This is a genomic window from Hyphomonas sp. (genome assembly GCF_041398385.1).
Taxonomy (GTDB): domain Bacteria; phylum Pseudomonadota; class Alphaproteobacteria; order Caulobacterales; family Hyphomonadaceae; genus Hyphomonas.
The window spans coordinates 225,859-339,381 of sequence record NZ_JAWKUW010000001.1 but is presented as its reverse complement, the minus strand read 5'-3'; the positions used below and the strand labels follow the sequence as shown (position 1 = coordinate 339,381).

At 63.4% G+C, this 113,523-nt stretch carries 104 protein-coding genes, 1 tRNA gene and 1 pseudogene (2 of these 106 cut by a window edge); 49 read left to right on the top strand and 57 right to left on the bottom strand.

Annotation, left to right across the window (positions count from 1 at the left end):
• From R3C13_RS01615 to cysD, 6 genes are all read right to left on the bottom strand, one after another.
• Positions 1-661: the start of a type I secretion system permease/ATPase gene (locus R3C13_RS01615; RefSeq protein ID WP_371309044.1), read on the bottom strand. It extends 1,088 nt beyond the left edge of the window; only the first 661 of its 1,749 coding nucleotides appear in the window; its start codon is at positions 659-661; the stop codon falls past the left edge of the window.
• Between the two features lie 164 nt (positions 662-825).
• Positions 826-1,836, bottom strand: coding sequence for an NAD(P)H-dependent glycerol-3-phosphate dehydrogenase (locus tag R3C13_RS01610; protein WP_371309043.1), 1,011 nt, complete (start codon positions 1,834-1,836; stop codon positions 826-828).
• Between the two features lie 45 nt (positions 1,837-1,881).
• A complete protein-coding gene (locus tag R3C13_RS01605) occupies positions 1,882-3,396 on the bottom strand; it encodes an acetyl-CoA acetyltransferase (protein ID WP_371309042.1) in 1,515 nt (504 codons plus the stop codon).
• Positions 3,397-3,475: 79 nt separating this feature from the next.
• Positions 3,476-4,540, bottom strand: a complete 1,065-nt coding sequence (locus tag R3C13_RS01600; protein WP_371309041.1) for a mannose-1-phosphate guanylyltransferase — start codon at positions 4,538-4,540, stop codon at positions 3,476-3,478.
• Between the two features lie 22 nt (positions 4,541-4,562).
• On the bottom strand, positions 4,563-6,470 hold the full coding sequence (gene cysN, locus R3C13_RS01595) for a sulfate adenylyltransferase subunit CysN (RefSeq protein ID WP_371309040.1): 1,908 nt from the start codon (positions 6,468-6,470) through the stop codon (positions 4,563-4,565).
• The gene (gene cysD, locus R3C13_RS01590) at positions 6,470-7,372 is read right to left on the bottom strand and encodes a sulfate adenylyltransferase subunit CysD (RefSeq protein ID WP_371309039.1); all 903 of its coding nucleotides are present in this window, start codon (positions 7,370-7,372) and stop codon (positions 6,470-6,472) included. The genes cysN and cysD overlap by 1 nt, the downstream gene beginning before the upstream one ends.
• 243 nt (positions 7,373-7,615) lie before the next feature.
• Between cysD and glmS the strand changes: the two genes are divergently transcribed.
• Together glmS and R3C13_RS01580 are read left to right on the top strand one after the other, a co-directional pair.
• Positions 7,616-9,442 carry a glutamine--fructose-6-phosphate transaminase (isomerizing) gene (gene glmS, locus R3C13_RS01585; RefSeq protein WP_371309038.1) on the top strand — a complete coding sequence of 609 codons (1,827 nt, stop codon included), beginning with the start codon at positions 7,616-7,618 and terminating at the stop codon, positions 9,440-9,442.
• A 40-nt stretch (positions 9,443-9,482) separates the two neighbouring features.
• On the top strand, positions 9,483-10,409 hold the full coding sequence (locus tag R3C13_RS01580) for a hypothetical protein (RefSeq protein ID WP_371309037.1): 927 nt from the start codon (positions 9,483-9,485) through the stop codon (positions 10,407-10,409).
• 2 nt (positions 10,410-10,411) lie between these two features.
• On the opposite strand, the gene R3C13_RS01575 is transcribed toward R3C13_RS01580, so the two are convergent.
• The 4 genes from R3C13_RS01575 to ahcY all read right to left on the bottom strand — a co-directional run bounded on the left by R3C13_RS01575 (position 10,412) and on the right by ahcY (position 17,870).
• Positions 10,412-14,194, bottom strand: coding sequence for a M10 family metallopeptidase (locus R3C13_RS01575; protein ID WP_371309036.1), 3,783 nt, complete (start codon positions 14,192-14,194; stop codon positions 10,412-10,414).
• 202 nt (positions 14,195-14,396) lie between these two features.
• Positions 14,397-15,578 (bottom strand): methionine adenosyltransferase, encoded by a 1,182-nt coding sequence (gene metK / locus R3C13_RS01570; RefSeq protein ID WP_371309035.1) that lies wholly within the window; start codon positions 15,576-15,578, stop codon positions 14,397-14,399.
• A gap of 21 nt (positions 15,579-15,599) precedes the next feature.
• Positions 15,600-16,457, bottom strand: coding sequence for a formyltetrahydrofolate deformylase (locus R3C13_RS01565; RefSeq protein WP_371309034.1), 858 nt, complete (start codon positions 16,455-16,457; stop codon positions 15,600-15,602).
• 18 nt (positions 16,458-16,475) lie between these two features.
• Positions 16,476-17,870, bottom strand: coding sequence for an adenosylhomocysteinase (ahcY, locus tag R3C13_RS01560; RefSeq protein WP_371309033.1), 1,395 nt, complete (start codon positions 17,868-17,870; stop codon positions 16,476-16,478).
• Positions 17,871-18,230: 360 nt separating this feature from the next.
• On the opposite strand from ahcY, the gene R3C13_RS01555 reads away from it, so the two are divergent.
• Positions 18,231-18,815, top strand: a complete 585-nt coding sequence (locus tag R3C13_RS01555) for a pyridoxamine 5'-phosphate oxidase family protein (RefSeq protein WP_371309032.1) — start codon at positions 18,231-18,233, stop codon at positions 18,813-18,815.
• A gap of 11 nt (positions 18,816-18,826) precedes the next feature.
• Here R3C13_RS01555 and R3C13_RS01550 read toward each other — a convergent pair whose 3' ends face one another.
• Positions 18,827-19,987, bottom strand: a complete 1,161-nt coding sequence (locus R3C13_RS01550) for a DegT/DnrJ/EryC1/StrS family aminotransferase (protein WP_371309031.1) — start codon at positions 19,985-19,987, stop codon at positions 18,827-18,829.
• 168 nt (positions 19,988-20,155) lie between these two features.
• On the opposite strand from R3C13_RS01550, the gene rfbC reads away from it, so the two are divergent.
• Both rfbC and R3C13_RS01540 read left to right on the top strand, forming a co-directional pair.
• Positions 20,156-20,713: a dTDP-4-dehydrorhamnose 3,5-epimerase gene (rfbC, locus tag R3C13_RS01545; protein ID WP_371309030.1), complete on the top strand. Its 558-nt coding sequence runs from the start codon at positions 20,156-20,158 to the stop codon at positions 20,711-20,713.
• 117 nt (positions 20,714-20,830) lie between these two features.
• On the top strand, positions 20,831-22,090 hold the full coding sequence (locus tag R3C13_RS01540; RefSeq protein WP_371309029.1) for a DUF2793 domain-containing protein: 1,260 nt from the start codon (positions 20,831-20,833) through the stop codon (positions 22,088-22,090).
• Here the strand turns inward: R3C13_RS01540 and R3C13_RS01535 are convergent.
• Positions 22,065-23,201 carry an acyltransferase family protein gene (locus R3C13_RS01535; RefSeq protein WP_371309028.1) on the bottom strand — a complete coding sequence of 379 codons (1,137 nt, stop codon included), beginning with the start codon at positions 23,199-23,201 and terminating at the stop codon, positions 22,065-22,067. The genes R3C13_RS01540 and R3C13_RS01535 overlap by 26 nt on opposite strands.
• Positions 23,202-23,394: 193 nt before the next feature.
• On the opposite strand from R3C13_RS01535, the gene R3C13_RS01530 reads away from it, so the two are divergent.
• Positions 23,395-24,243: a class I SAM-dependent methyltransferase gene (locus R3C13_RS01530; protein WP_371309027.1), complete on the top strand. Its 849-nt coding sequence runs from the start codon at positions 23,395-23,397 to the stop codon at positions 24,241-24,243.
• A gap of 4 nt (positions 24,244-24,247) precedes the next feature.
• On the opposite strand, the gene R3C13_RS01525 is transcribed toward R3C13_RS01530, so the two are convergent.
• From R3C13_RS01525 to R3C13_RS01515, 3 genes are read right to left on the bottom strand one after another with little or no spacing between them, the layout of a single operon-like run.
• Complete coding sequence (locus R3C13_RS01525; protein WP_371309026.1) at positions 24,248-25,609, bottom strand: sulfatase; 1,362 nt, start codon at positions 25,607-25,609, stop codon at positions 24,248-24,250.
• Positions 25,606-26,391 carry a sulfotransferase gene (locus R3C13_RS01520; protein WP_371309025.1) on the bottom strand — a complete coding sequence of 262 codons (786 nt, stop codon included), beginning with the start codon at positions 26,389-26,391 and terminating at the stop codon, positions 25,606-25,608. Before R3C13_RS01520 ends, R3C13_RS01525 begins: the two co-directional genes overlap by 4 nt.
• A 30-nt stretch (positions 26,392-26,421) precedes the next feature.
• Complete coding sequence (locus R3C13_RS01515) at positions 26,422-27,330, bottom strand: phytanoyl-CoA dioxygenase family protein (RefSeq protein WP_371309024.1); 909 nt, start codon at positions 27,328-27,330, stop codon at positions 26,422-26,424.
• Between the two features lie 275 nt (positions 27,331-27,605).
• On the opposite strand from R3C13_RS01515, the gene R3C13_RS01510 reads away from it, so the two are divergent.
• The 5 genes from R3C13_RS01510 (at position 27,606) to R3C13_RS01490 (ending at position 33,697) form a co-directional block, all read left to right on the top strand.
• Positions 27,606-28,643 carry a dehydrogenase gene (locus R3C13_RS01510; RefSeq protein ID WP_371309023.1) on the top strand — a complete coding sequence of 346 codons (1,038 nt, stop codon included), beginning with the start codon at positions 27,606-27,608 and terminating at the stop codon, positions 28,641-28,643.
• A gap of 79 nt (positions 28,644-28,722) precedes the next feature.
• On the top strand, positions 28,723-29,457 hold the full coding sequence (locus R3C13_RS01505) for a methyltransferase domain-containing protein (protein ID WP_371309022.1): 735 nt from the start codon (positions 28,723-28,725) through the stop codon (positions 29,455-29,457).
• 16 nt (positions 29,458-29,473) lie between these two features.
• Positions 29,474-30,652 carry an AGE family epimerase/isomerase gene (locus tag R3C13_RS01500; protein WP_371309021.1) on the top strand — a complete coding sequence of 393 codons (1,179 nt, stop codon included), beginning with the start codon at positions 29,474-29,476 and terminating at the stop codon, positions 30,650-30,652.
• Positions 30,649-31,884 carry an HAD-IIIA family hydrolase gene (locus R3C13_RS01495; protein ID WP_371309020.1) on the top strand — a complete coding sequence of 412 codons (1,236 nt, stop codon included), beginning with the start codon at positions 30,649-30,651 and terminating at the stop codon, positions 31,882-31,884. Before R3C13_RS01500 ends, R3C13_RS01495 begins: the two co-directional genes overlap by 4 nt.
• Complete coding sequence (locus R3C13_RS01490; protein ID WP_371309019.1) at positions 31,856-33,697, top strand: hypothetical protein; 1,842 nt, start codon at positions 31,856-31,858, stop codon at positions 33,695-33,697. Before R3C13_RS01495 ends, R3C13_RS01490 begins: the two co-directional genes overlap by 29 nt.
• Here R3C13_RS01490 and R3C13_RS01485 read toward each other — a convergent pair.
• The 6 genes from R3C13_RS01485 to R3C13_RS01460 all read right to left on the bottom strand — a co-directional run bounded on the left by R3C13_RS01485 (position 33,687) and on the right by R3C13_RS01460 (position 45,485).
• The gene (locus R3C13_RS01485) at positions 33,687-34,865 is read right to left on the bottom strand and encodes a glycosyltransferase family 4 protein (protein WP_371309018.1); all 1,179 of its coding nucleotides are present in this window, start codon (positions 34,863-34,865) and stop codon (positions 33,687-33,689) included. The genes R3C13_RS01490 and R3C13_RS01485 overlap by 11 nt on opposite strands.
• A gap of 5 nt (positions 34,866-34,870) precedes the next feature.
• Positions 34,871-38,329, bottom strand: a complete 3,459-nt coding sequence (locus tag R3C13_RS01480) for a glycoside hydrolase family 99-like domain-containing protein (protein ID WP_371309017.1) — start codon at positions 38,327-38,329, stop codon at positions 34,871-34,873.
• 277 nt (positions 38,330-38,606) lie between these two features.
• Positions 38,607-40,076, bottom strand: a complete 1,470-nt coding sequence (locus R3C13_RS01475) for an ABC transporter ATP-binding protein (RefSeq protein WP_371309016.1) — start codon at positions 40,074-40,076, stop codon at positions 38,607-38,609.
• Positions 40,066-40,857 (bottom strand): ABC transporter permease, encoded by a 792-nt coding sequence (locus R3C13_RS01470; protein WP_371309015.1) that lies wholly within the window; start codon positions 40,855-40,857, stop codon positions 40,066-40,068. Before R3C13_RS01470 ends, R3C13_RS01475 begins: the two co-directional genes overlap by 11 nt.
• A gap of 125 nt (positions 40,858-40,982) precedes the next feature.
• Positions 40,983-43,262 (bottom strand): glycosyltransferase, encoded by a 2,280-nt coding sequence (locus R3C13_RS01465; RefSeq protein ID WP_371309014.1) that lies wholly within the window; start codon positions 43,260-43,262, stop codon positions 40,983-40,985.
• Positions 43,263-43,313: 51 nt separating this feature from the next.
• The gene (locus R3C13_RS01460; RefSeq protein ID WP_371309013.1) at positions 43,314-45,485 is read right to left on the bottom strand and encodes a hypothetical protein; all 2,172 of its coding nucleotides are present in this window, start codon (positions 45,483-45,485) and stop codon (positions 43,314-43,316) included.
• A 335-nt stretch (positions 45,486-45,820) separates the two neighbouring features.
• On the opposite strand from R3C13_RS01460, the gene rfbB reads away from it, so the two are divergent.
• Genes rfbB through rfbA form a run of 3 tightly spaced genes read left to right on the top strand, consistent with a single transcriptional unit; the run spans position 45,821 to position 48,691 of the window.
• Positions 45,821-46,888, top strand: coding sequence for a dTDP-glucose 4,6-dehydratase (gene rfbB / locus R3C13_RS01455; protein WP_371309012.1), 1,068 nt, complete (start codon positions 45,821-45,823; stop codon positions 46,886-46,888).
• A 28-nt stretch (positions 46,889-46,916) separates the two neighbouring features.
• The gene (gene rfbD / locus R3C13_RS01450; protein ID WP_371309011.1) at positions 46,917-47,822 is read left to right on the top strand and encodes a dTDP-4-dehydrorhamnose reductase; all 906 of its coding nucleotides are present in this window, start codon (positions 46,917-46,919) and stop codon (positions 47,820-47,822) included.
• Positions 47,819-48,691: a glucose-1-phosphate thymidylyltransferase RfbA gene (rfbA, locus tag R3C13_RS01445; protein WP_371309010.1), complete on the top strand. Its 873-nt coding sequence runs from the start codon at positions 47,819-47,821 to the stop codon at positions 48,689-48,691. The genes rfbD and rfbA overlap by 4 nt, the downstream gene beginning before the upstream one ends.
• On the opposite strand, the gene R3C13_RS01440 is transcribed toward rfbA, so the two are convergent.
• Positions 48,660-49,739, bottom strand: coding sequence for a glycosyltransferase family 2 protein (locus R3C13_RS01440; RefSeq protein WP_371309009.1), 1,080 nt, complete (start codon positions 49,737-49,739; stop codon positions 48,660-48,662). The genes rfbA and R3C13_RS01440 overlap by 32 nt on opposite strands.
• Before the next feature lie 167 nt (positions 49,740-49,906).
• Between R3C13_RS01440 and phhA the strand changes: the two genes are divergently transcribed.
• Positions 49,907-50,782, top strand: a complete 876-nt coding sequence (gene phhA, locus R3C13_RS01435; protein WP_371309631.1) for a phenylalanine 4-monooxygenase — start codon at positions 49,907-49,909, stop codon at positions 50,780-50,782.
• Between the two features lie 17 nt (positions 50,783-50,799).
• Here the strand turns inward: phhA and galE (R3C13_RS01430) are convergent, their stop codons facing one another.
• A complete protein-coding gene (gene galE / locus R3C13_RS01430; protein WP_371309008.1) occupies positions 50,800-51,801 on the bottom strand; it encodes a UDP-glucose 4-epimerase GalE in 1,002 nt (333 codons plus the stop codon).
• 148 nt (positions 51,802-51,949) lie between these two features.
• Here galE (R3C13_RS01430) and R3C13_RS01425 point away from each other — a divergent pair, with 148 nt between their 5' ends.
• Positions 51,950-52,903, top strand: coding sequence for a UDP-glucuronic acid decarboxylase family protein (locus R3C13_RS01425; RefSeq protein WP_371309007.1), 954 nt, complete (start codon positions 51,950-51,952; stop codon positions 52,901-52,903).
• Between the two features lie 150 nt (positions 52,904-53,053).
• On the opposite strand, the gene R3C13_RS01420 is transcribed toward R3C13_RS01425, so the two are convergent.
• A tRNA-Ile gene (locus tag R3C13_RS01420) sits at positions 53,054-53,130 on the bottom strand.
• Positions 53,131-53,267: 137 nt separating this feature from the next.
• Here R3C13_RS01420 and galE (R3C13_RS01415) point away from each other — a divergent pair.
• A complete protein-coding gene (gene galE / locus R3C13_RS01415) occupies positions 53,268-54,290 on the top strand; it encodes a UDP-glucose 4-epimerase GalE (RefSeq protein ID WP_371309006.1) in 1,023 nt (340 codons plus the stop codon).
• A gap of 75 nt (positions 54,291-54,365) precedes the next feature.
• The gene (locus tag R3C13_RS01410; protein ID WP_371309005.1) at positions 54,366-55,184 is read left to right on the top strand and encodes an SIMPL domain-containing protein; all 819 of its coding nucleotides are present in this window, start codon (positions 54,366-54,368) and stop codon (positions 55,182-55,184) included.
• 3 nt (positions 55,185-55,187) lie between these two features.
• Here R3C13_RS01410 and R3C13_RS01405 read toward each other — a convergent pair whose 3' ends face one another.
• Together R3C13_RS01405 and R3C13_RS01400 are read right to left on the bottom strand one after the other, a co-directional pair.
• The gene (locus R3C13_RS01405; protein WP_371309004.1) at positions 55,188-56,150 is read right to left on the bottom strand and encodes an SIS domain-containing protein; all 963 of its coding nucleotides are present in this window, start codon (positions 56,148-56,150) and stop codon (positions 55,188-55,190) included.
• A 58-nt stretch (positions 56,151-56,208) separates the two neighbouring features.
• A complete protein-coding gene (locus tag R3C13_RS01400; protein ID WP_371309003.1) occupies positions 56,209-57,408 on the bottom strand; it encodes a D-alanyl-D-alanine carboxypeptidase family protein in 1,200 nt (399 codons plus the stop codon).
• 232 nt (positions 57,409-57,640) lie between these two features.
• Between R3C13_RS01400 and R3C13_RS01395 the strand changes: the two genes are divergently transcribed.
• The 6 genes and pseudogenes from R3C13_RS01395 (at position 57,641) to R3C13_RS01370 (ending at position 63,276) form a co-directional block, all read left to right on the top strand.
• Complete coding sequence (locus R3C13_RS01395) at positions 57,641-58,057, top strand: phasin family protein (protein WP_371309002.1); 417 nt, start codon at positions 57,641-57,643, stop codon at positions 58,055-58,057.
• A 198-nt stretch (positions 58,058-58,255) separates the two neighbouring features.
• Entirely contained in the window at positions 58,256-58,666 is a 411-nt protein-coding gene (locus R3C13_RS01390) for a DUF1499 domain-containing protein (RefSeq protein ID WP_371309001.1), read from the top strand.
• Positions 58,667-58,779: 113 nt separating this feature from the next.
• Positions 58,780-59,136: an ATP-dependent Clp protease adapter ClpS gene (gene clpS / locus R3C13_RS01385; protein WP_371309000.1), complete on the top strand. Its 357-nt coding sequence runs from the start codon at positions 58,780-58,782 to the stop codon at positions 59,134-59,136.
• Between the two features lie 25 nt (positions 59,137-59,161).
• Positions 59,162-61,487 (top strand): annotated as a pseudogene (clpA, locus tag R3C13_RS01380) (ATP-dependent Clp protease ATP-binding subunit ClpA).
• 110 nt (positions 61,488-61,597) lie between these two features.
• Positions 61,598-62,800 (top strand): serine hydrolase domain-containing protein, encoded by a 1,203-nt coding sequence (locus R3C13_RS01375; RefSeq protein ID WP_371308999.1) that lies wholly within the window; start codon positions 61,598-61,600, stop codon positions 62,798-62,800.
• 65 nt (positions 62,801-62,865) lie between these two features.
• Complete coding sequence (locus R3C13_RS01370; RefSeq protein ID WP_371308998.1) at positions 62,866-63,276, top strand: hypothetical protein; 411 nt, start codon at positions 62,866-62,868, stop codon at positions 63,274-63,276.
• A gap of 9 nt (positions 63,277-63,285) precedes the next feature.
• Here R3C13_RS01370 and R3C13_RS01365 read toward each other — a convergent pair whose 3' ends face one another.
• From R3C13_RS01365 to R3C13_RS01350, 4 genes are all read right to left on the bottom strand, one after another.
• Positions 63,286-64,560, bottom strand: coding sequence for a mechanosensitive ion channel family protein (locus R3C13_RS01365; protein ID WP_371308997.1), 1,275 nt, complete (start codon positions 64,558-64,560; stop codon positions 63,286-63,288).
• A 16-nt stretch (positions 64,561-64,576) separates the two neighbouring features.
• Positions 64,577-65,173, bottom strand: a complete 597-nt coding sequence (locus R3C13_RS01360) for a pseudouridine synthase (RefSeq protein WP_371308996.1) — start codon at positions 65,171-65,173, stop codon at positions 64,577-64,579.
• A gap of 4 nt (positions 65,174-65,177) precedes the next feature.
• The gene (gene kdsA, locus R3C13_RS01355; RefSeq protein ID WP_371308995.1) at positions 65,178-66,026 is read right to left on the bottom strand and encodes a 3-deoxy-8-phosphooctulonate synthase; all 849 of its coding nucleotides are present in this window, start codon (positions 66,024-66,026) and stop codon (positions 65,178-65,180) included.
• A 461-nt stretch (positions 66,027-66,487) separates the two neighbouring features.
• Positions 66,488-67,066, bottom strand: coding sequence for an RcnB family protein (locus R3C13_RS01350; protein ID WP_371308994.1), 579 nt, complete (start codon positions 67,064-67,066; stop codon positions 66,488-66,490).
• Positions 67,067-67,203: 137 nt separating this feature from the next.
• Between R3C13_RS01350 and arfB the strand changes: the two genes are divergently transcribed.
• Positions 67,204-67,641 (top strand): alternative ribosome rescue aminoacyl-tRNA hydrolase ArfB, encoded by a 438-nt coding sequence (gene arfB, locus R3C13_RS01345; RefSeq protein WP_371308993.1) that lies wholly within the window; start codon positions 67,204-67,206, stop codon positions 67,639-67,641.
• 13 nt (positions 67,642-67,654) lie between these two features.
• Here the strand turns inward: arfB and R3C13_RS01340 are convergent, their stop codons facing one another.
• The 7 genes from R3C13_RS01340 to panB form a co-directional block, all read right to left on the bottom strand.
• Positions 67,655-68,128: a MarR family winged helix-turn-helix transcriptional regulator gene (locus tag R3C13_RS01340; RefSeq protein ID WP_371308992.1), complete on the bottom strand. Its 474-nt coding sequence runs from the start codon at positions 68,126-68,128 to the stop codon at positions 67,655-67,657.
• Positions 68,125-69,288 (bottom strand): twin-arginine translocation pathway signal protein, encoded by a 1,164-nt coding sequence (locus R3C13_RS01335; RefSeq protein ID WP_371308991.1) that lies wholly within the window; start codon positions 69,286-69,288, stop codon positions 68,125-68,127. The genes R3C13_RS01340 and R3C13_RS01335 overlap by 4 nt, the downstream gene beginning before the upstream one ends.
• A 79-nt stretch (positions 69,289-69,367) precedes the next feature.
• Positions 69,368-70,435, bottom strand: a complete 1,068-nt coding sequence (locus R3C13_RS01330; RefSeq protein WP_371308990.1) for a methyltransferase domain-containing protein — start codon at positions 70,433-70,435, stop codon at positions 69,368-69,370.
• A 75-nt stretch (positions 70,436-70,510) separates the two neighbouring features.
• Complete coding sequence (der, locus tag R3C13_RS01325) at positions 70,511-72,058, bottom strand: ribosome biogenesis GTPase Der (protein WP_371308989.1); 1,548 nt, start codon at positions 72,056-72,058, stop codon at positions 70,511-70,513.
• Between the two features lie 50 nt (positions 72,059-72,108).
• Positions 72,109-73,458 carry a PQQ-binding-like beta-propeller repeat protein gene (locus tag R3C13_RS01320; protein ID WP_371308988.1) on the bottom strand — a complete coding sequence of 450 codons (1,350 nt, stop codon included), beginning with the start codon at positions 73,456-73,458 and terminating at the stop codon, positions 72,109-72,111.
• Positions 73,455-74,186, bottom strand: a complete 732-nt coding sequence (locus R3C13_RS01315; protein WP_371308987.1) for a hypothetical protein — start codon at positions 74,184-74,186, stop codon at positions 73,455-73,457. Before R3C13_RS01315 ends, R3C13_RS01320 begins: the two co-directional genes overlap by 4 nt.
• A gap of 77 nt (positions 74,187-74,263) precedes the next feature.
• Positions 74,264-75,115 (bottom strand): 3-methyl-2-oxobutanoate hydroxymethyltransferase, encoded by an 852-nt coding sequence (gene panB / locus R3C13_RS01310; RefSeq protein ID WP_371308986.1) that lies wholly within the window; start codon positions 75,113-75,115, stop codon positions 74,264-74,266.
• A 115-nt stretch (positions 75,116-75,230) separates the two neighbouring features.
• On the opposite strand from panB, the gene R3C13_RS01305 reads away from it, so the two are divergent.
• Complete coding sequence (locus tag R3C13_RS01305) at positions 75,231-75,605, top strand: hypothetical protein (protein ID WP_371308985.1); 375 nt, start codon at positions 75,231-75,233, stop codon at positions 75,603-75,605.
• 10 nt (positions 75,606-75,615) lie between these two features.
• Here the strand turns inward: R3C13_RS01305 and R3C13_RS01300 are convergent, their stop codons facing one another.
• From R3C13_RS01300 to R3C13_RS01275, 6 genes are all read right to left on the bottom strand, one after another.
• The gene (locus R3C13_RS01300; protein ID WP_371308984.1) at positions 75,616-76,191 is read right to left on the bottom strand and encodes an NnrU family protein; all 576 of its coding nucleotides are present in this window, start codon (positions 76,189-76,191) and stop codon (positions 75,616-75,618) included.
• 57 nt (positions 76,192-76,248) lie between these two features.
• Positions 76,249-76,497 carry a DUF3297 family protein gene (locus tag R3C13_RS01295; RefSeq protein WP_371308983.1) on the bottom strand — a complete coding sequence of 83 codons (249 nt, stop codon included), beginning with the start codon at positions 76,495-76,497 and terminating at the stop codon, positions 76,249-76,251.
• Positions 76,498-76,749: 252 nt separating this feature from the next.
• Positions 76,750-77,922, bottom strand: a complete 1,173-nt coding sequence (locus tag R3C13_RS01290) for an acyl-CoA dehydrogenase family protein (RefSeq protein ID WP_371308982.1) — start codon at positions 77,920-77,922, stop codon at positions 76,750-76,752.
• Positions 77,923-78,000: 78 nt separating this feature from the next.
• Positions 78,001-79,575, bottom strand: coding sequence for an ABC-F family ATP-binding cassette domain-containing protein (locus R3C13_RS01285; protein ID WP_371308981.1), 1,575 nt, complete (start codon positions 79,573-79,575; stop codon positions 78,001-78,003).
• Between the two features lie 141 nt (positions 79,576-79,716).
• Entirely contained in the window at positions 79,717-80,880 is a 1,164-nt protein-coding gene (locus R3C13_RS01280; RefSeq protein WP_371308980.1) for an FAD-dependent oxidoreductase, read from the bottom strand.
• Positions 80,881-80,918: 38 nt separating this feature from the next.
• Positions 80,919-81,173: a hypothetical protein gene (locus tag R3C13_RS01275; RefSeq protein ID WP_371308979.1), complete on the bottom strand. Its 255-nt coding sequence runs from the start codon at positions 81,171-81,173 to the stop codon at positions 80,919-80,921.
• A gap of 328 nt (positions 81,174-81,501) precedes the next feature.
• On the opposite strand from R3C13_RS01275, the gene R3C13_RS01270 reads away from it, so the two are divergent.
• The 5 genes from R3C13_RS01270 (at position 81,502) to R3C13_RS01250 (ending at position 87,455) form a co-directional block, all read left to right on the top strand.
• Entirely contained in the window at positions 81,502-82,446 is a 945-nt protein-coding gene (locus tag R3C13_RS01270) for an extracellular solute-binding protein (protein ID WP_371308978.1), read from the top strand.
• Between the two features lie 37 nt (positions 82,447-82,483).
• The gene (locus R3C13_RS01265) at positions 82,484-84,094 is read left to right on the top strand and encodes an ABC transporter permease (RefSeq protein ID WP_371308977.1); all 1,611 of its coding nucleotides are present in this window, start codon (positions 82,484-82,486) and stop codon (positions 84,092-84,094) included.
• Entirely contained in the window at positions 84,091-85,095 is a 1,005-nt protein-coding gene (locus R3C13_RS01260; RefSeq protein ID WP_371308976.1) for an ABC transporter ATP-binding protein, read from the top strand. Before R3C13_RS01265 ends, R3C13_RS01260 begins: the two co-directional genes overlap by 4 nt.
• Before the next feature lie 93 nt (positions 85,096-85,188).
• Complete coding sequence (locus R3C13_RS01255; protein ID WP_371308975.1) at positions 85,189-86,604, top strand: M48 family metalloprotease; 1,416 nt, start codon at positions 85,189-85,191, stop codon at positions 86,602-86,604.
• A 104-nt stretch (positions 86,605-86,708) separates the two neighbouring features.
• Positions 86,709-87,455 (top strand): DsbA family protein, encoded by a 747-nt coding sequence (locus R3C13_RS01250; RefSeq protein WP_371308974.1) that lies wholly within the window; start codon positions 86,709-86,711, stop codon positions 87,453-87,455.
• A gap of 3 nt (positions 87,456-87,458) precedes the next feature.
• Here R3C13_RS01250 and apaG read toward each other — a convergent pair whose 3' ends face one another.
• Both apaG and metZ read right to left on the bottom strand, forming a co-directional pair.
• Positions 87,459-87,875: a Co2+/Mg2+ efflux protein ApaG gene (apaG, locus tag R3C13_RS01245; RefSeq protein ID WP_371308973.1), complete on the bottom strand. Its 417-nt coding sequence runs from the start codon at positions 87,873-87,875 to the stop codon at positions 87,459-87,461.
• A gap of 24 nt (positions 87,876-87,899) precedes the next feature.
• Complete coding sequence (gene metZ / locus R3C13_RS01240) at positions 87,900-89,102, bottom strand: O-succinylhomoserine sulfhydrylase (protein WP_371308972.1); 1,203 nt, start codon at positions 89,100-89,102, stop codon at positions 87,900-87,902.
• 64 nt (positions 89,103-89,166) lie between these two features.
• Between metZ and R3C13_RS01235 the strand changes: the two genes are divergently transcribed.
• Complete coding sequence (locus R3C13_RS01235; RefSeq protein ID WP_371308971.1) at positions 89,167-90,183, top strand: 2'-deoxycytidine 5'-triphosphate deaminase; 1,017 nt, start codon at positions 89,167-89,169, stop codon at positions 90,181-90,183.
• Between the two features lie 47 nt (positions 90,184-90,230).
• On the opposite strand, the gene R3C13_RS01230 is transcribed toward R3C13_RS01235, so the two are convergent.
• A complete protein-coding gene (locus R3C13_RS01230) occupies positions 90,231-90,596 on the bottom strand; it encodes a glutathione S-transferase C-terminal domain-containing protein (protein WP_371308970.1) in 366 nt (121 codons plus the stop codon).
• The gene (locus R3C13_RS01225) at positions 90,569-90,970 is read right to left on the bottom strand and encodes a glutathione S-transferase N-terminal domain-containing protein (RefSeq protein WP_371308969.1); all 402 of its coding nucleotides are present in this window, start codon (positions 90,968-90,970) and stop codon (positions 90,569-90,571) included. The genes R3C13_RS01230 and R3C13_RS01225 overlap by 28 nt, the downstream gene beginning before the upstream one ends.
• 91 nt (positions 90,971-91,061) lie before the next feature.
• On the opposite strand from R3C13_RS01225, the gene R3C13_RS01220 reads away from it, so the two are divergent.
• A complete protein-coding gene (locus R3C13_RS01220; protein ID WP_371308968.1) occupies positions 91,062-91,763 on the top strand; it encodes a helix-turn-helix transcriptional regulator in 702 nt (233 codons plus the stop codon).
• 4 nt (positions 91,764-91,767) lie between these two features.
• Here the strand turns inward: R3C13_RS01220 and R3C13_RS01215 are convergent, their stop codons facing one another.
• The 9 genes from R3C13_RS01215 to R3C13_RS01175 all read right to left on the bottom strand — a co-directional run bounded on the left by R3C13_RS01215 (position 91,768) and on the right by R3C13_RS01175 (position 100,838).
• A complete protein-coding gene (locus R3C13_RS01215; RefSeq protein WP_371308967.1) occupies positions 91,768-92,478 on the bottom strand; it encodes an SDR family NAD(P)-dependent oxidoreductase in 711 nt (236 codons plus the stop codon).
• A gap of 21 nt (positions 92,479-92,499) precedes the next feature.
• Positions 92,500-93,951 carry an amidophosphoribosyltransferase gene (gene purF / locus R3C13_RS01210; protein ID WP_371308966.1) on the bottom strand — a complete coding sequence of 484 codons (1,452 nt, stop codon included), beginning with the start codon at positions 93,949-93,951 and terminating at the stop codon, positions 92,500-92,502.
• 39 nt (positions 93,952-93,990) lie between these two features.
• Positions 93,991-94,536, bottom strand: coding sequence for a CvpA family protein (locus tag R3C13_RS01205; RefSeq protein ID WP_371308965.1), 546 nt, complete (start codon positions 94,534-94,536; stop codon positions 93,991-93,993).
• The gene (gene radA / locus R3C13_RS01200) at positions 94,529-95,911 is read right to left on the bottom strand and encodes a DNA repair protein RadA (protein WP_371308964.1); all 1,383 of its coding nucleotides are present in this window, start codon (positions 95,909-95,911) and stop codon (positions 94,529-94,531) included. The genes R3C13_RS01205 and radA overlap by 8 nt, the downstream gene beginning before the upstream one ends.
• Before the next feature lie 131 nt (positions 95,912-96,042).
• Positions 96,043-96,654 (bottom strand): hypothetical protein, encoded by a 612-nt coding sequence (locus R3C13_RS01195; RefSeq protein WP_371308963.1) that lies wholly within the window; start codon positions 96,652-96,654, stop codon positions 96,043-96,045.
• Between the two features lie 59 nt (positions 96,655-96,713).
• Entirely contained in the window at positions 96,714-97,478 is a 765-nt protein-coding gene (locus R3C13_RS01190) for an ABC transporter ATP-binding protein (RefSeq protein ID WP_371308962.1), read from the bottom strand.
• Positions 97,475-98,287, bottom strand: a complete 813-nt coding sequence (locus R3C13_RS01185; protein WP_371308961.1) for an MlaE family ABC transporter permease — start codon at positions 98,285-98,287, stop codon at positions 97,475-97,477. The genes R3C13_RS01190 and R3C13_RS01185 overlap by 4 nt, the downstream gene beginning before the upstream one ends.
• A complete protein-coding gene (alr, locus tag R3C13_RS01180) occupies positions 98,265-99,329 on the bottom strand; it encodes an alanine racemase (RefSeq protein ID WP_371308960.1) in 1,065 nt (354 codons plus the stop codon). The genes R3C13_RS01185 and alr overlap by 23 nt, the downstream gene beginning before the upstream one ends.
• 57 nt (positions 99,330-99,386) lie before the next feature.
• Positions 99,387-100,838 (bottom strand): MFS transporter, encoded by a 1,452-nt coding sequence (locus R3C13_RS01175; protein ID WP_371308959.1) that lies wholly within the window; start codon positions 100,836-100,838, stop codon positions 99,387-99,389.
• Between the two features lie 145 nt (positions 100,839-100,983).
• On the opposite strand from R3C13_RS01175, the gene R3C13_RS01170 reads away from it, so the two are divergent.
• The 16 genes from R3C13_RS01170 (at position 100,984) to R3C13_RS01095 (ending at position 113,132) form a co-directional block, all read left to right on the top strand.
• A complete protein-coding gene (locus R3C13_RS01170; RefSeq protein ID WP_371308958.1) occupies positions 100,984-101,442 on the top strand; it encodes a hypothetical protein in 459 nt (152 codons plus the stop codon).
• A gap of 71 nt (positions 101,443-101,513) precedes the next feature.
• A complete protein-coding gene (locus tag R3C13_RS01165; protein ID WP_371308957.1) occupies positions 101,514-102,716 on the top strand; it encodes a DUF2336 domain-containing protein in 1,203 nt (400 codons plus the stop codon).
• A gap of 93 nt (positions 102,717-102,809) precedes the next feature.
• Positions 102,810-103,298: a Na+/H+ antiporter subunit E gene (locus tag R3C13_RS01160; RefSeq protein WP_371308956.1), complete on the top strand. Its 489-nt coding sequence runs from the start codon at positions 102,810-102,812 to the stop codon at positions 103,296-103,298.
• A complete protein-coding gene (locus tag R3C13_RS01155) occupies positions 103,295-103,588 on the top strand; it encodes a monovalent cation/H+ antiporter complex subunit F (protein ID WP_371308955.1) in 294 nt (97 codons plus the stop codon). The genes R3C13_RS01160 and R3C13_RS01155 overlap by 4 nt, the downstream gene beginning before the upstream one ends.
• A complete protein-coding gene (gene mnhG, locus R3C13_RS01150) occupies positions 103,581-103,949 on the top strand; it encodes a monovalent cation/H(+) antiporter subunit G (RefSeq protein ID WP_371308954.1) in 369 nt (122 codons plus the stop codon). The genes R3C13_RS01155 and mnhG overlap by 8 nt, the downstream gene beginning before the upstream one ends.
• A complete protein-coding gene (locus R3C13_RS01145) occupies positions 103,949-104,593 on the top strand; it encodes a DUF4040 domain-containing protein (protein WP_371308953.1) in 645 nt (214 codons plus the stop codon). Before mnhG ends, R3C13_RS01145 begins: the two co-directional genes overlap by 1 nt.
• Positions 104,590-105,042 (top strand): Na(+)/H(+) antiporter subunit B, encoded by a 453-nt coding sequence (locus R3C13_RS01140; RefSeq protein ID WP_371308952.1) that lies wholly within the window; start codon positions 104,590-104,592, stop codon positions 105,040-105,042. Before R3C13_RS01145 ends, R3C13_RS01140 begins: the two co-directional genes overlap by 4 nt.
• Positions 105,043-105,045: 3 nt before the next feature.
• Entirely contained in the window at positions 105,046-105,567 is a 522-nt protein-coding gene (locus R3C13_RS01135) for a cation:proton antiporter subunit C (RefSeq protein ID WP_371308951.1), read from the top strand.
• On the top strand, positions 105,564-107,096 hold the full coding sequence (locus R3C13_RS01130; protein WP_371308950.1) for a monovalent cation/H+ antiporter subunit D family protein: 1,533 nt from the start codon (positions 105,564-105,566) through the stop codon (positions 107,094-107,096). The genes R3C13_RS01135 and R3C13_RS01130 overlap by 4 nt, the downstream gene beginning before the upstream one ends.
• Positions 107,093-108,601: a proton-conducting transporter membrane subunit gene (locus R3C13_RS01125; protein ID WP_371308949.1), complete on the top strand. Its 1,509-nt coding sequence runs from the start codon at positions 107,093-107,095 to the stop codon at positions 108,599-108,601. The genes R3C13_RS01130 and R3C13_RS01125 overlap by 4 nt, the downstream gene beginning before the upstream one ends.
• Positions 108,598-109,038, top strand: coding sequence for a hypothetical protein (locus R3C13_RS01120; protein WP_371308948.1), 441 nt, complete (start codon positions 108,598-108,600; stop codon positions 109,036-109,038). The genes R3C13_RS01125 and R3C13_RS01120 overlap by 4 nt, the downstream gene beginning before the upstream one ends.
• Entirely contained in the window at positions 109,038-110,795 is a 1,758-nt protein-coding gene (locus R3C13_RS01115) for a Na(+)/H(+) antiporter subunit D (RefSeq protein WP_371308947.1), read from the top strand. Before R3C13_RS01120 ends, R3C13_RS01115 begins: the two co-directional genes overlap by 1 nt.
• A gap of 169 nt (positions 110,796-110,964) precedes the next feature.
• Positions 110,965-111,378, top strand: a complete 414-nt coding sequence (locus R3C13_RS01110; RefSeq protein WP_371308946.1) for a MucR family transcriptional regulator — start codon at positions 110,965-110,967, stop codon at positions 111,376-111,378.
• Positions 111,379-111,525: 147 nt separating this feature from the next.
• A complete protein-coding gene (locus tag R3C13_RS01105) occupies positions 111,526-112,023 on the top strand; it encodes a PAS domain-containing protein (protein WP_371308945.1) in 498 nt (165 codons plus the stop codon).
• Between the two features lie 100 nt (positions 112,024-112,123).
• Positions 112,124-112,492 carry a helix-turn-helix domain-containing protein gene (locus R3C13_RS01100; RefSeq protein WP_371308944.1) on the top strand — a complete coding sequence of 123 codons (369 nt, stop codon included), beginning with the start codon at positions 112,124-112,126 and terminating at the stop codon, positions 112,490-112,492.
• The gene (locus tag R3C13_RS01095; protein WP_371308943.1) at positions 112,482-113,132 is read left to right on the top strand and encodes a hypothetical protein; all 651 of its coding nucleotides are present in this window, start codon (positions 112,482-112,484) and stop codon (positions 113,130-113,132) included. The genes R3C13_RS01100 and R3C13_RS01095 overlap by 11 nt, the downstream gene beginning before the upstream one ends.
• Here the strand turns inward: R3C13_RS01095 and R3C13_RS01090 are convergent.
• On the bottom strand, positions 113,099-113,523 hold the 3' portion of the coding sequence (locus tag R3C13_RS01090) for a SufE family protein (protein ID WP_371308942.1). 13 nt of this gene lie beyond the right edge of the window; 425 of the gene's 438 nt are visible here — the last part of the coding sequence; its start codon lies beyond the right edge, outside the window; its stop codon occupies positions 113,099-113,101. The genes R3C13_RS01095 and R3C13_RS01090 overlap by 34 nt on opposite strands.

The window sequence follows — 113,523 nt, the reverse complement described above, 5'->3', positions numbered from 1 at the left end:
GTTTCCAGCGCGCCCTGAGATTGCTCTCCATGCCCATCGCGTCGATGGTTTCGGCATTCTGCATCATTTCCTGGGCGCGGGCCTGGGAGATGCGTTCCATCGTCTCCGCGTCGCGCATCTGACGGTCGGTCAGGCGCTGGTTGAGAAAGCCCAGCGTGACCAGTACAGCGCCGCCGAACAGGGCCCACAGGCCGAATATGGGATGCAGCAGGAAGAGGACGACGAAGAAAAGCGGGCTCCACGGGGCATCGAGCGCAGCCGTGACCGCGGGACTCGCGATGAACCGGCGCAGCGTGCGCAGGTCGCGCAGGGGCTTGTCCGAAACCTTGCCGGCGTCGGCCAGGGCTGCCTGCAGGGATGCCGCCGCGGCCCGCTCGGACAGCATGTCCTCGAAATGCGATGCGATGCTGCCGAGGAGGCCGGTGCGCACCCAGTCGAGCGTCGCATAGGTTGCGTAGAGGACCAGGATCAGCAGGGTCAGCGCGGTCAGGGTGGGGATCGACTGCGAGGTCAACACCCGGTCGTAGACCTGCAACATGTAGAGCGGCCCGGTCAGCATTAGCAGGTTGATGAAGCAGCTGAACGCCACGAGATGCCAGAGCACGCCCCGCGATGATGTCAGCGCGGCCCGCAATTCGTTGGGATGGTCCTTTCGCTGCATGTTCAGCAGGAGTCCTTCGCGTCGAGCGTGTCGTTTGCAGCCTTCCGGAGCGTGAATTCAGGCGTTTTCGGCCAGAACGCGCCGTCGCGCAATTATCATTCCGCCCCGAGCCCAATGTAAGGGGGCCGGTGCAGCCCGGCCATCCCTTTCTGGCTGTGGGAGAGTCAGGCGGTCACGGCCTCGGCCTTGTTCGGCCGCATCAGCAGGCGCAGGATCGCCTCATCCACGCCGATTTCGCCTTCGATGACGGCGGCGACAGCATCGGAGATTGGCATGTCTACTCCATGACGGGCGGCCAGCCGGCGCAGGACAGGCGCCGTCGCCACGCCCTCGGTGACGGCATTTCGGGCACTGAGGATGTCTTCAAGCTTTTCGCCCCGGCCGAGCGCCATGCCGCAGCTCATGTTCCGGCTGGTTTCCGACGAGCAGGTCAGGACGAGGTCGCCGAGGCCTGAGAGGCCGGAGAGGGTCTCCCGGTCAGCGCCGAGCTTCAGGGCAAGGCGGGTCATTTCCGCGCTGCCGCGCGCGATCAGCGCAGCATGAGCCGACCGGCCGAGCCCCTTGCCGAGCGCGATGCCGCAGGCGATTGCCAGCACGTTCTTGACCGCCCCGCCAATTTCAGCCCCCAAGAGGTCGTGTGCCAGATAGGGCCGGAAGGTCGGCGTCGATATGGCCGCGATCAGGGCGGTGCCGAGCTGATCGTCTTCAATCGCAAAGGTGACAGCCGTGGGCAGGCCACGCGCCACATCGATGGCAAAGCTCGGGCCCGACATGACCGCCGGCACGGCTTCGGGCAGTTCTTCCTTCAGCACTTCGGTCATGAATTCGCCGGTCGCCAGTTCGATGCCCTTGGAACACAGAACCACTGGGGTGCCGGGCCGGATCGTGCCTTTCAGCGCACGGAGCGTCGTGCGGGTATGCTGCGCCGGCGCGACCGAGAAAAGCGCGTCGAGATCGGTGAGGTCTGACAAGCTGTTCGTCGCTTTCAGAGCCGGCTTCAGGGGCACGCCCGGCAGGAACACGGTGTTCTCGTGCGCGGTATTGATCGCGTCGGCAACCTCGGGCTCAAGGCACCAGATGAGCACGTCCTGCCCCTCGCGGGTCAGCATCTGGGCAATAGCGGTGCCCCAGGCCCCGCCGCCGATTACTCCGAAACGTCTGAACTTCTCTGTCATGTCCGGAATTTGGGCGAATCCGGCGTGTGGGGCAAGCAGGCTGGTTCAGATGAAATCGAATGTGCCGGTTTCATCGGCCACCGTGATGGCAACGCGCCGGCCGACCGGGCTTGCGTCTTCCAGCAGCACAGGCAGCGCTGCCGCACTGGCGTTTGCGAGCGCGCGGCGCCCGTCTGCGAGGCGGGCAAAGATGATGCCCTTTTCCGGGCCGGACTTGCCGTGTGTGACGGTGAATGTCTCAAGCACGGCCTCACAGCTGTCCGGGCACAGGGTGACCTGTTCGGTCGGCTTTGCGTAAGCTTCGACGGGCGAGAACTTAGCCGGAGCGGTCGTCGAGTAAATGCCGACGGCTTCCTTTGTCATCCATCCGCCATTGGCGAGGACAAGGCCGAAATCCCCCGGATTGCCGCGCAGCTTCGCGACCATCTCGGCTATTCCGTGGAGGGAGTAATTGTTTCCTGGTCCGCCAAAAAAGGGCAGACCACCCGTCAGGGTCAGTGGCCGTGTATCCGTCTTCCAGTCAATTCCGAGCGACTGGGTCGAGGAGAATACGGCGCACGGGAAACAGGAATAGAGATCCAGATGCCTGATATCACCGGCTTGCTTGTCCGCCTGCGCCAGTGCGCGCGACACAGCGGCATCCATCGCGAAAGAGCCGTCGAGGCGCGGGCGGACGGAGATGAAATCGTCGCTACCCTCGCCTGCGCCGTGCAGATAGACGCGCTTGTTTTGCGCGATACCGAGTTCATTCGCCCTGGTTTCGCTCATCAGCAACACGGCGGCGCCCTGGTTCACCGCGTCCTGAGCGATGAACCATTTGAGGAACGGATCGGCATATTCGTAGTTTTCGCGCGTCGGCGTCGCCAGGAAGTCGACGCTGTGCTCGACCGGGAACTGGGACCAGAGATTGCGGGCCGCAACGGCTGAAAATGGCTGGAACAGCTCGGCCATCGCGCGGCGATGCTGGCTGCGTGTGCGGCCTTCGCGTGCGGCGAAGGCGTTTTCAAACAGGGCATAGAAATAGGCCGGGGCAATCAGGCCGTGCTTGATCTCTTCCCGGCTCAGCATCATCGGTCCGGTTCCACGATCCTCATACGGAGCGTCGGAACTATCGGCCCAGTCAATTTCCACGCCGTGCCGCCGGGCACCCTTCGAGGCGCGATTGGCTTCCGAGCCGGAAATCAGCGCGCAGTCGATGTCGCCGGCAAAGATGCGCGCGGCCAATTCGTTGACAAGCGCCTGGGGGCTCTGCCCGCCAACAGTTTCGTAGATGAGCTGTGATGGGGTCGCGCCGATGTCGCGCGCGAGCGTGCCGGGCAGGTTGGTGTTGTGGCCATGCGGATGCGGTGCGTTGCGGATCGAGTCCTCGAAAATGCGCACGACGGCAAGCGTATCAATTGCGGCGGCGACATTCTGGCCGCCGGTGTCGGCGAGGGCGGCTCGCGAGGCATCGGCCATCAGTGACAGTGGCGAAGGCGCCCCCGCCGGTCCGGTCGATCCATCCCACTGGCTGAGGCTCTGCCCTGCGCCGACAAGAACCGGGACATCTCCCTTGGCCATCGCGTTTTCCTTCCCTGCATTTTGACGCAAGGCTAGCGTGCGGCCATCGGGGAATCGAGCCACGACGTCGGGGAAGGTATCAGGCGTCCGGCGTGTCGCCACGCTCCCTGATCGCCTTCACCACGGCTCCCACATCCTGGGTCCGGTCCTTTGCCGCCACGAGGATGCGGTTGCCGGATATGATCAGGCTGACATTCTCAACCCCGACAAATGCGACCTGATGCCCGTCATCGGAGTAAACCGTGCAATTCGCGGCGTCGATCAGGATGGGTTCGAGGTCGCCGGTCCGCTGGCGCAGCGTGTCGATCATCGACCAGGTGCCAATATCGTTCCACTGGCAGTCGAGCGGCGCATAGACGGCGGCCCGGTCGGTCTTTTCCATGATGGCATAGTCGAGGGAGATCGACCGCACCGATTTGAAGCAGTCCGGGTCCAGCAACAGGTTGCCTTCGGTTTCAACGGCGGCCTCAAGGGCTGCGCTGGCTGCGTCGAGAATATCCGGCGCGAGCGCCTCCATCTCTGCGATCATGAGCCCGGCCGGAAACAGGAAGATACCAGCATTCCAGCTGAATTCCGGATCCTGAAAGTAGGCGGTCGCCGTTTCAAGGTCCGGCTTCTCACGGAACGCGGCGATCCGCCGGACTGCGCCTTCGACAGGCTCTCCGCGCTGGATGTAGCCGAATCCCGTTTCCGGCCTGTCGGGGCGAATGCCGAATGTGGTGATCAGTCCGTTCCGGGAAACGGGGCTTGCCTGAAGGATGGCGGCCCGGAATGTCTCGGGCACGCCAATGTAATGATCCGACGGCAGAAGAAGGCAGAGGCCATCTGCATCCTTGTCCGCCACAAAACGCGCAGCGACGGCCGCGACAGCCGCGGTGTTGCGCGCGGCGGGTTCCAGGATGACGGCTTGAGGTTTCACGCCGATCGCGGCCAACTGGTCGCGTATCAGATCGGCATAGGCCTGGTTTGAGATGATGATGGGCGCTTCGAAACCGTCCGCCTGGAGGCGCAGGACCGTGTCCTGGAAGACCGTATGGTCCGTCACCAGACGGTGAAACTGTTTCGGGTGAGCGCTGGTCGACACGGGCCAAAGGCGAGTGCCCGCACCTCCGCACATGATGACAGGGTGGATCCTGGTGCTCATCTCAGCCCTTTGTTCCGACGCGTCAGCTTCCGAGGAAGCCCTTTTCCTTCAGATAGCCGAGAATTTCCTCGGCTGCATCCTCCGGCGTGCGGTCGACCGTATTGATCCGGATTTCAGCATTCTTCGGCGCCTCATAGGGGCTCGAGATGCCGGTGAAGTTCTTGATTTCGCCGGTCCGGGCCTTCTTGTAGAGCCCCTTCACGTCGCGCTGTTCGGCGACGTCGAGCGGCGTGTCCACGAAGACTTCGATGAACTCGCCTTCAGCCATCAGGTTGCGGGCCATCTGGCGTTCAGCCCGGAAGGGCGAAATGAACGAGACCAGCGTGATCAGGCCGGCATCCGACATCAGGCGCGCCACATTGGCGACGCGGCGGATGTTCTCGACGCGGTCCGCATCGGTGAAGCCGAGGTCGCGGTTGAGCCCATGACGCACATTGTCGCCGTCGAGCGTGAATGTGTGCTTGCCGAGCGCGAAGAGACGTTTTTGCAGGGCGTTCGCGATGGTTGACTTGCCTGAACCCGAAAGGCCGGTGAACCAGAGGATGGCAGGGCGTTGGCCTTTCTGTTCAGCAAGGGCGACGCGGTCCACATCCATGGCCTGCCAGTGGATGTTCGAGGCACGGCGCAGTGCGAAGTCGATAAGGCCAAGGCCGACCGTGTCATTCGTGATCCGGTCGATCAGGATGAAGCCGCCCAGTTCGCGGTTCTGGTCGTAGGGATCGAACGGGATGGCCTGGTCGAGCGAAATCGTCGTCACGCCGATATTGTTCATTTCCAGCGTGCGCGCCGGCACGTCGGAGAGCGTGTTCACGTCGATGCCGTATTTCGGCGCATTGACGGTGGCTGTAACGGTCTTCGCGCCGATCTTCAGGTAATAGCGGCGGCCCGGCAACAGGGGCGACTCGTTCATCCAGAGGATGCGCACCTGGAACTGGTCGGACACTTCCGTCGGGTCGTCCGCCGTGACGATCACGTCACCGCGCGAGGCATCGATTTCGTCGGCGAGGGTGAGAGTGACGGATTGTCCGGCAACAGCCTCTTTCAGGTCGCCAGTCGCGGTGACGATGCGTTCGATGGTGGACTGGCGGCCGGACGGCATCGACTTGACCCGGTCGCCCGGCTTGATGGTGCCCGCTGCGATCTGGCCGGAGAAGCCGCGGAAATCGAGATTGGGCCGATTGACCCACTGGACCGGCATGCGGAAAGGCGCGCTGCGCCGGCGGTCGCCGACCGGGACGGTCTCTAGATATTCCATCAGGCTAGGGCCGTCATACCAGTCCGTTTCCGAAGACCGGTCGGTGATGTTCACGCCGGCAAGGGCGGACATCGGGATCGGGTGGACTTCGAGGTCCGTCGCGAGTTCGTCGGCGAAGCTGTAGAAGTCCTCGACAATGTCGGTGAAGACGGTCTCGTCATAATCGACGAGGTCCATCTTGTTGACGGCGAGGACGAGCCGGCGGATGCCGAGCAGCGTGGTGATGAAAGAGTGGCGGCGCGTCTGGGTGAGGATGCCCTTGCGCGCATCGACCATCAGGATGGCGACGTCGGCCGTGGACGCACCGGTCGCCATATTGCGTGTATACTGTTCATGTCCCGGCGTGTCGGCGACGATGAATTTGCGCTTGTCTGTGGCAAAGAAACGGTAAGCGACGTCGATCGTGATGCCCTGCTCGCGCTCGGCGGCGAGGCCGTCGACGAGGAGCGCGAAGTCGATGTTTTCGCCCTGCGTACCGACCTTCTTGGAATCGGATTCCAATGCTGCCAGCTGGTCCTCGAAGATCATTTTTGAGTCGTAGAGCAGGCGGCCGATCAGGGTCGACTTGCCGTCGTCCACGGACCCGCAGGTGATGAAGCGCAGCAGCGACTTGTTCTCGTGCTTCTCGAGATAGGCGGCGATGTCGGTGGCAATGAGGTCGTCAGTGAGGCGCATCAGAAATAGCCCTCCTGCTTCTTCTTTTCCATCGAGGCGGACTGATCGATATCGATGACGCGGCCCTGGCGTTCGGAGGTCGTGGTCAGTAGCATTTCCTGGATGATTTCATCGAGTGTGGCGGCGGTGCTTTCGACCGCGCCGGTCAGCGGATAACAGCCAAGCGTCCGGAATCGGACAGATTTCATCACGGCCGTTTTGGCCAGGTCTTCCGGCATCCGGTCGTCGTCGACCATGATGTCGACACCATTCCAGTTCACCACCGGCCGTTCAGCCGCGAAATAAAGCGGGACGATCTCGATCCTCTCGCGGCGGATGTACTGCCAGATGTCCAGCTCGGTCCAGTTGGAAAGCGGGAACACCCGTATGCTTTCGCCGAGATTGATGCGTGTGTTGTAGAGGTTCCAGGGTTCCGGGCGCTGGCGCTTCGGATCCCAGCGATGCTCCGCCGATCGGAACGAGAAGATGCGTTCCTTGGCGCGGGACTTTTCTTCGTCGCGCCGGGCACCGCCGAACGCCGCGGTGAACTTGTACTTGTCGAGGGCCTGTTTGAGGGCCTGTGTCTTCATCACGTCGGTGTGGACGGCGGAGCCGTGCGTGAACGGGCCAATGCCGTCCTTCGTGCCGTCTTCATTGATATGGACCAGCAGGTCCATTCCCATTTCAGCGGCTTTCCGGTCGCGGAATTCGATCATCTCCCGGAACTTCCAGGTCGTGTCGACATGCATCAGCGGAAAGGGCGGACGCGACGGGTAGAACGCCTTCATGGCCAGATGCAGCATGACGGCAGAATCCTTGCCGACAGAATACAGCATGACCGGGTTTTCGCATTCGGCGGCGACTTCCCGGACGATATGAAGGCTCTCGGCTTCGAGGCGGTCGAGATGGGTTAGTTGGGGCACTACAAATCCTGCTCGCTTTACGGATCGCGCTTATATGGAACGTCCGTCGATTGAAAGGACTCAACTGCCCCTTCAGATTGTCTGATTTCAAAACGTCATGCCCGCATATGCAGGGTTCGGGCCGTTGGAAATTTACAGCATATCAATGAGTTGGGCGCCAGTTGTCGCAATTCACAACAATCTGTCACTATTCGGCCGGGATCGCCCGGTTTATTGGCAGCTTCGACAGTGTGGAGTGAGCTTATGTGCGGAATTGTTGCGATTTCAGGCAGGGACGGCGTCGCAGAACGCCTGGTGAACGGCCTGAAGCGGCTTGAATATCGCGGATATGACAGCGCCGGCGTCGCCGTCGCTGCAGCAGGTGCAATAGATCGCCGGCGTGCGGCCGGAAAAATCGTCAATCTCGAAGGATTGTTGGCGGAGCGGCCGCTGAGCGGCACCACCGGCATCGCGCACACCCGCTGGGCCACCCATGGCAAGCCGAACGAAACCAATGCGCACCCGCACATGGCCGACGGCGTCGCCCTTGTTCATAATGGGATCATCGAAAACTTCCGTGAACTGCGGGAGACGCTGCAGTCGGCGGGGCGCAAATTCGAATCCGAAACCGATACGGAAGTCATCGTGCAGCTCCTCGCCCAGAAGATGAGCGAGGGCCTCGATGCGGTCGACGCGTTTGAAGCCACGCTGAAAGAACTGAGTGGGGCATTCGCGCTGGCGGTGATCTTCGCTGGTGAAGACGGTCTCCTGATGGGAGCCCGGCGCGGTAGCCCGCTGGTGCTCGGATATGGCGAGGGCGAGATGTATCTCGGCTCAGACGCCTTCGCGCTGGCGCCGTTCACCCGGGACGTGACGTATCTCGAAGAAGGCGACTGGGTGATCCTGCATCCCGACCGGCTCGAGATCCGCAACGGCAACGGCGAACGCGTGAACCGGCGCCGGGTCACAACTTCCGTCAGTGACGCCCTCGTGGAACGCGGCGAGTATGACCATTTCATGCTGAAGGAAATTCACGAGCAGCCGGAATCGCTGGCGCGCACGATCCTTCCCTATATCGAGCAGGCGAGCCAGAGCCTCAAAGTCGGGGAGGCTGCCGACAAGATCTTTGCCGAGGCAGACCGGGCGGTCGCCATCGCCTGCGGCACCGCCTACTATGCTGCGCATACGGCGAAATATTGGTTCGAGCAGAAAGCGCGCCTGGCGTTCGAAACGGATATTGCTTCCGAATTCCGCTACCGACAGCCCGTGCTGCCGCAGACGGGCCCCGCCCTGTTCGTCAGCCAGTCGGGCGAAACCGCCGACACGCTGGCAGCGCTGCGCTATTGCCGCCAGAACCGCACCCCGGCCATCGCCATCGTCAACGTGCCGGAAAGCTCGATCGCGCGCGAAGCAGAAGCCATTGTGCCCACCTATGCAGGCCCGGAAATCGGCGTTGCGTCCACCAAGGCGTTCACGGCCCAGCTGTCCGTGCTGGCAGTGCTGGCGCTGAGCGCGGCCAAGGCAAGGGGATTCCTCCTGCCCGGCGACGAAACCAGGGCTGTGAAGGAACTGCTGGCCCTGCCGCGCAAGGTTACGGCAGCGCTCGAAAGCCAGTCCGATATCAAGGAAGTCGCCAAGACCCTGACCAAGTCACGCGACGTGCTTTTCCTCGGCCGGGGGCGCTATTTCCCGCTGGCGCTGGAAGGCGCGCTCAAGCTGAAGGAAGTGTCCTACATTCATGCCGAGGGTTATGCCGCCGGCGAGCTGAAGCATGGCCCGATCGCCCTGATCGAAAAGGATCTGCCGGTCGTCGTCGTCGCGCCGATGGACGATCTTTTCGAGAAGACGATCTCCAATGTCGAGGAAGTCCGGGCCCGTGGCGCGCGGATCATCCTGATCTCGGACGACAAGGGCATTCGTGCAGCAGGCAACCGTGCCGAACATGCTATCAGGATTCCCGATGGGGACGAGATCAGTCTGCCCATCCTGGCGGCGATCCCGCTACAGCTGCTCGCCTATCACGTTGCTGTGGCCAAGGGCACGGATGTTGACCAGCCTCGCAACCTCGCCAAATCTGTCACGGTGGAATAGGTGGCGCCGGTGCGGCGCGCCCGCAAGATCAGGTGAGCGAGTGGACATCGAGGGTACTGATGCGATCGAAGCGCAGGTCGTAAAAATCATCAGCGAAAAGGGACCGCAGCTCGGAATGGAGCTTGCGCAGGAACTGCCCGATGTTCCCGTGCTGGCCCTCTGGCAGGCATGTTACCGTAGCAGGGCCTTCCACATTTCGCATTTTGCCAGCTACTATCTCCGCTTCGACATCACGCGCGATGATCAGGTCCGGCTCAGCCCGTCGATTCTCCGGGATTTCATGTCGTTCACGCTTTTCGGCCTGCCCGGTCAACGCGAGCAGATGATCGAACGGCAAGGGACGCTGTCCAACATGCACCGGGAAATCAGCCGCGAGAAAATCTCGGTGGCCCAGACTGTGATGAAGCAGTTGTTCATTAGTCTCGGACGTGAGGTCCGCAGCCAGCTTTGCGCCTTTATTGCGGGCGATCTCGCCTATTTCCTCGCCCACAATGAGCCTCGCGAACACGCCGCCTCCGGCGAGATGGTGAAAGGCTCGGACATCGACATCGTCATCATCCTCGGCGAGTCGCTTCCCGACGAAATCAAGGACCGGATCGACGCGGAAATGACGGCGCTGAAAAGCATGTATCTACGTCATCCGCAGTACCGGCACGAGATCGATTTCATCTGCAAGCGCAAATCCGTCATGGAGTGGCAGTTTCAGTATGCAGACATTCACGACAAGATCGCCAGCAAGATTGCTTACGAATCCATGTTCCTGGGCGGGTCGCTGACCCTCTATATGGAAGTGCGCGATGCGATGACGCGCACCGGCGTGGACAAGCTGATCGAAAGAGATTTCGATCACGCGCTGAAAGACCGCAAGAACGCCATGCGACGACTGATGAATGCCCCGGCCGACGCCCTCGATGACGAGACCCGCTCCCTATTCTACTTTTCCCAGGAACGCGTCGAGTTCAGCTGACCTCAGACGTGATCCCATCCTTGCAGGATGAGGTCCACATGGTGCGCATCCTCGATGAGGGCGCGGGCCTCCATTGCGAACTCGTAGAACCCGAACCGGAAATCGGGCATTTCCGAAATGTCGGGTGCCTCGATGGCCGAATTGACGAAGATCTCCGCCCGTTCCGACACGAGACCATCCGGAACGCCGGGCTGTGAAAGGTCGCTGAAGTCGAACTGATCCGCGTGCAAGTCGCCTGCAAACATATCGGAGGCATGGAGATCTTCAGGGAGGGCGAACGGTACGACGTCCGGCTGTTTCTCGGCGCCCGGGAGGGGCGCATCGGTCCGGCCTTCGAAATAGCCATTCGTGATGAAATGCTGAGTTGCCGCATTCAGATCCGACCCGAACGAGGCTTGAAGGTCGGCATAATTGTTCAGGTACTGCTGGGCATCGAAATCATCGGCGGCACGGCCCTCGCCATATCCCTGGTAGACATAGTGCTGGAGCGCCGATTGTCCGTTCAGGCCGAACGAGACGATCAGGTCGCCATAGGATGCGATGTACTGTATCGGGTCGAAGGCCGAGGTCGAGCGACCTTCGGCGAAGCCCGCTTCGATATAGTGGCTTGTTGCCAGATCGAGATTGGTTCCGAAGGCGGCCAGAAGGTCCGTGTACCCCGCGAGGTATTGCAAGGCATTGAACCCGTTGGCGGTGCGCCCTTCGTTGATGCCCTGGACGACATAATGCTCGGCGGCGAGGTCCCGGTTCAGGCCGAACGAGGCAATCAGGTCGCCATAGGACGCGATGTACTGGAGGGCATTGAACGCGGTGTCTGTGCGGCCCTCAAAGTATCCCGCCTCAATATAGTGGCGCGTCGCTAGGTCCTGATCCGTCCCGAAGGCCGCGATCAGGTCAGTGTAGCCGGCAACGTATTCGAGGGGTCTGAACCCGTCCGTGACCCGGCCCTCGGAGAAGCCCTGATAGACATAGTGTTCCATTGCCGCCTGGTCGTTGAGGCCAAACGAGGCAATCAGGTCGCTATATGATGCGATGTAGCGCAATGCATCGAATGCGGTCGTGACACGGCCTTCGGCATAACCGGCCTCGATATAGTGGCGGGTCGCCAATTCGAGGTCTGCGCCGAACGAGCCCAGAAGATCCGCATAGCCGGCGAGGTATCCAAGCGCGTCGAAACTGTCCACCACCCGTCCCTCCAGGAATCCCTGATTGATCAAATGGGTGGCGGCCTGTTCCGCATCGAGTCCGAAGGAGGCGATCAGGTCGGGATAGCTCGCGGTGTACTGGAGCGGATCCAGCGCTCCGACCGAGCCGGCATCAATGGCGCCGTCCTGGAAGGAGAGGATCTCGACGCCGTCGAGGTGGTCCAGAGACTGATGCGACGGGTCGCCGACATACAGAACGCCATTGTAGGTGAAGAGGGTGGCCTGGGACTGGAGGAAGCCGAACACGGCCGTGTCGGTTCCCTCTCCGCCGTGGATCGTGTCGCTGCCCTGGCCGCCGGTAATGGTGTCGTTTCCGTTGCCTGCGAAAATGATGTCGTTGCCCGCGAGCGCATCCAGAACATCGCTGCCATTGCTCGCATAGAGCGTGTCGTTCCCCGATGTCGGCACCGGGTCCTGCGTATCGATGCTGATGTTGACCGTCCCGGTGTCGGTCACCGAACCGTTGCTCAGGACATAGTTGAAGGAGAAGGTGACGGTGTCGGCAGACCCGTAGAAGAGGAACGCGTCGCCGACCGTGAGGTCAAAGGTTCCGTCCGCGTGCACGACGATCTGGGCGGCGCCTTCAAGCTGCACCGCAACCGAGCCGCCATTCAGGGCGACGCCGTTGAACGACGTGATGGACAGCGGGCTTCCGTCGGATGACGAGTCGACGCCATTTCCGTTGTCGGAAAGCAGGCTGCCGCTCAGGTCACTGGCTTCCGGGGTTGTCAGGGAATCGTCCGACGCGGTGACCGTGACCGCGGCACTGGCAAAGACAAAATTCGATTGCGACAGCGCATTCGATGTAATGCCGACCAGGATGATGGTCTGCCCGTTCACAGTGATCTGGGTGTCGTTGCCGACCTGGGTGCTTTGCTGGAAGGCATTCAAGGCCGCCGCTGAATCGAAGGCCGTGAGGTCCACAAGATCCGAACCGACCTGGAAGTCCATGATGGAGTCCGTGCCGCCGTTCGGCGCGAACACGAACCGGTCATTTCCGGCCCCACCTGTCAGCTGGTTGTTCGCGGAGTTTGCCGTGATCGTGTCATTGCCGGATCCGCCAATGGCATTCTCGATGATCGTGCCACGCATGATGGAGACGTTGTTGACATAGGTCGGAGCGCTGATGTCCGCCCGGTCGCCGAGGCTGGAGAAGGTTTCCGGAATGAGGCTCAGGGTCTGGTCATTCGAGAAACCCGACAGGTCGATCGTGTCGATGCCGCCTGTATCGTAGATGGCGTAGGAGGGCGGACGCAGATACGTGCCTTCGCTTTGAACGACGACGAATTGCGACCAGTCATTGATGTCGGATTCGGTGGAATTGAACCCATACGTTGTGTTTCCGGCATGGGTGCCGTCGGGATTGGTGCCGTAGAGATCCTGGATCGCCAGAATGTCTGCAATCTGCGGACCGAGCGCAAACCGGTAGCTGCCGAAGCCCGCTTCAGCCTGGTCGAAATACGACATGAGCGTATAGGACCAGTTGTCGTTGATATAGATATTATCCTGACCATAGACCGCGGTAGAATTGTACGGCCCGGCATGGCCAAGGCCGAGCGCATGGCCAATCTCGTGCAGGTAGGTCTGGAAGGTGTAGCTGTCGAGCGACGTGTCGCCGCCGAACCAGTTATCGGAGATATTGACGGTGGACTGCGTGATGACCCCGCCGGAAACGGTGTTGGATGCATGCGCATCCTGTTCGGTATCATCGCTCGGGTTCGGATTGTCGCTGGTGAAGACGATCTGGCCGCCTGAGGTGACTTCCGTGAAGGTCAGGGCCGTATAGGATGCCCAAAGATCCAGGGCGGCACGGGCCAGTGTGGCCTGCGCTGCGGTCAGACCCTGGACATTGAACGTGAGCGACATGTCGTTCCAGGACCGTTCCGACCAGTATCCGCTCGTCAGGTAGGTCGCGATCTGATCGAATGTATAGGTTTCTGTGATCGCCGATTCCGAAAGTGTCAGCGTGTATTGGCCCGTTGATGTTGCCCCTTCATCGTCAACCCAGCCATGGGCGTTGATGTAAAAGTAGCCCGAACGCGACGGCACGAAGAAGAGACTGGAATTCAGGCTGCCGCCGGAATCGTCATTGAAGGCGACCTGCGCGCCCGCAGCGTTCATGATTTCCAGGTATGGGTCGTCAAGGGGATCGTCGCCCGTGCCCGTCAGCGTGACCTGGTATCGTGTGCCCGCTGTCAGATAGACCTTGAACCAATCCTGGTCGCCGCTGATCTCGATCGTGTCGACGACTGTGCCTCCGATGGCAATCGTCGCTGTTGAGGCGGTCGAGCCCGGGATGTCGCCGGCGAAGATCGGTCCCTGGATTGCGGCAGAGGGGAGGAAAGTGCCCTCGGCGTCAACAAGTGACTGCTTGAACGCCATGATCTCGACATTGTGAATCTCCCCGCAAGGGCAGCAGCCCGACGAATGAGTCACGAATTCGAACGAATTGAGCGGAGTGATTGCGCTGCTTCTGAGGGACAGGAGGCCGTTACCCGCGTCTGCATCAAATGCCGTGAAGCGGCCAAACAAAGCGGACGTGCCGCCACCATGATCCATGGTGTCCAGGTCAAAACGCATAATCATTCCTCTTAAAGGTGTCCGCTGTCCGGCCGGCTGCCCCCGGCGCTTCCACGAGGTTAGTTTATCCAGCGTTCCGTTAAAAGCGCAAACGAAGAAATGTAGTTGACGGAACGCAGCCGAAATTCATTCGCGACATGGCGCGAAACAGGGGCATTGTGTTGGCGTCGCTGCGGCCCGGAGAGGGCCGGGGCTTCCCGTCCTAGTTGACCAGTCGCGCAAGTTCGCTGGCGAGATCGGTCTTTTCCCAGCTGAACGTGCCGTCCGCGCCGGGGGGGCGGCCGAAGTGGCCGTAGGCGGCGCTGGGGCCGTAGATGGGGCGGCGGAGGTCCAGCTTGCTGCGGATCGTGGACGGTTTCAGGTCGAACAGCTCGCGGATGGCGGCGGCGATGCGGGATTCGTCGGCGTTGCCGGTGTCATGCGTGTCGACATAGATCGACAGCGGTTCTGCGACGCCGATGGCATAGCTGACCTGGATCGTGCAGCGTTCGGCAAGTCCGGCAGCGACGATGTTCTTGGCAAGATAGCGCGTCGCATAGGCGGCCGAGCGGTCGACCTTCGACGGATCCTTGCCGGAGAAGGCGCCGCCGCCATGCGGGGCGGCACCGCCATAGGTGTCGACGATGATCTTGCGGCCGGTCAGGCCCGCGTCGCCGTCAGGCCCGCCGATATAGAAGCTGCCGGTCGGGTTCACATAGAACCGGTTTTCCGGTGGGAACCAGCCCTCGGGCAGGACTTCCGCGACCACTGGACGGATGATCTCGCGCAGTTCGTCCTGGCTGACATCGCGCCCGTGCTGGTGCGAGACGACCACAGCGTTCACGCCCACCGGCTTCGAGCCTTCATAGCGCAGCGTCACCTGGCTCTTGGCGTCGGGCTCAAGCTGCGGGCACTTGCCGGAATGGCGCAGGGCCGCCAGCTTTTCCAGGATCTGGTGTGAATACAGCAGGGTCGCCGGCATCAGCTCGGGCGTCTCATTGGTCGCGTAGCCGAACATGATGCCCTGGTCGCCGGCGCCTTCTTCCTTGAACAGGCCCTGGCCTTCCTCAACGCCCTGGGCGATCTCGGCCGACTGGCCGTGGACATGGTTCTCAACGACCATGCGTTCCCAGTGGAAGCCATCCTGCTCGTAGCCGATCTTCCTGACCACATCGCGGGCGGCCTGGTTCATTTCTTCCGGGGTCACGACGGCGCCGTTATTGGTGCGCACTTCGCCGGCGAGCACGACGCGGTTGGTCGTGGTCAGGGTTTCGACCGCCACTTTCGCGGTCGGATCCTTCGACAGGAAGAGGTCGACGATGGCATCGGAAATCTGGTCTGCGACCTTGTCCGGATGGCCTTCCGAGACGCTTTCTGACGTGAATTCGTGGCTGGCGAGTTTCATGTGAAATTCCTCCTGGGAAACTTAGCGGGCGAAGACGACGGTCCTGCCGGAATGGGAGAAGATCCGGTGTTCGGCGTGAGCCTTCACCGCGCGCAGGAGGGCGGTGCCCTCCAGATGACGGCCCGTTTCGATCATGTCGGCGGGCTTAAATGTGTGGTCGATGGCCTCGGTCACCTGCGTGATGATCGGGCCTTCATCGAGGTCGGCGGTGACATAGTGGGCGGTCGCCCCGATGACCTTGACGCCGCGGGCATGCGCCTGGTGATAGGGCTGGGCGCCCTTGAAGCTCGGCAGGAAGGAATGGTGGATGTTGATGCAGCGCCCTTCCAGCCTGCGGCAGGCGTCATTGCTGAGCACCTGCATGTACCGGGCGAGCACGATCAGTTCCGCCCCGGTTTCCTCAATGATTTCAAACAGGCGCGCTTCGGCCTGGTCTTTTGTGCCGGCCGTCACGGGCACATGGAACCAGGGCAGGCCGAAATGCGCGAACTGGTCTTTCAGCGTGTCATGGTTCGACACGATGCCAACCACATCGATCGGCAATTCCTTGCGCCGGGCGCCGTAAAGCAGCGTGTTGGCGCAATGATCCGATTTGGAGACGAGCAGAAGCGTCTTCACGCGCTGCGCGGCAGCCGAAATGTCCCATTCGGCGTGGAGGTCTTCGGCGGCCTGCTCGACATCTCCCAGAAGGGCCGCGGGCACATGGTCGCCATCGGGCCCGTGGAAGACGAGGCGGGCAAAGAACTGCCCCGACAACTCGTCCCCGAACGTCCGAGACGAGTCGATGAAGCAGTCATGGCGCTCCATGAGCCGGGCGAGGGTCGCAACGATGCCGACCCGGTCCGGGCATGAAAGGGTAAGGATGTGTCCTTGCGCCACGACGAGTCTTGCCTGCCTCTAGTACCGGTAATGTTCAGGCTTGAAGGGGCCGATCGTGTTGACGCCGATATAGTCCGCCTGCTCGCGCGAGAGTTCCGTCAGCTGCACGCCGAGCTTGGCGAGGTGCAGCGTTGCGACCTTCTCGTCGAGGTGCTTGGGCAGGGTGTAGACCTTGTTTTCGTACTCGTGGCCCTTGGTCCAGAGTTCGATCTGCGCGAGCGTCTGGTTGGTGAAGGAGGCCGACATCACGAAGGAGGGGTGGCCCGTGGCGTTGCCCAGGTTCACGAGACGGCCTTCGGACAGCAGGATGATCCGCTTACCATCCGGGAAGGTGATCATGTCGACCTGTGGCTTGATATTGGTCCATTCGAAATTGCGCAGGCCCTCGACCTGAATTTCATTGTCGAAGTGGCCGATATTGCAGACGATCGCCATGTCTTTCATGGCGCGCATATGGTCGACCGTGATGATGTCGCGGTTCCCCGTGGCGGTGACGAAGATGTCGAATTTCGGGGCGGCCTCGTCCATGGTCAGGACTTCATAACCGTCCATCGCGGCCTGCAGGGCGCAGATCGGGTCGACTTCGGAAACTGCAACGCGGGCACCAGATCCCGAGAGGGAAGCGGCCGAGCCCTTGCCGACATCGCCATAGCCGGCGACGAAGGCGCGCTTGCCGGCCATCATCACGTCCGTGCCGCGGCGGATGGCGTCCACGAGGCTCTCTTTACAGCCATACTTGTTGTCGAATTTCGACTTGGTGACGCTGTCATTGACGTTGATCGCCGGGAAGGGCAGCTCGCCGCGCTTTTCCATCTGGTAGAGGCGGTTGACGCCTGTGGTGGTCTCTTCCGAGACGCCCCTGATGCCGGCCTTGGTTTTCGCAAACCAGCCGGGAGAGGCTTCCATACGCTTCTTGATCTGGGCGTAGAGCGCTGTTTCTTCTTCGGATTTCGGATTGGCGAGGATGGACGGGTCCGCCTCTGCCTTTTCGCCGAGGACGAGGTAGAGGGTCGCATCGCCGCCATCGTCGAGGATCAGGTTCGGGGCGGTGCCGTCGTGCCAGTGGAACAGGCGGTCGGTGAAGTCCCAGTACTCGACAAGGTTCATGCCCTTGAACGCCCAGACGGGGGTGCCGTTGTCGGCAATGGCTGCGGCGGCATGGTCCTGCGTGCTGTAGATATTACAGGAAACCCATTGCACGTCCGCGCCGAGCGCTTCGAGCGTCTGGATCAGCACGGCGGTCTGAATCGTCATGTGAAGGGAGCCCGCGATCTTCGCGCCCTTGAGGGGCTGCGTCGGACCGAACTCTTCCCGGGCGGCCATCAGGCCAGGCATTTCCGTCTCGGCGATCGCGATTTCCTTACGTCCGAAATCGGCAAGCGAGATGTCCCTGACGTAGAAGTCCTTAGCCATATCAACATTCCTTTATGTGTTTGTAGGCGCGCTAGCACGACCCATGCCAGATGGCAACGTACAAGGTGTTAAGCTGCCCCGCCGAAGCGGACAAAAAGGCGATTTGGGGCGGGGATAAACGCCGGGCGAAGGCTCCGGAGAATCCTACGCAGAGGCTCCGGCAAGGCTCCGGCCACGCGCTTTGTGGGAAAATCCGGGCCGGAATTCCCGGTTATCCCCATCCGCCCGGCCATACATGGCGCGCTTCTCAGGTCACGGGGCCAGGGCGGGGGGCATCACGAACTCGTTGGTCGTCATCGCCGGCCGGCTGGGTTATCCAGAAACGAGATTTTCCACGAGGTTTTCCAGGGGAGCGCAGCGATGAGTTTTTATCACGAAGGTCATCGCTCGGTTCAGGCCCGGTTTTCGTCGTCGGCGCTCGCGGACCGGCTGGAAAGCGTCACGCATCGCACCGCGCTGACCGACAGCGACCGGGACTTCATCGGGCAGTCGAGCTTCTTTTTCCTGGCCACAGCGGACGCGGAAGGGCGCCCGGATTGTTCGTACAAGGGCGGCGCGCCGGGATTTGTGCGGGCCGTCTCCTCGAACCTGATCGTGTTTCCCGATTATGACGGGAACGGCATGTTCCGGAGTCTTGGCAACATCGAGGTCAATCCGGCGGTGGGGCTCTTGTTCATTGCCATGACCGGGTCACCGCGGCGCCTTCGCGTGAATGGTCACGCAACGGTGGTGTTCGATGACCCCCTGATGCAAGACCTGCCGGGCGCGCAGGCGCTGGTCCGGATCGTGCCGGAACACATCTTTCCCAACTGCCCGCGCTATGTTCACGACGCCGCCACGTCTGAACTGTCGCGCTACACGCCGAGTGCCGGACAGGATCCGCTGGAACCGGGCTGGAAAACGTCCGACCAGTTCACGGATGTCGTGCCGCCCCGAAAGGCATGAGGCGGCCCTGATCAGCCGTTGAAGGCGCAGACGGCGTCGATGACGCGGTCCTGGTCGGCTTCCGAAAGATACGGGTGCATGGGCAGGGCGAGGACGTGGCGGCTGGCGTCCTCGGTCACCGGCAGGGTGCCGGCAGGCGGCGTGTAAGCGGCGGCGAAGTCCTGCATGTGGATCGGCACCGGGTAATAGACCATGGACGGGATGCCCTGGGCCGAGAGGTGGGCCTGCAGGCCGTCGCGGTTGTCATGCTCGATGACATATTGCGCCCAGACGCTCTGGCCGCCCGCGATGACATGCGGCACGCGGCGGACATGGTCTTTCAGGCCGGCATTGTAGCGCCGCGCGATCCGCTCGCGGGCGACGATCTCGTCGGCGAAGATCTTGAGCTTTTCGAGCAGGACAGCGGCCTGGATCGTGTCGAGGCGGGAGTTCATGCCGACGCGGAGCGAAAGGTATTTCGGGTCATGGTGGAAGTTGCGTTCGGCCGCGTCGGTGGGCGTGACCTTGCCATAGACGCGCAGCGACTCGATGCGCTCAGCGAGCCAGGAATCGTTGGTGACGATGGCCCCGCCATCGCCATAGCAGCCCAGCGGCTTGGCCGGGAAGAAGCTGGTCGTGGCCACGTCGGCCCAGTCGGACGGGTGCTTGCCATTCAGCGTGCAGCCATAGCCCTGCGCCGTGTCGGCGATGAGCTTCAGGCCTTCGCGCTCGCAGATCGCCTTGATGGCGGGATAGTCTGCCGGCTGGCCGAAGAGATCGACCGCGATGACGACTTTCGGCTTGAGCCTGCCTTCGGCGTTCACACGGGCGATGGCGGCCTCAAGGCTGGCCGCATCCATGTTGTAGGTGTCGGGCAGGATGTCGACCCAGACCGGCGTTGCGCCGAGCCAGGGCACGACCTGCGCTGTCGCGACGAAGGTGAAGGAGGGGCAGAAGACGGCGTCGCCGGGCTTCAGTTCCCAGGCCATGAGGGCGAGGGCGAGGGCGTCCGTGCCATTGGCGCAGCTGACCGAATGCTTCGCCTCGCACCAGGCGGCGAGCTGCTTTTCCAGCTCCACGACTTCCGGGCCGAGCACATAGCGGCCGCTCTCGACCACGCTGAGGATGGCGGCGTTGACCTGCGACTCGATGCGCTTGCGCTGGGCCTGAAGGTCGATGAAGGGGAGGGACATGGGAAGCTGCTCGATGCGATTCTGGTTGTGTGGCGTGCACCTACGCTGGCCGCTGGCCGGGCCGCAAGTCACGGCTGGTTACACCGTATTTCTGATATCGCATCTGGCCTGCCCCCGCAGCCCTGTGTAACAGGCACACGGAACCGGATACCCGAAGGAGGCCTTCACATGTCGCTGACCGTCGTGGCGCTTGCCATTCCCGATGTCAAACTGGTCACGCCACAGCGCTTTGGTGACGCCCGGGGATTCTTCAGCGAAACCTGGCAGCGGGACCGGTTCCGCGACGCCGGGCTGGATTTCGACTTCATGCAGGACAATCATTCCCTGTCCCGCACGAAGGGGACAGTGCGCGGCCTGCACTATCAGAGCCCGCCCTTTGCGCAGACCAAGCTGGTGCGCGTACTGCGCGGGGCTATCGTCGACGTGGCCGTCGACGTGCGGCGTGGCTCGCCGACCTACGGGAAGTGGGTGAAGGCCGAACTGAGCGCGGAGAACGGCGTGCAGATCCTGGTGCCGCGCGGGTTCCTGCACGGCTTTGCCACGCTCGAGCCCGATACAGAGATCGCTTACAAGGTCGACAATCCCTATTCCCGCGAATGCGACGGGGCGGTGCGCTGGAACGATCCGTCGCTGGCCATCGACTGGGGCATTCCGGAAGCCGAGGCGGTCCTCTCCGACAAGGACGCCGTGGCGCCGCTGTTCGCGGATTTCGAGACGCCGTTCTGAGGATAGCCAGCGCGCTGTCCCCGGGGGTGCGCCCGCAAATACTGCACATCCATGCCCACCAATCCGGCATGTCCGGCGCCGGTGCACACTCCCCGTTGCATAGACCCGGAGACACGCATGGATTTTTCACCGAGACTTGGCCTGCCTTACCTGCTGCCGAACCAGGCGCAGAAACATGTGACCATGAACGAGGCGCTGCGGCGGCTGGACATCACGGTGCAGGCTTCTGCATTGTCAGCTGCCCTGGTGTCGCCGCCGGCGGACCCCGAAGAGGGCGATTGCTATCTCATCGCGGACGGCACGCCGGCAGGCGACTGGGCGGGGCAGGCTGTGGGCGACCTGGCCGCCTGGCAGGACGGGGCCTGGCTGTTCATCACCCCACAGCCCGGCTGGACCTGCCTCGTCCGGGATACGGATGCCTTCCTCTACTTCGGCATCGGCGGATGGACGCCAGCCGCGCCGGCTGCCCAGCCGGAGATGCTGGGCATCAATGCCGCGCCCGACACGACCAACCGCCTGACGGTGAAGGCGGACGCCGAATTGCTCTCCCATGACGACGTGACGCCGGGCAGCGGCGACGCACGCAAGGTGATCAACAAGGCGACGGCTGGCGATACGGCGTCTGTCGTGTTCCAGACGGGTTTCTCCGGCAGGGCGGAGATTGGCCTTGCGGGTGACGACGACATGCACGTCAAGGTGAGCACCGACGGGACCAGCTGGCGCGAGGCGCTTGTCGTGGAGAGCGCGAGCGGATTTGCCGGTTTCGGCACAGGCGCACCGAGCGCCCCGATCACGATTGATACACGTGCCTTTGAGACCCTGGGAGCTGGCAGTGCGGGCCTGCTGGTCATCGGGGCGAGCGGTGCGGAACGGGCGGAGTTCCGGTCCATCGGGGCCTTGCCGAATGCGGCGTTCCAGGGCTTCGGCGCGCGGGGCACGCCGGACGCTCCGGTCGCGACGCAAGACAATGACCGCCTGTTTGCAATTCTCGGGTCCGGGCATGATGGCAGCGGCCTGATCGTTCCGCTGGCCGCGCAGATCGACATGCGTGCGGATGGTGACTGGACGACCGCCAATCATGGCGCTTTCCTCACCTTCACGACCACTGCGGCTGGGACGACGGTTGCCGCGCGGCAGGAACGGATGCGCATTCTGTCGGACGGCCGGGTCGGCATTGCCACCCCGGCGCCGACCTGTACCCTGCATGTCGACGGACCGGTCCGGTGCGGCGGCTACACGGTGGTGGGCCTGCCGGATGCCGCCGCCGCCGGGGCGGGCGCGATGATATTTGTCAGCGACGAGACGGGCGGCCCCGTCCCCGCCTTTTCGGACGGCGCTGACTGGCGGCGGGTCACGGACCGCTCTGTTGTGTCGTGAGCGGAGCCGGCGCACTGAACAGCCGGCTGATAATGTACTTGCCGGCCCGCATGCCTGGACGCTCGACCAGGTTATGGAGCAGGACCGCGAGAGCGCTGGCAATCAGCACGATCCAGAAGAAGCCGACCTGCGGGATGGTCGTCACATGGTCCCGGATAAGGAAAATGATTGGCATGTGGATCAGGTAGATGCCGAAACTGTATTTGCCGGCGCTGACGAGCAGGGGCGTGGAAAGCAGCGATTTGAGCCAGCTGGCCGGGCGCTCCAGCGTCAGGAACATGACCAGCACGACCAGCACCATCGCGTACTTCCGCCAGGCGAGGAACACATCGAAGGTGAGGCTTTCCATATCGTCCGGATTGTAGGTCCACGCATTTCCGGGAAACAGCGTCTGCCACCAGAGCGGGTTCTGGATCAGGAAGGCAGCGGCGGCAGCAAGGCCGATGAGATTCCACGCCATGCGGGGAATCCGGTCGAGATCCTCCGCGAACCCGATCTGGATAGCTGCCCAGACCGATCCGAAGACGAAATAGGGCGCGTATTCATGGACGCCCCAGGTCGCGATGGGGGAGGTCTGGTCAAACAGCCAGACATAGGTGAGCCAGGCGAGGCTGGCAGCACCGGCCGCAACAAGGCCCAGCTTCTTCCGACGCCCCGGCATCCGCAGGATTAGTCCCATGCCGAACATGAGCGGAATGAGGAGGAAGTAGAAGCTCATCTCCACCGGCATCGTCCAGAGGGCGCTGCGTCCTTCCAGGAACAAGACATGGCGCAACAGCGAGGCGGGATCGTGCGGGCCTGCATCGCCGAAATAGAAGTGCGTGAACAGGAAATCGAGGACGAGGACCGTGTAGTAGAGCGGCACGATGCGCAACACGCGGCGCACGACATAGCCGCCCCATTTGTGCGCCGTGCCGGATGCGTGGTCGCTGTAGATCGACTTGGAAATCAGGTAGGCGCTGAGGAAGAAGAAAAGGAACAGCCCGAACTGTGCGAACCGGCCGAGCGAGATGTATTCGTGAATGTAGAAACCGAAATAGCGTGAGTGCGGGATGAGAACCAGGAGGCAGGCTACGCCGCGCAGGCCGTCGAATTGAGGTGACTTGTCCATGCCTGCCCTTGCCTGCCGTTCACGCCGTTGGCCACATAGGTGGGCCTTTGCGCGCTTCGTCAAGGCGGGCCGGGCAAGCCAGTTACAAAACGCACATGTTCGCGAGCATTTGGGCGGACAGAGCTTGCGAGTCCGGAGATTGGTCGCTTAGGTTGCCGCCGGCCGACCCGATGGCGGCAGCATAGGAGACGATGTGCGCCTTTATTCCGATTCACGTTCGCTGCTGACATTCCTGTCCCAGCTAAATCCCTACCGGGCAGAGCTCGAAGCGCGCCTCAGGATCACGCCGCAGATTCCGATCTTTTGCGCCTATTGCAATGCGATCTACCCGTCGTCGGTGCGTCAGGAAGAGTCGTCCTGGGTGGATCTGAGAAACGAATTCCTGTGCGAATCGTGCGCGATGACGTCGCGCGAACGCCTCCTGTTTGAGGCCATCACGATGTTTGGCGGCCCGCAGGATGATACCCGTGCATTCATCATCCACGAACGGGTAACGCCGTTCTTTGCCAAGCTTCAGGCACGCTTTCCCGAAGTTCAGGGCGTGGAATATGGCGGCCCGGGCCTGAAGCCCGGAGCCCAATTCCCATTTGGCGGCATGTCCGTGCAGCATGAAGACATGCAGGCCCTGAGCTTTGGCGACAACAGCATCGACCTTTTGGCCCATTCCGACGTTCTTGAGCATGTTCCGGACCCGTGGAAGGCCATGCGCGAAGTGTATCGCGTGCTGAAGCCCGGCGGAAAATGCGTGTTCGCGTGCCCGATCTATTCCATGCAGGACCACATCCAGCGCGCCTATCTGGATGAAGCCGGAGAGCTCGTGTTCACGCGGGGGCCAGCCTATCATGGCGACCCGTTGCGCGAAGGCGGCGTGCCGGTTTTCTACCAGTTCGGCTTTGTCCTGATGGATGAATTGCGGGAGATCGGGTTCAAGGCTTCTTTCGCTGTGAGCCATTCCCTCCTGGATGGCTATGTCAGCAACAATAATCCGTATCCTGACGGTCACATGTGGCCGTTCGCGGTCGTCTGCGAAAAGCCGGCCTGACCGGTCAGACCAGTCCCGTGAGAAGCGTACGCAGGGCCTGCAGGTCTGCCGCGTGGGCGGGGCTGGCGGCGAGGTTGGTCCATTCCAGCGGGTCGGCGGCCTGATCGTAGAGTTCTTCGGTGGCGTCCGCGTAGCGGGTGTAACGCCAGGAACCGTGACGCAGTGAATGGTTGCCTTCCTGCCATGTTGTCAGCACCGGCCGGGGGGCGGTTGCTTCGCCATCCATCAGGGGACGGAGGGAAATGCCGTCGGCCCCGGGAATGCCCGGCGCGCCGGCAAGGTCGCAAAGTGTCGGAAAGAGATCCAGAAGGCTGACAGGCGCTTCGACCCGGCCGGGGGCATCGCCGGCCGGGCGGGACAGGATCAGCGGCACGCGCGTCGCCTCTTCCCACAGGACGAATTTGCGCCAGTGCAGCTTTTCCCCGAGGTGGAAGCCATTGTCGCCCCAGAGCGCGATGATCGTGTCGCGCCCGGCCGGCGACGCATCGAGCCCGTCAAGCAGGCGCCCGATTTCGGCATCGCAATAGGAGATCGCTGCCAGATAGCCCTGAACCGCCTCGCGCCACTGGCCGGCAGCCAGCACGGCGGCATGGTCGTCCGGCGTGCGCGCCCACATGCGAGCCATCGGCGGCACGTCGTCGAGGTCATGCTCGTTGACGACCGGCAGCACCACGCTGTCCAGAGGATAGAGGTCGAAGAAACGCTTCGGCGCGTACCAGGGCAGGTGCGGCTTGTAGAGGCCGACGGCGCAGAAGAAGGGCTGGCCCGCGGGCGGGGCGGCGAGGAAGTCCAGCGCCGCATTCACGGAGAGGCGGTCCGGCATGTCTGCCTCGCGCCCATCCGGCAGGACGCCCCAGTCGAAATGGTGGTTCCATGGATCGACCGTGTCGAACCGGTCGAAGTCGAACATGCGGTTGAGCGGGCGGCCCGGCGGCATCGGCTCCGGCGTATTGTGGACGAAGCGGTCCCACAGGCTGTCATGGGCGTGCATGTCGATCCACGGAGCATCGGTGCGGCCGGCACCGGCTTGCCGGTAGTCGAAATAGCCGTGAAACACCTTGCCCGCCCCGAACAGGTGGTAGCCGGCAGATCTCAGCTGCTCGAAATAGGTGGGCGCGCGCCCCGCCTGTCCGAAGAAGGGTTCGTTCTGGTAGATGCCACTGGTCGACGGACGCAGGCCGGTGAACACCGACATGCGGCTGGCATTGCAGTAGGGGGCCGGGCAATAGGCGCGTTCGAAAACGACGCTTCGGGCGGCGAGCCGGTCGATGTTCGGCGTCTGAACCTGGGGATGGCGCCCGAGCGGGCCGATCCAGGCATTCAGGTCGTCGGCAACAATGAAGAGGATATTGGGCCGGACGCTCATGCCGTCAGGGATACCGCCTCGTTGAGCGTGGGCCAATCTTCCAGAGGGAGATTTGTCATCCGGGCAAACCGGCGCGTGTCTTCCAGGAACAGGCCGCGCAGGTAGGCAATGTCATCGCCGGTCGGCGCCGGCCAGCCCGTCGCACCGACATGTTCGCGGCGGGGCGCCACCGGGCCGAACGGCGAGATGCCCAGGAAGGCCGTGATACGCTGCAGGACCTCCTGCGGCTGGCGGTCCAGCATGCCGGACGTGAGGAGCAGGACCTGCGACTGCGGAAATGCTGACAGGACATGATCGAGCTGGCGGGCATAGTAGCCGCGCTCGACATAGGTGAAGACCCGATGAGGATCATCGAGCGGGGCGGCTTGATCGAGCCGCCGGCGGCCTTCACGGATCGCTTCGGAGAAAGAAAGTGTCTCCCCGCCCCGCTGGCGTTCCATGCGCCAGTGTGACCAGGCGCGCTCGATCGGATCGCGGTGGATCAGGATGATCCTGGCATCCGGATTGTAGCGGTGGATGCGGGCGAGGGCGTTTGGCCAGAACGCGTAGATCGGCGTGACGTCGAACGCCATGCAGGTCTTGTCCTGGCCGGGCCGCTGCACGAAATGGGCGTGATAGGATGAATAGTCGCCGGACTGCCAGTCGTGCAGCTCGTTGTCGAAAAAGTGCAGTTCCTTGGCAATGCCCGGCACGAGCAGCTGGTGTTCGGACAAGTACGAAAACAGGGCCGTTGTCCCGGCCTTCTGGACACCGGCAACGAATACTTCAACGCGGTCAATCATGGCATGCCTGGCACCGGCGCGGCGCTCGGTCTACATGAACGCGACGCCGCCGGCGGCGGCAACCTTGCGGCCGTTGAATTCCGTGAATCCATAGCGCGCAGGGGGCTCTTCGCGGCCAGCGTTTCGGAAGAAAGAAGCATGCTGGTGGACCTGCTTGTTAACCGGGGCGCAATGGCAGACGATCGACCAGCGGCTGCGCATCGGATCGGATGCGGGCGATCCGCCATGCGGCAGCTGCGGGTGCCAGATGGCCACGTCGCCACGGCGCATGGAGGCTTTGCGCAATTCCCCGTTACGGGGCGACTCATCGATGATCCGGCCATTGTACAGATCAAGCGCGAGGTCGAATGCCTGCTGCTCCGAAAGGTCCGGGCGGTTCTGTTGTACATCCCGCCAGATCCGGGCGACATCGACGGGGAAGCGGTGAGCGCCTTCATAATAGAACAGTGGCCCGGCCTCCGGGGAGATGTCTTCCAGCGCGGTCCATACGCCGGCGAAGTAGCCATCCGGCCACGTGGCGAAGTGCGGCGTGTCGCGGTGAACCGGCTGCTGGGTTCCATATTTGAACGTCAGCGACGTGTACACCCCGGCTTCGGAGCCGAACACGAAATCCAGGATGTCCATGATGCGCTGGGAATTGCCGATTCGCATCGCGGCTTCAGAGTAGAGGTGGAAATTCACCAGGCGCTTCTCACGCCCGAGCGTGTCCAGGTTCTCGTCCACATAGGCGCGGTTTTCAGCACAGTAGCGATGGTAATCTTCGATCACCTGCTGGCACATGGCCGGATCCTGCGCGCCGGGAATAACTGAAAAACCGTTTGTGATCAGGTCCCTTGTTGTGGACTTGACCTCGTCAGAAACGGATGCCGCATCCACCCGGTCCATGGCATCGGGGGCATCGATCCAGAGCGGGCGGGACAGGCTGGTCGCGTTGGTCATGTTTGAGCACTCTAGTTGCGTGCCGCCAGAATACTTCAATCTTCGGGAATGGCGAGGGAAAATGCTGCGGCGAATGGGCCCGCCGGCCCCGGTCTTCCGGCGTGGGCAAGCCGCCGCCGGTGCCTCTGCAGAAACGTACCGCTTGTCGGGTTGATTCAGCTCTCACATCAAGATAGCAAAACGCCGTTGAAGGCGGATCGCGGCCGGCCCCCGGTTGGTCCTGAATTCTTGTGCGATTTGAAATTCTTGTGCGATCTGAAGGAAACCGGTTGGCCATGCGTCATTCCCTTGTACGGGCACGAGCGCCTCTGAGACTTGGATTCGGCGGTGGCGGAACAGACGTTTCGCCTTATTGCGACGAGTTTGGCGGGTACGTCCTGAACGCCACCATAAATATGTTCGCAAATGTGACAATCTCCCGAAGGACGGACGATCAGGTCCGGCTGGTCCTCGCAGAAAGCGAAACTGTCTGGCAGGGACCTGCGGTCCCGCAGCTGAACACGGATGGGCCGCACAAATTGCTGGCGGGCGTCTACAACCGGTTCGTGCGCGACTACAATGGCGGCGAGCCCATTTCGCTGACAATTGTAACGTATGCGGACAGTCCGCCTGGCGCCGGGCTAGGGTCCTCGTCGGGGCTGGTGGTGGCGCTCACGGAAGCGATGCGCTACCTCTTGAACGTGCCGCTCAGCCGGTATGAGATTGCGCGCTTGGCCTATGAGATCGAACGGATCGACCTCGGCCTGGCGGGCGGACGCCAGGACCAGTATGCCGCCGCGTTCGGCGGGGTGAACTTCATGGAGTTCTATGGCGGGGAACGGACGCTGATGAACCCGTTGCGGCTGGAAAGCCCGGTCCAGCACGAGCTGGAATCGTCCCTGGTGCTGTATTTTACCGGCGTCTCGCGCGAGTCGGCGCATATTATCGAACAGCAGTCCGACAATATGCGGAAGCACAACAAAGTCTCGATTGATGCCCTGCATGCCCTGAAAGCAGGCGCGACGGAGATGAAGGAAGCGCTCCTGCTGGGCCAGTTTGACCGGTTCGCCGATGTGCTGAATCAAAGCTGGGAAGAGAAAAAGCGCACGGCGGGTGGCATTTCGACGGGGGACATCGACAAGGTCTATTCGGCGGCACGCAAAGCTGGCGCCAAGGGCGGGAAAGTTTCCGGCGCGGGCGGCGGCGGCTTCATGATGTTCCTGTGCGATCCGGCGCGGCGCGAGGAGCTGATGCGCTGTCTGAGGATATTTGGCGGCCTGGCAACCACCAGCCAGCTGACATTTCAGGGAGTAGAGGCTTGGCGCCTCAGATAGAATTCAACGATCCGGCGCGACATGCCGCCGCTGGCTTGGCGGAACTGGCCAGGCCCGACAGAACAGGAATACCCGGTCCATGAGAGAGTGCAGCAAGTCCATCGTCCGCCGTCTGGCCAATTCCAATTTCGTGCGGCGCTACTTCGTCGGCGAAGGCGTTGATATTGGCGGCAGGCCCGATCCACTGTCTCTGTACACGAACTTTTTTCCGCTGATGAAGTCTGTGCGGATCTGGGACCTCGAAGATGGCGATGCGCAGTTCATGGAAGGCGTCGCGGACGACACTTTCGATTTCGTGCATTCAAGTCACTGTCTGGAGCACCTTCACGACCCGGCGCAGGGGCTTGCCAACTGGCTGCGGGTGGTCAAACCGGGCGGCTACGTGATCGTCACAATTCCCGACGAGGACATGTACGAGCAGGGGGAGTTTCCATCCACATTCAACCGCGACCATAAGTGGACCTTCACCGTGTTCAAGGAAAAATCGTGGAGCGAAAAATCCATCAGCCTGCTGACCCTGCTGGGCGGGCTCGGGCCGGCGGCGGATGTAGAGAAGCTGGAAGTGCTGACGTCCACCTTCCGTCATGACCTGCCGCGCTATGATCAGACAATGACGCCCATCGGCGAGTGCGCCATCGAGTTCGTGATCCGCAAACGGACGGCAGCGGAAATTGCCGCCGGCGGCCGCCTCCCGGGGAATACGCAACCCTCCGCTCAGGACCGGCTGTACCTGAACCAGTACCGGCACGACCAGGCGTCGATGAAATCTTCCAATTCCTCCCGCGCGCCGTTCACAGACGATTCGCGGCTCTGACACCATGGCCGGCGCGATGGGCAGGACCGCTGAAACTGTTCCCGGTGAGGCCGTCAGCCGGGCGCGTCGCTGGGCTTTCGATGTCGCCCTGCCATTCTGGCATGAGCGCGGGCTTGACAGGGTTTTGGGCGGCCCGGTCGAGGCGCTGACGCCCGCCGGCGAAAACGCCCACTCCCCTTTCAAGCGTACACGCGTTGTGGCGCGCCAGCTCTACGCCTTCAGCCATGCCGCAGAGCTTGGCTGGGCACCGGGTGCAGGTGCGGCTGACCATGTCTGGGCATTCTTCCGTGACCGGGTCTGGCAGGGGCCGGATGCCGGATGGCCGCGGTGCGTCGATCCGGCCGGCGACCGCGTGCTCGATGCCGTGCCGGACCTTTACGACTATGCCTTCGCGCTCTTCGCCCTCGGCTGGCGCTACCGGCTGAGCGGGGAGGCGGAAGCCCTGAAGATGGCGCACCAGACGCTCGACCTGGTGGAGGCGCGGTTCCGGCATCCGCTGGGCGGATTCCTGCACGAGGTGCCTGCGCCGCTGCCGCGTCAGCAGAACCCGCACATGCATCTCACCGAGGCGGCCATCGTGCTGGCCGAGGCCAGCGGCGAGGACAGGTTCCACGCGCTCGCGAGCGAACTGGTGGACCTGTTCCGGACACGGATCGTCCGGATGCCGTCCGGGATCCTGCCCGAGTTCTTTGGAGACGACTGGAGCGTGGCGCCGGGCGACGCCGGGCAGACGGTCGAACCGGGACACCAGTTCGAATGGGCGTGGATTCTGGCCCGGCACCAGGCCATGACGTCCACGGACAATTCGGACCTGATCGAAGCGCTGGTCGTATTTGCCGAGCAGCACGGATTCGATCCGGTCTCGCACAGGGTCTATGCGAGCGTGGGGCCGGACGGCACGCCGCGCGACAAGGGCACGCGGACATGGCCTAGCACCGAGCGCATCAAGGGATGGATCGCGCTGAATGAGGTGACGGGAAGGCCTGCAGGCGAACAGGTCGCGCAGAGCATCGGCTACCTCATGCGGACCCATCTAGCCGCGTCAGCCGTTCCGGGCACGTGGACGGAGTATTTCGATGCAGCGGGGCAGCCCGTGACGGGAAGTGTGCCCGCGTCGACATTGTACCACCTGCTGCTCGCCTTTGCTGAGGCGATGCGCTGGTCGGCCCAGCCTGATACCGGAGCGCCGGCATGACAGTCCGGCAGGCGGTGTTTCTGGTCGGAGGCAAGGGCACCCGTCTTGGCGACCTGACACGCGCGACTCCCAAGCCCCTGCTGGAAGTTGCGCCGGGGTTGAGGTTTCTCGATGTCGCCATCGAGGAGGTTGCGCGTCATGGGTTCATGGACGTCCTGCTGGTGGCCGGGCATCTCGGCGACCAGGTTGAAGACGCCTATCAGGGGCGTTCGATCCGGGGCGCGCAGGTGCGGGTCATCCGCGAGCCGGAGCCGCAGGGGACAGGCGGCGCCGTGCGCATGGCCGCCGACCTGCTCGACCCCTGGTTCCTGTTGCTGAACGGCGACTCGCTGTTCGAATTCAACCTGCGTGCCCTGGTGCAGGACCCTGCAGATGACTTTGTCGCGCGGCTTGCCTTGCGGACTGTGCCTGATCCCGCGCGGTTCGGCGCAGTCGAGGTCGATGGCGAAGTGGTGGTTGGATTCCGGGAGAAGGATCGGGACCTCAAAGGCCCCGCACTCATCAATGGCGGCGTGTATCTCGTCAACCGTTCCATTCTGGACCTGATCGAGGGACCGTGCTCGATCGAGCAGGATATCTTCCCGAAGCTGGTCAGTGCCGGACAGCTTCGCGGGCGAAAGTTCGACGGGTATTTTCTCGATATCGGTCTGCCGGATACCTACGATCAGGCGAAGGAGGAAATTCCCGCACGCCGCAAGCGACCGTGCGCCTTTCTCGACCGGGATGGCGTCCTGAATGTTGATGCCGGCTATACGCACCGGCCAGAAGACCTGCGGTTTGTGCCCGGCGCGCCGGAAGCGGTCCGCTGCCTGAACGAGACCGGCTATTATGTCATCGTCGTCACGAACCAGGCTGGCGTCGCCAAGGGTCATTTCGAAGAAGCTGCGGTGCACGGATTCCATGCCGCAATGGCGGACGCACTGGCGGCAACCGGCGCGCACATCGATGCCTTCTATCACTGCCCCTTTCATGAGGCGGCGACAGTGGAGGCCTACCGGCAGGCTGACCATCCCGATCGCAAGCCCAATCCGGGCATGATCCTGAGAGCGTTGGCCGAATGGCCGGTGGACTCCGGCCGCAGTTTCCTGATCGGAGACATGGACACCGACATGGCCGCAGCCCGGGCCGCCGGGTTGCCGGGCTTTCTATTTCCCGGCGGAGATCTAAGTGTTTTCCTTGAATCGTTGCCGTACTTGATCAATCGTGGAAAAATCGGCCCGCCGTCTGGCTGATATTACCGGTGGAGATTGGCGTATGAGTACTGATTGGCAGCGGGAATCACAGCCTTCCGATATGGTCGGGGAACCAAACAACTCTGCCGTCGCGTTCACCGGGTCGACTGCAAACCTGGCCATCCTGATGACCGTTGCAGCGTCGGTGTATGGCATATGGAACATCGCCTGGTGGGTGATGGCCACCTATCATCCCATGCCGTGGCTGAACGAGTGGGATATCATCGGGCAGCTATCTTCGGTCTCGCAGGGCGAGATGTCGTACGGCCAGATGCTGACGTCACAGTATGACGAGAGCCGGCTGGTGCTCCTGCGCGCGATATACTGGTTCGACCACTCGTTTCTGGGCGGAACGAATGGCCTGCCGATCCTTGTGAACATCCTCGCCTTCGTGGTGTTGCTGGTGGCGCTGGTCCGTCTGGTCAGGCGCATTTCCATGCCGGTTGGCTGGTCCCTGATCGTTGCCGCCACAATCTGCGCTTTTCTGCTCAGCGGACGGCACTTGTCCCTGTTCCTATGGCCATTCCTGACCCAGAGTACCCTGTCGATGGCGTTTGCCGTGCTTTGCCTGAGTTTCGGGGACATGGCCGTGCGCCGGCAGGGCACGCCCGCCATCGTGCCTTACCTGCTCCTGGCCTGTCTGTGCGCGCTGGCGGCGAGCGCAAGCCAGATCACGGGGCTGATCGTCTGGCCGTTGCTCCTGTTTCAGATCGTGCGCTTTTTCAGGACGCCTGCGCCGGGACCGATGGCATTTGTGTTCTTGCTCGGCAGTGCAGTGTATGCTGCGTACTTCATCGGCTTTTCTAGCGGCCCGGTACCGGGTGCTGTCTGGTCCACGGCGCAGGCGCTGCCGGATTTTGCGATCGTATTCCTGTCCTGCGCCGGAAGCCCTGCAGTATTGTCGGGCACGGTGGCCGTGGTGCCGGCAGGGATCGTGACGAGCCTGCTGGCGCTTGTCCTTCTGAGCGCCCTCCTTATGGGGCGGCGGCACCTGACCGACGGCGAGGTGCCGGTCGCGCTGATCGCGGTCCATGCCCTGCTGGCCTGCATGATAACGGCGCTGTTCCATGCCGGGCAGGGCGCCGGCGTGGCCACGGATGCCGCCTTTGCCTTGCCGGGATTGGTGCTGTGGGCATGCCTGTTCGCCGTTGCGGCATCTGTGACCAGCCGCTGGATCGTCCGTGGACGGATTCCCGGGATCGTGAGGTTCCTGATACTCCTTATGGCCCCCATTCTGGCAGCGGGCTACAACATCGTGAGCTTCGGCAACCTGACGTACGATTACCGTCCCGTGCCGCAGCTGAAGGAGAAGGCGGCGATTGCATATGTCGTTGGCGCGAATGACAGGGATACGCTGGACCCGGTGACCGGGGACTCTTCAAAGGCGCTGGCCCTTAGCCCCTACCTACTGCGCCGTGGCAGTGGGCCGTTTGCAACGGAATCGACTCGCCTTCTGGGTGAAAGACCAGAGCAGATCGGCCAGATCGTATCCGGCGAATGCATTGGCAACTTTGACACCGCCGAGAGCCGATTCGAGGGAGCCGGAGCAGCCTTCCGGGCCTCGGGTTGGGCGTGGGACAGCGCCAGCGGGCAATTGCCGCGCCGGATTTTGCTGACCGGCGCCAGCGGGCGGATCATAGGCGTCGGCCTGCCGGGCGACTTGCGCGAAGATGTGGCAGGCGCGGGCATCGGTGTGACGAGCAACTTCTCCGGCTGGACCGCATGGGCGGCCGGCGGCGAGGCGCCGCTGCAGCTCTATGCAGACATGGAAGGCGGGCGGATCTGCCGGATCTCGGAAGGGATCATGCCCTGATGCGGGCAGGCTCGGAAACTTCTTCGAGACGCGCGAGGTAGCGCAGCCCGATCGCACGGGCGCTGAAGTTGACGCGCATATGCTTGCGGGCCGCATTCGCTTTAAGGCGCACGGCATCGCGATTCAGCCAGACGTCTTCCATCAGCTCCACGGCATGGTCGAGCGACGGTTGGGCCCACACCTGGTTCTTCCAGTGCGGATAGGTGTCCTTCGCGACGTCGACCAGGTCGCAGTCGACGATCCATGACGTGTCCGGCGTCATGAAGTCCATATTGCCGGAATACCCGGTCGCAATGACCGGCCGTGCCAGCGTCATGGCTTCGGCCATGCCCCGGCCAAATCCTTCACTGCGGTGCAGGGACACGAAACAGTCGCAACAGCGGATCAGGTTCTTGATCTCGTTGTCGGACAGTTTGTGCGAGATCGTCTGGATCCTGTCACTGTGCGGCTGGATAAGTTTCTGCAGCCGCTCCTGGTCCGGATGCCCGTTCGCGGCACCCTTGAATTTCAGGATGCAATGCAAGGGCGCATTCGGATGACGCCTGACCAGTTCCAGGAATGCGTCGATCATGGCGAACGGATTTTTCCGCTCCATGTAGGAAGAATAGTCGAAGAAGAACAGGAAGCAGAACGCGTGATCCGGAATTTGGAAATGGCGGCGCCCCTGGAAGCTGTCGACATGCACTTCCACGGCCAGGGGCATGTGGATGACCGGTCGGTCGACCGATTTGGAAATCGCATCACCGATGAAGGCGGAAGGCGCCCAGACTTCGTCAAAGCGCTCCAGCTGACGCGCCCATTCGTCCGGATAGCGTGACAATTCCCATGCCGGATAGACGATGTTATAGGCCGGCCCGAATGCCGGGTCGTTCATATGCGCAACGGCCTGTTCGATCTCGTCGCCGTTCATGTGAAAAATGTTCACGTCGCGGCTGAGCGTCGGACGCAGATGCGCGGCGAATTCGGCCTCATAGCTGGCGTCGTCACGGGCTTCGAGATTGTAGACATCCTTGATGCCGACGGACTTGCCGGCCGCACGGAAGGCGCGGAAGGAAGAGCGCACATGCTCTCCCATGCCGATCGGGGCAAAGGGGTGGCCGACGAGGACCACGTCTTCGGCGCGGACGAGCCGGTCGATGGGTTTCATGGAAGTTGCCGGTTGTGCCATGCCGCCTATCCCTTCCGCACGAGACGCTGGGCATCACGCGCATTGCGGATTGCCTCCAGCCAGCCGCGCCCGAACCTCATATCAGGCTCGAGATGCGCGCCCTCCGCCCACTCGTTCCATGCATTGACGAACACAATCCGCTCATCGCCGTGATTCTGGCGACGGGTCTCCGCGAACGTATGTTCCAGCCAGGCCTGGAAGGCGCCCGGAGACGCGTTCTGGAATACGTAGGAGACATCCTGGCGCCGGGCCGTGTTGTCCCAGGAGGGCATCAGGCCGCGGAAACGCGTGTGGCCGGGAACCGGCTCTTTCACATAGGTGCGGACGAGTTCGTGATAGTCATGCGCAACGCCCTGAAAGTGCGGGTTGTACACTTCGCCAGGTACGGGCATCGGACAGCCGCAATTGCTTGGCGGGAACTCGATCGACGCATCGAAACCGATCGCCTTGGGGGCCGGATAATTCCGTGCGTTTTCGAATGTCTCGACGAAGACCAGGTAGAGTTCCCCGATGCCATTCTTCCGGGCGTAGGTGCGCCAGGTATCGACCAGCTGGCGGATGTCCGGGATCAGGGAGGGGCGGTACAGCGCAAGCATGGGCCGGCCATTGACCCGGATGTAGTTGTCCATGCGCAGGAACGGCGCGACATCCTTGATGAAATGTTCGGCGTCGTCCGGCAGGTGCTGCTGCGCGAGTAGGACATCGCGTTCCTGTCCGTCCCATGTCCGGGTCCAGTTCTCATTGGCCCAGCAGAGCATAAAAGGAAAATCCGGACGCCCCGTTTCGAGAATGTTGTTCAGGGGCTTCTCAAGGACGCGCCGGCCGCTGAACCAGTAGTAGTAATAGCAAAAGCCATCGACTCCGTAGGCCCGCGCCAGGGCCGCCTGACGCTCCATCACCTCGATGTCGGAGAGATCGTAGAAGCCGAGTTCTCCGGGACGGTGTGGCTGATAGTGACCGGCGAAATTTGGCAGCGCGCGGGTGACGTTCGACCATTCGGTGAACCCGGCGCCCCACCACCGGTCGTTTTCCGCAATGGCATGGAACTGGGGCAAATAGAGCGAGATCAGGCGGACATGGTTGTCCGCCTCCAGCTGCTCCGACCAGCGCTCGACAAGGCGCTGCTGGTTGCGGATGGCCAGTCGGTTCTTGTAAGTCGGTTCCACCGAATTGGATGTCACCGACAAGTGGTGGACCACTTCCGATTCCGGGACATAGACAATGCGCTGCCCGCCTTTGCGGATGCGGAAGCAGAGGTCGGCATCCTCACAATATGCGGGGGCAAAGGTCGTGTCGAATCCGCCCAGTATGTCGAACGTCTCTGTGCGGACGGTCAGGCATGCGCCGGAGGCATAGTCGACATCGCGGGAATAATTGTAGCGCGGATCGTCCGGGTCTTCGAACAGGCCGATCAGTTCGGCGTGCCCTTCGGGATCGATGGTCGCACCGGCTTCCTGGAGCCGGCCGTCAGCAAACAGAAGTTTCGGTGCGACGGCGCCGACAGTCGGGTCGGATTTCAGCATATCGATCAGGGGTGCCAGCCAGCCTTTTCGGACCTGCGTGTCGTTGTTCAGGAAGATCAGGAAATCACCCTTTGCTCCCCGCGCGGCCTTGTTGCAGGTCAGGAGGAAGCCGAGATTCTTTTCGTTCCGGATGTAACGCACGCCCTGGATCAGGGGCAAGATGGCCTGGGTCCGGTCAGATGATGCATCATCGATGACAATGACTTCGGCGTTCCGTAATCCGCCGGCCGCCGACAACGCGCTCAGGCACTCAAGCGTGTACTTGAGGTTGTTGTAGACCGGAATGACGATCGTGGTGTCGCATTTGGCTGGCGTGGCGAAGTGGAGCTGCCGGGCCGTCTTCTCGAAATCAGCTTCCGACACCGAGACAAGGCGAGGACGGGCCGGTGTGAAGGCTTCTATCTTCTGCCGGCGGAGCGCCTGAATCTGTGAGGTGAGAACATGGTAGGCGGCCGGATCCGAATGATCCTCTTCCGCAGCCGCGCGGGCGCCGGTGAATATGGCTTCGAACAGGGCGCGATTCTGGTTGCCCATCGGAACCGGGGGCAATTCCGGGGCGCTCTTCGGAGGCGCCTCGCTTGCCGCGTAAGTGGCCTGGATGGCCGAGCGATGGCAGCCTGTCCGGAGCCAGTGCAAGAAGGGGTTGCTGCCGGGCTGGGCATCCCAGGTTTCCACTGCGTCGAGCAGGCTGAAATCCGGGTGAGGGGAGAGGCCTGACCACAGGCCGGTCTCAAGGAAATGCAACAAGGGGTTCTGGCCGCTTTCCGTCAGTTCGGACGCTTGCGACAGATAGTGAGCGACAGAAAAAGAAGGGTGCGGATTGCGTCCATCCGTCAGGCCGCTTTCCCAGAAGTGCTGCAGCGGTTCCTTATGGTCTTCTGCAACGTCCGGATACGTCGAGAGGTACCAGCGCGCCGCGAATAGCGGATGCGGGTCGTAGCCGAACTCGCGCCCGGTCGTCAGGTAGTGATAAAGGGGGGCGATCTTCCGCTCTGCGACTTCCGGGTGGCTCTCAAGGTACCAGGCATTCGCAAAGAGCGGGTGCGGACTGGCCGCCGACTGCCAGCCGTTCTGCAGATAGTGGATCAGCGGATTGGTGCCATCATACTCCGTCAGCTGACTGAGATAGTATTCAATGCTGAAGAGTGGATGCGGGTCGCGGCACTCCGATGCACCGATGGCCAGGAAATGCTGGAGCGCGGTCAATCCGGTGGATTCCAGCGCCTGCGCATTGCGTTTGCGGTACCAGGCCGCGTCGAACAGCGGATGCGGGATACGGCCTTCCTCGTCACCGGCCATCAGGTAGTGCGCAAGCGGCGAAAGGGGCTGGCGCGCCACATCCGAATTGGCCTTGAGGTAGAACGTGTGATCGAACAGCGCGTTCGGCGATGCGTCAGGATGTGCGCCGGCGCGGGCGTAGGCGAGCAGGGATTGGGGCGGCGCTTCGTCGCCTTCCGGATGTGTATTCCAGAGGCCGGACCGGTGGATGAGCAGGGCGACTCCTGGCGAGCGGCCGCGAACGAGGTAGCGGTCGAACGCCTTGTCGATATCTCCACGCTGAGCCGGAATTCCGCGAACCCGGCGAACCTTTGCCAGGTTGGCCCTGAGGTTCGCCTTGCGCTGGTCCAGCTGATGCTGGTGATTTAGGGAAATGGCTGCAAGGGCCAGCTTGCCGGAGCCGGTGTTTGCCGGCGCTGGCGGCGATTGCAGCGCCTCAGAGACCCGCCCCGAAAGGGCCGAGAATTCGCCCCGCAGCGCGGAAATCTGCTGATCGATCCGCGAAACGTCCCGTGCATGGGCCGTTTCAAGTCGCTTCAGGGCGCTATTGTCGGTCTGCGGCTGTGGCGGCGACGAGCCATTCGGCGCGGGCGAAACCGTGGGCGCGGATGCTGTTGCGGGCAGAGCAGCACCCTTTGCCTTCGCCGAAGCACTCACCTTCATATTGTTTCGTGGCTCGGATTTTCTGGATTTCGATCTGTTGGACGTATTGGCCAATATGAAAACCCCTATGCCTCTTCACTTCGCTTGCCGACCGTTCTGGTCAAACATTCCAACGTACCCGTTGCCTGTTGACCATGCGAGGCCGGCAACCCCTACCGCACGAATTTGTCATTTTTGTTTGCATCGTTGAGAAAACTCAACGGTTTCTGGTAGAGACAGGCTTCTGTAGCCGCAAGAAATTTATTCCCGGTGCCCCCCTCGAGGGCAGATTCGGTCATTATTTGGCCCTACTTTCCAAAGGTGTTGCAGCCTGCTGCTGGAACCCTGGATCGGGCAGTCTTTTCAGGGCGTATCCCTCGATTCCGGGGGCAATATCGACCAGGCCGATGCGCTTGAGTTCGGCGCCGGAGGGCATGACCCGGAAGATCGTCGCATCGAGAACCCGGTGCAGCTGGCGGAAGTCGCCGCCGGCATTCGTGTAAACACCGCAATTGCAGAGGTAGGCACCTGGCAGGAAATTGCAGGTGAACCGGAACGACACCTCGACCCTTTCATTGGCCGCGAATGTTTCGCCCTTGCCAAGGGAGTGGCTGCTTTGACCGGCGATCTCGATCCCCTTGACGGTCTTGATGAGCATCGCGAAGGAAGCCTTTTCGACGTCGGAGTCGAACACAACCTGGTAGGAGTAGATATATGTCTCTCCGGGCAGCAGGTGGTTCACCGGCTCGCCATCCTCCGTCAGGAGGGTGATGTCGCTGATCGTGGCGCCCTGCGGCTGATAGGTTACGACGCTGACTGAAACGAACTCCGGATCAAACCAGGCCGGAGGCTGGTCGGGCTCGACAGGCGTCTTTCTGATGGGGTCGGCCTCTGCCGAGCCGTTCACGATCTGACCGGCCGTCTTGCTGTCTTCTGCGGCAGTCGTAGGTTCGGCCCAACCGTCCATCTTGCGGATTCTCTCGCGGGCCTCAGCAACTTCTTCCGCTGGCAGATTGATGAGGCGCTGGTACTGGTTCACCACCATTTTGGGGCTGCCTTCCAGAAGCTTCTCACCGGCATCGAGCAGGATTGCCTTGTCGCAAAGCTGAATGATCGATTGAGCAGAATGGCTGACGAACAGGATCGTCGCGCCGCGCGCCCGAATGTCTTCGATGCGGGCGAAACACTTGCGCTGGAATGCTTCGTCACCCACGGCCAGGGCTTCATCGACAACGAGGATATCCGGATCCACATTGATCGCCACGGCGAAGGCAAGGCGGACATACATGCCTGAGGAGTAGGTCTTCACGGGGCGATCGATAAATTTACCGATGTCCGCGAACTTTTCGATCTCGGCGAACCGGGCCTCGGTTTCCTTTTGAGTCAGTCCGAGAATGGACGCATTGAGAAACACGTTTTCCCGGCCGGTGAATTCGGGATTGAAGCCGGAGCCAAGTTCGAGCAGAGCGGCGATACGCCCATTCACCCGGATGCTTCCGGAGGACGGATGCAGCGTTCCGCAAATCATCTGCAACAGGGTCGATTTGCCCGAGCCGTTGCGGCCGATGATGCCGACAGTTTCGCCACGGCCGATATCGAATGACATATCCCGCACAGCGACGAATTCGGCATAGTACTTCTTCGGCGGCTGGCCGAACAGCTTCTGGACCTTCGGCGCAATCATCTGCTTGAGCCGATCTTCCGGCCGCGAGTAGATCATGTAGTGCTTCGATGTGCCCGAAACCGAGATCGCGAAATCAGAGGACATCTGCGAACCCCTTTCTCACGGACTGGAAAAAGAGAAAGCCTAAGCACATGATGACAAAGGCGATGCCGCCATACGTGTAGAGCGGTACCCAGTCGGGGCCGTGGCCCAGGATTACGACGCGGCGGAATTGTTCAACCGGCACGGTAATCGGGTTCAGTACCACCAGCGGCCGGACCCATTCAGGCAGCGCCTTTGCGGGAAAGAAGACGGGCGCCAGGAAAAGGCATGCGGTCACGATCGGGCCCAGGATCTGGCCGATGTCACGGAAGAAGACACCCAGCGCGGAAAAGAGCCAGGCCATTCCAAGCACCATCATCAGGAGCGGCAACAGGACAACCGGCAAGTAAAAGGCTGTCGTCGGAATGCCTTTGAATTCGAACAGCATGAAGCCGAACAGGACGAGCATGGCGACCGACGCATGGAACAAGGCCGTCAGCACGGTGACCACCGGCAGGACCTGAACCGGGAAAACAACCTTTTTCACAAATCCGGAATTGGCCACGATCACGACGGTGGACTGGATGACCGCGTCGGAGAACATCTGGAACACGATCAGGCCTCCAAACAGGATAATCGCGAATTCGATCATCGACCCGGTCTGCACAGTTTCTGCCCACCGGCCCTTGAAGACGGCCCCAAACACGAAAGTGTAGACGCTGAGCATCAGGAGGGGAGTCAGAAGGGACCAGCCAACGCCAAGGAACGAGCCCTTGTAGCGGCCTGCAACCTCTCTCTGTGTGAGCTTCAGCGCGAGCGATACGAGCCGCCGGAGCCTTTTCACTGGGCCGTTTGCCGGCTCACTTGCCTTATAGGTACTCATAAAATCTGCTCGAACTCAGCACTGTGGCACCCAGCCTTATCCAATTCGCCAGAGGCGATCAACGCGAGGCCTGCTTTCCCGGATGCTCAAGCTGAGGATTGCCAGGAAGTTAGCACACGTGGCGGGAAAGCCAGATCGAAATTGGGCGTATTGAGGGACAGGTTGGGTGAATAGAACGGGTCCGCGGCAATCACGTCCGGCCACACCTGTCGCATATAGGCTTGTTCTCGAACGAATCGCGCTTGCTTTTCCGGTGTGTCCTCGGAACCGCGGCTGGCGGATTCGTGGTGGTAGAGTTCCGCGAAAGGGGTCCAGACGCAGCGCAGGCCTTCCCGGCCTAGCTTCAGGCATAAATCGATGTCATTATAGGCGATGGCTAGATCCTGCTCGTTCAGCCCGCCGACTAGGTTCCAGTGGCGCTTCTGGACGACCAGGCAGGCGCCGGTCACCGCGCTCAGGGTCTGGCGGACGATGGCACGTTTCTGATACCCGGCGGCGCCCCGCGGCAGACAGGAATTGACATGCGCGGCGACGCCGCCCAGCCCCATGACGACGCCGCCATGCTGGACTGTGTCGCTGGGATAATACAGCTTGGCGCCAACGGGACCGACGCCTGGCTGGAGCGCGACCCCCACCATCTCCTCCAGCCAGCCCGGCGTGATCACCTCGACATCATTGTTGAGCAGGCAGACCACATCCCCGCTGCATTCGCCGACGGCGTAATTGTTGAGAGCGGAATAGTTGAACGGCTTGTCAAAGTGCAGCAGGCGAACACGGCCTGAGGTCGAGAGGCTTTCGAAATATGCCTTTGCAGATGCGTCGTCAGACTGGTTGTCGACGAGCAGGATTTCATATTCAGGATATGTGGTGTGCTGACGGATGCTTTCGATGCATTGCCGCACCAGGATTTCCGCATTTCGGGTCGGGATGACTATGGACACCCTGGGCGCAGGCGAGGGTATCCGGTAGCGAACATGAGCCCGTTCTGCCGTGACCTCGATATCCGCATCTGCTCCGGCAGTTTCCAGATGGTCTGTCAGGGAACCGCGTGCGGCTTCGGTCGCATACAGCTTGTTCGTGTCCGACAGCGACACGCTTTGGCTGGACGCGCGCCAGTGATAGAGGATGTGCGGGATGTGGACGATGCCGCCCGCCGGCATCCGCGGCAGGCATCGCAGAATGAGATCCCAATCCTGCGCACCTTCGCGGCCTTCGCGCAGGCCACCGACGGACTCCACCAGCGCCCTTTGGATGACTGTCAGATGGTTGAAGTAGTTCATCGACAGGATCAGGTCCGGGTTCCAGCCCGTCTTGAAATGCGGTGAAAACCGCCGCCCGTCAGCGTCGATCTTGTCTTCGTCGCTATAGAACAGCCGCCCGTCCGGGTTGGCGAGGATCGCATTGGCAACTTCAAACACGGCGTGAGGCGGCAGCAGGTCGTCATGGTCGACAAAAGCAAGCCAATCGCCGCGGGCCATGCCGATCGCAGTATTGGTGGCGGCAGAGATGTGCCCGTTGTCCGGGCGCATTACGACCCGTATGCGGTTGTCTTCTTCCGCATGTGCCTGGAGCAGGGGGCCGATGGCCGGATCCGTCGAGGCGTCGTCTGCAATACAAAGCTCCCAGTCGGGATAGACCTGGTTGCGGATGCTCCGGAGAGTCAGATCAAGAATGTCCGGATGCGGATTGAATACCGGCATGACGATCGACAGGAAAGGGCGTGACGGCAGGGTTTCCAGCTGTTGGCGCAGCCGGACAAGGTCTTCCTCTGACGGCAGGTCAAATGCTGAAATCCAGTCGGCATAGTCGAAGCCGTCGCGGGGCAGTGATGAAGAAAAACGGAGATCGGATTTGACCTGGGCGATGCCGCCGCGTTTGAGCGCCCGGACGACGGCGCGGCCAGCGGAAATGATGTCGCGGGGCGTCCGGATGCGGGCCGACCACCATGCTGCGGCGACCTGCAGAAAATATTCCGTGCCCGACACACGCCGAAGCTGGAGGCCGTCCAGCACGGCGGTCCCCTTGCGGTCGAGAGGGCTGAATCGGAGCGCTTCGGCGGCCTGCGGCAGCATGAGCGGAGCATGCCAGGCCCTGCGTGCATGGCGGACCGGCAGATGCGCCGAAACCGTCTGGCGGAGGCCGCCCGCCTGAGTGAACTCGAGCGAAGGATTGGTCAGCTGCGTCGCTGTCCCATCATGACGGCCGGTGAGGAGGTAATACCCGGCGGGGAGCGCGGCGTCGCCGAATTCGAGACGCACTTTCGGTGCGCCCTCGACGCCGGTGAACCTGGATGGGCCGGCGCCTTGGGAGGCATCGATACGGGTGCCATCGCAGGGCACCGGCCGGAGTCGGACGTGGCCCCGCATTGCCGTTCGATCTGCATTTGAGGGGCTCATCCGGTCGACTTTGCCAAGTGCCTAGCTGCGGCCGATTGGCGAGCGGTCCTCCTGCCGGCCGAACCGGATGAAATGGACCAGCGGATTGAGTCCCGAAGCGCGCACATCCGGATACTTTGCCAGATAATCCGCCGAGCGGAAATGGACCGACGGATCGCGCCCTTCGTGCCCGCCATAGCGCAGATAGTGCACAATCGGCGACAGGCCGCTGGCGGCAACGTCCGGATTGGAGGCGGCATACCAGCTCGCATCGAACAAGCCCGACTCTTCGATTTCGCGATGGTGCGTGCTTTCACTGAAGCGCAATTTCAGCCGGACAAGTTTCCGGAATGGCGCGGTCAGGCGCCAGCTGGCGGACCGGAGAACTGAGTCGCGCTCGTCGGTGAGCTGCTGGACCTGCTGCGTCATCTCGCTGATTCGTTGATCGAGCATCCGGCCCTGCTGGCGTGCCGTCTCGGCTTCCGATTGAAGCCTGGCCGAGTCCTGTTCGAAGCGCATGCGTTCCGCTTCTGCCGCCTGTTCCACCTGACGGACCTGTTCCGACAGGGCAGAAACCGTATCCGTGAGCGCTTGCATCTGGCGCGCGGTTTCATCCGCCTGTTCCGTGAACGAAGAGACAAGCGCATCGCGTTCTGCAGCGAACCGGTCTGTCAGCGCCGTCCGGTCCATCTCGGCCTGCAATCCGGTCTGACGAATGGACTCCTCCGCTTCCTGCAGGCTCGTCTCGAATTCCTGGATTTTGTTCCGGGCCGCGAGCAGGTCGGCTTCAAGTGCTTTCTTGTCACTTCCAAGGGATTCAAGTCGCTCCTGAAGTGCGGCGACATCCGCGCGGCTGGCCTCCAGCTCGCCTACAGTCTGGGCGTGCGTGCGTGCCGCAGCCGCCAGTTGGTCCTGAAGACCCGCAACAGCGGCATCACGATCCGCCACAAGCCTCTCGATCTTCTGCGTATGCTCCAGGTCTTTCAGCTGCGCCTGCTCATGCGAGGCGGCCAGGTCTGCGGCGAGCTTGCTGATTCGCCGGTCGTGCTCCTGGTCGCGCGTCTGAACATCCTTTCGCAAAGATGCTAGGTCCGCAGCGGACTGCGCAGTCTCTGCGAGCAGGCGCTGGCGTTCGTCCGCCTGGACGGTTTTCACGGTTTCCAGCGCGGACATGAGGCTGTCGCGATACTTGCGCAGGTCGTCATGGTGCTGCTGCAGGGTATCGTATCGCGCCTGAAGGCTATGGGAATGTTCCGCCTCCGCGGCGGCCGCATGCAATGCGGCCTTCCTTTCGGATTCGAGCGACCGCACATGGCTCGCAACGGCGTCCGACAGGATGTCGAATTCCCTGCGAGCCGCATCCAGCGCCTGCATGGCCTCGGCGTCGTCAGGGTCTGCATGCAGGGCCAGGAGCGCCTTGAAGGCACGGTGGGTCCAGCCGGAGACCGTCTCATCCGTTTCCATGACAGCTTCGCCGTCATCGAAGGACTGCATCTCGCGATCAAGGAAGATGTCGATTTCCTTGCTGACATGTTCGTCCGGCTTGGGCAGGCCGAAGGCCTTGATGACGCGGTTCAGTTCCTCCGGCCAATCCGACAACAGGGCTTCATAGCGCACGAACACGCGGGGGTGTCCGCGCGACGCCAGCTCGCTGTCGCAGATGTGCCGCAGCCAAAACAGCTGCGCCAAGCAGGGATCGATTCCGTTGCGACGGTTGAGCGACCGCGCCGCGTCAACGGGATTGCGGAACGGCAGAACGATCTGCGGCACCACTTTCATGTCGGCCAGAATGTCGAGGTAGAGCGGCGCCAGGCGGCAGATTCTGGGATCCTTCAGCACGAACCGTTTGGATGTGCCGTAGTCTTCTCTCAGGATCTTCTGGATTTCCGAATTGTAGTGCGCCACCAGCGGAGGCGGCAGGGCGTCCAGGTCCAGTCGCTGCCAGTCATCCCATCTCGAGTTGAGCTCGGACAACAGATGGTCATTGACCTGTGCAATCAGTTCCGGTTCCCAATGTCCTTTGGAATTGGAGTCCCCGCCGGGCATCAGCCGAAGCGGAAGGTCGGCTCCGAGAAGGCCCAGGCATCGGGTCAGCGCGCTCGTGCCGGAGCGGTGCATTCCGAGCACGAGCAGACATTTGCGCGTGTGACGCGACCGGCGCTGCCGCATCGGGCGCTTCTTCGGTGCCTCGGACTGGACTTCGGTTATGGGCATTGAGTTATTCAGTCTACACTTGTGCTTGGATAAGACAAACCTGTCCCGGGAAGAGAAGACGCCGCAAAGGTTGGCATTCGCTAAAGTATGCCTGTGCAATCGCCTGCTTCTTTAGATGTTGCACGAAGATGCGGGCGGGAATGTGGCATTTTTCCGGTTTTCATATTCTCTTCACATATGGGCTTTCGCACACTTTCTGAGCATACAATTGCGGTATTTCAATTCAGTTACTGTATAATTCTTGTTCATGTCCGCCAGACCTTGCGGCGACGAATTGGGTAACCTAAACAGGCCCTGAATGCCGGATCCGGGCGGTGCTGCAGGGGGGTTCCCAAGTGACAAAGAAAATCATCGTCACCGGTGGCGCAGGGTTTATCGGATCCGCACTTGTGCGACATCTTGTGCTGGATCAGGCCGCCGAAGTGGTGGTGATTGACAAGATGACCTACGCGGCCAACCGCGCAAATATCGCTGCTGCAGAATCAACCGGGCGTTGCCGACTGCTGGTCGAGGATATTTGCGACCAGCGGCGAATGGCGGACATCATCGCGAGCGAAGCGCCGCAGCAGGTGCTGCACCTGGCTGCCGAAAGCCATGTCGACCGGTCGATCTCTGGACCGCGCGATTTCATTGAGACCAATGTTATCGGTACATATTCGATGCTGGAGGGCGCCCGGTCCTACTGGTCGGGGCTGGATGCTGCGGAAAAGGCGGCGTTCCGATTCCTGCATGTCTCAACCGATGAAGTGTATGGCTCGCTTGGTCCGGGGGGCCTGTTCCACGAGACGACCCCGTACGATCCCTCGTCACCATACTCGGCCTCGAAGGCCGCTTCCGACCATCTCGCCAAGGCCTGGTTCCGCACCTACCGGCTTCCCGTCGTCGTTTCGAATTGTTCGAACAATTACGGGCCCTATCACTTTCCGGAGAAGCTGATTCCGCTGATCATCCTCAATGCGCTTGAGGGCAAGGACCTGCCGGTCTACGGAGACGGCTCCAACATCCGTGACTGGCTGTATGTGGAAGACCATGCACACGCGCTGGCCCTGATCGTATCGAAGGGACGACCGGGCGAAACCTACAATGTCGGCGGGCGCAATGAGCGTACGAACCTGCAGGTGGTCGAGCGGATCTGCGATGAGCTTGACCGGCTGGTGCCGGGTGACCGTCCGCGCCGGGAACAGATCAAGTTCGTTACCGACCGGCCGGGACACGACCATCGCTACGCGATCGACGCAACCAAACTGGAAGACGAACTCGGCTGGCGCGCCCAGGAAAATTTTGAGACCGGCCTCGCCAAGACGGTGCGCTGGTATCTCGACAATCCCGGCTGGTGGACACCGCTGCGCAAGTCGGTCTATTCTGGCGAGCGCCTCGGCCTGACGGCGCCGCAGAAGGCCTGAGGCCCAGCCGGACGAGCGGGATTTCATCATGGCGGACACACGCATTCTCGTGGTTGGCGGCGCCGGTCAGGTCGCGCGGGCCCTGACCGAGGCTGAAGCCCCGGAGGGCATTCATGTGATCGCGCGCGGCCGACCGCAGCTCGACATTCTGGATGCGGCCTGCATCGATGCGGCGCTGGACGATGTCTCGCCGCGCCTCGTCGTGAATGCGGCCGCCTATACGGCGGTGGATCAGGCCGAGAGCGATCAGGCTGCCTGCACGGCGCTGAACGTCGATGCGCCGGGCGCGCTGGCAGCCGCAACCGCACGGCGGGGCATTCCGATCATTCATCTTTCTACGGATTATGTCTTCGACGGGTCGAAGGAAGGCCCATATGTGGAGACAGACCTTGTGGCGCCGCTCGGCGTCTATGGCCGGTCCAAGCTCGTCGGCGAGGGGCGGGTGGCGGCCGCCAATCCGGCGCATGTCATCCTGCGCACGGCCTGGGTCTACAGTCCGTTCGGCAAGAATTTCGTCAAGACCATGCTGCGCGTCGGCGCTGGCCGGGACGAGCTGGGTGTCGTGCATGACCAGCGCGGCAATCCGACCAGCGCAGCGGATATCGCCGACGGCATCCTGACGGTGGCCACACGCCTCCTGTCCGGCGATCCGGCAGCGCCGGCCGGCATCTATCACATGACGGCTGGTGGAGAAGCGAGCTGGGCCGAATTTGCCGAGCACATCTTCGCCTGCAGCGCCGAGGTGGGCGGGCCGGTCGCGCGCGTGAAAAGAATCACGACGGCGGAGTATCCGACGCCCGTGAAGCGCCCGGCGAACTCGCGCCTCGCCTGCGGGCAACTCAAGCAGACATTTGGCGTTGCATTGCCGGACTGGCGCGATAGTACGCGCACCTGCGTCAACCGACTGTTCAAAACTAGAGAGTGGGAAGCATGAAGGGTATCATTCTGGCGGGTGGCAAGGGCACGCGGCTGCATCCGATCACGCGCGGCGTGTCGAAACAGCTCTTGCCGGTCTACGACAAGCCGATGATCTTCCATCCGATCACGACTCTGATGTTCGCGGGCATCCGGGACATTCTGATCATTTCGATGCCGGACGCGCTGCCGCTCTATCGGCAGCTTCTGGGTGACGGCTCTGCGTGGGGCATGAATTTCGAGTATGCCGGGCAGCCAGAGGCGCGCGGCCTCGCCGAAGCCTTCCTGATCGGTGCGGATTTCGTGAACGGGCACAAGAGCGCACTCGCCCTTGGCGACAACATGTTCTACGGCTCCGGCCTCAGCGGTGAGCTGTCCAAGGTTGGCCGCATCGACAAGGGTGCAGCAGTCTTCGCCTGTCAGGTCAACAACCCTTCCGAATTCGGCATTGTCGAGATGAACGAGGAAGGCGCGGCCCTGTCGATCGAGGAAAAGCCCAGGGCACCGAAAAGCAACTGGGCGGTCACTGGTCTCTATTTCTATGACGAGGACGTCGTGGATATTGCTAAAGAGGTGAAACCCTCCGCTCGCGGCGAACTTGAAATCACCTCCGTGAATGAGGCCTATCTGAAGCGGGGCGACCTGCGCGTGCACCGACTGGCGCGCGGCACGGCCTGGCTGGACGCTGGCACGTTCGATGGCCTGATCCAGGCATCCCAGTTCGTGCAGACAGTGGAAAAGCGTCAGGGCATGAAGATCGCCTGTCCGGAAGAGGTCGCCTGGCGCAAGGGCTTCATCGGCGACGAGCAGCTCGAAAAGCTGGCCGGCGAATACAAGAACGAGTACGGCGTCTACCTCAAAGGGCTTCTGACGCACTGGAGCCACTGAGCGGACGGGCCGGGTCCGGTTCGCGCACATGCACCCGCCGCTGGCTCATGCGGAACGGGTTCCACGCCATCGACCGAACCAGCAGCCAGACCGGCACGGCACGTGCCTTCCGACCGGCCCGGCCCTTGCGACGCATCGCTGCGGCTCCCGCAAACCCGTCGCGCATACCGCGCCAAGTAGGCCGGAAACGCTCGGTCATGGCGCTACGGGCGAGCAGATATCCGGACAGCGCAAGGTGACCAGGCAGGGTCAGCCAGAACACCGGCCCCGGCATGTTCTTAGCGTAGGTCCAGATCCGGTTGCGGCAGCCGTGATAGATCGAAAAATCACTCGCCCGGCCCGACAAGCCGCCGCCGACATGATGGATTACGGCACGGGGCAGGAAGATGCAGGTCTCGCCGGCAAGACGTAGCCGGAAGCCAAGATCCACGTCTTCGCAGAAGCAGAAGAAGTCCTCATCCAGTCCGCCATGATCATTGTACAGTCCGCGGTAGAACACGGCGCCGGCGCCGCAGGGGCTGAAACATTCGCCTTCGCCGGGCAGTTCACTGGCGGGACGGCCGAACCCGCCGCGCCAGGGCATGCCGAAAATGAGATAGGCGTCGCCCGCCCCGTCCAGCACGTCCGGATCGCTGAGATCGAACTGGGCCGAGGCAAACGCGCGTGTGTCCGGGTGACGGGCGATGCCGGCTGCGATCTGGTCCAGCCAGGTTGCGTCGGCAACGGCATCAGGATTGAGGCAGACGAGCCAGTCGCCGCGCGCCTTCGGGGCGCCCCGGTTCATGCCCCCGGCATAACCGTGGTTTTCGGTCTCGGCGAGAAGGGTGAAGCTGGGCAGGCCGGACGTGTCGAGCCCGTCGGTCGAGCCGTCGGCGGATGCGTTGTCGATCAGGATGACTTCGAAATCGCGATGTGTCTGGCGCGCCAGCGAGTTGAGCGCATCCTGCACATAGGCACCGCCATTGTAGTTGACGATCAGGACGGAAAAAGCCGGTGCCTGCCTAGGTTCCGGCTGCTTGCCGGGCATATCAGTCGATGGATGCGTCATGCCCGCCCTGTCCTGCCAATGGTACGCCACGGCGCGGTGCGGCGTTTCTGCCAGATGTGATCCGGCCTGAGGGCAGCCAGGTCAAGGCAATCCCTGCGGCGGAACGGCACAATCCTGCCAGATAGTTTCATATGGAACTAATTTCGCCGGTCGCCTATAATCGGTATATGGATATCTCGACCCAGAAGAATCGCTACCATGACGCGCCTCGCGCTGCGGATTTCACCATCGACCAGGCTTGGGACACCTATAGCGCCGCCGAACACGACCGCTGGGACAGGCTGTTCCGGCGCCAGAAGGAGGTCGCCAAAGGGCGGGCCTGCGAAGCGGCGCTCAAGGCCATGTCGGCGCTGGAACTGTCGGCGTCCGGCGTGCCGCATATGGACCGGCTGTCCGACCGGCTGGAACGCATCACCGGTTGGCGCGTCGTGCCGGTCGCGGAACTGGTACCCGACAACATCTTCTTCGACCATCTTGCCAACCGGCGCTTCCCGGCGGGCGCCTTCATCCGGCCGGAAGCCGAGTTCGACTATCTACAGGAACCAGACATATTCCATGACATCTTCGGCCATGTCCCGATGCTGGCATATCCGGTGTTTGCAGACTTCATGGAGGCCTATGGCAAGGGCGGTCAGCGGGCGATGACTCTCGGCCAGCTGCACAACCTCGCCCGGCTCTACTGGTACACGGTCGAGTTCGGCCTGATCCGCGAGGCGGGCGGTCTGCGGATCTATGGTGCGGGAATCATCTCAAGCCCCCAGGAGACCGTGTTCGCGCTGGAAGACGACAGCCCGAACCGGATAGGCTTCGACGTGCAGCGCCTGATGCGCACGAAATACATTATCGACGATTTCCAGCAGACCTATTTCGTCATCGACAGTTTCGAAGCGCTGCTGGAGGCCTGCTACCAGGATTTCGGCACGGTCTATTCCGAAGTGAAGGGAAAGCCCGACTATGAGGCAGCCGAGGTCGCGCAGGGCGACGCGGTCATCCATCGCGGCACACACGCCTATTTTGATGCCGGCGGCCGGCGCGGCGCCTGAGGCGCAGCCCGCTCCGGTCAGCGGGCCTTGAGGGCGGCCCGCTCCGTTTCGGCAAGGTGCCAGGTCCAGGCGTCCTGTATGATCGTGGTGACGTCCGAGCGTTCCGCTTTCCAGCCGAGCAGCTGCAGGGCCTTCGCGGGGTCCGCGACCAGCCGGGACGGGTCGCCCGGGCGGCGGGGGCTTGGCTTCGCCTCCACCTTGCAGCCGGTGACGGCCTCCACGGCGGCATGAATCTCCTTCACGCTGGTGCCATGCCCGGTGCCGAGATTGATCATCGTGCTCTCGCCGCCGTCGCGAAGGTAATCGAGGGCCTTGAGGTGGGCGGAGGCGAGGTCGGCAACGTGGATATAGTCCCGCACCGCCGTACCATCGGGCGTGTCATAGTCCGTGCCGAGAATGTTGAACACATAGTCGTCCCTGCCCGCGCCTCGAAGGGCGAGCGGAATGACGTGCGTTTCGGGTTCGTGCCGTTCGCCGATCGTGCCGGACGGGTCGGCGCCTGCAGCATTGAAGTAGCGCAGGGCAACATAGCGGAAATCATAAGCGGCCGAATGGTCCCGCATCATCCATTCCGCAATCAGCTTGGTGCTGCCGTAGGGGTTGATGGGCGCCTGCGGATGGCGTTCGTCGATCGGCATGTACACCGGCGGGCCGTATGTGGCGCAGGTGGACGAGAACACCAGGTCCCGCACGCCGGCGGCCCGCATGGCGGTCAGGATGTTCAGCGTGCCGATGACATTGGTCTTGTAGTACAGGGCCGGATCCTCGACGGACTCGCCAACATAGGCGAGGGCGGCGAAATGCGCGACGGCGTCGGGCCGGGTGGCCTGCATGGAACGGGTCAGGGCATCGAGATCGTTTATGTCGCCTTCGATCAGCGGACCCCACTGGGCAAATTCCGGCCAGCCGCGCGACAGGTTATCGTAAACCACGACGTTCCAGCCCGCGTCTGCGAAAGCCTTGCAGCAGTGCGAACCGACATATCCGGCGCCACCTGTGACAAAGACGGTACGGCTCATCTCAACTTGGCTCCTGCATCAGAATTGTCCCCGCGGCCCCCTGCGAATCGGCTGAAATAGCGGTCGCGGAATCATTCTGAATGTACTAGAGTAAACGGGCACCGGGCGCCAACGCCGGGGCTCAGATTCTGCTGCAGGGTATACGATCATGCACTACGTTCCGCGGATACTTGTCACCGGCGGTGCCGGCTTTATCGGCTCGTTCCTGTGCGAGCGCCTTCTCGAAACCGGCGCCGAAGTCCTGTGCGTGGACAATTTCTTCACGGGCCGCCGGACGAACGTCGCGCACCTGCTGTCCAATCCGCGATTCGAGCTGATGCGGCATGACGTGACGTTCCCGCTGTTTGTCGAGGTCGACCAGATCTACAATCTCGCCTGTCCGGCAAGCCCGATCCACTACCAGTTCGATCCGGTGCAGACGACCAAGACGAGTGTGCATGGCGCCATCAACATGCTGGGCCTGGCCAAGCGGACCAAGGCAAGGATTCTCCAGGCTTCGACGTCGGAAGTCTATGGCGATCCGGAGATCCATCCGCAGCCGGAGGAATACTGGGGCAATGTGAATCCGATCGGCATTCGTTCCTGCTATGACGAAGGCAAGCGCTGCGCCGAGACGCTGTTTTTCGACTATCACCGCCAGCACAAGGTGAAGATCAAGGTCGCGCGGATCTTCAACACTTACGGTCCGCGCATGCACCCGAATGACGGGCGGGTTGTGTCGAACTTCATCGTGCAGGCGCTGCAGGACAAAGATCTGACCATCTATGGCGATGGCACGCAGACGCGCAGCTTCTGCTTTGTGTCCGATCTGGTGGATGGCCTGATGCGCCTGATGAATTCGCCGGAGGAGCTGACCGGCCCGGTCAATCTCGGCAATCCGGGTGAGTTCAGCATGCTGGAACTGGCGAACAAGGTGATCGAGATGACGGGGTCATCGTCGAAGATCGTGCACCGGCCCCTGCCGCAGGACGACCCGCGCAAGCGCCAGCCCGACATCTGCCGCGCGCGGGAGAAGCTCGGCTGGGAGCCGACGGTGAAGCTGGAAGACGGGCTGCGGCCGACGATCGAGTATTTCCGGAGCGAGATCCAGAATTTGCATTAGCGGGAGGATGTCGGGGCGGGGCCCTCACTTACGCTCGGGCATTCGTTTCCTGAAATCGATGCATAATAAGCGCTGCGCTTACGCTTGCGCATCCAAACCGTAAATTTGATCCACTGGATCAAATTTTTCGCGGAGCGAACCCGGTTTGAATGGTGGGCCCGGCAGGATTTGAACCTGCGACCAAACCGTTATGAGCGGTCCGCTCTGACCAACTGAGCTACAGGCCCACCGAACGATCCGTTTAGGCGGGACGCTGGCCAGGCGCAATGGCCCTGCTGAGGCCTTTCACTCAGACGCCCCCCGTTAACAAAATGGCTCGTTTCACCCGGTTGAGGCCCAGCATGAACTTTGCAAGAAGTCAGGCATGACGCGCGTACTTGTTACCGGCGGGGCCGGCTATATCGGATCCCATACCTGCATCGAGCTTCTGGCCCGGGGCTATGAGCCGGTGATTGTCGACAATTTCGTCAATTCCTCGCCGGTTGCGATCGATCGGATTCAGCGCCTGACCAATCATGCGCTGCCCTGGTATGAGGCCGACATCCGCGACACGGACCGCATGGAAGAAATCATGCGCCTCCACGATATCGAGGCCGTCATCCATTTTGCCGGCCTGAAGGCCGTGGGCGAGTCCACCGAGAAGCCGCTCGATTATTACAGCGTCAACGTGATGGGCACGCACAGCCTGGTGTCCGCCATGCTGAAGACGGAGACGGCGCGCCAGATCGTGTTTTCGTCGAGCGCCACGGTGTATGGCGAGCCAGAATTCCTACCCTATACCGAATCGCACCCGACGCGCCCGACCAGCCCCTATGGCCAGACCAAGCTGGCGGCAGAAATGCTGCTGAACGATGTCGCGGCGTCAGGCCTTCTGACCGATGTGGCGATCCTGCGTTACTTCAATCCGATTGGTGCGCATGCGAGCGGCCTGATCGGCGAAGACCCGAACGACATTCCCAACAATCTCATGCCCTATGTCGCGCAGGTCGCCGTCGGGCGCCGGCCCCACCTCAATGTCTGGGGCAATGACTATGACACGCCGGACGGCACGGGCGTGCGCGACTATCTGCATGTCGTGGAACTTGCCCGCGCGCATGTCCTCGCGCTCGACCGGTTCAAGACGCACCATGCGCCGTTCACCGTGAATCTCGGAACCGGCAACGGGTCTTCCGTGCTGGATGTCGTGCGGGCGTTCGAGGCGGCGAGTGGCAAGAAAATCCCGCTCGAATTTGCGCCGCGCCGGCCGGGCGACATCGCGGCCTTCTGGGCCGATCCGTCGCTCGCGCATGAGCTACTCGGCTGGTCGGCGGAATATTCGCTGGATGACATGTGCCGCGACCAGTGGGCCTGGCAGAGCGGAAATCCGTTCGGATACAACCCCACCTGAGCCATAATCGGGACACGATTGCCTTCCACAGATGTCTGACTGAGACTGCTTCAGACATCACCCTGGGAGACCGTCATGCGTCCTTTTCTGCCCACTCTTACGTCCATTGCCGTTGTCGCCTTGCTGCTGCCGCAGGCTGCCTGCGCGCAACTTCAGGCGTTGACGGAAGAGGCGCCGCCACCGATGAGTGCTCCGGCCATGACCGCCCAATCCGTCAATCCGAATTCGATCCAGCCTGAGACAACGCTGGAAATTTCCGCCCAGGCGAGCGTCAAGCGTGAGCCGGACATCGCCTATCTGTCGACTGGCGTGCAGGTTGAGCGCAAGACGGCGGCCGAAGCGATGGCTGCACAGGCCGAAGCCATGAGCGGCGTGTTCAAGGCGCTCGAAAAAGCGGGCGTCGCGAAGAAGGACATGCAGACGTCCAACCTCTCGCTGTATCCGCGCTACGACTATATCGAGGTCAAGGACCGGGACGGCACGACACGCGGCGAACAGCGGCTCGCCGGTTATACCGCGTCGAACCAGCTGACGGTGAAAGTGCGCGACCTGGACAATCTCGGAAAGACCATGGACAGCCTGATCAATGCGGGCGGTAACACGTTCAGCGGCGTCAGCTTCGCGCTGGACGATGCGTCCGAGGCGCAGGATGAAGCGCGCCGCAAGGCGATGACCGATGCCGTGGCCCGCGCCAATCTCTATGCGAGCGCGGCCGGACTGCGTGTCCTGCGGATCGTGAAGATCAGTGAAGGCGGCGGCTACTCGCCCCAGCCGATGCCGATGATGCGCCAGGCGGAAATGGCGATGGCGGACGCCTCGTTCAGCACGCCGGTTGCGGGTGGTGAAGTCGGCTACGATGCCTATGTGAACGTGATGTTCGAACTGGGGCGCTAGGCCTCAGACATAGCCTTCGGCCAGCAGGTCTTTCATGTCGATGAGGCCGACGGGTTTACCATCGGCCGTCACGAAGGCATTGGAAATCCGGTGCTCCGAGAAGCGCTTGATGACGGTCAGCATCCGCTCATCCGGCGCAAGGGTGCGCGGGTTTGCCGTCATGATCGTGGCGGCGGGGCCGTCGGTCTTGCCGGCAAGCATGGCCCGGCGCAGGTCGCCGTCGGTCACCATGCCGACGAGCCGGCCTGCCGCATCGACTACACCGGTACAGCCCTTGCGGCCTTCGGATATGGCTATGATGACATCGTGAAAGCTCGCATCGTCCGAGACGATCGGCATCGTGTCCGGGTGGGCTTCGACGAAGTCTCCGGCGGTCTGCAGTGAGCGGCCGAGCTTGCCGCCCGGATGCCGGAAGCCGAAATCCTCGCGCGAGAAGCCGCGCCGCTCCATCAGCACGATGGTGAGGGCGTCGCCGAGGGCGAGCGACATCGTGGTGGACGAGGTCGGCGCGAGGCCATTGGGGCAGGCTTCGGCCACACTCGGCAGCAGGAGGACTTCATCGGACGCGCGGCCAAGCGTCGATTCGCGGGCACGGGTCATGCCGATCAGGGGCACGCTGTTGCTGCGGCAGTAGCGCAGCAGGTCGACGAGTTCGCGGCTTTCGCCGGAATAGGAAATCGCGATCACGACGGAGCCCGGCACGATCATGCCAAGGTCGCCATGGCTGGCTTCGGTCGGGTGGAGGAAGAAGGACGGCGTGCCGGTCGAGGCAAGGCTGGCGGCGATTTTCTGGCCGATATGGCCGGACTTGCCGACGCCTGCAATGATCACATGGCGGTCGGTGGCCATGATGAGGTCGGCCGCGCGGGAGATGGAGGCGTCGAGGCCGGTCCCCAGCTGGTCGAGGGCATCGCGCTCGATGCGGATGACGTTGCGGGCGATTTCGAGGTCTTTGTCCTGGGCCACCGGCACTGCTCCTGCAGGGTTCGCGGCGTTTTCCGGCACTTGGGCCCGGCTGGCAACCCTACCTGTTCATCTGGCTGCGCAGGTAGTCGTCCGGCGACATGGCCGGCTCTTCGAGCACGGGTGCCTGCACGAAACGCGATGTCGCAGCCATGTCTTCAGGATTGCCGGCGGGGGCGACAGCGTTGACTTCAGTTAACTCAGGCGCACTCACATCGCCCGGCAGGAACGCGTCTTCGTCCTCATCGTCGACATCGCCCTGGCCGGTGGACAGGACGACCAGCGGCGCGGGCGCGGGCGTGCCGGCTCCCTGGGCCATGAGGGCGGAGATCGGCTTGCCGTTCAGCATCGGCTCTGCAGCAGCGTCGACTGGCAGCGGCTGGTCGAGCGCGGCAAAGGCGAGGCGGGCGGACTGGGCCGGGTCATCCGGATTGGCCGGAAGGGCGAAGGAATCGAAGGCCGCTTCCAGCAGCGCCTCGACATGGCGGTCGCGGGCGCGCGAGGTGGACCCGCCGAGCATGACAGCGATCACGCGGCGCCCGTCCCGCTTGGCAGAGGCCATCAGGTTGAAGCCCGAGGCGCGGGTATAGCCGGTCTTGATGCCGTCGACGCCGTCGACCGTGCCGAGCAGCTCATTGTGGTTCTTGTAGGTGCGCCCGCCCCAGGTAAAGTTGAGGTCGGCGAAATAGTGGTAATAGTCCGCATGGGTCGTCAGCATCGCCTTGGCGAGGATGGCGAGATCGTGCGCGGTGGAAATCTGGCGTGTGTCCGGCAGACCCGACGCGTTGACGAAACGGGTGTTTTCCATGCCGAGCTGCTGGGCCTTGACGGTCATCAGCTGGGCGAAACGGCTTTCGGTGCGGCCGAGGCGTTCAGCCACCACGACGGCGACGTCATTGGCCGATTTGGTGATCAGGGCCTGGATCGCGTCTTTCACCGTAATCGTGCTGCCGGGCTTCAGGCGCAGGTTCGACGGGGCCTGGGCGGCAGCGAAGCGGGAGACGGTCATCCGGTCGTTGAGGGACAGCTCTCCCGCCTTCAGCGCGTCGAAGAGCATGTAGAGCGTCATGACCTTGGTGAGCGAGGCCGGGTAGCGGGATTCGTCCGCGTTCCGGGAATGCAGCACTTCATCATTGTCGGCATCGATGACGATGGCGGCGTACTTCTCGGCGAGGGCCGAACCTGTACCAACGCCGGTCAGGACGACCAGAAGGGCCACCGACACGACTCGTACCAAAGCTGCGAGGGAACGCAGGACCATCCAAGATCTCCCGAAATCTTAACCCCGGCGCCCCGAGGATTAACACTAGAGTCCCCCAAATCCGTTGACTACACCTTAACGCAGGCGATCCGGGCTTATTGAGACATCTGATCTTAACATATGCAAATTAAATGCTGGCTGGGTATTGTTGCGGCGCACAATAATTTGTTGCGCTTGCGAAGCGATCAGGATATCGTAACGGCAGGGCATGAGTCTGAGAGGAACCCCACCCATGGCAAAAGCGAAGACCACCACCACCCGCGCCAAGGCCGAAGCCAGCGCCGCCAACACCACCACCAAGATGCTCGACGAGGGCATGGAACAGCTGTCCGGTTTTGCCGGCATGTTCGGTGAGTACGCCGAATCCGGCATGAAGTCCCTGAGCGACCGCGCTTCGGCCTCGACCGAAGTGATGCGCACGCTGGGCGGCCGCAACATGGATTTCTTCACCAAGAGCCTCGAGCAGGGCGTCGAAGCCACTCAGGCCATCACCACGGCGAAAGACGTGCGTGAAGTCATGGAAATCCAGGCAGGATTTGCCAAGTCGATGTTTTCGGCCTATACGAAAGAGATGAACGCGCAGGCAGAGATTTGCATGTCTGCATGGCGCGACGCAGCCAAGCCTTTCATGGCCTTCGCTGCGAAATAAGTTTCTCGGGTTCAGGCGGCCCTGCGGCCACCGGAATCGTAGAGTGCGGTAGATTACGGAGAGCCGGGCCTGTTTGGCCCGGTTCTTTCGTTTCGGGGATGACTTCGCCGCGCCGCAGCCAGTCCTGTCCGCTGATCGCAAAGGCTTTTCCTAAAATGCGGGATTGTTGCCGTGCGGCGGACGTGGCAGGAGTCGGCCATGCCGCGTCTGCCCGAACTGATCGAGTTTCCTGCGTTGAAGCGCCCGAGCAAGCCGAACAACTGGCTGGTCGCGCCGGACGGCTTTGCCGGCATGGTCGCCGTGGATGAAGTCTCGCCCGTTTTCGACAAGACGCCGAAGCAGGTGTTTGATTCGGTCATGGACCTCGTGCTGGAGCGGGAAGAGTGGCGCCTGCGCGCCTCCGACCCCGACACGCTGAGGATTTCCTTCGTCGCAGTGACGCCGCTGCTCAAATTCAAGGACGATGTGTTTGCTCAGGCCGTGCCGGTGGCGGGCGAGCCGGGAAAATCGCAGATCGCCGTCTATTCCGCGTCGCGCATCGGTTATTCCGATCTCGGCACCAATGCGAAAAGGGTGAAGGAACTGGTTGCGCTGGTTGGTGCACGCTGAACACGGCTGCATCAAAAACAGGCAAGCCTTCAAATTGCCGCGCTTGGCATCTTCAAACTGAGCCTGAACCGTATATCTTAGAAGTCATGAGCCAGGGCGTTCCCTTTTTCCGCATGAGCGATCCCCCCGATCCGGGTAAACCGGGCGGCGGCGATGGTGCAGGCGGAGACGGAACGGATTTCGATTTTGCGACGCAGACTCGGGTCCGCACCAAGAAGCCCTCGCTCTATCGCGTCCTGCTGCTGAACGACGACTACACCCCGATGGAGTTCGTCGTGCACATCCTCGAGCGGTATTTCAACCGCTCGCGGGAGCAGGCTACACGCATCATGCTTCATGTTCATCAGAAGGGTGTGGGGCTGTGCGGGGTCTATACATATGAGGTGGCCGAGACCAAGGTCGCCCAGGTGCTGGACCTTGCAAAGCGCCACGAACACCCTCTCCAATGCGTCATGGAGAAAGAAGACTAGACCCTAACCCCGGAAGGCTTCCATTTTGCCACGCTTGTCCCCCTCCCTGGAAACGGCCTTGGAAAAGGCCCTGACCCTCGCCTCAGAACGGGAGCATGAGTACGCGACGCTCGAGCACCTGCTTCTGGCCCTGACAGAGGATGAGCACGCAAAGGACGTGATGGGGGCCTGCAAGGTAGACCTCGACGCGCTTCGGGGCGATCTCATCCGCTACATCGATGAAGAGCTGACCAGCCTGATCGTCGAGGACAGCGACGGGCGCGTGCAGCCGACCGCCGCCTTCCAGCGGGTCGTGCAGCGCGCCATCCTGCATGTCGAAAGCTCCGGCCGGGATGAAGTGACCGGCGCGAACGTGCTGGTCTCGATCTTCTCCGAGCGCGAAAGCCACGCCGCCTACTTCCTGCAGGAGCAGGACATGACGCGCTATGACGCGGTGAACTACATCTCGCATGGCGTGGCGAAACAGCCGGGCATGTCGCGCCCGTCCAATCCGCGCGGCTCCGAACAGTCCGAAGAAGAAAACGTCAAGCAGGGCCACGAGGCGCTGGACGCCTACTGCGTGAACCTCAACGCGAAGGCCCGCGCCGGCAAGATCGACCCGCTGATCGGGCGCGAGCTGGAAATCAACCGCTGTATCGAAGTGCTCTGCCGCCGGAACAAGAATAACCCGATCCTCGTGGGCGACCCCGGCGTCGGCAAGACGGCCATCGCCGAGGGCCTGGCCAAGAAAATCGTCGATGGCGATGCGCCGGAAATCCTGGATGAGGCGATCATCTGGTCGCTCGACATGGGCGCCCTGCTGGCCGGCACGCGCTATCGCGGCGACTTCGAGGAACGCCTGAAGTCGGTGATGAAGGAACTCGAACAGCAGGACAAAGCCATCCTGTTCATCGACGAGATCCACACGATCATCGGCGCCGGGGCGACCTCCGGCGGCGCGATGGACGCCTCGAACCTGCTGAAGCCGGCGCTCCAGTCGGGCGGCCTGCGCTGCATGGGCTCGACGACCTTCAAGGAATACAAGCAGCACTTCGAAAAGGACCGGGCCCTGTCCCGCCGCTTCCGCAAGATCGACGTGGTCGAGCCGACGGTTCCGGACACGATCAAGATCCTGACGGGCCTCAAGTCCCGCTTCGAGGATTTCCACGGTCTTCGGTACACGAACGATGCGATCAGGTCGGCGGTGGAACTGTCCGACCGGTACATCACTGACCGGAAACTGCCGGACAAGGCGATCGACGTGATCGACGAGGCCGGCGCTGCGCAATGGCTGCTGCCGTCATCGAAGCGCAAGAAGACCGTCGGCCAGAAGGACATCGAGGCCGTGGTGGCCAAGATCGCGCGCATTCCGCCCAAGCAGGTGTCGACCGACGATGCCGCGGCGCTGAAGTCTCTCGAGACGGACCTCAAGCGCGTTGTCTACGGCCAGGACGAAGCCATCGAGGCGCTGTCCGCGTCGATCAAGCTCGCCCGGGCTGGCCTGCGCGAACCGAACAAGCCGATCGGCTCCTACCTGTTCGCCGGCCCGACCGGCGTCGGCAAGACTGAAGTGGCCAAGCAGCTCGCCTCCATCATGGGCGTCGAGATGCTGCGCTTCGACATGTCGGAATACATGGAGCGGCACACCGTCAGCCGTCTGATCGGTGCGCCTCCGGGCTATGTCGGATATGACGAGGGCGGCCTGCTGACCGATGGCGTAGACCAGCATCCGCACTGCGTGCCGCTGCTCAGATGAAATCGAGAAGGCCCACCCGGACCTTCAACATCCTGCTGCAGGTGATGGACAATGGCGCGCTGACCGATGCCAACGGGCTTCAGCAAGGTCGACTTCCGCAACGTGGTCGTCATCATGGCGACGACCAATGCGGGCGCATCGGATGCCGCGAAGAACGCTTACCGGCTTCGGCGCCGGCAAGAAGGATGACGAGCAGGACGAAGCGATCAAGCGGATGTTCACGCCGGAATTCCGCAACCGGCTCGACGCGATCATCACCTTCGGTGGCCTGACGCCGGAAATCATCGACCGCGTGGTGGAGAAATTCATCCTGCAGCTGGAAGTGCAGCTGGAAGATCGCAACGTCTCCATCGAGATCACCAAGGCGGCGCGCGAATGGCTGGCCAAGCGCGGCTTCGATGCCGACATGGGCGCAAGGCCGCTTGCCCGGACGATCCAGGAACACGTCAAGAAGCCGATGGCGGAGGAACTCCTCTTCGGCGAGCTCCAGAAGGGCGGCGTCGTTCACATCGACATCGACAAGAAGGACGACGACAAGCTCGCCTTCAGATATGTCGCCGACCAATCGAAGAAGAAGAAGCCGAAGCGCGACGCGACCGAAGAACCGGCAAGCTAGGCGACGACTTCACCCGACGTCATGGGGCCGTACCGCGAGGTACGGCCCTTTTCGTACTCGCATCCTTCGATCGCGCTGCGTATGGTTCCCGAAAAATGGGAGGAAAACTGATGGCTGGAAACGTTGAGGGTCGGTGCGATCCGCGGTTCGAGGCGGTAAAGCGCGAATTCGAGCGGAACTTTGCAGAACGTGGTGAGGTCGGCGCGTCGGTCTGCCTGTCGGTGGGCGGCGAGACGCTGGTGGACCTCTGGGGCGGCATGGCCAATCCGGAGACGGGGGACGCCTGGCGCGAGGACACGATCTCGATCGTGTTTTCCTGTTCGAAGGCGGCGACAGCGCTCTGCGCGCATGTCCTGATCGACCGCGGTGAGCTCGATCCGGATGCGCCGGTGGCGAAGTACTGGCCGGAGTTCGCCAAGAACGGCAAGGAAGCCACCACCGTCCAGATGATGCTGAACCATGAAAGCGCACTGCCGGCGCTGCGCGATCCGGTGAAGCCGGGCGGCTTTGCCGACTGGGACTATATGATCGGGCGCATGGAAGACGAGGAAGCCTTCTGGGAGCCGGGCACGCGCAACGGCTATCACATGATCAATTTCGGCTGGACCGTCGGCGAGCTGGTGCGCCGTGTGTCCGGCAAGTCGCTCGGAACCTTCTTTCGCGAGGAAGTGGCGGGAAAGACGGGTGCGCGTTTCTGGCTGGGTCTTCCGGAGACGGAGGATGTGCATATCGCCCCGATCCGCATGTATGAGCCGAAGGCGGACGATGTGCCGACGGAATTCACGATCAAGCTGATGACCGATCCGGACTCGATCCAGCACAAGAGCTTCCTCAACACCGGCGGCTGGGATTTCAACGACCGCAAGATGCAGGCGGCGGAAATCGGGGGCGGTGGCGGCCTGTCGAATGCGCGCGGGCAGGTGGCGATGTACACGCCGCTGGCAACCAATGACGGGTCGCTGGTGTCGGCGGACCGTGTGCAGAACATGAGCATGGTGTCGACCGCCACGCATCGTGATGTGACGCTGCTGATCCCCACCCGCTTTGCCTCGGGTTTCATGAAATCCATGGACAATCGCGGCCGGCGGCTAGGCCCCGGCACGAGCGCGATCATGGGCGACAAGGCCTTCGGCCATGTCGGCGCCGGCGGTTCCATCGGCTTTGCCGATCCGGAATGCGGCATGGCGTTCAGCTATACGATGAACCAGATGGGCAATGGCCTGTTGCTGAATGATCGCGGGCAGAGCCTGATCGATGCGGCCTATGCTTCGCTGGGCTACCGCACCGATGCGCCGGGCGCATGGATACGATAACGCAATTTTGCGATCGCATCGCGCCGTGGTACGCTTTGCCCGAGGGCAGAGGAGGTGCGTGCGCGATGCGTTCGATTGGACTTTGCTTGGTTGCGGCGTTCACGCTGGTGGCGTGCGATGACGCGACCGGAATTCAGTACACGCCGGGAACATCCGGTCCCGAGATGATGCCGGAATCGGGGGCTGTCCCGGCCGGCGGTGCGGGGACGCGCGCGGTCACGAGCCGGATTGCCTACACCTGCGATGGAAACGTGCTGGCCAAGGTCGTCCTGTACGGTGCGGAAGAAATGGCCGCGCTCACCGTCGATGGCGTGATCGACGCGCCGGTCTACCTCGAATGCAGCCCGACGCGGGCCGGGCCCGAATGCAGAGAGGATACGCTTCATATCCTGATCAATACCGTGTCAGGCGGCGCGGAAATCTCCGACAGCGCGACGGATTTCGCTTTGTCCTGCACCGAGGCAGAGCCGGGCTGACGGGCCGCCTCAGCCTTCGTCGTCTGCCTCGCCGATGCCCTTGCGGCGCTGGGCCTCCGCGATCCGCTGGCGGGCGCGTTCGACACCTTCGCTGCGCGCGGGCGGCGCCATGATCTCGGGCGGGTCGGTTTCCTGCAGGTAGATCGTCTGGCTGGGAAAGGCGAACCCGGTGCCGGCCTTCTCGATGATCTGCATGATCGCCACGGCGAACTCTTCCTTGATCGCCAGCCACTCACCCCAGTCCTTCGTCTTCGTGAAGGTGTAGATGAGGTAGTCGATGGAGCTTGCGTTGAAATTGTCGACGCGCACGAACAGGGCGGCTTCCGGCGGCTTGGCGAAACGGTCGTCATTCCACAGCCAGGCTTCGATCTCGTCGCGGATGTATTTCAGCTGGTCGACCGTGGTGCGGTATTCGACACCGATCACCCATTTGATGCGCCGGTGGGTCATGCGGGAGAAGTTCGTCACCGCAGCATCCGACAACGCGCTGTTCGGCACATAGACCGGGCTCTTGTCGAAGCGGCGCACGAGGGTGGAGCGGAAATTGATCTTCTCCACCGTGCCCTCGACCACACCATCCGCCTGGATCCATTCGCCGGGCACGAAGCGCTTTTCGGAAATGATCAGGAGGCCCGAGATGAGGTTCTTGAACAGATCCTGCGCGCCGAGGCCGACGGCAATGCCGAAGACGCCGAGGCCGGCGATCAGCGGCGCAATCGCGATGCCCCATTGTTCGGCGACCGCGCCGAAGCCGAGGATGATGAGAATGATCTGCAGCGCCTTGATCATCCAGTCGACCACGGCGGCCGACAGCGTGTCCTTCAGGCTGGTGAAGACATATTCGAACGCGTTGACGGCGCGCGACAGCGTCCAGAACACGGCGAGCGTGACGACCGACTGGATGATCTTGTTCGCATACATTTCCGCAGTCGGGTCGATATGGGCGACCTGCAGCGCGATATAGATGCCGATGATCACCGGCACGATCTTCAGGGGTGTCGCGATGGCCTTGACCAGAACATCGTCCAGCTTGGTCTTGGTGCCGGAGGCGAGCCGCGTGATCCAGCGCACGAAGGTGCGCGCGAAGAGGCCCCGCACCATCAGGGAGAACAGGATGATGCCGGTGATGGTGATGATCTGGCCATAGGTCAGGCCATAGGCGCCTTCATTCCAGATGGACTGAAGATAGGCGAAGGCGTCCTTCGCCCAGCCCGGCGCATTGGCATCCCACCAGGCCGAGACCTGGGTCAGAGCGATATCGGGTTCCATGATCTTCCCCTTCATGGAGGCGTCCCCAGCCCTAGTGACGTAGCCTGCCTCGGCTGCGCTGTGAAGGCATTTGAGGTGCCTCTCCGTCGCACCAGTCACCGGGTTGCAGCGTGCCGAGCGTCCAGTCGCCGATGCGCACGCGGATGAGGCGCAGCGTCGGGTGGCCGACGGCCGCCGTCATGCGGCGCACCTGCCGGTTGCGGCCTTCTGTAATGGTCAGTTCGATCCAGCTGTCCGGCACGGATTTGCGGAAGCGGATCGGCGGGTCGCGCGGCCAGAGATTTTCCGGTTCAGGCAGGGCGCGGGCTTCTGCCGGGGCGGTCAGGCCGTCCGAAAGGGCCACACCATCCCGCAGGCACTGCAGGGCCGCCTCATCGGGGAGGCCCTCCACCTGCGCCCAATAGGTCTTGGGCATCTTGTTGGCGGGATTGGCGATGCGGTGCTGCAGCGCGCCGTCATCTGTCAGGATCAGGAGGCCTTCGGAATCCTGGTCGAGGCGCCCGGCGGCATAAACGTCCGGCACCTTGATGTATTCCGACAGGGTGCGCCGCTTCGAGCCGGCCGTGCCCCGGTCCGTGAACTGGGAGAGCACGCCAAAGGGCTTGTTGAACAGAAGGACACGGGTCATCGGATCAGGCGGCGACGACCTCGTGCAGCGCCTTCAGCGTGGTCAGCAGGCCTTCGGCAGAGGAAACCGGCAGGCAGCTCGGCCCGTCGCAGAGGGCTTTATCCGGATCGGTGTGGAATTCGAGGAAGACGCCGTCGGCGCCCGCCGCGATGGCGGCCTTGGCGATGATCGCGACGCCCTCGCGGCGTCCGCCGGTGGACGCGCCGCCGGTGCGCGGGTCGGCGCCCGGCAGCTGCACGGCATGGGTCGCGTCGATGGTAACGGGGCAGCCGAGCTTCTGCATTTCCGGAATGCCCAGCATGTCGACGACCAGATTGTTATAGCCGAAGGACGAGCCCCGCTCGCAAAGGATGACGCCGACGTCCGCCGCTTCGCCGATCTTGGAGACGATGTTCTTCGTGTCCCACGGCGCGATGAACTGGGCCTTCTTGACCTGCACGATGCCGCCGGCCTTCGCGGTGGCGCGGGCGGTGGCGACGACGAGATCGGTCTGGCGGCAGAGGAAGGCGGGGATCTGGACGATGTCGACGACTTCGGCCACCGGCTCCGCCTGGCCGGGCTCGTGCAGGTCGGCGCAGATCGGCACGCCGAGCTTAGCCTTCACGCTGGCGAGCGTTTTCAAGCCCGCTTCCATGCCGGGGCCGCGATAGGATTTGATGGATGACCGGTTCGCCTTGTCGAAGCTCGCCTTGAACACATAGGGCAGGCCGAGGCCAGCGCAGATGCGCTTCAGCTCCCCGCCGACTTCGAGGGCGAGGCCCTCATCCTCCAGCACGTTGAGGCCGGCGATCACGGCGAGGGGCGTTCCCGTCCCGATGGTCCATCCGGAGGCGGCGTGGGTGAGGACGGTCATGGGCGGGCTCCCTGCTGGTTAAGGCAAGCCAGATAGCCGAATTGGAGCCCGCCGCGAACCCTTAACGCCAGTGCAAAGTGCAACGGGGGACCAGAATCAAAGAAGCCGCCCAGATGAGGGCGGCTCCCGTGAGTCCCTTGAGGACAATGGTCCCGGCGGCATCGCAGCGCGCCGGCACAAATCTCTAGGCGCTGATCAGAGGCTGCTCCAGCCAGACACCATAGGATTCAGACCATTCGGCCTCACCTGGTTTCTCACTCGACATGGATCACCTCCTTTCAGGCGCGCAACAGGCGCGTACTTGGTCCAGGACCACCCCGGACGAATCGAAGTTAAGCACGATTTGCGCCACCACAAAGTTAAGATGGAGACTTTTTGGTCCAAATTCCCGTGATGAACGAGAAACGCCCGGATGCGGGGCATCCGGGCGTTCACCAAGCGGGCAGGGGAGCCCGACCGGCCTAGTCGTAGGCAAGTGCGCCGATGACGAGGCCGATAATGGCGCCGGTGGCGACCGAAGCGAGGATGGCGTCCCCGCGGTCATAGTCGCGGACCCAGTAATATCCGGGCGGCGGGGCATAGAGCCCGTAGGCGGCGTAATCATTGATGTAGATCGTGTTCGGCCGCGGGCGGTAATAGCCGCCGATGGCGTAGGGCGAGACATAACCGCTGCGATAGTAGGGCCCGTAATTGTAGCCATAGGTGCGGTAGCTGTAGTGCACGCGCGGCGGGGCGTAATAGCGCGGCGGTGGCGCCCGGTAAGAGTAGTTCGGGCGGTGGCGCTGGTCATAGCGGTAGGCATCACGACGGCCGCGATAGTCGCCGCCACGGTAATCGTGATGGCCGTCACGGCGATAGCCGTTCCAGGAGCCGCCACGGTCATGGCCGCGATCGCCGCGATAGTCTCCGCCGCGATAGTCACCGCCACGGCGGTGATCGCTGTTGCCACGGCCCGGATCGGCGTTTGCGATCGGGGCGAGGGTGAGGCCGCCGACAGCCAGCGCTGCGAGCACCTTCGAAAAAGTCTTCATCACGTTCATTGGCAGGCCAGGCCTCCATTTGATGGCCCGCAGCCGTGACTGGCATGTGGGCTGACAGGTTTCCGCGCATTGCGCATTAGGGCAAACCTAGATTCGGTGGTCTGAACGGTCACTGAACGGGGTGTTAAGGTTCGTCCATGTCCGAATTCGGCGATCTGAAAGTATCCGACAGCCTGACTGTACCCGCCTGGGAACTGTCGGAAGCCTTTGTACGCGCGTCCGGTCCCGGCGGCCAGCATGTGAACAAGGTGTCCACCGCGGTGCAGCTGACCTGGCATGTCGATGCCTCTTCCCTGCCGGCCGACATCAAGGAGCGGTTCCGCAAGCTGTTTGCCAGCCGCATGACCAATGACGGCCGGCTGGTGCTGGAAAGCGGGGCGCATCGCAGCCAGCTGATGAACCGCCAGGCCGTGCGCGAGCGGCTGGCGGCGATGATCCTGAAGGCCAGCGTGAAGCCGAAGCGCCGCGTTGCGACAAAGCCGACACAGGGCAGTGTACGCCGCCGCATCGCCGCCAAGAAACGCCGCGGCGAGGTCAAATCCCTGCGCGGCAGCGTGGACCGCGGCGACGAGTAAGCGCTTTCGGGCGTCAGCGTGCCGTGTCGAATGCGATGCGCAACTTGCGGAGCAGCGGCAGCAGTTTTTGCCACTCGTCCGGCGTCAGCGCATCGAGCTGGGCGCGTGACCTGTCGAGCGTTGCAATCGACTTTGCGCGCACAGCTGCGCCGGCGCGTGTGACACCGACCTGTTTGATCCGGCGGTCATCGGGATCGGCCTCAAGGGCGATCAGGCCTTTTTCCTCCAGCTTGCGGACGGTCGACGACATGGTCGGCTGGGACACCTGCAGGGCGCCGGCGAGTTCGCCGATGGTCTGGCGCACGTTGAGGCGCATGAGGTGGTTCAGTACCGCAAACTGGGCCGTGGTCAGGCCGTCCGGCAGGAGACGGGCGAACGCCGTGTCGGCGAGGTGCGCGATGATCGAGATTTCCGTCAGCACCGCGAATTCGAGCGGGTCGCCGCGCATGCCGGCGGCAGCGGGGGCCTTTTTTGTGCGGGCAGTCATGTCAGGATCCTCGACTCGAGTGGCCATCGAGGCGCCGGGCCGGGCTGCTTCGTGTAGCCGAGGCGGAAGAGGCCCTGCACGCGCGACGGCGCCGCGAAGCCGATGCGATCATGCACTTCCGCAAACGGACCGTCCATTTCCGGGAATTCCTGCAGGGCCTGCGACAGCGGGTGGAAGGCGACGCCGTGCGAGGCCGCGGCCAGCTGCAGCCGGACCCAGGCCGCGCCGGCGGCAAGCTGGTCGGCGCGGGTATTGGTGCTGGTGTTCAGCCAGGCGAAACCCGCCGCACTGTCGATCAGGCCGTCATAAAAGGATTTGGTCGAGTTCCAGGCGGTCGACCCCACCACGTCCATCTTTTCCTGGGTCAGCATGCCCGCCATGCCGAAGGCTTCCATCATGGTCCCGTGAAGGGAGATGCCATCGGGGTTGGCAATCACCTGCTTTGCACCAATGCGCGTCAAGGCGGAGCTTTCGTGGCAGGCTTCCGGCTTGCGCAGTTCGATTTCCCAGGCGCGCTTGCAGACATCTTTCAGCCAGCTGACGGTGTCTGGCTCACAGCTCGTGCCGATCTGGCAGCCCCAGAGTTCGGCCAGGGCGAGCGCTTCGGTTGCCATGTCATTTCGGATGTCTTCCGCGACCGGCTTTGCCGGATCGAATTTCGCGCGGGCCGTGCGCCGCCGCAGGATAAGGCCGAACAGCGGATCGCGGGCGACGGCGGCATCTTCGGTGAATATCACCCGGGCGATAGGGCGTGCATCCAGCCGGTCGCCGGGTTCTCCTTCGGGGAAGGGCATGATGTCGGCACGGTAGCCTTGTTCGGCGGCGGCTTGCCTTAGCAACTCGAGGAAAGCGCCGAGACCGATCGTGGTCTGACGGTCCGGCGGGTCGGTCTCGGGCAGGCGGCGCTCCAGGTCGCAGAAGAGGGTGAGGCTGTCCTCTCCGTCGAGGCGGATCATCCAGGGCTGAAGATTGTGCGGGTTGGGCGCGAGGATCGCATAGGCCGCCGCATTGAGGCGCACGTCGCCGAAGCCTTCAGTGGCTTGGCGCCAGGGCTCCAGCGCTGGCGCGATACCGCTCATCGCTGCGAGGCCCGCATAGCCCGCACCAAGGACCAGAATGCTGGCGCCACCCGTAATCAGCAGGGCCCGTCGTGACACCATCGTTGCGTCTCCACCAAATACATAGATATCTATATATTATCCTGAGGGGGCCGTAAAGGGGAGGCGATTGGCCCGGACGTCAGCCGCAGCAGCCGCCGGGCGAGGCGGGGGCCGCTGCCACGCCGCTTTCGGCAAAGACATCCGGTGCCGCGCAGCCGGGGAAGAGGCCGTAATGCGTGGCACCGTCGCCCACGACATCGAACCAGGGCGAGAAACGCGTTTCCTTCAGCATGGCGAGCGTGTTGCCGCAGACGGGGAAGACGCGGCCCGCCTCGATCGCGTGTTCGGCGTCGAGGGTGAACACCTGCTCCATACCGGGGATGCCGCCCTTGTAGATCACCGCCTGTCCATAGTCCTCGCAGGCGGTTTCGAGGCTGGCGAGCTTGATGAGGCGGGCGGTGACGGAGGCGAAGCGGATCGGGCCGAGCTTGTCCTTCAGGGCCGGGTCGACGATGCCGAGACGGCGGTGATCGACCGTGCGTGGATCGATGAAGCCAGCGTCCTTTACGATGCGGCCGAAATCGCTCCAGTAGAGCGCGCCGGAGAGGCATTCGCCGTAGAGGACCGGATCGGCGGCAAGCTCGGCCGGGATGCGGCGGTCGGCATAGACGTCGGAGAAATAGAGTTCGCCGCCGGGCTTCAGCAGGCGGTGCGCCTGGCGGAAGACTTCCGGCTTGTCTGTGCACAGATTGATGACGCAGTTGGAGATGATGAGGTCGAAGCTGCCGGGCTCAAGGTCGAGCTCGCCGAGCTGTTCGAGATAGCCTTTCACGAAGCGGGTGTTGGGTTTCGCATAGCCGAACTTTTCCGCGTGCCAGGCTTCGTGCGCGCGGGCGACGTCGAGCTGGGCATCGGTCATGTCGACACCGGTGACATGACCCGTGGGGCCGACCAATTTTGCGAGTGCGAAAACGTCCCGGCCGGCGCCGCAGCCAAGGTCCAGCACTTTCAGGCCTTCAAGCACGGCCGGGATGGCGAGGCCGCAACCATAATAGCGGCCGGCGACCTCGTCATGCACGGCCGCGAGGGCGGCGGAGACGTGTGGGGCCGGACGATCGGCGGTGGTGCAGGCGTCGGTCTTCAGATCCTTCGTGCCGGAAAGGGTTTCCCCGTAATAGGTTTTCACGATGTCCTGGATCTGGTTCATGGCGGGGCTCCTCGAATGCGTCTGCTTTCCTATACGCGCGGCGCCCTCGCATGCGAATAACTTTCCGGTGTTCCCTCAGCCGGGCTTTCCGGATTTCTTCTGCTGCTGGATTTTCCAGTCCGGCTTGCGGAAGCCGCTGGGTTTGTCGGCGTAAGGGTTCTTGCCCTGGCGCACGAAGAGACGGATCGGAACGCCGTGCAGGTCGAAATCGCTGCGCAGCTCATTGATCAGATAGCGCTTGTAGGTCTCCGGCATCTGGTCGCCGCGTGAGGCGATGAGCACGAAGGTCGGCGGGCGTGACTTCATCTGCGCCATATAGCGCGGCTTGATCCGCTTGCCCTGCACGCTCGGCGGCGGATGGCGCTCGACGGTGTGGCGCAGCCAGCGGTTGAGGTCGCCGGTTTTTACCCGCGCCGTCCAGTCCTTGTGGACCTGCAGCACCGCCGGCATCAGCTTGTCGACATGCTTTCCGGTGAGGCCGGAGAGGAACACGACCGGCGCGCCGCCGGCATTCGGCATCAGGCGGTTGGCGATGTCGCGGATGTGTCTCGCCGCGGCATCCGGATCCTTCACCGTGTCCCATTTTGAGACAACGAGCACGAGGCCGCGCCCTTCGCGCAGGCACAGGTCCGCGATCTGCAGATCCTGCTTTTCGAGGGCATCGTGCGGGTCCATCACCAGCGCGACGATCTCGGTATATTTCAGGGAACGGATGGTTTCGGCCGTCGACATGCGCTCCAGCCGTTCCTGCACCTTGCTCTTTCGGCGAAGCCCCGCCGTATCGACGAGGCGGACGCGGCGGCCTTCCCATTCCCAGTCCAGCGTGACGGAGTCGCGCGTGATGCCGGCTTCCGGCCCGGTCAGCAGGCGGTCGGATTTCAGCAGCTGGTTGATGAGGGTCGACTTGCCGGCGTTCGGGCGCCCGACAATGGCCAGCTTGACCGGCTTGTCGGCGCGGGGCGCTTCCGGCTCGACGTCGACATCGGCTTCCTCGATGGCTGCGACGAGGTCGTCGTCGGACAGGTTTTCGTCTTCGATGTCGATATGGGCGAGCTTTTCGAGGATGTCATCGCCGCCGGACTTTTCGTAATCCGGCTCAGCCTCTTCCATGGCCTTCTCGAAGGCTTCCGGGCCGAGGGCCTGACGGATCGCTTCGAACAGTTCGGCAAAGCCTTCGCCGTGTTCGGCCGAGAGGCCGACGGGCTCGCCAAAGCCGAGCGTCCAGGCTTCCAGCACGCCGGCCTCGCCCTGGCGCCCTTCGGCCTTGTTGGCGGCCAGCACGACCGGAATGCCGGACTTGCGCAGCAGCATGGCGAATGTTTCGTCGTCCGGCGTGATGCCGGTGCGTGCATCGACCAGGAAGAGCGCGAGTTCCGCCTCGGCAATCGCGGCCTCGGTCTGGTCGCGCATGCGCGACTCGAGGCTGTCATCATGCACGCTCTCATATCCGGCCGTGTCGATCAGCGTCAGCGGAAGGGAGGCGAGGTGGCCTTCGGCCTCCTTGCGGTCGCGCGTAACGCCCGGCTGGTCGTCGACCAGCGCGATCTTCTTGCCGGCGAGCCGGTTGAAGAGGGTGGACTTTCCGACATTCGGACGTCCGACAATGGCGAGTTTCAGCGGCATGGCGGGCCCGAAGATGGTTTCCGAGGCGCGCGCCTTGCCGGCGCTGCCCCCTATTTAATGGCGATCAGTTTGGCATCATCCGTCAGCAGAAGGATCTTGTCCTGCACGGCGATGGGCTCAAGATAAATCTTGTCCTTGAGTTTCAGCGAGCCGACCTGTTCCCCCGTCTGCGGCGAAAAGGCAAGCAGTTCGCCGGTCGAAGACGCGACGATGATGCGGCCCGAGGCGACAAGCGGACCGGAATAGGAAATCCGCTTCTTCTTTTTCTTCTCTTTCTCGTACTGGCGCAGCTGAACCACCCAGTAGGCGTTACCGGTTGCGCTGTTGAGGCAGGCGAGCTTGCCGTCCGTTCCGATCACGAACATTTCCTTGCCGGTGAGGGCGGGTGCCTGGACGGAGCCGATCGGCTGGGTCCAGACCCGGCCGCCGCTGCGCCCGTCAATGGCGATGGTGATGCCGGACTGGCTTGACGCGAAGACGAGGCCGCCGGCGAGAACCGGGCGCGAGCCAATGTCGTTGATTTCCGAAATCGGCGTGAAGCGGCCAGCCTGCGAGATGGCATCGGACCAGAGGCGTCGGCCATTCGAGGCGAGATAGGCAATCACTTCGCCGGATGAGTAAGGCACGATGATGAAGTCTTCCACTGCGGCGGGGCTGGGGCTGCCAAGCACGCGGGCCGTTTCGGAAATCGCCTGGTCGGACCATTCAGTCTCGCCCGTCTCGAAGTTCAGCGCATAGATTTCGTTATTGTTGGACACAACGAAAATGCGGCCTTCCTTGATGGTGGGGGCGCCGGTCATCGGGCCGTCGAGGCGGTGCTGCCATTTCTCCGCGCCGTTGCTGGCGTCGAGGGCCGCAACATAGCCGTAGCCGCTGGCGACGATCAGCGTGTCGCCGTCAAGGGCGAGGCCGCCGCCGAGACCGGACTTGTCGCGCTTGGTGAGGCCTTTCAGCGTCTTTTTCCAGACCTGGCGTCCGTTAGCGAGATCGGTCGCAACGATCGTCTGGCTGGCGTCCAGTGTGTAGACGGTGGTGGACGAAGCGACCGGCGGGGTCGACAGGGCCGACTTCTTGTCAGAGCCCTTGCCGACGCCGGTGCGCCAGGCGACCTTGAATTCGGGCGCTGCCGCAACGTGGCCAACCACTTTGGCGGCATTGGCGCCGGCCTCGGTCCAGGCATCGATCGCGACCGCATCGGGCAGGACGATTTCTTCAGTGGCAAGGCCGGGATCGGCTTCAATACTGTCCTCGGACAGGACCATGGTGATGCGGCCTGCCTTGTCGGCCTCTTCAGCCTCTTTCTTCTTGCGGTTCGAGAAGTCCGGCAGGCTGGAGCAGGCCGTCAGGCCGAACAGCGCCATGGCTGCGCCGGCGAGCAGGATCTTGCGGGAAGGCATCATTGGCCGGTCTCCTCGGTAGCCTCGGTTTCATCGGCTGGTGCCGGGGTGCTTTCAGGTGTGCTTTCAGGCGCGGTGTCATCCGCAACAGGTGTCGGAATGGCCGCCAGCGCAATTTCGGCACGCCGTTGCACACCTTCCGGAGCGGCCGCGTCAAATTTGAGGCGGTTGAACTCTGTCCGGGCGCGGGCGATGTCGCCGCTGGCATAGACCTTGGCTGCCACCAGTTCGCGGGCGAGCGCGCCCATTGCGGAATTGTCTTCCTTCAGGCTGCCGAGCAGGGTTTCCAGCTCTTCCAGCGAAATCGTGTCGGCCTTGGCATAGGCGGCCTTGAGCAGGGCGAGGCGTTCGAACGGCGTACCGTCTGCCGAACCGGCGGCCGTCAGGGCCGCTTCCGCACCAGCCGCATCGCCGCTGCCTTCGTACAGGGTCTGGGCCAGGAAGTTCGATGCAAGCGGCGCAAGGGACGTGTTGCCTTCGGCGAGCGCCCGCAACGACGCTTCTGCATCGGCAAAGTCGCCTTCGGTCAGCTGCGTGGTCGCCGTTTCCAACTCCATCGCCCGGGCGGCCTTGGCTTTTTCCGCCGCAGGCCGCAGCACGAATTCGTTGAGGGCCACGGACCCGATGAGCAGCGCCGCGCCAACATAGACGAACGGACGGTATTGCTTCCAAAGGGACTCGATCTTGTCCTGACGAATGCTCTCGTCGACTTCTTCAAAAATATCGCTCAAGGGGGCGCTCCGGACGGGTACTCAAATCTGGCGGGAACCTAGACGGCGCCGCCGCTGGCTGCAACGTGTTCGCGCTGTTACGGCTCAGGTTTTCGCAGGCCTTTGGAATCGGGTTTGGCAATGGAATAGGTTTCCGCCTTGCCCGGAAAGCTGCGCCCGCGCACGTCGGCGGCATAGGCGGCGGCCGCTTCGGAGATTGCAGGGCCCAGATCGGCATAGCGGCGGACGAATTTCGGCGTCCATTCAAACACGCCCAGCAGGTCCGGCGTGACCAGGATCTGGCCGTCACAGGCCGCCGACGCGCCGATGCCGATGGTCGGGCAGCTGACTTCCCTGGTGATTTCGGCGGCGAGGTCTTCGGCAACGCCTTCCACCACGATGGCAAAGGCGCCGGCGCGCTCGGCCGCATGGGCTTCCTTCAGGACGAGGTCACGCTCTGCCTGGCTGCGGCCCTTGGCCCGGAATCCCCCGTCGACATTGACGGCCTGGGGGCGCAGGCCGACATGGCCCATGACCGGAACGCCCCGTTCCACAAGATGCGCGATCTGGGTGGCGGCATAGGCGCCGCTCTCGATCTTCACGGCCTGGCAGCCGGTTTCCTTCATGATCCGCGCGGCGTTCAGGAAGGCCTGGTCGGCATTGGTCTCATAGCTGCCGAAGGGCATGTCGACGACAACAAAGGCCTGTTCGGACCCGCGCATGACCGCCTGGCCGTGCAGGATCATCATTTCCATCGTCACGCCGACCGTGGAGGGCAGGCCGTGCACCACCATTCCGACGCTGTCGCCGACGAGGAGCAGGTCGCAATGCGGGTCCAGCAGGGCGGCCGTCGGGGCGTCATAGGCCGTCAGGCAGACCAGCGGCGTCCCACCCTTGGCGGCGGCGATGTCCTTGACGGTTTTGCGGGCGGTGCGGGTTTGCTTCGACATGTCACGGGGCTTAGCCGCTTGCCAGCGTCGCGGCAAGAAATCATGGTATAAACAATGCATGAAGGCGCCCAGGGGACAAATGGTGCCGGGTCAGGGGACAATGCGATTACCAGGATTGAAGACTGCCATCGAGTATGGCGTGGCCGCGTTTTGTATCGGGTTCGCCTTCGGCACCCTGCGGCAGATGTTACTGATCCCGTTGTTTGGCGAGCCTTGGGGACACTGGATCGAGTTCCCGCTGGTGACGGGGTCTGTCTGCATGGTCGGGTTCTGGCTGGGACGCGGTACTGAAAGCCGTTCGGCGTCCATCGTGGCCGGAATCGGCGGTGTTGTGCTGCTGCTCATGATCGAGTCCGCCTTCGCGTTGGGCCTGCTGAGGCAGGATCTCGCGACCTATCTGGCGAGCTTCGACATCGGCCGCGGGGCGCTGTTCCCCTATGGCCTTGTCATGATGCTGCTGGCGCCGATCCATGGATGGCGCCAGCCCTGACGCACGCCGCCTAGCGGATCGGAACGCCGAACAGGATCGGGTGCAGGTAGTGGGCGATCGCCGCATAGGCGACGAGCCCGACAACCACCGAAATGGCATCGTTCATGGCGTTCAGGGGAATGCCGGGGGCAGGCCCGTTGTCGCCGCGGCGTTTGACCATGATCCGGTCGAACACGGCATAGGCGAGGAAGCTGCCGAACAGGATCACCGAATTCAGCTCGCCATTGGACAGGAGGTGCCCCAGCGCCCAGAGCTTCACCGCAACCAGCATCGGGTGCCTTGCCACCTTCTTGATGTGGCCGGGGGGCAGCTGCGAGGCGACGAGAAGGATCAGCGCCGGGATCATCAGGGCATAGTTCACATACCGGCCCCAGTCCGGGGCGGTGTAGAGCATGCCGGCGCCGCGCGTTGCGCCGAAGCCCATGCAGATCAGCACAAAGCCGGCAAGCGAGACGAGGCTGTAAAGGCCCATATAGGGCCCGTAGCCGAGCTTCTGTTTGAGATCCTTGCCCGGTTCGCGCGAGCGCAACGCGGAAAACACGTGCGTGCCGAAGAAAATGACAAGTCCGGCGATGAATAGCGTCATGGGGTGGCCCTCCCTGGAAAGGCCAGCCTAGTGCGAGTTGCCTGCGGCGGGAAGGGATCAGCCTTCGGGCTTGTCCTTGATCCAGACTTCGACCGTGCCCTTGAGTTTCAGGGTTAGCGGCTTGCCCTTGCGGTCGAGCGCCTTGCCGGCGGCGACTTTGATCCAGCCTTCGGAGATGCAGTATTCTTCCACATTGGTCTTCTCGGCACCGTTGAAGCGCACGCCGATCTCGTTCTGCAGCAGGTCTGCATCGTGGAACGGGCTGTCGGGATCGACGGAGAGGCGGTCGGGAAGTTCAATCGTCATGTCTTATGGCTCGCATTGCTGCGTTGTTGTCAGGGGCGCCTGCCAGATGCTTTAATTTCTATTGGCGGGGCAAGGGCAAAATGTCCGTTGAAGCTGAATGACATCTTCGGATGGGCCGATGGCTGCTGGTGCGGGGAGATGTCAGATGGTCGTTATGACGGCCCTGGCGGCGTGCGGCGCGGACAAGCCGGACACGCCCCTGCGGCGTCTGGGTACCGTAGGGGACCAGGCCTGACGCGGCGTGGACCTGACCTAATAGCTTTTCGGCAGGCCCAGCACACGCTCGGCGATGAAGTTCAGGATCATCTCGCGGCTGACCGGGGCGATGCGGGCGAGCATGGCTTCGCGCATCATCCGCTCGACATGGTATTCCTTGGCATAGCCCATGCCGCCATGGGTCAGCACGGCGGTTTCGCAGGCGGTGAAGCCGGCCTCGGTGCCAAGGTATTTCGAGGCGTTCGCCTCGGCGCCACACTCCTCGCCCTTGTCGTAAAGGCCGGCGGCCTTGTAGGCGAGCAGTTCGGCGGCGGAAAGCTCCGCCCACGACTTTGCCAGCGGATGCTGGATGCCCTGGTTCTGGCCGATGGGCCGTCCGAACACGACGCGTTCATTCGCGTAGCGCGCGGCGCGTTCCAGCGCGGCGAAGCCGAGGCCGATGGATTCCACGGCGAAAAGAACGCGCTCGGGATTGAGGCCCTGAAGCAGGTATTTGAAGCCCTGGCCTTCCTCGCCGATCAGGTGCTCCTTCGGCACTTCGAGATTGTCGATGAAGAGCGTGTTGCACTCCACCGCCTTCCGGCCCATTTTCGGGATCGGGTTCGCCTCGATCCGGTCGCGGTTGAGATCGGTGTAGAAGAGGGACAGGCCGAGATGAGGCTTGGCGCACTGGTCCTTCGGCGTGGTACGCGCGATGATCAGGATCTTGTCCGCACGCTGAGCACCGGTCGTCCAGATCTTGCGCCCATTGATGACATAGCCATTATTGGTGCGCTCGGCCTTTGTCTCGAGGCTCGACGTGTCGAGGCCGGAATTCGGCTCGGTCACGGCGAAGCACATCTTCTCCTCGCCGGAAATGATCTTGGGCAGGCTGTCCTGTTTCAGCTCCGGATTGCCGAATTTCTCGAGCGGTTTCGGGCCGAAGATGTTGAGGTGGATGGCGGAGGCGCCGGAAAAGCCCGCGCCTGTGCGCGTGACCGTCTGCATCATCAGCGCCGCTTCGGTGAGGCCGAGACCTGCGCCGCCATATTCCTCCGGGAAGGCGATGCCGAGCCAGCCGCCGGCGGCCATGGCGTCGCAGAATTCTTCCGGCCAGTTGCCGGTCTCGTCCACCTTGCCCCAGTAGTCGTCGTCGAACGGCTCCAGCGTTTTCTCGACGGCGGCCTTGATGGCCTCCTGGTCCTCGCTCATCGGCGCGATCTGGTACATCCGGTGTCTCCTCTTATGGCGGCAGACTTAGGCCGGGCGGCGGGGCGCGTCCAGCCTCGCGGCTGACCGGACGTCGCGTCAAAAGCAGATTGTGCGCTGGATGCCAGCAGCGTCGAGGAAGGCCTCGTCATGGCTGATGACCAGCAGGGCGCCGTCATAGGCGGCCAGGGCGGATTCGAGGGCTTCGATCGTGCGCAGGTCGAGGTGGTTGGTCGGCTCGTCGAGGAGGAGGAGTTCGGGTGGCTCGGCCTGAGAGAAGGCGGCGGCAAGGCCGGCGCGCAGCCGCTCCCCGCCGCTGAGGGTTCCGGCCGGTTGCAGGGCGTCGGTGTTGCGGAAGCCGAAGCGGGCAAGGGCAGCGTGGACCTCGTTCGTGCTGAGGGCGGGGTTCAGGCGCTGCATGTTTTCGAGGATGGTCTCGTCCGGGTGCAGCAGGCTGACATGCTGGTCCAGCAGGGCGATGCGCTCCGTATGGCGGGTCACGGTGCCGGCGGTGGGCTGAAGCTCGCCGAGGATGAGGCGCAGCAGTGAGGATTTGCCGGCGCCATTGGCGCCCCTTATGGCGATGCGTTCCGGACCGGTCAGGGTGAAGTCCAGCGGCCCGAACAGGCGGCGCCCGCCAAAGGACATTTCGAGGCGCTCCGCTGAAACAAGGCGCCGGCCGGTCGGCAGGCCGCAGGCAGGCAGGTCAAAGCTCAGCGGTGTCAGGATTTCGATACGGGTGCGGGCGGCGTCGAACGCATTTTCGCTTTCGGTGCGTTGGCGCATGGCGAGGGCACTGCCGCGCCCGCGGCTTGCTTCGGCGCGCTCCTGGCGCTTGTCGAGCAGCATCTTGGGCGCATCGCCCATTGCACGGGCGGCGCGGCCGGCCTTGTCGCGGCGGTCCTGACGTTCACGCGCCTGCTGGGCCGCAGTCTCGGTGCGGCGAAGATCCTGCCCGGCGCGGGTCAGGCTGGTCTCGGCGGCGGTCAGCGCGGCGGCGCGGGCCTCGGCAAACGCGCTCCATCCGCCCGTGAAGAGTGTGATGCCCACCGTGGACAGATGGACGATCCGGTCGACTCCTTCCAGCAGGGCGCGGTCATGGCTGGCAATCAGGAGTCCACCGGGCCAGGTGCGCATCATGTCCATGACGGCCGCGCGGCCATCCGTGTCCAGATTATTGGTTGGCTCGTCGAGCAGCAGCAGGTCCGGCGCTTCAAGCAGCTGGCGTGCGAGGGCGACGCGCATGCGCTCGCCGCCGCTCAGTCGGGCGACGGGTGTGGACAAGGCCATGTCGCACAGGCCGGTATCGGCGAGCGCTGTCTCGATGCGTGACGGCAGCATCCAGTCAGCGGCTGCGGCGTCCTCGACACTGCCGTCGCCACGTTCCAGCCGATCGAGACAGGCAAGCGCTTCAGTGACGCCAAGTGCGCCGGCAAGGTCCAGCTGCGGGTCGAGCGTTTGCTGCAGCATGCCGATCGTGCCGGACGTGTGGATATTGCCGGAGGCAACGGGATAGCCGCCCATGATGGCGCGCAGCAGGGACGATTTGCCGGAACCGTTGTTGCCGACAAGGCCGACACGTTCGCGGCCGACCAACAGGGTCAGCCCGTCAAAGAGCGGCGTACCGTCAGGCGTGGCGAGAGAAAGGGAATCGAGCGTGAGGAAGGAGGTCATGAGAAGGCCGGGACATGGAGTTGGAACGCAGGGCGAGAAGCGGTGCGTTGTTCATGTCGGCCTCCTTCAGGGTTTGCTCGGAAGCGGTGGACCTAAGGTGCGGCCGTCCGGATTGCAAGTTCCGGCGGCGGATTTTCCGGGTCAGGCTGTGGTATAGGCCCGGTCCGGCCGGAATTCGCGGGCGAGCGGCATGACCGGACCGCCGAGGATCAGGTCTGCCATAATCCGTGCCGTGATGGGGGCGAGCAGGATGCCGTTCCGGTAGTGTCCGGCGGCAATGAAGAGGCCGGGCGTGGCGGTGGCGCCGATCAGCGGGGCCCGGTCCGGTGTGCCGGGGCGGATGCCGGCCCAGGTTTCGAGTTCCGGTGCCTCGGCGATGGCCGGGCAGAGGCGCGCAGCATCGGCGCGTAGCTGGGCGATCTTGTCCGGCTCGGGCGCCGCTGTGGCGATGCCCGGCTCCATCGTGGCGCCGACGATGACGCGGTCTGCTTTCGGTGCGATGTAGATAGGGCCGCACCGAAGCGTCATTTTCGGCAGGTCCGGCCCGCAGGCGACGGACATCATCTGCCCGCCGATGCAGTTGATCTCGTCGAGCGACGTGTCCCAGTTCACCAGACTGAAGAGATCGCCATTCTGGTGCACTTTCACGGCGGCGGTGTTCCAGCCTGCCGTGACGAGGATGGCGTCATGGCCCGGCAGGTGGAGGCCCTTGCCGTTATCTTCCAGCGGTGCGGCCTCGTTGCGGAGCGTTGCGTGCGGGCAGGCCTGAAGGGCCGCGATCAGGGCGGTGACGACGGCGCGGTTGTCGACCTGCCCATCCGTAGGCAGATGAAGGGCGGCGACAAGCCGTTCCGAAATGGCCGGCTCGGTCTCGCGTGCCACGACCGGGCGCAGTTCCTCATGCGCGATGCCGCGCTCGTCGAGGGCGCGGGCAAGGTGGTGCAGGTCGGCGGTCTGGTCTTGGTCGAAGGCGAGGGCGAGCGACGGCCCGGCGCTGAAGCCGAGGTTCGTGCCCGCTGCCTGGCCGACATCTGCGGCGAAAGCGGGCCAGAGTTCCGCGCCGTGATGGCAGAGGTCGAACAGGTGCGGATGGGCGCCCTCTTCGGCGGCGGCTTCGAAGGCGGGGGCGAGCATGCCGGCGGCGGCCCAGCTGGCGCCGCGCCCGAACGGGGCCGGATCGAACAGGGTGACGGGCACGCTGCGCCGGATGGCCAGCTCAAAGGCGCAGGACAGGCCGATAATGCCGCCGCCGATGATGGCGACGCGCGGAGCTGTCGGATTGGCAGGGCGTGCGGTCAAAGTCATAGGCCGTCCTTAGGCCCTTTGCGGCACGCTGTGAACGTTCAGGCCTCCGCAGCCTGCAGTTTCTCGTGCTCCCAGAGATCGAGGAAGGCATCGGCCCAGCCGCGGTCCTGGAAGATCAGCTTCTTGGAGACATCTCCATTCGGCGTGAACGCAGTCTGCACCATGACATCCGGTGCTTCGGCGAGCTGTTTGCCCCGGCCAAGGGCCTGTCCGATGAACGCGTCGACGACGGTCGCAAGAAGTGCGACCTCCTCCGCTGATGTCAGGCTGACAGTCACTACGATGTCACTCATATCCACCATTCCCAATGTTCCCCGGGATTTCCCCTAAGGTAAGCCCAAACCCGCCCGGCATTGAAGCCCATTCCCTCTTTGGGAGACGGATATTTTGCCGCAGTGCAAAATACGGGCAAAAAGTCGCGACATCCGCTTGTTGCGAATTATTCTCAAACGTGTTTCATGGCCGCAAGTCACAGAAAGCCCGTAAAAAAAAATGCCCGGAATTCGCCTGTCCTTCGTTGCCGCCGCACTCCTGCTCGCCTCATGCGGGAATCCGGCGGGGCCTTCCTCTGAATCAGGCACAGCCGGTGCAGATTCAGCCGCTGATGCAGCGGCGCCGGGCGTGCTGAACGTGTATTCGGCACGGCACTATGATTCCGACAAGGAGATGTACAAGGAATTCGAGGCCGAGACGGGCATCCATGTCCGCTTCCGGGAATCGGGTGCGCCGGAACTGCTGGAAACCATGAAGGCTGAAGGCGAGGCGAGCCCTGCCGATGTCGTTATCTCGTCCGATGCCGGGACACTGTACCGGTTTGAAGCGGCGGGCCTGCTGCAGCCCTTCGAATCGGAAACGCTGAAGGCCGCGATTCCTGAACACTTCCGCCAGGAGGACGGTTACTGGTACGGCTTCGCGCGGCGCGCCCGCGTGATCGCCTACGATCCCCAGCGCGTCTCGCCTCAGGATGTTTCCGAATATGCAGACCTCGCCGATCCGCGCTTCAAAGGTGAGGTGTGCATGCGGTCGTCGACAAATATCTACAATCTCTCGCTGATGGGGGAGCTGATCGGGCGTCTCGGCCATGACGCGGCGCAGGCCTGGGCGAGCGGCGTTGTCGCGAATTTCGCTCGGCCCCCGCAGGGCGGCGATACGACCCAGATCGAGGCCATCGCGGCGGGAGAATGTTCCGTCGCGCTGACCAATCACTATTACTACGTTCGCATGGCGAACGGCTCTCCATCGGAACAGGCGGCCGCCGCGAAAGTGGCGCTGAGTTTTCCGGAGCAGGAAAGCTGGGGCACGCATGTCAACGTCACCGGCGCCGGCATTGCCGCGCATGCGCCCAATCGTTCGAATGCGGAGAAATTCCTCGAATGGCTGGCAACGCCGCTCGGCCAGAGCTGGCTGACAAAGGAAACCAGGGAATACCCGATCATTGCCGGTGCAGAGCTTCCCGAAGGCCTGGAGGCACTTCCGGACTTCCGCCAGAGCGACTTCCCGCTGGACGATCTTGGTACGTACCAGTCGGAAGCGCAGGAAATCTACGACCGCGCCGGCTGGAACTGAGGCAGGTTTGGCGGGGCTTCCTCTTCCGCGGCGGGTCTTGCCGTTCCGCCTGAGCCTCAGGCCGGCGGATGGTCCTGCGGCGCTGGCCTGTGCGATCATCGCCGTGCCGATGATCTCCGTGCTGCTGGCAGCCGTATTCACCGGCGGTGGCGAGGCCTGGCAGCACATCCGCGACACCCTGATGGTGCCATATCTTGGCGGGACGCTGGGCACGCTGATGCTGGCGACCATGTTCATGCTCGTCTTTGCCGTGCCGGCGGCCTGGCTGGTGACGATGCATGAGTTTCCGGGGCGGGCGGCGTTTGAATGGCTGCTGATCCTGCCGCTGGCGGCGCCCGGCTATGTGCTGGCCTATGCCTGGGGCGACCTGATGGGTGTCGGCGGGCCGCTTCAATCGGCGCTGCGTGACATGACCGGCTGGGCGGCTCGGGACTACTGGTTCCCGTCGATGCGAAGCCTGCCGGGCCTCGCCTTCGTGCTGGCGAGCGGGCTTTATCCTTATGTGTACCTGACCGCGCGGGCGGGATTTGTCTCGCAATCCATTTGCGCACTAGAGGCTGCGCGGAGCCTCGGCGCCTCGCCCCTGCGCAGCTTCTGGCAAGTTGCGTTGCCGGCGGCGCGTCCGGCGATTGCCGCGGGCCTTGCGCTCGCGCTGATGGAAGCGGCCGCGGATTATGGCGCAGCGGAATATCTCGGCGTGCCGACGCTGACATTCGGCATCGTTCGGGCGTGGAAGAGTTTTGGCGAACCCGCCGCCGCCGCGCGCCTCGCCGTGATCCTGCTCGTGCTGGTCGTCGGCCTCGTGATGGCGGAGCGGTGGAGCCGCGGGCGCGCCGGCAGCCAGCAGAGCTCGACCCGCTGGCGCACGGTCTCGCGCACAAAACTGTCCGGGGCCGCCGGATGGCTCGCGGCAGCCTTCTGCCTGACCGGGTTCACCATCGGCTTCATCCTTCCGGTCAGCCGGCTCGTCTGGCGCGCAGTCGAGTCTCATGAGCAGATCGCGCCGATCTGGGACGCGCTGAAGAATACGCTGGTCCTTGCCGGGTGCGGGGCGGTCTTCGCCTTTGTGCTGGCGCTTGTGATTGCGCTCGCCGGACGCGGAAAAGGCCCTGGCGCTGCGTTCGCCCGGCTGACGGCCTCCTCGGCCTATGCGATCCCCGGAGCGGTTCTGGCGCTCGGGGCGCTGGTCGTTCTGGGAGGCATGGGGTTGACGCTGACGGGGCTTGTGCCGGTGGCCGCGCTCGCCTGGGTCTATGCCAGCCGCTTCACGGCGGCAGGCGCAGAGCCCATGGTGGCGGCGCTCGACCGGGCGCCGGCATCGCTGGGCCAGGCGGCGCAGAGCCTTGGGGCTTCGCCCTGGCGGCGGGCGAAGGAAGTGGACTTGCCGATTGCGCTTTCGGGGGCGAGCGCCGGGGCGCTGATCCTGTTCGTGGAATCCCTCAAGGAACTGCCTGCGACGCTGATGCTGCGGCCCTTCAACTGGGACACGCTGGCGGTGCGGGCGCATGCCTATGCCAGCGATGAGCGGCTGGCGGCGGCCGCCTTGCCGGCGCTGCTGATCACGCTGGCCGGTCTCGTGCCCGTGATCCTGCTGTCGTGGCGCCTGTCGCATGCGCGGCCGGGCGAGCAGGCAGGGCTGGACGCATGACCGTAGCCCTTTCCGCGCATGGCGTTTCGCGCCGCTATGGACCGACGGCCGTGGTCGACGAAGTATCGCTGACCCTGAAACCGGGGGCCATCACGGCGCTGCTCGGCGGGTCCGGCGCAGGCAAGTCGACGCTATTGCGCCTGTTCGCGGGGCTTGAGCCGGTCGATACCGGCGAGGTCCGGCTCGGCGACCGCGTCTTGTCCTCGCCGTCGAGCACGCTGGCGCCGGACAAGCGCCGCATCGGCCTGATTTTCCAGGATTTTGCGCTTTTCCCGCACCTTACCTCACTGCAGAACGTGATGTTCGGCCTGAAGGCGCTCGGCAGGGAGGCGGCCCTTGCCGAGGCGGAAGCCTGGCTGCGGCGCCTGGACCTGACCGCGCGCGCAGGCGCTTATCCGCATGAACTCTCCGGTGGGGAGCAGCAGCGCGTGGCCATTGCGCGCGCCCTTGCGCCGAAACCGGCGGCGATCCTGATGGACGAGCCGTTTTCCGGCCTCGATCCGGCGCTGCGCTCCTATGTGCGCGATGCGGCGCTGGAAGCGGTGCGCGAGGCCGGGATTCCGGCGCTGTTGGTGACGCACGACCCCGTCGAGGCACTGGAAAGTGCCGACCATGTCGCCATCCTGAAATCGGGGAAGCTACAGCAGGAAGGCCCGGCGGCGGACGTATATCTCAGCCCTGCGAGCGCCGACGTTGCCGCGGCGCTTGGCCCGATCACGCGCCTGAAGGCGGCGGATGTGCCCGCAGCGCTGGCAGATGTGCCAGTTGGGCATGAGCTGGCAGTCCGGCCGGAAGGCGTGCTGCTGGATGGCGCGGCGCCGGTGAAAGCGCGCGTTGTGACCAGCCAGCTGACCGGCGCCATGCACCGCGTGGTGCTGGATATGGGCGGGCATCGCCTCGTTGCGCTGGTGCCGCGCCAATATGCGCCGCAGCCGGGCGAAGAGGTCGGCGTCCGGCTGGACCCGGCACTTGCGTTCATCTTCCCGTCAGCCGGAACCTGACAAATACGTCATTCTGCGCCTTTCCCCTCGCCAGATGGGGCGCGGGTCCTTAGGTTTCAGGGATTGACTGGCGGCAAACGGAGACGCCCGCACATGGCGCGCACACCCTTCCGGCACATCACCCGGTACGCAGCGATGGCAGCCGCCTCGCTGGCCGTGGCTGTTTCAGCCTCGGCGCAGAGCCTCATCCGCGATGCGGAGATCGAGGAAACGCTGCGGGAATGGACCGATCCGATCCTCACCGTTGCCGGCCTCGATCCGAAGGATGTCGGGCTTTACGTCATCAACGATCCTGAACTGAACGCGTTCGTCGCGAACGGGCAGAACATCCACATCCATACCGGCCTGATTATCGCCGCCGACAATCCGGAACAGATCAAGGGCGTGCTGGCGCACGAGACCTGCCATATCGCCTGCGGCCATTCGGTCAGCCGGACGCGCGCGGCCAATGTTGCCTCGCGCCCGGCGCTCATTTCCATCGGGCTGGGCATCCTGGCGATCGCAGCCGGTGAAGGCGGGGCAGGCGCCGCGCTGATCGGGTCGTCGCAGCAATTCGCCGCACTCAACTTCTTCGTTCACACCCGCGCCGAAGAGGCAATGGCCGACACCGCCGCCGTGACCTATCTCACCGAGATCGGCGAGTCGCCGGAAGGCATCGTCCAGTTCTTCGAGAAGTTCCGGGCGCAGGAAGTGATTTCCGAGAGCCGGCGCTATCCTTATTTCCGCTCGCACCCGCTGGCATCGGACCGGATCCGCAATGTGCGCCAGCTGGCCGACGAATCCCCGACGCGGGATGTTCCGCCTACGGAACGGGAACAGCACCAGTATGACATGATGCGCGCCAAGCTGATCGGCTTCCTCGACACGCCGGGAAAGGTGCGCCGGGAGTATCCCGATACGGACACGAGCGAACCGGCCCGCTATGCCCGCGCGATCGCGGCGATGCAGGCTGCGGACATCAAGGTCGCGCTCGACACGATCGACTCGCTGCTGGTCGATGAGCCGGACAATCCGTACTTCTGGGAACTGAAGGGCCAGATCCTGTTCGAGAGTGGCCGCGCCGCAGAATCGGTTGCGCCGCATGCGAAGTCGCTGGAATTGATGCCCGGCCAGCCGCTGCTGCTGATCAACTATGCCCGCTCGCTGGACGCACGCGGGGAGCCGGGCGATGTCGAAAAGGCCGAATCCGCCCTGCGCGATGCGCTGATCGCCGAGCCCTATAACGCCTTCGCCTGGCAGGAATTGGCCGTCGCGCTCGAAAAGCAGGGACGCCGCGCCGAAGCGCAGCTTGCCACCGCCGAATCCGCCTATGCCGTGGGCGACCTGATGCGCGCCAACATGTTCGCGCACCGGGCCGTGGAATCGCTCGACAAGAACACAGTTAACTACCGCCGGGCCGACGATATCCTGCTGATCACCGACCCCAGCAATCCCGACAATCGTGACTTCTACGATCGTATGGGCCGCGGACAGCGCCTGTCGCTGTCAGTCTCGGGCGGGACGCAGTGACGCGTTCAACTTTCTGTCAGGCCTGATAGACGGCACAGACATTGCGTCTATATTTCCTGTAATGAAGAATCGGCCCGTTTCCGGGCACCAGAAAGGTTATGCCCATGATCCGCCCTCTGCTTGCCTCGACAGCGCTTGGCCTGCTCGCCCTGACGCCGGCTTGCGCCGATAGTGCCCAGACCGGTGGCAAGATGGATCGCGCCGAGATCGAAAAGATCGTGCACGAATACATCGTGGCGCATCCGGAAGTGATCGAGGAAGCCATTTATGCGCTTACGGAGCGTGAGCGGGTTGCCGCTGAAACGGCCGTGAAGGACGCGATCGCCGCCAACTGGGACGCGCTCTACAATTTGCCTACGGATTACTCCATCGGCCCGGCAGACGCGCCTGTGACGGTCGTGGAGTTCTTTGATTACCGCTGCGGCTACTGCAAGCGGTCGGTCGACTGGGTGCAGAGCCTGCCGGCAGCCTATAACAACAAGGTGCGCGTCGTGTTCAAGGAGCACCCGATCTTCGGCGGCATCAGCCATGATGCGGCGCTCGCCGCGCTCGCCGCAGGCCGTCAGGGCAAGTACAATGGCATGCACGTCGCCCTGATGAAGCTGAAATCCAACGACGAATTGACCGACAAGAAGATCGACGACATCGCCAAGGAACTCGGTCTCAACGTGCAGAAACTGCGCGCTGACATGAAGTCCATGGAAGTCCAGAAGCAGCTTGCCGATGTCATCTCGCTGGGCGATGCGCTGCAGGTTGACGGGACGCCGGGCTTCTTCATCGGCGATACGGTCGTTTCCGGCGCCAACCAGCCGGCCATCGACGCAGCGATCAAGAAAGCGCTCGCCGGCTGACGGTCAGCAGGGCCGGGACGTGTCGTAAGGACTGTCGAGCGAGAACATCGGGATGCGGGCTTTCAGCTCGCCGCCCGTTTCATCGACGAGGTCGTAGCTGCCGGACATCAGGCCTGACGGGGCCGACAGCGGCGCGCCGGACGTGTAGCTGAAGCGTTCGCCGGGGCCGAGCGTCGGCGTCTGGCCGATGACGCCGTCGCCATCCACCGATTGCAGGCGCCCATGCGCATCCACGATGCGCCAGTGGCGGCGCATGATGGTCCAGGTGTGCTCGCTCTCGTTTTCGACATCCACCGTGTAGGACCACATGAATCGGCCCGCGGCCGGTTCCGATTCGTCGTACATGAATTTCGGGCGCACGCGGATGCGCACGCCGTCGGTGACGTGTTCGTATTGTGGTGGGGGTGCCCTTCGAGCCATCCGGTGAAATTGCCCGCTCTTCGTTTATGCCTTGTTAAGGGCCTGCAGGAGGTCTGCTTCAAGATCATCCGCGTCCTCAAGGCCCACGGACATACGGATCCAGGACCGGTCGAGCCCCATGGAGGCCTGCTCCGCATCGCTGAGCGCCCGGTGGGTCGTCGTGGACGGGTGGCAGGCGAGCGATTTGGTGTCGCCGAGATTGTTGCAGATATCGACCAGTTCCAGACCGTCGAGGAAGCGGAACGCCTCGTCCTGTCCGCCTTTCACTGAGAGAGCGAGCATGGTGCCGCCCATCCGCATCTGGCGGGCGTGGATGTCGTAATGCGGATGATCCTGCCGATGGGGGTAGCGCACCGCTACGATGGCGGGATGGCCTGCAATGGCATCGGCCAGCCGCGCGGCGGTGCGGCTTTGTGCCTCCACACGCAGCTGCAGCGTCTCGAGCCCCTTCAGCACGACCCAGGCGTTAAACGGCGATGCCGCAGGCCCCATATGGCGCAGCCACGGATCGAACACTTCCGTCATGCGCTGCGTGTCGCACAGGATCGCCCCGGCCATGACCCGGCCCTGGCCGTCCATGTGCTTGGTGGCGGAATAGACAACGACGTCGGCCCCGAGTTCAAGCGGCCTCTGGAGCACCGGCGTTGCGAAGACATTGTCGACCACGAGCAGCGCGCCCGCCTTGTGACAGAGCTCCGCCACCGCGGCGATATCCACGCCGTCGAGCAGCGGATTGGCCGGGCTCTCGATCAGCACCAGCTGGCAGCCCTTGCCGATTTCCCGTTCCCAGGCCGCCATGTCGGCCCCGTCCACGAAACAGGTCTCGATGCCATATTTCGGCATCTGGTTGGCGATGATCCAGCGGCACGAGCCGAAGAGGGCCGTCGCGGCCACCACGCGGTCACCCGACTTCAGCGGGGCAAGGATCGCCGAGGAAATCGCGCCCATGCCGGAACCGGTCACGCGGCAGGTCTCGGCGCCCTCGATCAGGGCAAGGCGCTGCTGCAGCATCTCGCAGGTCGGGCTGCCATAGCGGGAATAGACAAATCCCGGCTCTTCGCCGGCCATGCGCCGCATCGCCTGTTCGGCGCTGTCATAGGCATATCCGGACGTCAGATAGATGGCTTCCGAGATTTCCCCATGCTGCGAGCGCATGAGGCCGCCGCGCACCGCCTGGGTCGCCGGTTTCCAGCCCTTTTTGGCGTCTCCGCCCGATGCGTCGGCCATGACAGCAAATTCCTTGTGTTTCCTGCTTGCGCCCTTATGCCTGAGACGGCGAGGGGTGCAAGAGATGGCTCAGGATACAGGCGTTCTGCCGGATCATGAAATCGAGGCGCTGGTGCATGATGGCGCCATCCGCTCCGATCGGCCGCTGGACGAGGGGCAGGTGCAGCCGGCGAGCCTCGACCTGCGCCTTGCGGAAGACGCCTACCGACTGCGCGCGAGCTTCCTGCCGGGCAAGGACCGGACGGTGTCCGAGATGCTGCAGGAACCGGGCATCCATCTGCACCGGATTGACCTGACGCAGGAAGGCGCCGTGCTGGAGACAGGCTGCGTCTATCTCGTGCCGCTGCAGGAATCGCTGCGCCTGCCGGCCGGCATTGCGGCACGGGCTAACCCGAAGAGTTCTACCGGGCGGATCGACGTGTTCACGCGCCTCGTGACCAACCGGTCCCGCGCCTTCGATGAAGTGCCGACCGGCTATTCCGGCCCGCTCTATCTGGAAGTGTCGCCGCGGACGTTTCCGATCATGGTGCGCCCCGGCGACCGGCTGGCGCAGATCCGCTTCAAGCGGAAGAAGCCGGAGATGCTGAAAGAGAAAACCGTCTCCATCGACCTGCAGCCAGAGGCCGGCCAGCCGGCGGGCTGGCGTGCGAAGCACCATTCCGGCGTGGTCGACCTGCGCGGCATCGGCGCGCATGAGGCGAGCCAGTTCTGGGAGCCGGTCTATCCGCGCGATGGCCGGATTGTTCTGAACCCGGAGGAATTCTACATCCTTGTCAGCCGGGAGACCGTGAAGGTCGGCCCCAACGAGGCGGCGGAGATGGCGCCCATCGCGCCGGAGCTTGGCGAATTTCGCGCACACTATGCGGGCTTTTTCGATCCGGGTTTCGGCACCAATACCGGCGGCAGCCGCGCCGTGCTGGAAGTGCGCTCGCGCGACGTGCCGTTTATCCTTGAGCATGGCCAGCCGGTTGCAAAGCTGATCTACGAGACGATGGTGTCGAAGCCGAAGGGCCTCTATGGCGGCCAGGGCTCCAATTATCAGGGCCAGGGCCTGAAATTGTCGAAGCATTTTCGGGCCTGAAAGAGCTAGGGGCCAGTGGCCCCTCGCTCTATAGGTCTGGTCCGGCCTCAGGCCGGTTCCGCTTCCAGCACTGGCCAGTTTGGCCAGCGGACAGTGGCGAAATAGCGCGCCTGCATGCGGTCAATGTATGCGACAAGATTCGTGTGCTGACGGACAAGTCCGGTGAGCGGCGTGTCGAAGAACTCCGTCGCACAGGAAATCAGCACCGCAGCGACGCTGGCATCCGCGCAGGTCGGTTCGTCGCCGAACAGGAAGTCCTGGTCGCCGAGGTGCAGGGCGATGGCGCCCAGATCCCAGGCGGCGAGCTGCATCCGCTCGGCATCGGTGAAGCGGCCCGTGCCTTCGCCGCCATGGGTCGCGGTGACGCCCTGACGCACTTCCTCGATCACAGCGGCGCGCGCGGACTCTGGCACATCGTCGAAGAAATGTGCCGGGCCTTTGCGGAAATTGGCGTCTTTTGACCAGCGCTCGTATCCCAGATCTTGGTCAACTGGCCCTCGGCCATCCTCTCCAGCGCCCAGCTGGCGGCGAGGTCCCTGCCGGACATGCCGGCATAGAGCTGTTTGCCAAGCTTCTGCTCGAAATGCTGGCGGATGAAATTGCTGTCCTCGACCAGCTGGCCGTCGTCGATCACATAAGGCGCCTTGTGCTTCGGCACGCTCTCAAGGTCGGCGATGGCGCGGGTGAAGTCGACGCCCAGCATCTGAAGCTGGATGTCCGCCTTCATCACGAAGGGGCTGGGCGAGGGACAGCCGAACATCGGGCCCCATCCGTAAAGCGTAATCATCGTCTGTCTCCTCATTGGCTTGCGATGAGGGCTTGATAGCGGAGGGCTGCTGACAGCAAGGTGTCAGCAGCGTGGCAGTAGGGTCCAATTCATGAGACGCACCGAGAGACTGTTCCAGATCATCCAGATCCTGCGGCGGAAGAACGGGCCCGTGCGGGGCCATGAACTCGCAGAGGAACTTGAGACCAGCCTGCGCACGATCTATCGCGACATGGCGGAACTCATTGCCCAGCGCGTGCCGATCCGTGGCGAGGCGGGGACCGGCTATGTGCTGGACGCCGGCTATGACCTGCCGCCGCTGATGCTGACGACGGACGAACTGGAGGCTGCTGTGCTTGGTGCGCGCTGGGTCGCCGCGCGGGGCGACGCGCAGCTTGCCCGCGGGGCCGAAGACCTCATCGCCAAACTTTCCGCCGCCGTTCCGGCAGAACTTCAGCCGGTGATCCTCGATTCCGGCCTGATGCCGGTCAGTTTCCGCAGGCGCTCGGAAGACAGCTTCGATGTGTCCCTCGTGCGCGAAGCGATCCGGACACAGAAGAAGCTGTCCATCAGCTATGAAGATGAAGGCGGGCAGGCGACCGAACGGATCGTCTGGCCGTTCCAGATCGCTTATGCCGATGATATCCGCATGATGTGCGCCTGGTGCGAGCTGCGCGAGGATTTCCGGCACTTCCGGACAGACCGCGTGCGCGCCATTGCGATGCTCGACAAGCGCTTTCCGGAACGTGTCGCGCGCCTGCGAAAACGTTGGCAGGACAAGCGGGAATGCGAGCGGCAGGCCGGGAAAGGCTGACGCGTCAGGCGACGAGGTCGCGATAGTTGACCAGAATGCCTGTGCGCGTTTCGTCCGCAGCGACGAGTTTCACCAGTTCCGCCGCCACGTCCTCTGCCGATGGGAGGGTCATCGGGTCTTCGCCCGGCATGGCCTCGGCGCGCATCGAGGTGCGCGTGCCGCCGGGATTGAAGATGTTGGCACGGATCTTCAGATTCTCGTTCTCGTCGGCCCAGCCGAGTACCATGGCTTCGAGCGCTGCCTTGGAGGCCTGGTACGGACCCCAGAAGGCGCGCGGGTGGCGCGCGACAGCGGAGGTGACAAAGACGGTGCGCGGCGCGTCCGACCTGTTCAGCAGGGGGCTCAGTGTGCGGATCAGGTTGAAATTGGCCGTGAGGTTCGCGGTGATCGTCTCGTCGAAACTGCGGGGGCCGCAGCTTTGCAGGGGGCCGATTACGCCCAGCACGCCGGCATTTCCGATCAATCCGTCAAGACGGCCGAACTTTTCATCCAGAACCTTCGCCAGCGTTTCGATGGCCTTGGCATCCTTCAGGTCCATCGGCACGAGGATGGCCTCGCTGCCGAGGGCGCGAATTTCATCGTCGAGCTTTTCCAGGGCGGCCTTCGAGCGCGCGACGGCGATCACGAGATCACCCTGCCGCGCAAGGTGAAGCGCAGCGGCGCGGCCAATGCCGCGCGACGCGCCGGTAACGAGAACAATGCGTTTCTGGGTCATGGCGCGCGTCTAGCGCGGCGCTCAGGCGTCGTCCAGCAGGGACAGCTGGCGCTCTTTGTCGCTCTCGTCATGCTCATAGTCGACGAGCGGCGTTGGATATTCGCCGGTGAAGCAATGGTCGGCGAATTGCGGCGCCATATTGTTGCGCAGCGGCTCGCCGATCGCCTTGTAGAGGCCGGGCACCGAAAGGAAGCCGAGCGAGTCGACCTTCAGCTCGCGCACCATTTCCTCATGCGTGTGGATCGCAGCAAAGAGTTCCGACTTGGCGGCCATGTCGATGCCGTAGAAATCCGGGTTCACGATCGGCGGGCTGGCGGAGCGGAAATGGATTTCCTTCGCGCCGGCATCGCGCACCATCTGGACGATCTTCTTCGAGGTGTTGCCGCGCACGATGGAGTCGTCCACCAGCACGACGCGCTTGCCGGCGAGCACCGCCTTGTTCGGGCTGTGCTTCTTGGAGATGGCGCTCTGGCGGCCGACCTGGGTCGGCTGGATGAAGGTGCGTCCGACATAATGGTTGCGGATAATGCCCATCTGGAAGGGGATGCCGGACTGTTCGGAGAAGCCGAGCGCGGCCGGCACGCCGGAATCCGGCACCGGCACGACGACATCGGCATCGCATGGCGTTTCCATCGCCAGCTGGTGGCCCATGCGGCGGCGGACTTCATAGATCGAGCGGCCCTGCACGAGACTGTCGGGCCGGGCGAAGTAGACATATTCGAAGACGCACGGGCTCGGCGGGCGGGCCGGGGCAAAGCGGTGGGATTCGATGCCCTTGTCCGAAATGACGACAATCTCGCCATTCTCGATCTCGCGCACGAATTCGGCGCCGATAATGTCGAGCGCGCAGGTTTCCGAAGCGAGTACATAAGCGTCGCCGAGGCGGCCCAGAACCAGCGGGCGCAGGCCCACCGGGTCGCGCGCGCCGATCAGCTTCTTGCCGGTGAGGCCGACGAGCGCATAGCCGCCCTCGATCTTGGCCAGCGCGTCGACCAGCCGGCCAAGAAAGTTCGCCCGGCTGGACCGGGCGACGAGGTGAAGGATGACTTCGGTGTCCATGGTGGACTGGAAAATGGCGCCATCGCGCACCAGGTCGTGCCGAAGCTTTCGGGCGTTGGTCAGGTTGCCATTGTGGGCGACGGCGAAGCCGCCCCCGGCAAGGTCCGCGAACACCGGCTGGATGTTGCGCAGCATCGGGCGCCCTTGCGTCGAATAACGATTGTGGCCGATCGCGGCGTGGCCGGGCAGGCGCGAGCGCAGGTCGCCGCCGAAATGCTCACCCACCATGCCCATATGGCGTTCGGAGGGGAAGCGCTTGCCGTCGAAACTGATGATGCCGCAGGCTTCCTGGCCTCGATGCTGCAGCGCATGCAGGCCGAGCGCGGTCAGAAGGCTCGCTTCGTGATTTCCGTAGATGCCGAAGACGCCACACTCTTCGTGGGGCTTGTCGTCATCGTGATCAAAATGGACCATGAGAGACTCGCTCCTGTATGACAGACCTGCGACAGGGGCCTATTGCCCGTTTTCTTCCTCCGAGGGAAGGGACTCCTGCACTTCTTTTCCGACTTTTGCGGCTTCGACGTTCACATAGTCGGCCATATTGCGCAGCGGCGGATAGGTAATTCCGTTCTGGATGAAGCCCGGAATTCGGCTCTCTTCGAGCACCAGACCCAGCAGGACCACAAAGAAAACAAGGGCTACGAAGCCACGCAGCACGCCAAACACGGCCCCGGCGACATGGTCGAACATGCCGATTCCATCGGCGCCCTGGATATTTTTCGAAACCCGCTGCCCGATCCAGGCCACCAGCACATAAACGACGATGAAAGCCGCCACGACAAGAATCAGGTCGGCCGTCCAGGGCGCGAGGTCCGGCGGCAGGAGGGCGGCCAGATCGTCATGGAAAAAGGCGCGGGCATAGTAGGCGGCGGCCAGCGCGCCAATAAAGGCGCTCAGCGTCGCCAGTTCCCTGAGGAACCCACGGGCAAAGCCCATGATCCCCGAAATGATGACAATTGCGACGGCGATCCCGTCAAAAGCTGTAATGGACTCAAGCATTCATGGCGTCCGGGGCAAGCAACTCAACGAGGTCGATAAGCCGTCTAATCGGGGTCACGGTCAACCCATCGATTGCCGTCGGGGCGCCTTCCGGCACGAAAGCGCGCTCAAAACCGAGCCGTTCTGCCTCTTTCAGCCGCTGTTCCATGCGCGCGACCGGCCGCACCGCGCCTGAGAGCGCCACTTCGCCGAAGAAGACGCTGCGCTCCGGCGCCGGATTGGCGGAGAGGGAGGTGAGCAGGGCGGCGGCCGCGGCAAGGTCGCCCGCAGGTTCCATGATCTTGTATCCTCCGGCCACGGAGAGATAGACGTCCATGCCGGCCAGCGTCATGCCGCACCGGGCCTCCAGCACCGCGAGCAGCATGGCAAGGCGTCCGGAATCCCAGCCGACCACGCTGCGCCGCGGCGTGCCATAGGCAGACTTGGCCACCAGGGCCTGCACCTCGGCCAGCACGGGGCGGGAGCCTTCCATGGCGGCGAACACGGCCGCGCCGCCTTCAGATTCCCCGTCAGCGCTGAGGAACAGGGCCGACGGCTCTTTGGCCGGGGCGAGGCCGTACTGGTGCATCTCGAAGATGCCGATTTCGTCGGTGGGGCCGAACCGGTTCTTCACCGCGCGCAGGATGCGGAACTGGTGGCCGCGCTCGCCTTCGAAATAGAAGACGGCATCCACCATGTGCTCCACCACGCGCGGGCCGGCGATCGTGCCTTCCTTGGTGACGTGGCCGACGAGGACCAGCGCAGCGCCGGACTTCTTGGCCCAGCGGGTGAGTTCCTGTGCACAGGCGCGCACCTGAGCGACCGAGCCGGGAGCGGCCTCCAGACTGTCGGACCAGAGGGTCTGGATTGAGTCGATCACCACGAAGGCGGGGGCGGCCTCTTTCAGGGCGGACAGGATCTTGCGCAGGTCCGTTTCAGTGGCGAGCTGCACCGGGCTCTCGGCGACTTTCAGGCGCTTCGCCCGCTCCTGGATCTGCGCGGCGGCCTCCTCGCCGGAAACATAGACCGTCTTCAGCCCGTTGCGGGCGAGCCGTGCGGCCACCTGCAGCAGCAGCGTCGACTTGCCGATGCCGGGGTCTCCACCGATCAGCGTGGCAGAAGAAGGCACAATGCCGCCGCCGAACACGCGGTCGAGTTCCTCGACGCCCATGACGACACGGGGAGGCGCTTCGGTCGCGTCATCCAGGGCGACGAATTCAGCCTTTGAGGAGCGCTTGGTGCCGGTCTTCGGCGCGGCGAGGCCGCCCGGCACGGCGCCGACGGCTTCCTCGACCAGCGTGTTCCACTCGCCGCAGCCATTGCACTTGCCGCTCCATTTGGAGTGCACTTCGCCACAGGACTGGCAGACAAAGGCGGTGGTCGCGGTTTTGGCCATGGATTACGGGCTCCGGTCTGCGGCGCACCCTCATGCGATTCTGGACGAGGGATAAGTTGCCGGGATCGGAACATAACAAGAACAACGGATTGCGTCATCCGTCACTGGCAGTTCCGGCCTCAACGCGAGGCCTATTCTTCAGCGGGCGGTTCTGCGGGGGCCGGAGGCGGCGCCTCGGCAATCTCTTCAATGTCTTTCGCGGTGATGCCCATGCAGGCGAACGGCGCGACGCCGTCCGGAATCTTGCCGTCGACCAGGCGTACGGCGCGGGCCGGGCCACGGGCATTGCCGGCGGTGAAGGCGAACGTGCCTTCCAGCACGTCGGCATTGCGCTGGTAGAAGGGGATGTAGCCCGAGAACAACCGCTTCGACAGGGTGGGATGGAACTCGAACCGCCCGGTGGAAGCGCGTTTCGCCCCCTCAAAGCGGCCGGTGAGGGAGACGGAGTTGATTTCCTTCGTGCCGACCAGGCGCACAGGGTAGCGCGCCGCAGACGGGATGGTCGCAAACGCTTCCTCGACCTTCTCACCGTCACCAACGACCGGGGCCGAGAGTGGATCGTCCGACAGGAACACCCGCCAGGCAAGGTGCAGGCCCTCATAATTCCGGAAATCCGTCTCTTCCGTGCACGTATCGATGTGCCACTCGCCGTCGAGCCGGAATTTCTCGTATTGCAGCCAGCCGGTAAAGGCGAGCGACAGCGCCGTGAACGCCATCGATACGTACTTGATGAAATCCATCATGGCGCGTCTCCCCTCGGGCCGACGGGAAGACTAGCCAAGCTACGGCTGTGCGGAAAGTCCTAAATCGCCGGCTGGATCGGCCCTTCGGCGCGGCCGTTGACGAACTGGTCGACATAGTCGTTGCCGCTGCGGTCGACCTCTGCGGCCTTGCCGCGCCAGATGATACGGCCTTCGAACAGCATGGCGATGTCGTCGGCGATCTTGCGGGCGGACGGCATGTCATGCGTGATGGTCACCGCTGCCGCGCCAAGGCCCCGCACCTGTTCGAGGATGAGATCGTTGATCGCGTCTGCCGTGATCGGGTCGAGGCCCGTCGTCGGTTCGTCGAAGAAGATCAGGTCCGGTTCGGAAATGATCGAGCGGGCGAGCGAGACGCGCTTCTGCATGCCGCCGGAAATCTCCGCCGGAAAGAGGTTTGCCACGTCCGGGCCGAGGCGCACCTTGCGCAGCGTCTCGATGGCGCGCTCCTTCGCCATGCTGCGCGACAGCCGGTCACTGTTCAGCAGGCGGAAGGCCACGTTTTCCCACACGGTGAGCGAGTCGAACAGGGCGCCGGACTGGAACAGCATGCCGATCCGGTCGCGCATATTGGCGCGCGCGCCGCCGGTCGCCTTGGTCACGTCCTTGCCGTTGAAGAAGATCTTGCCACCATCCGGCGTCATCAGGCCGAGGGCGTTCTTCAGCATGACCGACTTGCCGGAGCCGGAGCCGCCGATGATCACGACGCTCTCGCCGGGCTGGACCTCAAGGTCCACGCCCCGAAGGACATGGTTCTTGCCGAAGCGCTTTTCGACGTTCTGCAGACGGAGGATTGGCGTCGTCACAGTCCGATCTCCACAAAGACGGTTGAAAGGACATAGTTGAAGGCGAGCACCAGCACCGCGGCGCCGACCATGGAGAGGGTCGCCGCGCGGCCGACGCCGGTGGCGCCCGCTTCGGACCTGTCGCCCTGGTAGCAGCCCATCAGCGCGATCACGGCGCCGAAGACAACCGCCTTGATGAGGCCGGTGATGACGTCATTGCGGGTAACGAAATCGAGCGTGTTGCGCAGGTAGACCGTCGAGTCGAACCCGAGGCCGTAGACGCTGACCAGCCAGCCGCCCATCACGCCGATAATGTCGGCGAGGATAACCAGCAGCGGCAGGGAGATGATCGCGGCCAGGAAGCGTGGCGCATAGAGATAGCGATAGGGTGAGGCGGACAGCGTCTCGAGGGCGTCGATCTGTTCGGTCACGCGCATGGCGCCGATTTCGGCCGAGATGCCTGCCGAGACGCGCCCGGCCAGCATCAGGCCGGTGATCACCGCGCCGAGTTCGCGCGTGATGCCCAGCACAACGATATTCGGCACGAACTGCTCGGCGCCATAGCGGCTGCCGCCCTCATAGATGTTGAGGGCGAGCGCAGCGCCGATGAACACGGCCGAAAGGCCGACCACCGGCAGGGAAAAGAAGCCAATGCGGATGATCTGCTTCCAGATCTCGGCCGGATACCAGCGTGGCGTGAAAGCGGCGATCTTCACCCTTGCGGAAAAGACGCTGAGGCGCCCGACCTCCGAGAAGAGGCCGAGCGTCGCGGCCCCGATCCAGGCCAGCGGATTTGGAAACCCGCGCTTATTTGTAGACACGTTGGACACGCGACCCCATTCCTGTCAGCAATTCATAACCGAGCGTACCCGCGCGCGCGGCCTGCTCCTCTAGTTTGGCATTTGGCCCAAGGAATTCAACGGAGCTACCCTCACGTGCAGCATCCCGGGCATTTGTGACATCGAGCGTGATGAGATCCATTGAAATGCGGCCCACAACCGGGCAGGCAACGCCGTCCACCCAGCCCATGAGCTTTCCGCTGCCCGTGCGCAACATTCCGTCGGCATAGCCGAGGCCGACGGTCGCGAGCGTGGTGTCCTGTTTCAGCGTGTGGGTGGCGCCATAACCGACGGTCTCGCCCGCCTTTGCCGTGAACGTGCTGATGATCTTCGCTTCCAGCGTCACGGCGTGCTTCAGCGTCACGCCGGGGGGCGGGGCCGACCCGCCATAAAGGGCAATGCCGGGGCGGGTGAGGTCATACGCATAGGCAGACCCGAGAAAGCAGCCCGCCGAATTGCTGAGGCTGGCCGGCGTGTCGGGGAACCGGTCGGCAAACGTATCGAAGGTTTTGCGCTGGACTTCGTTGAACGGGTGGTCCGGCTCGTCGGCGCAGGCGAGATGGCTCATCACCAGCACCGGAGCGTACCGTTGCATGCCCGCCGCATTGCCGGGGATCATGTCCGCCTTCAGTCCCAGCCGGTTCATGCCGGTGTCGAAATGCAGGGCGCAGGGCAGGCTGCCGGCGTCGTTCCACATGTGCAGCTGAATCGCGGTGGAGAGAACGGCCGTCAGGTGCGCTTCCTGATAGAATTTGTAGGTGTTGAGGTCTCCCGTATTGGGGCCGCTGAGGACAAAGATGCGGGGCCCGTTGCCGACCGCCTTGCGCACCTCCATGCCTTCCCGGACATAGGCGACGAAAAAGGTGTCGCAGCCGGCCTTCACCAGCGCTTTCGCCACCTGCGCCGCGCCGAGGCCATAGGCGTTCGCCTTGATCACGGCGGCCGTGCTGGCGCCGGGGTGCAGCCGGTCGAGCGTGCGCCAGTTGTCGGCGATATTGCCCAGATGGATGGTGGCGCGCGGCAGCATGTACATGGGGCGAACGGGTATCCAGCTTCACGCCCCTTGTCAGCCCGCCAAAGGCGGCGTTTTTCAGGCCTTTTCGCGATGGGCGAGCCAGGCGGAGCCTTTCATGTTCCAGACCGGCGTGAAGAACACCATCCAGAGGATGAGCAGCGTCATGCCGCTGGCGGGCACAATCGCGATCTTCTGAGGGCCGAACAGGTCGACCAGCGCCCCCATCATCGCGGCCCCCAGCGGCGCGCCGGCCATGAATCCGAGCTGGTAGATGGAGAGCACGCGGGCCAGTTTCTCCTTCGGCGCGGCGTCCTGCACGATGGCGCGGCTCATGGCGATGGAGATGCCAGCCGCGAGGCCCCACAGGAACACGATGGCGAGGAACGCCCAGTGCGGAATGTCCCACATCATGGCGAGGATGCTGGAGGAGCCGAGGAACTGGGCGATCAGCAGCAGGCGCCCCTGCCGCTTGATCCGCTTGAAGATCGCCAGCACGACGGAAGACACGAACGCCCCCATCCAGAAAGTGACAAACATGTCCCGGATGCCGTCCGGCCCGAAGCCGTAAACGTCCCGGTTGATGATCGGCAAAACCACGAGAAAGGCGCCGATCACGAAGATGCCGACCCCGAACATCAGGGCCGACATGGCCCAGAGTTTCCCGTCGGCCCGCACGGCGTTGAATCCCTCGGCGATGTCGCCGAAGGCGGCGGTAAGGCCCTTTCGACCGGTGCGGACCTGCCGTCCTTTGGCCAGCCAGAGGGCAAACACCGCCCCCAGCGCGAGGATCCCGCCCTGCACCGCCAGCAGCTGTTCCGCAGGGATCGGGCCGACACCGAACCCGCCCAGCCAGTCCGGCATCCGGGTCACCTTGTCGGCATAACCGGCGACGATCAGGCCGGCGATCTGGGCCACGAACTGGGCCATCGTGGCCAGCGTCACGCCCAGCTGGAGCGTGACACCGCTGCCGACACGGGCCCGGCGTTCCACCACTTCATTCACGATGGAATCCCGCGCCGGCATCATGAAGGCGCCGACCGTGCCGATCATCAGGCCATAAGCGATCATCGCCGGATAGGTGAGCGAGCCGCGCGTGACGAACAGGGCGAGGAACAGGGCAGGCACTGCCGCCAGCAGGTGCAGCAACACCAGCAGCCGCTTGCCGTCCGCCCGTTCGGCCACCACGCCGCCGATGAGCAGGAACACCACGGACGGGCCTGACAGCGCCATGTTGGCAAGGCCGAGGGCGAGGCCGTCCATGTGCAGGTGGTTCGCATCGGTGATGAGATACGGAAACAGTACCATCTGCAGGCCGAACGCCATGAACCAGCTGCACTGGACCAGAAGGTAAGCCGGCAGCTCGACGCGCACGTCGCGGCGGATCTGCCGGGCCCGCAGGTGATTGGCCGTCGCGAGCAGGGAGGCGCCGGCGCTGAGGGCTTCGCTGACGCCGCTGATCGGAGACGCAATGCTGCCGGCCGCATCTTCGGCCATGTCGTCGGCCATTTCCTCGATCGGTTCGCTCATGCGTGCTCCCGCCTGAGTTGCGAGCTTATGGAGCCCCGGCGGTCAAGGGAAGAGCGGCCCCGTCACAGAAACGCCCGTTTTCACCCGGTTGCCTTGGCCGGCGGGCGCCTTTAGCTTGGTTGATCCCTGACGACAGGTGTGTGCCATGCGTATCTTCCGCCATCTCATCAGCTGGATCATTGCCCTCGGGCTGATCGCCTTATTCATTCAGGCTACCGTGTATCCCTTGCCGGATCCGCCGCCCGGATCGGTCAAACTGTTTGATGCGCCGGGCCAGAACATCGTGTTCCAGACCATTGCAGACCGGTCGGGCGTGACCCTGTTCGAGCCGGCCGGGCGGTTCTTCATCGCGATCATGGAGCTGCTGGCGGCGCTGTTCCTGCTCTTGCCCTTCACGCGGCGGTTCGGGGCGGTGATTGCTGTCCTGATCAGCGGCGCGGCGATCGGCTTTCACCTTTCGCCCTGGCTTGGCCGGGAAGTGCCTCTGTCGCTCGATCCTGCAAATACGGCTACAGATGGCGGGCAGCTGTTCATGCTGGCGGTGCTGATGTTTGCGGCCAGTCTTCTGCTGCTCGTGGTCCACCCCGGAAAGATCCGGGATTAACCCTTTTCCGCTGCACCTCTCCTTAACCGTTTGCTGCCAGTTTTGCCGGGTTTCATACAGGCAGACTGGCTATGGACGCGGAAGAACCGATTGAATTGCCGGCCATCGGGCGGGCGCGGAACACGCTGTTCCGGCGTCTGGTCGATATCGTGTCGATGCCGTCCACCACACGGCTGGCGCATCAGGACCGTCACATGGCGGGCGATATCCTGCTGGATATGCTGTTCCATGCCGACGACAAGGACCGGGCCATGTGTGCCCATCGCCTCGCGACCAGCGGGGAGGCGCCCCGGCGCCTGCTGCGCTACCTCGCGCAATGCAAGTTCGAAATCGCCCGGCCGCTGCTGGAGCAGAACGAATCCTTCGACGGCTGCGATCTGCGCGAAATCGCCATGACCGGCTCGCCGGAGCACCGTCTCGCCATCGCCCGCCGCAAGGTCGTGCCGGACTGCGTGAGCGAATACCTGGCCGAATTCGGCGAAGTGCACGTCATCCGCGATCTCGTCGCCAATGCGGGCGCCGTGCTGCCGGAACAGGCGATGGACAAGCTCGTGATCCGCGCCAAGGAAGAGCCCTCCCTGTGCGCGGCCCTGATCGAGCGCCTCGAAGTGCGTCCGTCACATGCCATGACCCTGTTCTGGTGGGCCGACGGCCAGACCCGCCGCAAGATTCTCCAGCGCCACGCCGCCGACCGGCTCGAAGTGATCGAGAGCTGCAAGGACGTGTTCGAGATGATGGCGCGCGAGAACTGGTCAGATCCGGTCGCCCGCAAGGCGTTGCAGCTGATCGAGCGGCGCCAGCGCAACCGTGCAGCCCTTGAAAAGAGCCCGTATGACAGCCTTGAAGGCGCCATCAATGCGGCTGCCATCAATGGCATGACGGCTGAACTGGCGCAGGAAATCGGCTATCTCGCGGGCATCAAGCCGGTCACGGCTGCCAAGATCATGACCGATGCGGGCGGCGAAGCGCTGGCCGTTCTGTGCAAGGCAACCGGCGTGAAGCGCGACTTCCTGCCGGTTCTCTGGGCGGCCCTGCGCCGGCCGCTGGAGCTGGAGGAGGGGGTGATCCACCCGCAATTCGCTCACGTGGCCGAAACCTATGAGATTCTTCCCGTGGCCAAGGCCCAGACGACCCTGCGTTACTGGAACTGGTCGCTGTCGTCCGCCTTTTCGCCAACCTCGGCCCAGCTCCAGAAGGAGACACCCGACCCGGCAAATGAAGAGGCCGTATTCTCTACGGCCCAGCGCACGGCCCGCCTGGTTTTTGGCAGATAGTCGCCGAATTATCGCCGGATCGCTCTTTTCAAACCGGTTTCCGCCCTATAACCCCAAGCACTCGGCATTGGGTCAAACGAACGAGGGCGGCGCGTGGCGTACTTCCTGGGGCTGGTCCTGGCACTGGCGGGCTTCTGGCTTGGCATGTCAGGCCATAGTGAACCGCTCATTCTGACGCTCGGCGCGGTCTCCGTCGTCCTTTCATGCATTCTTGCGTACCGGCTGGACATCATTGACCGGGAAGGTGCGCCGTATCTCCGCGCCGTCCAGCTCACGCTTTATTATCCCTGGCTGTTCAAGGAAATCGTCAAGGCAAACTGGACGGTCATCAAGGCCTGCGTGAAGGCAGACCTCGACATCGCCCCGGCGCTCGTGAAGGTGAAGACGATCTGCAAGTCGGATCTCGCCAAGGTGACGTTCGCCAATTCGATCACGCTGACGCCCGGCACGATCACGGTCGAGATCGACGGCGACAAGCTGCTGGTCCACGGCCTGTACGAGCAGGACTCCCAGCCTGAGGCCTTCGCTGAAATGGATCGCCGGTCCGCGCTTGCGGTCGACGGGCAAGGAGCCACGGCATGATCGCGGCCGCTCTGATTGCCGTCCTGGTCGGCATGGCACTTCTGCTCATCCGCGCCTTCATCGGGCCGACCCTGTATGACCGCGTTCTGGCGGTGAACTCCTTTGGCACCAAGACGGTGCTGGCGCTCGGCCTGCTGGGCTTCGTGATGAAGCGCCCGGAATTCCTCGACATCGCGCTGACCTACGCGCTGATCAATTTCATCTCGACCATCGCGATCCTCAAATTCTTCCGCTACCGGTCCTTCCAGGTGCCGCTGGCCCGCCGCATGGGGGGCAATTCGAATGGCTGACCTGCTGAACCAGCTGGCGCTTGTCTGGGAAACCGTGCGGTTCCCGCTCGGCGCATTCTTCTGCCTTGCCGGGGCGCTCCTGTGCATTGTCGGCACGGTCGGCGTCCTGCGCTTTCCGGACATCTATACCCGCCTGCATGCCGCTTCGATCACCGACACGTCCGGTGCAGGGCTCGTGCTGCTGGGCATGGCGCTGATCGCGCCGGGCTGGCTGGTCGTGGCGAAAGTCATCGCCATCGGCCTCTTCCTGTTCCTGACCAGCCCGACCGCCTCGCATGCGCTTGCCAATGCAGCGCACACGGCAGGCGTCCAGCCGATCATCGGCCGGGTCGGGCAGGCGGACGATGAGGGAGACGCGTGATGCAGGGCATCCTTGCAAACGATATCGGCATCGCGCTGGTCAACATCTTCCTGCTGGCGATCCTGTTCGTGGTGGCGGTGGCCATCGCGCGCATGCGCAGCCTGTTCGCCATCGTCATGCTCGCCGGCATCTATTCGCTTGTGTCGGCGACCTGGTATGTTGCCGTGGATGCGGTCGACGTGGCCTTCACCGAGGCGGCCGTCGGCGCCGGCATGTCAACGGCAGTGCTGCTGGGCGCCATGCTGCTGACCTCGCGCACGGCGAAACCCGAAAGGCTGTTTTCGCGCCTCGGCCCGATGCTTGTCTGCGTCGCGACCGGCGCGGCGCTGATCTATGCGACGGTCGACCTGCCGGCGCTGGGCGACCCGAATTCGCCCGCCAATACCGGCGTCGGCTACACCTATCTCCAGATCAACTGGTACGACACGGGCATCCCGAATGTGGTGACGCCGGTCCTCGCCAGCTACCGGGGTTTCGACACACTCGGCGAAACCACCGTGGTGTTCGCTGCGGGCCTCGCCGTCGCGCTGCTGCTTGGCTTCGGCGAGCGTTCGCTGGCCGAGATGATCCGCAAGGAAGGCCGCTCCGGTGGCCGCAAGCCTGCTGCCGCCCGCACCGCTGCCAAGGATGAGGAAGCGTCATGAACAGCGACCATCACATCATCCTGCGCGTCGTCTCGAAGGGCCTGATCCCGATCATCGCGCTGTTCGCGTTCTATGTGCAGTTCCATGGCGACTTCGGTCCCGGCGGCGGCTTCCAGGCGGGCGTCATTATTGCCGTTGCCATCATTCTCTACGCCCTGGTTTTCGGCGTGCCGGCAGCAATGCGTGCCGTGCCGCCGGTGTTCACGCGCTCGCTCGCGGCGATCGGCGTGATGATCTATGCCGGCGTCGGCTTCTGGGCGATGCTGAAGGGCGGGCACTATCTGGAATACCAGGCGCTGTTCGGCGAAGGCCCCGGTGAGCATCATGGCCAGCATATCGGCATCATGATCATCGAACTCGGCGTGCTGTGCGGCGTGTCCGGCGCCATGCTCACGATTTTCTACGCCTTTGCCGGGCGCGTGGCCGAAATCCGCGACGAGGACTGGTAAGCCATGCTCGAATTCCTGCTCGAACGCGCAAACTACTGGGCCGTCATCGTCCTGATGATGATCGGCCTCTACATCACGTTTGCCTCGCAGAACCTGATCAAGCGGATGGTCGGCCTGTCGCTGTTCCAGACGACGATCTGCTTCTTCTACGTCACGCTCGGCAAGGTGGCCGGCGGCACGGCGCCGATCCTGTTCGGCCCGGACGCGCCGGAGCACCATGAAGCCGCGCCACATGCAGCTGAAGAATCCCACGCCGCGCTGGACGCCGTCCTCGCTGCGGGCGGCGAGGCGCACGGGCGCTATGCCGAGCTCGTCAACACGTATTCAAACCCGCTTCCACACGTCCTTATGCTGACGGCCATCGTGGTCGGCGTGGCCACGCTATCCGTCGGCCTCGCCCTCGTTGTGCGCATCCGGGAAGCCTATGGCACCATCGAGAGCGACGAGGTCCGCGAGATCGACCTGCAGACCGCGCTCGCCCAGCATGCCGAAGAGGAAAAGGCCGCCAGTGAGGCCGCAGCATGATTGAAGCTCTCCTGACCGCCGCGCCCGCCTGGGCGCTTTCGCATGCCGCGCCCTTGCTGGTGATGGTGCCGCTGTTTATGGCGCCGCTGCTGGCGCTGGTGCCGAGCGGCCGTATCGCGTGGCTGCTGTCGATTGTCGCCACATCGATCGCGTTCCTGTTTGCGCTGATCCTGCTCGGCCTCGTGCAGACCTCTCCGGTCGGCCTCGTCGCCTATGAGATCGGCCGCTGGCCGGTGCCCATCGGAATCGAGTTCCGCGTCGACGCGCTGAACGCCATGATCCTGCTCGTCGTCACGACCATCGGCGTCCTGGCTTCGGTCTTCTCGTGGCCGACGGTGAAAGCCGAAGTGCGCAAGGAAAAGCGCGCGCTGTTCTATTCCGCCTTCCTTGTCTGCTTCGCCGGCCTCAGTGGTGTGGCGATCACGGGCGACGCGTTCAACCTGTTCGTCTTCCTCGAGATTTCGTCGATCTCGACCTATGTGCTGGTCGCCCTCGGCGCCCAGCGCGACCGCCGCGCCCTGCCGGCGGCGTTCAACTACCTGATCATGGGCACGATCGGGGCGAGCTTCTACATCATCGGCATCGGCTTCCTGTATGCCGCGACGGGCACGCTCAACATGGGCGACATCGCCTCGAAGCTGCCGGAGCTTGCCGGCAACCGCAGCGTGCTTGCAGGCTTCGCCTTCATCCTCGTCGGCCTCGGCCTCAAGGCCGCGATGTGGCCGCTGCACCAGTGGCTGCCGGACGCCTATTCCTACAGCCCGAGCTTCGTGACCATGTTCCTCTCGGCGACGGCAACCAAGGTCGCGCTCTACGCGCTGATCCGGTTCCTGTTCACCGTCTTCCAGCCGGGCTTTGCCTTCGAGCAGACGGCCTTCGGCATGCTGCTGATGCCGCTCGGCATCGCGGCCATGGTGATCTGCAGCTTCCAGGCGGTGTTCCAGACCGATGTCAGGCGAACGCTCGCTTACTCCTCGGTCGCGCAGGTCGGCTACATGATCCTCGGCGTGTCCATCGGCACGACGGCAGGTCTCTCGGCAGGTCTCTTCCACCTGCTCAACCACGCCATGATGAAGGGCGCGCTGTTCATGGCGGTCGCCGGTGTGGTGATCTCGTATCAGGGCACCACGATCCGCGACTTCGCCGGCCTCGGCCGCTCGGCACCCTGGACGATGACGGCGTTTGCGATTGCTGCGCTGTCGCTGATCGGCGTGCCGCTGACGGCGGGCTTCCAGTCAAAGCTGCAGCTCGGCTTCGCCCTGTTCGATCAGGGCCTCTGGTGGGCAGTGGCGCTGGTCGTCTTCTCGTCCATTCTGGCGGTGATCTACATGGGCCGCATCCTGGAGGCGGTGTTTTTCAAGCCCCCGCTCAATCCGCGCAAGGCCCGCAAGGAGGCGCCGGTCATCATGCTGGTGCCGTTGTGGATCCTCGCGCTGGCGAACCTTTATTTCGGCATCGCGGCGGACTTCCCGCTCGGGCTCGCGCGTGACGCGGCCGCCGCCGCCTTCGGTGTGGAGGCGTTCCGATGACCCCCGACATGATGATCGCTGCCGCGCTCGTCGTGCCGCTGCTGATCGCGGCCGGCATTGCGGCGACCGGCTGGCTGCCGAACCTGCGCGAAGGCGTCACCTTCATCGGTGCCGGTCTCCTGTTCGCCATCGTCATCATGCTGGCGACGCAAGTCGCTGGTGGCGGAAGGCCGGAACTCTATATCGGCGAGGCCGCGCCGGGCCTGTCCTTCGCGTTCAAGCTGGAACCGCTGGGCGCCTTGTTCGCCCTCGTCGCCTCCGGCCTCTGGATCGTCAACTCGTTCTATTCCGTCGGCTACATGCGCGGGAACCGCGAGCGGAACCAGACGCGTTTCTACATCTGCTTCGCCTTCGCCATCTTCGGCGCCATGGGCGTTGCCATGTCGGCCAACCTGTTCACCCTGTTCGTCTTCTATGAAGTCCTGACGCTGTCGACCTATCCGCTGGTCGCGCACAAGGGCGACGCCGCGGCCCAGCGGGGCGGGCGGATCTACCTGCTGACGCTGCTCGCCACCTCCATCGGCCTGTTCCTGCCGGCCGTGATGTGGACCTGGGTGCTCGCCGGCCAGAATCTCGACTTCGTGCAGGGCGGCCTTCTGGCCCATGCGAATGTCAGCCCCGCTGTCGCCAGCGCGCTCCTGATCCTCTTCGCCTTCGGCATCGGCAAGGCGGCGCTGATGCCGGTGCATTTCTGGCTTCCGAACGCCATGGTCGCGCCGACGCCGGTGTCCGCGCTGCTGCACGCCGTGGCGGTCGTGAAGGCGGGTGTGTTCACGATCATGAAGGTCTCGATCTTCATCTTCGGGCCGGACCTGCTGGAAGCGACGCCGTCGCGCGAATTCATCCTGTTCGTTGCTTGCTTCACCATGGTCGTCGGCTCGCTGATCGCGATGACCAAGGACAACCTCAAGGCGCGCCTCGCTTATTCCACCATCGCGCAGCTGTCCTATGTCGTGGCCGGGGCGATGCTCGCCAATTCCGGCGGCTTCATGGGCGGCAGCCTGCAGATCGCTGCGCACGCTGTCGGCAAGATGACGCTGTTCATGTGCGCCGGCGCGATCTATGTCGCGACCGGTCTCACCAACATCTCCGACATGAAGGGCCTCGGCCGGAAGATGCCGCTCGTCTTCATCGCCTTCCTGATCGGGTCCATGTCGATCATCGGCCTGCCGCCGCTTGCAGGCGCGTGGCCGAAGTATGAGCTGCTGCAGGGCGCCATCGACAGCAATACCGGCTATGTGCCGTACGTGCTGATCGCCTCATCGCTGCTCAACATCGCGTACCTGCTGCCGATCCCGTTCCTCGCGCTGATGCCGCCGCCCGGCACGAAAGAGCCCAAGCCGTTCAAGCGGCCGGATGGCGCGCCGATGCCGACCGTGGTCGCGCCGCTGATCACGGCCGCGCTCTGCATCATCCTGTTCTTTGCTGTCGGGCCGGTGTCCGACTTCCTGGCCCCGACCGTGGGCGAACGAGCCGCAGACGTCGCGGCGGGAGTGCTGCCATGAGCGACGAGTCCGGATCCGGCCGCGACAAGACCGGCCGCTTTGTAAAGAAGACGGCAGAGCAGGTGCATAACCTGCACACGCCCGGCACTGACGGTATTCATCCGCTGGCCCGCATCCTGTTCGGCTGGACGCACCACAAGGGCATCGCCAACATGATCTTCTGGGTGCTGGCAGTCCTGTCGGTAGTCATCATTGCGGCAGACCTCATGGTGCCGCGCCACGACCACATGAACTTCGCCAACGCGACCGGCTTCTACGGCATCTATGGATTCATCTGCTTTTCCTTCGCGGTGATCATGGGCTGGCCGCTGGGCCGGCTGCTGCGCCGCGACGAGAATTATTATGGCGATGCGGGCGGGCCGCCGCAGGGGATTGATCCCGAGGCGCCGCTGCCTTCTGAAGATGGCCCCACCTATCCGGCCGAGGGAGACGCCTGATGCCGTCCATGCTCGCAAGCTTCAATCCGGGCTGGCTGCTGATCCTTGCCGGCGTGGCAAGCCTGTTCATCACCGTGCGCCAGGTGCGCCAGGCGGTGACGATCATCGCGCCGCTCATGGGCATCGGCCTGCTGGTCACGGCCATGCAGAACGTCGACCTCGCCAAGGCCAGTGTGCTGGGACTCGATCTCGTTCTTTACCGGGTCGACAATCTCAATTTCGTCTTCAGCCTCGCTTTCCTGATCGCCTCGCTGCTGAATGCCATCTATGCGCTGCATGGCGACGACCGGATCCAGGACGGCATGGCGCTCGCCTATGCGGGCTCCGCCATCGCGGCGACGCTTGCCGGCGATCTGATGACCCTGTTCGTGTTCTGGGAAGGCACGGCGATCACGTCGGTCTTCCTGATCCTGCGCGCCGGCACGCGCGCCTCGTATTTCGCGGCGATGCGCTATCTGGCTGTGCAGGTGCTTTCCGGCGTGCTGCTGCTGGTTGGTCTCGCCTATGTGCTGAAGGCGCGCGGCAACCTCTCCCTTCAGGCCTTCACTGACCTCGCAGAGCCGGGCGTGCTGTTCATCTTCATCGCCTTCGGCATCAAGGCGGCGTTCCCCTTCCTGCACAACTGGCTGCAGGACGCCTATCCGAAGGCTACCGTGGTCGGCTCCGTCGTCCTTTCCGCCTTCACGACCAAGCTGGCGGTGTACGCCCTCGCACGCATGTTCGCGGGGCAGGAACACCTGATCTGGATCGGCGCGACCATGACCGTCTTCCCGGTCTTCTTCGCGGTGATCGAGAACGACCTGCGCAAAGTCCTGTCCTATTCGATCAACAACCAGGTCGGCTTCATGGTCTGCGGCATCGGCATCGGCACGCCGCTGGCGCTGAACGGCGTCACCGCACACGCCTTTGCGGACATCTTCTTCAAGGGCCTCCTGATGATGTCGATGGGCGCGGTTCTCTATCGTACCGGCACCGTGAAGGCGAGCGAGCTGGGCGGCCTGCACCGTTCAATGCCGTGGACGACGCTGTTCTGCATCATCGGCGCCATGTCGATCTCGGCCTTCCCGCTGTTCTCGGCCTTCGTCACCAAGTCGATCATCATTTCGGAAGTCGCCAGCGCGCATTACACGCTGATCTTCCTGATGCTGATGTTCGCCTCTGCCGGTGTGCTGGAGCATTCGGGCATCAAGATCCCGTATTACGCCTTCTTCGGGCATGACAGCGGCCTGCGCGTGAAGGAAGCGCCGTTCAACATGCTGCTCGCCATGGGCATTGCGGCCTTCATATCGATCTTCATCGGCCTGCCGGCCATCGTTCCGGGCTTCGGCCATGAATGGCTCTACAACCTGCTGCCTTATCGTGAGGAGGCGCTTGGCTACAGCCACCACCACCTGTTCTCGTGGGAGCATATCCTCACGCAGATGCAGCTGCTCATCCTCGCCATCTTCGCTTTTGTGGTGCTCAAGCGTTTCCACATCTATCCGCCGGAGAAGAAGGGCGTGATCCTCGACAGCGACTGGGTCTACCGCAAGCTCGGCTATGGCGTGGCCAGCTGGGCCGGCACGGTCTGGGGCAAGGCGGGCCCGGCCATGACGGCGGCCTTCTTCCGCGTCACCGACCGCACCTATAGCTGGATCGAGGCGGCGTTCAGCCCGCGCGGGGAACTCGCGCGCGGGGGCCTCACCGGGGCCATGGCGATGTGGACAGCAGCCCTGCTTGGGATTGTGCTCCTTCTGTCATTCATGGCGATTGGATGATTTTCTTGTCCCTTATTTGGGGGACAAGTAGTATATCGCAATATGAACAAGCATTCATCCGTGTGTAGTGCATGTGTGATGGATGAACTCAGCGCTGCTATTTGTGTATTTACGTTTCTATCCTGTGTACTAGTTCGATTCCCGGCAGTATTGTTCAGGGGATGGATCAATGGCTGAAGACAATCTCGGGTCGTCGCATGACAACGACCTGATCGAGCTCGCGGCAGAAATCGTTTCGGCCTATGTGGGGAACAATTCGGTATCGTCCGGCGAGCTGCCCGGCCTGATCCGTCTGGTGCACGGGTCGCTGGCGTCGTTGTCCGGCGAGATCTCGGAAGCGGAAAAGCCCAAACCCGCCGTGCCGATCAAGAAATCTGTCAGTGAAAACTACCTGGTCTGCCTGGAAGACGGAAAGAAGTTCAAATCGCTGAAGCGCCACCTGCGCACGCGTTACGACATGACGCCGGAAGAGTACCGCGAGAAATGGGGCCTTCCGGCCGACTATCCGAAGGTGGCGCCGGGCTATTCCCGCCAGCGTTCTCAGCTCGCCAAGAAGATGGGTCTTGGCCGCGTAGAGAAATAAAGTATTCGGCGCGAATACTGTTCGTTACGGCTTCGCAACGAAATATTCCGGTAATCTAGGTTAACAAAACATCACATTGACTCTTGATTCGCGGGACCAACTCGCGCGATAGGTGATTCTATCGAATCACCACGGGGGTGGCTGAAGATGACCAAACAGAATGTTTATCGCGGCGTGACCGCCGTTCAGAGGCAGATGGTGGACTACTGGTGCGCGCTGCGCGACCAGCATGGCATCGTGCGACGCGATGCGGTCGATCCGGGCCATCTGCGCAGCATGCTGGCCAGCATTTCCATCGTCGAGTTCGATGACACCGGCCGGGGCAGGTTCCGCATCGCCGGTTCGCGCCTGCGCGACCTGTTCGGCTTCGAGGCCCGCGGCCGTTACATCGAGGACGTCGTAGGCTCCAGCGCCGAAGCCTACGCGCTGGGCCTGTCCGCGGCGATCGAGCGGCACGGTCCGGTTGGCGGCGTGATCGAGACAGGCAACCAGCTCCATGCCTGGCTGCGCCTGCCGCTGGCCGGACATGATGGCCAGGTCAGCCAGGTGCTCTGCCATGACGAGCTTCTGCCAAACCGGCGCCTGCTGCTGTCGCCCTCCGGTGGTGCGGTTGTCCCCGGTAAATCCGGTCGTGCGGCCGCCTGAAGCCCAGCCATTCCGGGCGCTGTCTTGCTGACATAGGAAAGTTATCCTACACTGCCCGGCATCGGGTAGTCTTCTGCCTGTTCACCTACAGGAGGAAGATGTGTCCGAGTTCAATCCCGCCAGAGACGATGACCGCGCCTATCTGGCCGCAGCCCTGACCGCGTTCGCGCTGGGCCTGAAAGCCGAAGACGTGCTGCGTGGCGACCGGGGCAGCAAGGCGTCGTCCCGCGCCCGCCAGATCGCCATGTACCTGCTGCGCGCCGGGCTGGGCATGAGCCTCAGCCGCGTCGCGCGCACTTTCCGGCGGGACCGCACCACCGTCTCCTATTCCTGCCACCTGATCGAAGACATGCGCGACGACCCGGATTTCGACATCTGGATCGAACAGCTGACGGTCGGACTGACGAGCGTTGCGGCCCTTGGCGGGGGCGATGGCCGTGGATCACGGAGCCTCGCCGATGCGAGCTAGGACGCGCAAGCCGGTCAGCGGCTGGCGCGCGCGGCGCCGGCTGGAAGCGGGCGGCATGCTGGTGCGCGACGCGGCTGCGTTTCGCCTGCACCGCTGGTGTGACGAGCGCAGCCCGCTGCTGGGCCGCGTGCCGGCGCATGTTACGGCGCGGCTGGTTCCGGCTCTGGAGCTTGCCAGGTATCGGGGCGATCCGGACCGGCTCCATTGTCCCGCGGCACCGGTGCCCCAGAAACTGAAGCCGCTGGGCCCGCCGGCATTGGAAGGCGAACCTGCGGGCAAATCGCTGCTCGACGCGTTCATCCTTGCCCACCCGGATGCGTCCCCGCGTCTCAAGGCTGTCACGACCCGCTTCAGGGCCGACTATGAACTCACCTGCCTGCCGGGGCGCCTTGCCATCCATCCGCCGGACCTGCTTCCCGCCGTTCGCAGCCGTCTTGCAGGCTTCGACGGGTCGCTTGGGGCGCAGCTGGCAGAGCAGGCGGAAGCGGTCCTGCTGGACCGGCTGACCGGCCAGGCCTTCCAGCATGTGTTCGGCCTCGGCCCGGAGGCGGCTTGGGCGGCGGTTGCGGAACTTGCGGCGCTGTACGGCCTGCCGGTCCTGGACGGTCAGGAGGCGGGCAGCGCCTTCGCGTCGGCCTGAATGCGGGCCAGCATCGAGGCGAGCCCATTGGTCCGCTGGGAGGTCAGCGCGCCGCTGACGCCGATCTCGTCCAGGAACGCCTTGGCGTCGAAGGCAAGGATTTCGTCGCGTGTCGCCCCATTATAGAGGCGGCCGAGCAGCGCGATCAGGCCGGAGACGATCATCGCGTCGGATTCCGCCCGTAGGACGAGGTGGCCATCGTCCCAGCCGGTCACCAGCCAGACCTGGCTCGCGCAGCCGCGCACGCGGGTCTCTTCGGTGCGCTCATGCGCGTCCAGCGGCGGATTGGCTTTTCCGAGGTCGATGATGTGCGCATAGCGCGCTTCCCAATCCTCCAGCCAGGAGAACTCTTCGCGGATTTCGGCGGCGGCATCGGTCAGGCTCATGCCCG

Bases quoted from the DNA above. Each gene is read 5' to 3' on its own strand.
- R3C13_RS01610 (WP_371309043.1), bottom strand. From the start codon at position 1,836: ATGACAGAGAAGTTCAGACGTTTCGGAGTAATCGGCGGCGGGGCCTGG.
- R3C13_RS01605 (WP_371309042.1), bottom strand. From the start codon at position 3,396: ATGGCCAAGGGAGATGTCCCGGTTCTTGTCGGCGCAGGGCAGAGCCTC.
- R3C13_RS01600 (WP_371309041.1), bottom strand. From the start codon at position 4,540: ATGAGCACCAGGATCCACCCTGTCATCATGTGCGGAGGTGCGGGCACT.
- cysN (WP_371309040.1), bottom strand. From the start codon at position 6,470: ATGCGCCTCACTGACGACCTCATTGCCACCGACATCGCCGCCTATCTC.
- glmS (WP_371309038.1), top strand. From the start codon at position 7,616: ATGTGCGGAATTGTTGCGATTTCAGGCAGGGACGGCGTCGCAGAACGC.
- R3C13_RS01575 (WP_371309036.1), bottom strand. From the start codon at position 14,194: ATGCGTTTTGACCTGGACACCATGGATCATGGTGGCGGCACGTCCGCT.
- metK (WP_371309035.1), bottom strand. From the start codon at position 15,578: ATGAAACTCGCCAGCCACGAATTCACGTCAGAAAGCGTCTCGGAAGGC.
- ahcY (WP_371309033.1), bottom strand. From the start codon at position 17,870: ATGGCTAAGGACTTCTACGTCAGGGACATCTCGCTTGCCGATTTCGGA.
- R3C13_RS01555 (WP_371309032.1), top strand. From the start codon at position 18,231: ATGAGTTTTTATCACGAAGGTCATCGCTCGGTTCAGGCCCGGTTTTCG.
- R3C13_RS01550 (WP_371309031.1), bottom strand. From the start codon at position 19,987: ATGTCCCTCCCCTTCATCGACCTTCAGGCCCAGCGCAAGCGCATCGAG.
- rfbC (WP_371309030.1), top strand. From the start codon at position 20,156: ATGTCGCTGACCGTCGTGGCGCTTGCCATTCCCGATGTCAAACTGGTC.
- R3C13_RS01540 (WP_371309029.1), top strand. From the start codon at position 20,831: ATGGATTTTTCACCGAGACTTGGCCTGCCTTACCTGCTGCCGAACCAG.
- R3C13_RS01535 (WP_371309028.1), bottom strand. From the start codon at position 23,201: ATGGACAAGTCACCTCAATTCGACGGCCTGCGCGGCGTAGCCTGCCTC.
- R3C13_RS01525 (WP_371309026.1), bottom strand. From the start codon at position 25,609: ATGAGCGTCCGGCCCAATATCCTCTTCATTGTTGCCGACGACCTGAAT.
- R3C13_RS01520 (WP_371309025.1), bottom strand. From the start codon at position 26,391: ATGATTGACCGCGTTGAAGTATTCGTTGCCGGTGTCCAGAAGGCCGGG.
- R3C13_RS01515 (WP_371309024.1), bottom strand. From the start codon at position 27,330: ATGACCAACGCGACCAGCCTGTCCCGCCCGCTCTGGATCGATGCCCCC.
- R3C13_RS01510 (WP_371309023.1), top strand. From the start codon at position 27,606: ATGCGTCATTCCCTTGTACGGGCACGAGCGCCTCTGAGACTTGGATTC.
- R3C13_RS01505 (WP_371309022.1), top strand. From the start codon at position 28,723: ATGAGAGAGTGCAGCAAGTCCATCGTCCGCCGTCTGGCCAATTCCAAT.
- R3C13_RS01500 (WP_371309021.1), top strand. From the start codon at position 29,474: ATGGGCAGGACCGCTGAAACTGTTCCCGGTGAGGCCGTCAGCCGGGCG.
- R3C13_RS01495 (WP_371309020.1), top strand. From the start codon at position 30,649: ATGACAGTCCGGCAGGCGGTGTTTCTGGTCGGAGGCAAGGGCACCCGT.
- R3C13_RS01485 (WP_371309018.1), bottom strand. From the start codon at position 34,865: ATGGCACAACCGGCAACTTCCATGAAACCCATCGACCGGCTCGTCCGC.
- R3C13_RS01480 (WP_371309017.1), bottom strand. From the start codon at position 38,329: ATGAAGGTGAGTGCTTCGGCGAAGGCAAAGGGTGCTGCTCTGCCCGCA.
- R3C13_RS01475 (WP_371309016.1), bottom strand. From the start codon at position 40,076: ATGTCCTCTGATTTCGCGATCTCGGTTTCGGGCACATCGAAGCACTAC.
- R3C13_RS01465 (WP_371309014.1), bottom strand. From the start codon at position 43,262: ATGCGGGGCCACGTCCGACTCCGGCCGGTGCCCTGCGATGGCACCCGT.
- R3C13_RS01460 (WP_371309013.1), bottom strand. From the start codon at position 45,485: ATGCCCATAACCGAAGTCCAGTCCGAGGCACCGAAGAAGCGCCCGATG.
- rfbD (WP_371309011.1), top strand. From the start codon at position 46,917: ATGGCGGACACACGCATTCTCGTGGTTGGCGGCGCCGGTCAGGTCGCG.
- rfbA (WP_371309010.1), top strand. From the start codon at position 47,819: ATGAAGGGTATCATTCTGGCGGGTGGCAAGGGCACGCGGCTGCATCCG.
- R3C13_RS01440 (WP_371309009.1), bottom strand. From the start codon at position 49,739: ATGACGCATCCATCGACTGATATGCCCGGCAAGCAGCCGGAACCTAGG.
- phhA (WP_371309631.1), top strand. From the start codon at position 49,907: ATGGATATCTCGACCCAGAAGAATCGCTACCATGACGCGCCTCGCGCT.
- galE (WP_371309008.1), bottom strand. From the start codon at position 51,801: ATGAGCCGTACCGTCTTTGTCACAGGTGGCGCCGGATATGTCGGTTCG.
- R3C13_RS01425 (WP_371309007.1), top strand. From the start codon at position 51,950: ATGCACTACGTTCCGCGGATACTTGTCACCGGCGGTGCCGGCTTTATC.
- galE (WP_371309006.1), top strand. From the start codon at position 53,268: ATGACGCGCGTACTTGTTACCGGCGGGGCCGGCTATATCGGATCCCAT.
- R3C13_RS01410 (WP_371309005.1), top strand. From the start codon at position 54,366: ATGCGTCCTTTTCTGCCCACTCTTACGTCCATTGCCGTTGTCGCCTTG.
- R3C13_RS01400 (WP_371309003.1), bottom strand. From the start codon at position 57,408: ATGGTCCTGCGTTCCCTCGCAGCTTTGGTACGAGTCGTGTCGGTGGCC.
- R3C13_RS01395 (WP_371309002.1), top strand. From the start codon at position 57,641: ATGGCAAAAGCGAAGACCACCACCACCCGCGCCAAGGCCGAAGCCAGC.
- R3C13_RS01390 (WP_371309001.1), top strand. From the start codon at position 58,256: ATGCCGCGTCTGCCCGAACTGATCGAGTTTCCTGCGTTGAAGCGCCCG.
- clpS (WP_371309000.1), top strand. From the start codon at position 58,780: ATGAGCGATCCCCCCGATCCGGGTAAACCGGGCGGCGGCGATGGTGCA.
- R3C13_RS01375 (WP_371308999.1), top strand. From the start codon at position 61,598: ATGGCTGGAAACGTTGAGGGTCGGTGCGATCCGCGGTTCGAGGCGGTA.
- R3C13_RS01370 (WP_371308998.1), top strand. From the start codon at position 62,866: ATGCGTTCGATTGGACTTTGCTTGGTTGCGGCGTTCACGCTGGTGGCG.
- R3C13_RS01365 (WP_371308997.1), bottom strand. From the start codon at position 64,560: ATGAAGGGGAAGATCATGGAACCCGATATCGCTCTGACCCAGGTCTCG.
- R3C13_RS01360 (WP_371308996.1), bottom strand. From the start codon at position 65,173: ATGACCCGTGTCCTTCTGTTCAACAAGCCCTTTGGCGTGCTCTCCCAG.
- kdsA (WP_371308995.1), bottom strand. From the start codon at position 66,026: ATGACCGTCCTCACCCACGCCGCCTCCGGATGGACCATCGGGACGGGA.
- R3C13_RS01350 (WP_371308994.1), bottom strand. From the start codon at position 67,066: ATGAACGTGATGAAGACTTTTTCGAAGGTGCTCGCAGCGCTGGCTGTC.
- arfB (WP_371308993.1), top strand. From the start codon at position 67,204: ATGTCCGAATTCGGCGATCTGAAAGTATCCGACAGCCTGACTGTACCC.
- R3C13_RS01340 (WP_371308992.1), bottom strand. From the start codon at position 68,128: ATGACTGCCCGCACAAAAAAGGCCCCCGCTGCCGCCGGCATGCGCGGC.
- R3C13_RS01335 (WP_371308991.1), bottom strand. From the start codon at position 69,288: ATGGTGTCACGACGGGCCCTGCTGATTACGGGTGGCGCCAGCATTCTG.
- R3C13_RS01330 (WP_371308990.1), bottom strand. From the start codon at position 70,435: ATGAACCAGATCCAGGACATCGTGAAAACCTATTACGGGGAAACCCTT.
- der (WP_371308989.1), bottom strand. From the start codon at position 72,058: ATGCCGCTGAAACTCGCCATTGTCGGACGTCCGAATGTCGGAAAGTCC.
- R3C13_RS01320 (WP_371308988.1), bottom strand. From the start codon at position 73,458: ATGATGCCTTCCCGCAAGATCCTGCTCGCCGGCGCAGCCATGGCGCTG.
- panB (WP_371308986.1), bottom strand. From the start codon at position 75,115: ATGTCGAAGCAAACCCGCACCGCCCGCAAAACCGTCAAGGACATCGCC.
- R3C13_RS01300 (WP_371308984.1), bottom strand. From the start codon at position 76,191: ATGACGCTATTCATCGCCGGACTTGTCATTTTCTTCGGCACGCACGTG.
- R3C13_RS01295 (WP_371308983.1), bottom strand. From the start codon at position 76,497: ATGACGATTGAACTTCCCGACCGCCTCTCCGTCGATCCCGACAGCCCG.
- R3C13_RS01290 (WP_371308982.1), bottom strand. From the start codon at position 77,922: ATGTACCAGATCGCGCCGATGAGCGAGGACCAGGAGGCCATCAAGGCC.
- R3C13_RS01285 (WP_371308981.1), bottom strand. From the start codon at position 79,575: ATGACCTCCTTCCTCACGCTCGATTCCCTTTCTCTCGCCACGCCTGAC.
- R3C13_RS01280 (WP_371308980.1), bottom strand. From the start codon at position 80,880: ATGACTTTGACCGCACGCCCTGCCAATCCGACAGCTCCGCGCGTCGCC.
- R3C13_RS01275 (WP_371308979.1), bottom strand. From the start codon at position 81,173: ATGAGTGACATCGTAGTGACTGTCAGCCTGACATCAGCGGAGGAGGTC.
- R3C13_RS01260 (WP_371308976.1), top strand. From the start codon at position 84,091: ATGACCGTAGCCCTTTCCGCGCATGGCGTTTCGCGCCGCTATGGACCG.
- R3C13_RS01255 (WP_371308975.1), top strand. From the start codon at position 85,189: ATGGCGCGCACACCCTTCCGGCACATCACCCGGTACGCAGCGATGGCA.
- R3C13_RS01250 (WP_371308974.1), top strand. From the start codon at position 86,709: ATGATCCGCCCTCTGCTTGCCTCGACAGCGCTTGGCCTGCTCGCCCTG.
- apaG (WP_371308973.1), bottom strand. From the start codon at position 87,875: ATGGCTCGAAGGGCACCCCCACCACAATACGAACACGTCACCGACGGC.
- metZ (WP_371308972.1), bottom strand. From the start codon at position 89,102: ATGGCCGACGCATCGGGCGGAGACGCCAAAAAGGGCTGGAAACCGGCG.
- R3C13_RS01235 (WP_371308971.1), top strand. From the start codon at position 89,167: ATGGCTCAGGATACAGGCGTTCTGCCGGATCATGAAATCGAGGCGCTG.
- R3C13_RS01225 (WP_371308969.1), bottom strand. From the start codon at position 90,970: ATGATTACGCTTTACGGATGGGGCCCGATGTTCGGCTGTCCCTCGCCC.
- R3C13_RS01220 (WP_371308968.1), top strand. From the start codon at position 91,062: ATGAGACGCACCGAGAGACTGTTCCAGATCATCCAGATCCTGCGGCGG.
- R3C13_RS01215 (WP_371308967.1), bottom strand. From the start codon at position 92,478: ATGACCCAGAAACGCATTGTTCTCGTTACCGGCGCGTCGCGCGGCATT.
- purF (WP_371308966.1), bottom strand. From the start codon at position 93,951: ATGGTCCATTTTGATCACGATGACGACAAGCCCCACGAAGAGTGTGGC.
- R3C13_RS01205 (WP_371308965.1), bottom strand. From the start codon at position 94,536: ATGCTTGAGTCCATTACAGCTTTTGACGGGATCGCCGTCGCAATTGTC.
- radA (WP_371308964.1), bottom strand. From the start codon at position 95,911: ATGGCCAAAACCGCGACCACCGCCTTTGTCTGCCAGTCCTGTGGCGAA.
- R3C13_RS01195 (WP_371308963.1), bottom strand. From the start codon at position 96,654: ATGATGGATTTCATCAAGTACGTATCGATGGCGTTCACGGCGCTGTCG.
- alr (WP_371308960.1), bottom strand. From the start codon at position 99,329: ATGTACATGCTGCCGCGCGCCACCATCCATCTGGGCAATATCGCCGAC.
- R3C13_RS01175 (WP_371308959.1), bottom strand. From the start codon at position 100,838: ATGAGCGAACCGATCGAGGAAATGGCCGACGACATGGCCGAAGATGCG.
- R3C13_RS01170 (WP_371308958.1), top strand. From the start codon at position 100,984: ATGCGTATCTTCCGCCATCTCATCAGCTGGATCATTGCCCTCGGGCTG.
- R3C13_RS01165 (WP_371308957.1), top strand. From the start codon at position 101,514: ATGGACGCGGAAGAACCGATTGAATTGCCGGCCATCGGGCGGGCGCGG.
- R3C13_RS01155 (WP_371308955.1), top strand. From the start codon at position 103,295: ATGATCGCGGCCGCTCTGATTGCCGTCCTGGTCGGCATGGCACTTCTG.
- mnhG (WP_371308954.1), top strand. From the start codon at position 103,581: ATGGCTGACCTGCTGAACCAGCTGGCGCTTGTCTGGGAAACCGTGCGG.
- R3C13_RS01145 (WP_371308953.1), top strand. From the start codon at position 103,949: ATGCAGGGCATCCTTGCAAACGATATCGGCATCGCGCTGGTCAACATC.
- R3C13_RS01140 (WP_371308952.1), top strand. From the start codon at position 104,590: ATGAACAGCGACCATCACATCATCCTGCGCGTCGTCTCGAAGGGCCTG.
- R3C13_RS01135 (WP_371308951.1), top strand. From the start codon at position 105,046: ATGCTCGAATTCCTGCTCGAACGCGCAAACTACTGGGCCGTCATCGTC.
- R3C13_RS01130 (WP_371308950.1), top strand. From the start codon at position 105,564: ATGATTGAAGCTCTCCTGACCGCCGCGCCCGCCTGGGCGCTTTCGCAT.
- R3C13_RS01125 (WP_371308949.1), top strand. From the start codon at position 107,093: ATGACCCCCGACATGATGATCGCTGCCGCGCTCGTCGTGCCGCTGCTG.
- R3C13_RS01120 (WP_371308948.1), top strand. From the start codon at position 108,598: ATGAGCGACGAGTCCGGATCCGGCCGCGACAAGACCGGCCGCTTTGTA.
- R3C13_RS01115 (WP_371308947.1), top strand. From the start codon at position 109,038: ATGCCGTCCATGCTCGCAAGCTTCAATCCGGGCTGGCTGCTGATCCTT.
- R3C13_RS01110 (WP_371308946.1), top strand. From the start codon at position 110,965: ATGGCTGAAGACAATCTCGGGTCGTCGCATGACAACGACCTGATCGAG.
- R3C13_RS01105 (WP_371308945.1), top strand. From the start codon at position 111,526: ATGACCAAACAGAATGTTTATCGCGGCGTGACCGCCGTTCAGAGGCAG.
- R3C13_RS01095 (WP_371308943.1), top strand. From the start codon at position 112,482: ATGCGAGCTAGGACGCGCAAGCCGGTCAGCGGCTGGCGCGCGCGGCGC.